Below are 114,637 nucleotides of genomic sequence, written 5' to 3'. Positions count from 1 at the left end.
AAGCGCCTCATCGATTCCCCCAAAAGAATCACTGGAGAATCATAACAGCCGCGCAGCGTTTTCACACAGCCAGGGTCAGCAGCAGACATCCCCGGCGCTGGCTGGGGCGCCCGAGATGGGCCAGAACCGGAAATTGGGAAGACCCGGCCCTCGACATTGAGGGTGGTGTCTCTTACCGGTGGGCCAGAGCTGCCTCGGAGTCCTCTACGATGAACGTAAACCCGCGCGGCGGGAAAAGGCGCCGATAGAACCAGCTAACTCGATGCACTTCTTCTGGCACGACCACCCCAGTATCCACGAAAGAGAATAAGCAAAGTCGTTTGTCTCGGTAAACTTCAGTGATCGCTTTCTCTATCGCTCGTTCGACATCCAGGGCATCCACTACTCGTGTCGTATAGAATCCGAGCGTCGCCGGCCATTCCTCCATGCTTGGACGAAGTTCTTCCTGCCGTGAAACAAAGCGCTCTCCCCTAAGCAAAACGTAAAATCGCACGAGGGAAATCCTTCAGCGGAGTAGATAATAAGACGCGATATTACACCAGAGTACTGTTGGCTATTGCGACGAGTGCGTTAGCGGCAGCAAACCAGGGTTAATTCATCACTAAGTCGGTCCCATTTGATCGGGGGTGATTCTGGGAGCACCCTTGGCGTCCGTAGTGGGTCAAAAGCGTTCCTATGGTCCTTTGACGCCTGCTTCCAGTCCGCTCCGGGAGCGGACGTCGCGAGCGCCAACCGAGAAGATCCGCGAGGCGACGTCTCGAATCGGGCTCTCGGCCGGGCCATCTCAGCGCTCCTGAAATAGTCGCGCGGCATGCCGTTGACGCGCACGCACTCGACTCAGAAAGGTGCCGAGGTGTCTATTCGTCGTCGACCCAAGCGCAACGATGCTAAGGGAGTCGCTTTAGTGCCCTGCCTCCCAATCGATACGCGGCCGTCACTCATCATTGTCGGGCCGCCGTCCTTCTCAGCAGCGACATTGCCACGTCTCGGCTACGTGGGGCACCGAAAGGTGGCCACTAAACCAGAAATGGATTGGCTCTGCCGATTGCTAGGCCATGCTGGCGTACTGTGTGTGGATGGAGGACCGAAGCACGTCTGGCGAGGCGAACCGGGTTCACACCCCGGTGCCCTGATCGACCCATAGCTTTGCCCATCGAGGGCAGGATGGGTATGTCCGCCGAAGCCTACGGCTTGCTGTTCTGCCAGATCCCTGAGAGCGGGTTCGGCAGCGGGACATAATCGCGCGTGTTCTAAAGGGCAGATCGAGGGTGAAGATGGTAAAAGGGTCGCGCCGGCCGGGCTGTCGTGAACGGAGTCGCTAGCAAGTATGGACGCGTCTCCGCCATTCGGCTTTCATCCCTGGCGCATCATGATGGATCGCTCGCCGGGGGCAGTCGGTCCCGCGTCCCGGCTTCGCCGTCGCATGCTGACGCTCCTGCGGCTGCCCTCTTGACCGGTCTCGCGATCGCAGTCGGTCCCGCGCCGCAAAGCGGCGCTCCTGCGGCTGCTCTTTCGTGCTCCATGCCCTGGCGGCTGATTGCCGCACCTTCTCTTCAAAGAAGATCCCAGGGCAAAGAGGTTCCCAGGAGCAAGCGGCGCCTCGCGTAAGGTGGCTTCGATTCCCTCTATCGTGGTAGGCGTTCGCCCCGCGGCGATCATTCATTCCGACCTTCGGCCGGACGCACGAGGCTGCGGATCGGGAGCTCGTCGTGTAGATGCCGAAATCTGGCAGGCTCACCTCCGCGATGCTTGGCCGGGCCCGACCACTTTGAGCGCGACCGATCGTCTTGCAGTCCGGCTGTCCGAAGCCGTGCCGCGTGGTCTAGAATCGTTTTCCTTTGGTTCCGTCAGCTTCGCGGCAGCGACGCTACAACGCCGCCCGATGACTCCACACGAGCGAGCGCTTCGAGTCTCGGACGCGGAAAAGGTTGTCGCCGGGAGCTGTAGGATTGGGGCGCAAGGCGAGCCCGTCTTTGTGCAATCCGCCGGCTCGTTCAGGCCGCAGGTATATCTTCCTTGGCCGGCCCGCGTGCGACGATCTCGAGCGCGCCATCGGGCAATGGACGTTGCAGCTCCTTGGCCTCGTTCCATGGCGCACGCAGCCAGACCTCCCTCTCTTCTTCGGTCGTCAGGATGACCGGCATCGCCTTGGGGTGGATAGGTGCGACCACGGCGTTGGGCTCCGTGGTCAGGAAGCCGTAGACCAAATGAGGGCCTGGCAGCGGCTTGGATTTCGTGCCGCGGTCGCCTTTGAACTCGGTCCAAATGCCCGCGAAGCTGGTCAAGGGGCGATCATCAGACAAGGCAAACCAGACCACGTCCTTCTTCTTCGTCTCCGGGTTCGGCTCAGGCGCATATTCGGCGAAGCTGTTGAAAGGCACGAGGCACCGGTTCTCGGGCTTGAGCCAGCCGCGGCAATGCGGAGACGACGTGTTGCGGATGTTGGTCACGGGTGGCCCGCCAGTCCGCGGAGGTGGCGGCATTCCCCACCGCATCATCATCATCTCGCGGTCGTCTCCGGTGCCGCGAATGATCGGAGCCGGATAGTCGGGGAAGACGCCCGGCATCGAGGGGAGATTGCCCGCGAACTGGCGAACGATCCGAAAGAGCGCGGCGATCGCGGCCTGGTTGGTGGTGATCGAGTAGAGATTGCACATCGTCAAGATGATCCCGGAACCAAGCGTCTCGCGGTCGGCATGTGGTGAGAGTAGATGTGCTCGGTACTTGTCTTCAGGTCGATCACCGCGCCGCAGAAGCAGCGCGAGCGACCTGACTTGGTTTGGGTTGGCTGAGGACATCCGGCCTCCCGCATCTGATCCTTCCAGGCGACGAAGGCCCGGTGCTGGCGCCATTCGTCGAAATCTTGCTGTGACCGATTCGATAGGAAGACGTTCCATGCTGCCTGGAACGCGTCGCGCGCCTGCTCATAGGTGCTGGCGCCGCCGAGCTGTTGCTCGCCTGGGTGACTGCCTGGATAGAAGCCGCAGAACCACTGCCAGACGGGCGAACCGGAGGGGCCTTCGGGGCGCTCTGCAATCGTTCCAGCCTCGACGTCTCCGAAGTAAATGCGCCAGGTCTCGTTTGGCGAGTGCGGATCGCGGCGACGGGTGAGTGTAGGCATGCCGCATTGATTCCAGTCCGGCGGCTGAAAGTGAAGCCGCTACGCCTTGGGTGCAACTACATCGCCGTCCTCAATCTCTGGGCCGGGCGGTTCGGGAACCTGAACGGGAGACCTTGGTCTCGAGCCCGATCGAGAGCTGGATTGCACAGCGCTGTGCGCTCCTGTTTGGCGGCGAGAGGTCGTGGCCGCTCTGCCGCTTACGGAACTCCATTTGGAAAGACGGTTCTCAGATACCGATCGTCAGCCCTCCCCGCGCGGGAATTCGCGACCGTCGCCGGCGCTTTGGCAACATCGGCCGTGAGTATTATTCTCAAGATGAAATGTGGACGTGCGTCGGCTACACGAACGCAGGCTAAGAGCCAAGCGTGAGCGAGCGCTTGCAGCAAAACGCCTTGGATTAGACGCAAGCACTTCATGGTGGCGGCAAAGACGCGTCGAATTGTCTTCTCAAACAGCTCCGGCTTTGCCGGCATTTCAACACGGACATCTTTCTCTCACGCGGGAGCGACAGCTGAAGACGTTTGGAAAGCGGTCTCGTGCCTGGATCTCGACGGGGTCCGTGCTGCTTTTTCAGGTCGACAGGTTGTGTTCGCTCCGAACAGGTTCTGACCAATGCCCATTCCGCCGCTCGATCCCGCTGTCGCCGACCTCGCGCCGACTGATTCCGTTCTGACAGCCTATGATGAAGAACATGCTGTGACCTATCTCCGCCTTCTGGATGCAGCATCCGAGGGCGCGGACTGGGAGGAGGTTGCCCGGCTCGTCTTGCACATCGATCCGGTCAACGAACCCCAGCGTGCCCGCCGCGCCTTCGATAGCCATCTGGCGCGGGCGAGGTGGATGTCTGAGAAGGGTTATCATCAGTTGCTACGCGGATCGGATCAGACGTAGCTCTGAGCTCCTGAGGCTGCGGCAGGCCCGCTTTGATTGGAAACAAGCCGCGGTCCGTCGCGAGCATGGATTGAACGGGCTTGCGAGATCATACGCAGGCAACCGAACTCAAGTTGCGGTAGAAGCGATCGAACGCATGCGGCGCAGCTTCAGCCAGCTTCGAAGCCGCCTTGCGGCATGCGCCGCGATCCACGGTCTTGGCCGTCACTCAGATCCTTCTCCAGGCGACTGAGGGCGTGGACAAGAGATCAGCGCGGAAGCCGCACGCGGAGCGTCCCTGGGTCGCGCCTGAGGCATCATCTGGCTGCCGCTCGCGCTTGATCCTGCAGGTGGGTCTGCGAGCTCGCCCAATGGCAGCGGGCGGGCGATCGCTATCCCAGGACAGCATGCCACTGATCGGCCTCCTATGCTCAGCCGCACCGGTCACTGGTGAAAAGACGGCTCGTGGCCGATAGGGGCTGTCACTAAGGCTGTGCCCGCCGCGGCAAAGAGAGTCGCTTCCTTGAGGCGAGGGGGTGTCGAAACCGCGCCCCTCGATCTCCGGCATCCCCCTTCGCTGCCCTGCGCGTCGATCATGTCCGTCGACGCGCCGAACGACCCGTGAGGGCGCGAACCTGTCCCGGAGGATGCTCGATGCCCGATCAGACAGCCGGTCCCCCGCCGCGCTTTCTTCGTACCCCCGAAGCTGCGCGTTACCTTGGACTGTCCGGCCGCACCCTGGAAAAGCACCGCACTTACGGCACCGGCCCCTTATATCGCAAGATCGGCGGCCGCGTCGTGTATGCGCTCGACGATCTGAAAGCCTGGGCCGATCGCGGTACCAAGACGTCGACGGCTGATCCCGGCCAGGGCACCGTTCTGCCGGCGAAGCGACATCCAGGTCTCATTCCCTATGCAGGGCAGGAGCGTCGCGCGTCGCGGGCTGGGCGGGCTTGAACGTGCGGGGTTTGCGCAAATCCGAGCGCGATCAGCTCGATCTGTTTCGCGCGCTGCCTGGCGATCTGGCGCCGCGCGATGCGCAGGATCTGATGGCCTATCCGTTCTTCTCACTGGCCGAGAGCAAGCGAGTCGTGCCGATCGACTTCCGCGCGGGGCCTGTCGCCATTCGGGTCGAGGCCGTCCCCGAACATGGCATGGCGACGATCTGGGATGCGGATGTTCTGATCTGGGCGGCGTCACAGATCGTCGAGGCTCGCGACGCCGGACTGAAGACGTCGCGCCTGATGGCCGCCACGCCGTATGAGATCCTGACGTTTGTCGGTCGCGGCACCGGCGTGCGTGACTACGACCGTCTGAAGGCAGGACTTGATCGGCTGCAGTCGACGACCGTGCTCACCTCGATTCGCCAGCCGGCCGAGCGGCGGCGGCACCGCTTCTCCTGGATCAACGAGTGGAAGGAGACGGCGGATGCCCATGGCAGGCCGTCCGGATTGCAGCTGATCCTGCCGGACTGGTTCTATTCGGGCGTCATCGATGACGCGCTCGTGCTGACGATTGATCGGGCCTATTTCGCGCTGACGGGCGGGCTGGAGCGCTGGCTGTACCGCCTCGTGCGCAAGCATGGCGGCCATCAGGATGGCGGCTGGAGCTTCGATCTCCGCTATCTGCATGCCAAGTCCGGCAGCCTCTCGCCGCTGAAGCATTTCGCCTACGATCTTCGCGAAATCGTCCGCCGTCAGCGCCTGCCGGGCTACGAGCTGGTCCTCACCCGCGATCCAAACGGCACCGAACGGCTGAACTTCGCAGCCGCCGTTACTGACCCGGTCGCAAGGCGTTTCGCCAGGCATCACCCCTCGAGCTCCGCAGGGGACAAGCTGTGAATTGTCTCGTGCTATCGGGGACCGGAGGACGCGTGCCATCGAGGACCGGATGGTCGTGCCATCGGGGACCGAAATCGGGCTTAAGCCTTTGGTTTGGCGTGTCCTTTCCGCCTTCTAACATACCTAACCGCAAAATCCTTCGGATTTTGTCTAACGGGCCCGCGCTTTGGGGGGCCGGTGCACGCTGGTGTCTCCTGTTGCCAAGGGTGGAGGCCGCTCGAGACGCCACGGCCGTTCTCATTGCCGGCCCGCAGCGCCGTCCAGATGTCATCAACCTCAGAGTTTGCGAATGAGCGAGCTGACGCGCGTCCAATTGCTATGGCTGCAGGGTAAGATCGAAAACCGCATACGCTTCGGTCGAACCGTGCAGGAGGTTCGCCTCGACCGTTATCGCCGGGAGGTCGCGTTCACGCCGGGCAGCGTCTTTGCGTTCGTGCGCTGGTCGTCGAACGACTACGGCACGGTGCTGTCGCGGATCAACGTTCTGCAGGCCGTTGGCCCCGGAGAAGCCTGTGCGACCGTGCCCTTCGTCGCTCCGGGAGCAGCGATCCTGTTGCAGGTGTTTGGCTGGCCGAAGGTCGAGCGGGTGCTGAAGCAGATCGACGCGATCGAGGCGCTCGGCATCGATCCGGCGGATGTCGCACCGGATCATTGGTGGCACGTTCAGAACCGCATGGCCGCCGGACAACCGCCGCGTCCCTACACGGATGTGCGCCATCGGGCCTGGCTGCATCGAAGGACGATCATGCCATGACGAAAGGGCTTGCCATTGGCGTCGCGATGCTCGCCGGGGTTTGGCTCGTGACGGAGGTCGGGCGACCAAGGTTGCGTCCGCTGCTCATCTGGAATGTCTCCGGCAGCGTTCCGATCGGCCTCTATCTGGTTCGGCCGGTCCGGCAATGGGTCACCAACGAGATCGTCGTTGTCCTGCCCCACGGCGTGCTGGCCGAATGGCTTGCGGACGAAGGCTACCTGCCCAGGGGCGTACCGATGCTGAAGCGCATTCTTGCTCTTCCGGGCCAGGCCGTTTGTCGTCGCGAGCATGTCATCCTGATCGATGAGGTCGAAGTCGGCATCGCGCAAGAGAGCGACAGACAGGGCCGGCCGCTACCGGATTGGCGTGGCTGCCGCATCATCGGCGGTGACGAGCTCTTTCTGATGAACAGGCAATCGGACAGCTCTCTGGATGGACGCTATTTCGGTCCGACGGCGACATCGGACGTCATCGGGCGCGCCATTCCCGTGTGGACGAGGCAGCCGTGATGATGCACGCGTTCTGCGCACGACCTGCGAACGTCATGCCGACTTTGATGAGCAGCCGCTGCGATCGGAAACGGTCGTCATTGAGGTCGGCACGAGAGGCTTTGAATGACAAAGCCGACCGCAGCGGAATTCCTCGTGACGTTGTCGTGCGGTGCGATGCGTCGGCCTCGATGATGATCGTCCGTCGCAGTCCTCACGGCCGCCGCTGCTTCGCTGTTGTTTCCGGCACGCCGGCGCGGGGCGTGAGACCGAGAGCCGAGGCGAGGGTCCAAAGCCAGCCGCAAGCTGCCGACGGTCGATCGCAAGATAAAAGCGGCTCGCCTGTTGATCAGCAAGCCATTGACATGGCTCGCGTTCAACCGTGCCGTCCGGTCGGAGCGCGTGTCGCGCTGATGCTCTTTCTCAACAACATCAATGCTGCTTTCGGCACTATAGCCTCAATCCTTGCCGCGGGATGCCGCGCATGAGCACCACAGAGCGCGAATTCCGCATCCGTCCGGGGCGCATCCGTCAGGCGCGTGAGAGGAAGGCCAGAAGCTTCATCAATCGCGTCCTGCGCGCGGCGAACGCCGCGGGGCACGTCACGCTGCCCTCGGTGATCGACGGACGCCGGCCGGCTCGCACCCATTCGACCTTCGGCCGCGGCCGTCTCAGCTTCAGTCGCGAGCGCCTCTTTGCCTCGGGCCGCCGCGTCACGGTGAAGGCCCGCATCGCAAGGCACAAGGGCCGTGCGTTTCGGTCAGCGCCGCTGGCGATGCATCTGAGCTATCTCAAGCGGGAGGGGGTCACCCGTGACGGCGAGCCGGCAAGGATGTTCGATGCGCGAGCTGATCACGCCGACGAGGCCGCATTCGAGGCGCGGAGCAGCGACGACCGGCATCATTTCCGCTTCATCGTCTCGCCAGAGGACGCAGCCGACATGGTGGACCTCAGAGCGTTCACGCGCGATCTGATCCGGCAGATGGAAGCTGATCTGTCGACGCGTCTCGAGTGGATCGCGGTCGATCATTGGAATACGGACCATCCGCACGTTCATGTGCTCGTACGCGGTGTCGATCAGACGGGCGCAGATCTCGTCATCGCCCGCGACTATATCGGCCGGGGCCTGCGCTCCCGGGCCGAAGAGCTGGTGGCGCTCGAGCTCGGTCCGAAGCCTGAGCACGACATCCGCAACGCACTGGAAAGAGAGATCACCGCGGATCGCTGGACACGGCTCGATCGCGAGATCCGCATGGCCTGCGATGAGGTGGGGGCCATCGATCTCCGTCAGCGGGTGGCAGCGGGTCCTGATCCCGAGGTCCACCGCCTGATGCGAGGGCGCCTGCAATATCTGGAGCGCCTGGGACTGGCAGCGGCGGCCGGACCCAACGAGTGGATGGTCGAGCTTGGCGCAGAGCGACAGCTCCGCGAGCTCGGCACGCGTGGTGATATCATCAGGACCATGCATCAGGCGTTCGCTCGCCGTGGTGAGGAGCGGAGCGCTGCGGACTACGTCATCGACGGGATCAACAGTCCATCATCGATCATGGGGCGGTTGGTCGACCGTGGACTCCACGACGAACTGACCGGCGAAGCCTATGCAGTGATCGATGGCATCGACGGCCGCGCCCACCACGTTCGCTTCCGCGGGATCGAGGCCTTTGCGCAGGCGCCTCAGCCTGGCGGCATTGTCGAGATCAGGCGCTTTGGCGCTGCGGACGAGGCGCGGCCGACCCTGGTCCTGGCGACGCGCTCGGACCTAGCCCTGGCCGATCAGATCAAGGCCGAGGGAGCGACCTGGCTCGATCATCGGCTGGTCGAGCGTGAACCTGTCTCCCTGGCCCTCGGCGGATTTGGCGCGGAGGTGAGGAGCGCGCTGCGCAGCCGGGCGGAGTATCTCGCGGACCGGGGACTGGCGCAGAGACATGGCCAGCAGATCGTCCCGCAACGGGATCTTCTGAAGACACTACGCAGGCAGGAGCTCGAATCCGTGGGCGCGCGGCTGTCGGCGACCAACGGCGCGCCGCAGCTGAAGGTCGACCCCGGCCAACAGGTTGCGGGCATCTACCGCCAGCGGCTTGTCCTGGCCTCCGGCCGCTTCGCCATGATCGACAATGGTCTCGGTTTCTACCTCGTCCCGTGGTCGCGCGACATCGATCACCGGCTCGGTCAGAAGGTCACGGGCCTTGCGAAGGCCACTGGCATCGACTGGCAGCTTGGTCGCAAGCGCGACCTCGGTCTTTAGAACTCGGGAGACACCACATGCCTGCGACGAGAATCCAATGGGCACAATTACTCGCCGTCGTGCTGATCAACCTGCTTGCGATATGGGCCGCGACCGAATGGACGGCCTGGCGGCTCGCCTTCCAACCGCGATTGGGGACGCCATGGTTCATGCTGTCCGGCTGGCCAGTCTACTTCCCACCGACCTTCTTCTGGTGGTGGTTCATCTATGATGCCTATGCGCCCTCCATCTTTGCCGAAGGTGGGGCTATCGCGGTCAGTGGCAGTCTCGCGTCTATTGCGGTTGCGGTCGGCATGTCACTGTGGCGGTCGCGGGAGGCGAAAGCCACAGCAACTTACGGGTCCGCGCGCTGGGCCGAGCTGGGCGAGGTGCGCAAGGCGGGACTGCTCGGCGAGGATGGCGTGGTCCTGGGACGGTTGGGAGCGCGCTACCTGCGCCATGACGGACCGGAGCATGTGCTCTGTTTTGCACCGACGCGGTCTGGCAAGGGCGTCGGTCTCGTGGTGCCGTCTCTTCTGACGTGGCCGGGATCGGCGATCGTTCACGACATCAAGGGCGAGAACTGGCAGCTCACGGCAGGATTCCGCGCGCGGCACGGCCGCATATTTCTGTTCGACCCGACCAACCCGAATGCCTCAGCCTACAATCCGCTGCTCGAAGTCAGGCGAGGGGCCTGCGAGGTGCGTGACGTCCAGAATGTCGCCGACGTGCTGGTGGATCCCGAGGGATCTCTCGACAAGCGCAATCATTGGGAAAAGACCAGCCATTCGCTTCTGGTCGGTGCCATCCTGCACGTTCTCTATGCCGAGCCCGACAAGACCTTGGCCGGCGTTGCCGCGTTCCTTTCCGACCCCCGGCGCACGATCGAGGCGACGTTGATGGCGATGATGGCGACGCATCATCTGGGCGCAGCCGGGCCGCACCCGGTGGTGGCATCGACAGCGCGCGAGCTTCTGAACAAATCGGAGAATGAGCGCTCGGGCGTCCTTTCAACGGCGATGTCATTCCTCGGTCTTTACCGGGATCCGGTGGTGGCTGCTGTCACGGGGAGATGTGATTGGCACATTGCTGATCTGGTTGCAGGGGAGGAGCCCGCGACGCTGTATCTCGTCGTGCCGCCATCCGACATCTCACGTACGAAGCCGCTCATTCGTCTGGTTCTGAACCAGATCGGCCGGCGTTTGACCGAGGATCTCAAGGCAAAGCAGAGCCGGCATCGTGTCCTGATGATGCTGGACGAGTTTCCGGCGTTAGGCCGGCTCGACTTCTTCGAATCCGCTCTCGCCTTCATGGCTGGGTACGGCATCAAGAGCTTCCTCATTGCGCAATCGCTCAATCAGATCGAGAAGGCCTATGGGCAGAACAATGCCATTCTGGACAACTGCCATGTCCGCGTCAGCTTCGCGACCAACGACGAGCGAACCGCCAAGCGCGTCTCGGACGCGCTCGGCACCGCAACCGAAATGCGGGCCGTGAAGAATTACGCCGGGCATCGCCTGGCGCCATGGTTGGGTCACCTCATGGTGTCGCGCCAGGAGACGCCGCGTCCGCTCCTGACGCCGGGCGAGGTGATGCAATTGCCGGCGGCTGATGAGATCGTGATGGTCGCCGGCGCACCACCGATCCGCGCCAGGAAGGTGCGATATTTCGAGGATGAGAGACTGGTCTCGCGCATCCTGCCGCCGCCGGACATCGCCAGGACCAGAGCGTCTGTGGGTGCGGATGACTGGTCATCGCTTGCGCCCCTTACGCCTGTGCTCGCCGGATCCCGGCTGACGCTGCCCCCCGAGACAAGGGACGAGCAGGCCAATGGCGGCTTGCGACGCGAGCCGGAGCTGCCGCAGCACGAAGCGATCGCGAGCGAAACGACGAGCGTAGATCCGGCGGACGAGTTTTCGGTCGTGTTCGATGACGATGATGGGACGCCGCAGCTGGTCGGCTCACGCGATGCGAGCACGACGGGGATTGCGCGTCAGGCTGCGCTCGACCCGCGCGATGACATGGGCTTGTGAGGACAGACCAATGCGGGATCGAATGAATGTCTACTTCCCGCCGGAGCTGCTGCGGCAGATCGTAGAGCTCGCCGATCGCAGGAAGCTTTCGCGCTCGGCCATCGTCGAGGCGGCGGTTCAGTCGTTTCTGTCGCCGGATGCGGCTGATCGGCGCGAGGCGGCGCTCACACGCCGGCTCGACAGGCTGTCGCGGCAGATGCAGCGGCTCGAGCGTGATGTCGGCATCCTTGCCGAGACGCACGCATTGTTCGTTCGCTTCTGGCTGACCGTGACACCCCCGCTGCCGTCCGAAGCGCAGGCCACAGCGCAGGTCAAGGGACGCGAGCGGTTCGAAGGCTTTGTGGAGGCGCTCGGCCGCCGGCTGCAGAAGGGGCAGAGCTTCCTGCGCGAAATTCCTGAGGATTTCGTCAGACCGCCGTCGAGCGAGCCCGGCTCCTGAGGCGGTGGAAGCGTCGATCGGGACCGTTCCAGCGCGCGGGTTGAGCTTGGCATCTACGCCAGAGTTTCTTTCCACCCGCCAGGCTTCGAACGTTCGAATCTTGCGCGTGCCAGGCCAGGCAAGCTGACCTAATCGACGGACCAGATGAGGTCCGAACGATGAAGAAGAAACTCACTTTGCAGCTATCCAGCGAGATTCTCGCCCGCCTTGCCGGCGCAGCCGAGGAAAGATGCGTGAACCGCACGATCGTCGTGGAAAAGGCGCTCGAACGGTTTCTAGCCCAGCCGCTGGATGGACCGATGCCGGCGCAAGATCGCCTGCAGGGCCTGGAACAGCAGCTGCAAACGATTCAGCGCGACATCGCGGCCCTCAATGAGACGGTCGCCCTTCATGCACGCTACCATCTGGCGGTGACGTCGCTGACGGATCAGGAGAGCACGAGCGCAGCAAGGGGCGGTGATCGTGATTTCGACCAGGCGATGCGGATTGGCGCGATCCAAAAGCTGCAGCGTGACTTGTCGGAAAGGCAGCGAGAGAGGCGACCCGATGGCGCTGCGCGAGCCGGTCAAGTGAGCCAGCCATTTCCGGCTCAACTTCGCCGTGCCGAGCCTCCAATCGCCGAGGTGTCCTGGGGCGTGCCTGCCGCCGGGGAGGGCGGCGAGGATCCCTTTCGCCTCCCGCCTCAATCGAGCCGTTGAGCGATCCCGCGAGCACGCAGATCACGGCAGTTCGTTGTCGGCCTATGCCTTCGGCCGAAAGGGCACCGAAGCCGGAGACCAAGGCCATCGCGAGATCACAGGCTGGCGGCTCGCCGCCCTGGTGTTTCTGCCCTTCGCAATGGGCTATTTCCTGTCCTATCTGTTTCGCACCATCAATGGACTCGTCTCTGCCAGTCTTGCCTCAGAGCTCGGGTTGAACGCGGCCGACCTTGGTCTGATCACGGCGGCTTACTTCCTGGTCCTTGCGGCTGCCCAGATCCCGGTCGGCATGATGCTCGACCGCTATGGCCCGCGCCGGGTTCAGAGCGCGCTTCTTGTCGTCGCGGCCTTTGGCGCGGAGGCCTTCGCAAGGTCGTCGGGGCCGCTCTCGCTGCTCCTCTCACGCGCCCTGATCGGGCTCGGGGTCGCTGCGGCTCTGACCGCGGGCCTGAAGGCCATTGTTCTGTGGTTTCCGCGCGAGCGGGTGGCGTTGGTCAATGGGTACATGGTCATGCTCGGGGCGCTTGGCGCCGTCAGCGCGACGCTGCCCGCCGAAGCGATCCTGGTGAAGACCGGATGGCGCGGCCTGTTTGACATCCTGGCCATCGCGACCGCTGCAGCGGCGATCCTGATCTATTGCCTGGTGCCGGAGCGCGAAACGCAGGCGTCGTCCGCGTCGGAAGCAGGTGGCTTGCGGAGCATTCTTCGCGACGTCCGGTTCTGGAGGGTCGCGCCGCTATCCGGAGCCTGCATCGGATCGGCGTGGTCGCTCCAGGGCTTATGGGCATCCGCGTGGCTGGCCGACGTGGAGGGCATGACCCGCACCCAAGTCGTGACAGCGCTTTGCCTGACTGCCCTGATGCTCAGCCTCGGTGCGTGGATGCTCGGTGCGCTGGCCAACTGGACGCGTCGCAGGGGAGTAGGTCCAGAGCGCCTGCTGGCCTTGATCGCCGTGCTCTTCATGGCGGCGCAGCTGGCGCTGGTGTGGCGGCTGCCATTGCCGGCGATCGCGCCCTGGCTGATCATCGCGATCGTCGGCGCCGCCACCGTGCTCAGCTTTGCGATCATCTCGGACTATTACCCGAAGGAATTGGCTGGCCGCGCCAACGGGGCGTTGAACGTGGTGCATTTCGGGTGGGGGTTTCTGGCCCAGTACGGGATCGGTGTCTTGCTGGCCCAATGGCCGCAATCCAATGGGCACTATCCTGTCATCGCCTATCAGGTTGCCTTCGGAGTGAACCTCGCGCTGCAGGCAGCAGCACTGATTTGGTTTGCCGCTCCAGGAGAGCAGAGACCGGGATCATCGGAGGCGAGCAGCGGGACCGAATTTGTCATGGCCGACCTCGCCGCGACTTCTAGCGAGCGCCCGGCTCTCTCCCGCGAGCCGGCAAGCCATGCCAGATGGTGAGCCGACGCCGCGGCGCCGGTGGCGACCTTCGCCTTCGCTAGAGCAGTGTTCGCCCTCGCTCTCGGCCGCGAGGAGGCGGTGCTGCGGGCCCATGACCCGCGCTCTGAAAGCTGCTGCCCCGCCTTGGTGATCTGCTTGTCCCGCCCGAAAGAGCCCTCCTGTCTCTACGCTTTCCTGCGCCAGGCTACACCCGAAGCGCTGTTGGTCTTGCTGCTGCAGGAGGTCTGCATCTTTGATCATCACAAGCGATGCTGACCGCGCTTCAATGATCGGAGATGAGAGTGACCGGCTTCGTCCAGACACAGCGCATCACGCGTGGCGCCCGCATGCTGCGGACGGCATTGGGGCCTGCCATCGCGCGTCATCTCGACGATCAATCCGTCGTGGAGATCATGCTCAATCCGGATGGCCGGCTCTGGGTCGATCGGCTCGCGTCTGGCTTGGCCGATACCGGTGAGAGCCTCGCTGCCGGTGATGGCGAGCGCGTCGTCCGGCTGGTCGCGCACCACGTCGGGCTCGAGGTCCATGCGGGCTCTCCGCGCGTGTCGGCGGAGCTGCCGACGACGGGCGAACGTTTCGAAGGCCTGCTGCCGCCGCTCGTTGCGGCCCCGACATTCGCCATCCGCAAGCCCGCGATCGCCGTCTTCACGCTCGACGACTACGTGGCTTGCGGGATTGCGACCGCAGATCAGGCCGGCGCGTTGCGGCGGGCTGTTGCCAACCGCTGCAACATTCTGGTGGCCGGCGGCACCTCGACCGGCAAGACCACGCTGGTCAATGCCTTGTTGGCTGAAGTGGCGATGACCGGCGATCGCATCGTGCTGATCGAGGATACGCTCGAGCTGCAATGCTCGGCGCCCAACCTCGTGACGCTTCGAACCAAGCATGGTGTGGCGTCGCTTTCGGATCTGGTGCGCGCCGCGCTTCGGCTGCGCCCGGATCGCATTCCGATCGGCGAGGTCCGCGGGCCGGAGGCGCTCGATCTCGTCAAGGCTTGGGGCACCGGCCATCCCGGCGGCATCGGCACCATTCATGCCGGGTCCGCACTCGGCACCCTCCGGCGGCTGGAGCAGCTGATTCAGGAGGCCGTCGTGAGCGTCCCACGTGCTCTGATTGCCGAGACGATCAACGTGATCGCCGTTCTCGCCGGGCGCGGCTCGCAGCGGCGGCTCGGCGAGCTCGTGCGTGTCGAGGGGCTCTCACCTTGCGGAGACTACATCCTCGCTCCTTTGGGAGATCAGCGATGAAGGCGCGACTGTCTTGCTGGTCCATCGCCACGATTGCGATTGCTGCAGCCGCAGTGCTCGTGGCGGTGGCGCCGGTGCATGCGGCGGGCTCGAACATGCCTTGGGAGCAGCCGCTCAACAAGATCCTGCTTTCAGTCGAGGGACCGGTCGCCAAGATCATCGCCGTGATCATCATCATCACGACGGGTCTGTCACTGGGTTTTGGCGAAACCTCCGGTGGCTTCCGGCGGCTCATCCAGATCGTCTTCGGTCTCTCCATCGCCTTTGCCGCCTCGAGCTTCTTCCTGTCGTTCTTCTCCTTCGGCGGCGGCGTGGTGTTCTGATGGATAGTGAGATCAAGGGCTTCAGCGCGCCTGTGCATCGCTCGCTGACCGAGCCCATTCTGCTCGGGGGCGCGCCGCGATCGGTCGCGATTGTCAACGGCACCGTGTCGGCGGCGCTCGGCCTCGGTTTGCGGCTCTGGTTCTTCGGCCTGCTGCTCTGGTTCGTCTGCCACATGGTCGCAGTCTGGGCGACACGGCGCGATCCATCCTTTGTCGAGGTCGTGCGCCGCCACCTGCGGATTCCCAATCATCTCAGCCAGTGAGGCTCTCATGTTCAATTTGGCCGAATACCGCCGCACCAATATCCGGCTTGCGGACTTCCTGCCCTGGGCGGCGCTGGTGGACGAGGGCGTCGTCCTCAACAAGGACGGCTCGCTGCAACGGACGGCGCGTTTTCGCGGGCCTGACCTGGAGAGCTCGGTCGCATCCGAGCTCACAGCAGTCGCCTTCCGTCTCAACAACGCTCTGCGGCGCCTGGGGTCGGGCTGGGCGATCTTCGTCGAGGCGCAGCGGCATTCGGCCGGAGCCTACCCAATTTGCGTGTTTCCGGATGCCGCGTCCGCCCTGGTCGATGCCGAGAGAAAGGCACAGTTCGAGGAGCAGGCGGCGCACTACGAGTCGAGCTATTATTTGACGTTTCTGTACCTGCCGCCGCGAGAAGACTTAGCCCGTTCCGAACGCGTGCTCTATGAAGGCGCGCCGCAGCCGGAGGGCTCGCGCGGCCGCGACATCCTGCGCAGCTTTGTCGATCGCACCGACCGCATTCTGCAGCTCGTGGGCGGCTTCATGCCGGAATGCGGCTGGCTCGGCGACGACGCCGTGCTGAGCTATCTGCACTCGACCGTCTCGACCAAGCGCCAGCGGGTCCGCGTCCCTGAAATCCCCATGCATCTGGATGGGCTGCTCGCCGACCAGCCGCTGACCTGCGGCCTCGCGCCGATGCTGGGGGCGGTCAATCTCCGCGTGCTCACCATCATCGGCTTTCCCTCTGCAACGACGCCAGGACTGCTGGACGAATTGAACGGGCTTGCATTCGCCTACCGCTGGTCGACCCGCGCCATCATGCTCGACAAGCAGGATGCCGTGAAGCTCGTGACACGGATCCGCCGGCAGTGGTTTGCCAAGCGCAAATCTCTGGCGGCGATCCTCAAGGAGGTCGTGACCAACGAGGTGGCAAGCCTCGTTGACAGCGACGCCCACAACAAGACCGCTGACGCCGATGCGGCGCTGCAGGATCTCGGCTCCGATGAGATCAGCCAGGCCTATGTCACCGCGACCGTGACGGTGTGGGATCCTGATCCGGCGAGGGCTGACGAGAAGCTGCGCCTGGTGGAGAAGGTGATCCAGGGGCGCGATTTCACCTGCATGACGGAGACTGTGAATGCGGTTGAGGCCTGGCTCGGCAGCCTTCCGGGGCATGTCTATGCCAATGTGCGCCAGCCACCGTTGTCGACGCTGAACCTTGCGCATCTCGTCCCGCTCTCGGCGGTCTGGGCAGGTGAGGTGCGTGACCATCATCTGAGGGCGCCTGCGTTGCTGTTCGGCCGCACCGAGGGCGCGACGCCATTCCGGTTCTCGCTCCATGTCGGCGATGTCGGCCACACGCTGGTGATCGGACCGACCGGAGCTGGCAAATCGGTGCTGCTGGCGCTGATGGCTCTGCAGTTCCGCCGCTATCCGAATGCGCAGATCCTTGCGTTTGATTTCGGCGGCTCCCTGCGGGCCGCCGCGCTTGCCATGGAAGGTGACTGGCATGATCTCGGTGGAGCGCTCTCGGCCGATAGCGAGACCTCGATCGCGCTGCAGCCGCTGGCAGGCATCGGTGATGTGATGGAGCGCGCCTGGGCGGCGGATTGGATCGCCGGCCTGCTGGTCCGCGAGAAGATCGTGGTGACGCCGGACGCCAAGGAGCATCTCTGGTCGGCGCTGACCTCGCTGGCTTCCGCGCCAACTTCTGAGCGGACCCTGACCGGCCTGTCGGTGTTGCTGCAGTCGAACATCTTGAAACGGGCCCTCAAGCCGTATTGCCTCGATGGCGCTCACGGACGACTGCTGGATGCCGATCATGAGCTCGTGGGCGACCGGTCGGTCCAGGTGTTTGAGACCGAGGGGCTGATCGGGACCGCTGCCGCTCCTGCTGTCCTCGCTTATCTGTTCCACAAGATCGCCCGGCAGCTCGACGGCCGCCCGACACTTCTGATCATCGATGAAGGGTGGCTGGCGCTGGACGACGCCGACTTCGCGGGCCAGCTCAGGGAGTGGCTGAAGACCCTGCGCAAGAAGAACGCCTCCGTCGTTTTCGCGACCCAGTCGCTATCCGACATCGACGGCTCGCCGATCGCACCCGCCATCATTGAGAGTTGCCCGAGCCGCATCCTGCTGCCGAACGAGCGGGCGCTCGAGCCGCAGATCATGGGCATCTATCGTCGCTTCGGTCTCAATGATCGTCAGATCGAGCTCGTCAGCCGTGCGGCCCCCAAGCGCGACTATTACTGCCAGTCGCGCCGGGGCAACCGCATGTTCGAGCTCGGTCTCGGCGAGGTCGCGCTCGCCTTTGCCGCGGCGTCGTCCAAGGCCGATCAGGCCGCGATCTCGGACGTTCTGAAGTCCGCCGGCAGGGACGGCTTTGCGGCAGCGTGGTTGCGGCACCTCAAGCTTGGCTGGGCAGCCGACCTCATCCCCGGCCTCGACAATCTGGAGACGCGGCAATGATCTCTGGCAAGCGATGGGCAGCGTCGTTGGCGCTGCTGGTTCTGACCTCGGCGGGTCCGGTGCGGGCCCAGCTCGTCGTCTTCGACCCCAACAATTATGCTCAGAACGTGCTGACCGCCGCACGTGAGCTGCAGCAGATCAACAATCAGATTCTGGCCCTGCAGAACCAGGCAGAGATGTTGATCAATCAGTCGCGCAACCTCGTCAACCTGCCGTATTCGTCATTGACGCAGCTGCAGCAATCGATCCAGCGGACCCAGGATTTGCTCAAGCAGGCTCAGCGCCTGGCCTACGACGTGCAGCAAATCGAGCAGGCGTTCAAGACGGTCTATGCGCCGGCAGCCGCCGGCGCCAGCGCCGCTGACCTCGCGGACAATGCGCGCTCACGCTGGCAGACGTCCGTGGCCGCGCTGCAGGATGCGCTCAAGCTTCAGGCGGGCGTGGTCGGCAATCTCGACACCATCAAGAGCCAGTCCGTCGCGCTGGTTGTCGCGAGCCAAGGAGCCGCCGGCGCCTTGGCTGTCAGGCAAGCCGGCAACCAGATCCTGGCGATGCAGGCGCAACAGCTCGCGGATCTGACGGCGGTTGTGGCCGCCCAGGGACGGGCGCAGAACCTCACCATGGCGGAGCGCGCGGCGGCCCAGGATCAGGCACGCGAACAGCTCCGCCGCTTCCTGACGCAGGGTCAGGGCGACCAGGCCTCCAGCGTACGAATGTTTCACTGATGATGACGAGCGTTCCGGACCAAATTGGCGGATCCCCCGCCGCGGCTGCCCGGCAGCTCATGGTTGAGATTGCCCGATGACAGGAACGGGGATCATCGATCAATTCCTGGAGACCTTTACCCGGACAATCGACAGCGGCTTTGGCCTGGTGGGCGGTGAGGTCGGATATCTCGCAACCACGCTCGTCACCATTGATGTGACGCTTGCTGCGCTCTTCTGGGCGTTTGGCGGCGAGGACGATGTCGTCGCCCGGCTGCTGAAGAAGACCTTGTTTGTCGGCGTGTTCGCCTACCTGATCGGCAATTGGAACAGCCTCGCCCGGGTCGTCTTCGAGAGCTTCGCAGCACTCGGCCTGAAGGCCTCGGGCTCGGCGCTGTCGGCGGCGGACTTCCTGCGCCCGGGCAGGATCGCGCAAGTGGGTCTCGATACCGGGCGGCCGCTCCTCCAGGCGATCTCGGGCCTCCTTGGATATGTGAGCTTCTTCGAGAACTTCCTGCAGATTGCGGTCCTGTTGTTTGCGTGGGTGGTCGTGCTGCTCGCCTTCTTCATTCTGGCCATCCAGCTCTTCGTCACCCTGATCGAGTTCAAGCTCACGACGCTTGCTGGATTCGTGCTCATCCCGTTTGGTCTGTTCGGCAAGACCGCCTTCGCAGCCGAACGTGTGCTCGGCAATGTCATCTCCTCCGGTGTGAAGGTTCTGCTGCTCGCCGTGATCTCAGGAACCGGCTCGACCCTGTTCGGTCAGTTGACCCAGGTGACGAGCGGCGATCCTCCGACCGTCGAGAGTGCCATGGCCCTGGTCCTGGCGTCCCTGGCGCTGCTCGGCCTTGGATTGTTCGGGCCCGGGATCGCCAATGGTCTTGTCAGTGGTGGACCGCAGCTTGGAGCAGGGAGCGCGGTCGGGACGTCGCTTGCAGCGGGTGGTCTCGTCGTGGCCGGCGCCGGCATGGCCGCTGGTGCAGCCGGGCTCGCAGGCGGCGCGATCTCTGGTGCAAGCCGTGCTGTCGCGCCGCTTGGTGCGGCGGCGTCCGGCGGAGGGCGCGTCAGCGGCGCTGCCGCCGAGGCAGCAGGAGCGAACGCGAGTCCCCTTCGCCAAAGGGCGAATGTCCAGGCTGGCGGCTCGGATCAGCCGGGTCAGGCCGATGGCTCGGGCTCTCCGATGTGGGCGCAGCGCATGAAGGCAGCGCGCGCCGTCCATCAGGGCGCATCTACAACGGCACAAGCCGTTCGCCATGCCGAGCGCGGCGGGCAGGGAAGCGCGGTCGATCTCTCCGAGGGGAAATCCTGACATGTTCAAGCGGTCATCTGTTCATTACGGCCGTACGCCCGAGCCGGTGACGCCCTATCAGAAGGCAGCGCAGGTCTGGGATGAGCGCATCGGCTCTGCGCGCGTGCAGGCCAAGAACTGGCGGCTGATGGCATTCGGCTGCCTCACCCTCGCCGCAGGCTTCGCGTCCGCCCTGATCTGGCAGTCGGCCCGCGGTACGGTGACGCCCTGGGTGGTCGAGGTTGGCCATCTCGGCGAGGTCCAGCGGGTAGCGCCTGCGGTGGCTGACTACGTGCCGACCGATCCGCAGGTCGCCTTCCATCTTGCCCGGTTCATTGAGGACGTGAGAGGTCTGCCGGCCGATGGCATCGTGCTGCGCCAGAATTGGCTGCGCGCCTACGACTTCACCACCGATCGCGGCGCGGCTGCCCTGAATGACTATGCCCGCTCCAATGATCCTTTTAGCAAGCTCGGGAAGATCCAGGTCTCGGTCGAGGTCTCCAGTGTGATCCGCGCCTCGCCGGACAGCTTCCGGATCGCCTGGGTCGAGCGTCGCTACGAGAACGGCGCCTCGGTTGCGACCGAACGCTGGAGCGCGATCCTCACCCTCGTGTTCGCCATGCCGGACGATGCTGACCGCCTGCGCAAGAACCCGCTCGGCGTCTACGTCCAAGCCATCAACTGGTCGAAGGAGCTGTCGCAATGAGCAAGCCAATGGTCCGGAGGGCTGGAGGGCCAATGATGGCGGGGGCCGCCGTTCTGGTTCTGCTCTGCAGCTGCACAACGATCAATCTGCCCAAGATCAGCTATGACAGCGAAGCACCACCATTGCCGGCGCCGCCAGCTGCGCTGGATGGAAAGGTTCAGCCGCTTCATCTTCCGCCGCCCTGGAAAGTGTCCCTTGGTGGCAAGGCAGGAGCTCAGGAAGAAGCGGAGCCGCTCGACCGCGTCGAGATGGCCAATAGCGCGGCGCGGGTCGAACCGCGCAAGAAGGGCTACTTCAACGCGACGCAGATCTATGCCTACAGTCCCGGCGCGCTCTATCAGGTCTATGCGGCGCCCGGGCAGATCACCGACATCATGCTCGAGGAAGGTGAACAGCTCACAGGGTCGGGGCCCGTGTCCGCCGGCGACACCGTGCGCTGGGTCGTCGGCGATACCGAGAGCGGTGCGGGCGAACGCCGCCGCGTCCACATCCTGGTCAAGCCGACGCGTGCCGCGATCGAAACCAATCTCATCGTCAACACCGACCGGCGGACCTATCTGCTCGAGCTGCGCGCTCGTGACAAGCCGTATATGCCCGCCGTGGCCTGGTACTATCCGCAGAATGCCGAGACGAGAGCGCGCCAGCTCGTATTGAGGCCGGAGCTGCCCAATCCGGCGCTGCGACGCTTCCGCTATCGCATCGAGGGGGATGATCCGCCATGGAGGCCGGTCAACGCCTATGACGACGGCCGCAAGGTCTATATCGAGTTTGCCCCTGGCATTGTGCAGGGTGAATTGCCGCCCTTGTTCGTCATCGGGAGCGATGGTGCGCCCGAGATCGTCAACTACCGTGCCTTCCGCAACATCATGATCGTCGATCGGCTGTTTGCCGCGGCCGAGTTGCGCCTCGGCGGCGAGGAGCAGCGCAAGGTCAGGATCGTCAGAACCGACGGAGCCTCAGGGTGAAAAACGAGGAGGATGAGGCTTCTGTGTCTCAGGCTCCGTCTGCAGCCGAGAAAGCTGAGCGGCGCACGAAAAGAATGCGCCTGAACGGAGATCTTCCCCCCGTCACACGGCTGTCGCGCAATGTCCTGGCCGGCGGAAGTGCAGTTGCGCTCCTGTTGATGGGAGGCGCCGTCGTCTGGACATTGCAGACCAACAGGCCGAGCAAATCGGGCCCATCCGAGCTCTACAGCACTGATCATCACGACATCGCGGACGGGGTTTCGGCCCTGCCGCGTGACTACGCCAGTCTTCCCAAGAATCTCCCGACAAACGTCCCGGTGATCGGACCGCCGCTGCCCGGGGATCTCGGCAAGGCGATTGTCGCTGCGCAGGGCCAGGCACTTGCGGTCACCCCCGATCAGGAGCAGCTCCGCCATGAGCAGGAGCGGGATGCCGCTCGCTTGAGCCGCCTGTTTGCGACGGTCAATGTTCGTGGCACCGAGGCCGCGGCGAGCGGGCCTCAGACCAGCGAACGCGCGGGCGCGATGTCCAGTCCCGACGACGCATTCGCCCAGAATGGCCAGGACCGCAAGCTCGCCTTCGTCAATGCCGCGGTCGATCGCCGGACCACGAGTGCCGACCGTGTCAGCCGGCCGGCCTCCCCCTATGTGGTTCAGGCCGGGACCGTGATTGCGGGCGCCCTGATCACGGGCATTCGCTCCGACCTGCCGGGGCAGATCACCGCTCAGGTCACCGAGAACGTGTTCGATTCGCCGTCAGGCCGCTTCCTGCTTGTCCCGCAGGGCGCGCGGCTGATCGGGATATACGATAGCCAGGTGACGGCCGGGCAATCGCGCGTGCTCCTGGTCTGGACCAGGCTGATCATGCCCAATGGACGGTCGATCGTTCTGGAACGGCAGCAGGGCGCCGACGCTGCCGGCTATTCGGGTCTCTCGGACGAGGTCGATAACCACTTCAGGCAGCTGGTTGGCGCAGCGCTGCTCTCGACGCTGCTCTCGATGGGCAGCGAGGTCAATGCGGGCACCAGTCAAAATACGAACAATGCCGCGATCATCCAGGCGCTCCGCCAGGGCTTCGGCAGCTCCATGAGCCGCACAGGTCAGCAGCTGGTTGGTCAGCAGATGAACGTCCAGCCGACTCTGACAGTGAGGCCGGGCTTTCCGGTCCGCGTGATCGTCAATCGTGATCTCGTGCTCGAACCGTATCAGGGGTAGCAGTCATGGCGAAGCTGAAGATCTCGGAACTTCCCGATGAGAAGCCGGTCAAGATCACGGTCGAACTGTCAGCGAACGTGTTTCGCGATCTGCAGGCCTATGCCGAAGCTGTCGGCCGCCATTCGGACCAGCCGGCCAATGATCTTGGTCGCCTGGCCTCGGCAATGGTGGCACGTTTCATGGCGACTGATCGGGCGTTTGCCAAGTCGAAGCGAGCACCCGCCATCAAGGCCAGATAGACCGGAGCCGCACATCGCGTCGGCTCGCTCCGCAATGCATACAAACCAGGACCGCCTGGCGCTCAAAGTTGATACATTCGGCGTTCCTGAAGCAGGAAGCTGGTAAGCGCCAAATCCAGCGTGGCAGGCTTTCTTGAGTGAAGGAGCCGACGCGTTGATCGCCACCGATTGCGGCGATGCCGCATCTTCTTCAGAGACGGTCAATCGCGCTTGGGCCCAAAGCCTGATGCAAGCGCTGATCGGCCCTCACTGGCGGGCCTGCGGCGGAAAGATGATCGAAGGTTCGGGATCGCGCTCATCCAGCCTCCACGAGCCCTTCCAACTCCGGCCTGCAGCCCAGTCCTTTGGGCTCCGATGGAGCATCCTCTGCCAAGCGCGGGGACAGTGCTGATGCGGCAGGCCCCGGAGAAGGGCTCTCATGCAGCGCCTTCGGGAGGCCGGTATGCTGGCGAACCAATTCCAGCACGGCTGATGATACGTCGATATAGGCCGCCCCAATGTCATGCCCCGGAAACGGCAGCTTCGCTCCCAGTGGCCTCACCGGGCAGCCATGGGCAGCGATGACATTCTTGAAGATCCAGCTGGGCATGACACCAAGATAGGACGAGATGCCGTTGGCGAGGCCAAATTCCTGACAAGCCTGTATGAGCTGCCCGATCACTCGGCGCCGTCCGCCGGCGCTCAGCGCACGATCGCAGCCGAATCGCGATGCTTCCCAGATTTCGTCCGAATGCGGCAGCAAGCCTTCAACCAGGTTGGGCCACAAGGACTTGACCATGTAGGGGCGTGTGGTCGGAATCAGCCGTGCAGTTCCAAGCGCCTGATCTTGCTCGTCCACGACCAGGATGTAGGTGGCTGCCGGTGTGTCGAACTCATCATATTCCATGCCCTGATAATGAGGCACGGACCACCCCTGGCGCTCGACGAACATCCGGTACCGCAACCGATGATGCGAAATCCAGGCTTCGCCATATCGATGGATGGTCTCCCACCTGATCAAAAGGGTACGCATGAGCATCTTCCAATGTGCCACGTGACGGGAAGATGCAGACTAATCGGCACAGCGTCAGCGAGGCAGCTACCCAGTCGAGTAGTTCACGCGTCTATGGAGCGGCTGCAGTCCTACCGGCTGCTCAGAGGAAGACAACTGTCAGACATCGCCCCAATATCACCTACAATCTGACGCAATTCTGAGTTGTATTGGGGTGTAGTTCTTGGCTTTTGCAAGGCTCGTCCAGGCCCGTTTGAACGGGTTCAGCTTGGGATGGCCGCGAGGCCTGACTTGCGCGGGCTGCGTGCCTGGAAGAATGCCTCAGGTGCATGGGTTCCGCTCAAAACGTATACCAGCAATCTGTTGCAAACTGACAGAAGTGCTGAGGAGCGCCTATCCAGCAGGCACTTTGCTGCGCGATCTGATTGCCGGAGTCGGCAAGATCGTCAGGGCCGCCGCTTCCGGAGGAGGGCAATGTTGATGACATCGCGGCTTCGGAAAAGATCAATCGAATATGATCGTCAATTGCACGACGGAGCGTATCATGGTACGGTCTACCTCAGGTTGGGTTGAAGTTTGGACAAGCAAGCGCCTGCTTCTCGCCTTGGTAGAGGCAGGCGAGGGGGCAAGAGCGGACCGTCGGCGATCGGGACGTTGAGACGGGACCCGTTTTCACGATCACATCTGGGCGGAAGTTTGCGCAGCTTTGTCTGCCGTGAGGTAGCAATGGACCTCTTCAGCTTCATCGATTGTGCAAACCGCACGCAGTCGCTGTCCGACCTCTTCGATCTTCTCGTCGGTTCTGCAGCCGATGAGGGTTTCGGCCAGGTGGCTTATGGCGCCTTGAACTACGAAGAGACGATACGGCTGCCAGAGCATCCGATGCCGGCCATCGCTCTCAACTTTCCGCTCGATTGGCGCAAGCATTATTTCGAGCGCAAGTATCACGAGATCGATCCGGTCGTCAGGCGAACCCCGTTTCACAGCAGGCCATTCATATGGGATCAGCTGCTCGAGCAGAAGCAGCTGCAGGACGGCGAGCAGTTGGTCCTTCATGAGAGCCGCGAAGCCGGTCTCAAGCACGGGGTGAGCGTGCCGCTGTTTGGGCCGTCGGGGCGCATTTCCGTTCTATCCTTTGCATCCCGCTTCGACGATGCCGACCCGGTCCGCCATCTCAAGCATCTTTACGCCTTGGCGTGTCAGTTCCATGTCGCTTTTGGCGAGCTTGCCCAGCCGGTGAAGGGCAAGAAGGCGATCGGGCTTTCGCAGCGCGAACGCGAATGCCTGAAGTGGACCGCAGAGGGTAAATCCTCCTGGGATATCGGAATCATCCTCAAGATCAGCGAAAACACGATCAACTTCCACCTCAAGAAGGTGATGAAAAAGCTTGGCACGAACAGCCGGACGGTCGCCGTCGTGAGGGCGATAAGGCTTGGTCTCATCGAGATCCCCGGACCATCCAGCCCGTCCATGTCGGTGTCGACCGACACAACCACCGACTAGAGCCGCCGCCCCCCTCCTGTCTGATCGGTGACGTAACGCCGCTTCGGCGCGGCTATCAGCATACGCCTCCCCGTGTGGCGCATCCCTGGCCCGACGTCAAAGCTGCTGCTGTGATTGCACATGCCGGCCGGATCGCCGCCGAACTCACTTGATCGTGCTGTCTGCCGCCCGTGAGCAATCCTTGTGCCTAGATGTCCTCGATCTGGCACCGGACGAGTGACCCGCCGCTATCCAGGTTGGTAGCTGCACAAAGAAGCACGCGTGATCTAGCAATGAGGAGGTCGAGCTGCAAGAGCCTGACTGGCGATCGGCGCGATCAACCGGCCAAGCCAATTGTATACACATCAATACAAGTCGGTCACCTCAGGCGAACGAGGAACGGTATCATGCAACACGCGACGGATTTGTCTGGCAATGCTCGTCCGGTGGGACGCTTTCGTAACACCGCGTATGTGATCAATGAGAGCAGATCGCATTTCGATGCGGCACATGACGCCGGCCTCATGGCCGTCTATGGTCGTTCGCTGCGCGGCCGCGCCGTGGCGCTTGGCGTTGGCGATGTCAAGAACAGGCCGCACGCGATCGACTTCGTTCGATGCTCATATCTCGGGCTCGACAATCATCCGGTGATCGTGTCCGGCGCAATTGACGCGATTGAAGCGCACCGTTCCGTTCACTGGTCTTGCGCTCGCACGCGTCTCAACTTCGACCTGCTCTCGGAATTGGAAGCCACCCTGTCCGAGATGTTTGCCGCTCGGGTGATTGCGTTCTCGACGGTGATGCTGGCCAATCTCGGCGCCATGCCGATCCTGGCCTCCGGCCTTCTGACGAGTGGAATCAAGCCGGTCGTGGCGTTCGATCGCCTGGCCCATATTTCGCTCGCCTATCACAAGCCGGTGGTTGCCGACGAGACCCGGGTCGAAGCCATTCCTCACAACGACATTGCGGCGCTGGAGAAACTGTGTCGCGAAGAGCCGGTCGTCGCCTATGTCTGTGACGGCGTCTACTCGATGGGAGGACATGCGCCGATCCCGGAGCTGCTGAGGCTGCAGCAGCAATATGGACTGTTTCTCTACATCGACGACGCACATGGGGTGTCATTGTTCGGCGATCAGGGCCAGGGTTTCGCACGCTCGCAGTTTGGCAGCGACCTTGGCGATCGCACCATCATTGCTGCTTCTCTGGGCAAGGGATTCGGCGCCTCGGGCGGGGTTCTGATGCTGGGAACGGCCGAGCAGGAAGCGCTGTTCCGGCGATATGCCCTCCCGCATGCGTTCTCGGCCGCTGCCAATTTGGCGGCGGTCGGGGCAGCTCTTGGCTCGTGCAGAATTCACCGGTCGGCAGAACTTGGCCAGCGGCAGCGGCGACTGGCCCAGCGGATCAATCTTTTCGATCGGCGAATTCCAACTGCCGAAAGCGGCAATTCGCTGCCGATCCGGATGATCACGGTCGGCTCCGAGGCGGCCGCCATCGCCATGGCGCGTGATTTCCTCGATGCCGGCTTCTACACATCGGTCACCTTTTTTCCAACGGTCGCCCAGGGCAAGGCGGGCATCCGCGTCTGCCTGACTGCTGACCACGACGTCGAAGACATCGAACGGCTTTGCGACTGCATTCTGACGAAAAGCCCTTCGGTGTCGCGACAGCCCGAAACAGTGGCTGCGTTGGCCTGATTGCCACGAGCGCGGGTGCTCAAGGTCAGTGCCTTGCAGTGGGGCCGTTGGAGACAGGCGATGCAAAGACGAGAAAGTCAGAGTGTCATTGTGAGCGCCGGCCGCGCTCGCCGCGGCAGGGCAGGCGGGCTGCCAAATGCGTCCGGCAAAGATCAGATCGTCCTGCACCGGACGATAGGGCGCGGCCCACGCACTCCAGCCCCTTCGCTGGCCGAGGGCACATTCAGCCGGCTTCGGCACATGCTGATCGTGGGCGAGGTCCGTCCGGGTCAGCAGATGACCTTGGGGGGTCTGGCGCGTCAGCTCGGAACGAGTCCGACGCCTGTCCGGGATGCCCTGTCCCGGCTTGCCGCCGCAGATGCCGTCCAACAGAGCCGCGAGTTCGGTGTCATCGTGCCCATCCTTGGAGTTGCCGAGCTGGAAGAGCTGCGCCGGCTCCGCGTTGCCGTCGAAGGTCTGGCGTTTGCGAATGCTGCGGAGATGCACCGCAAGGCCGATTGGCGCATTTTCAAGCTGCTCCACACCGATGTCTGCAGGGCTGCCGAAACCGGGCAGGCCGTGCAGTTTGCCGCAGCGGTCTGGGCGTTGCGCATGGCTCTTCTCGGCCTGTCTGAACCGAGTGTCTTGTCGATGTTCGTCGACAGAATCTGGTGCCGATTTGGACCAACCTTCACTCACAAGGCCTCTGACGATGGCTCGCGACGCGAAGTGACCATGCTGCTCGGCGAGATTGTCGAAGCGATCGGCCGGCGCGATCCATCGGGAGCTCAGAGGGCTGTGATCGCCGAGATCGACTGCCGCGATATGTATCGCATCAGTGAGACCAAGCGCGATCTGCCGGCACCGCCGCTCGTGCCGAATGCTGAGCCAGGCTCTGCGGCTGCGAGGCATCTCCAATCGGGGGCTGATCATGTTTAGGCGTTGGCAACGGCGGCCGATCGGTTCGAACTGGGGCGACTTCGGTGATGATGACGAGCTTGGCCGCCTCAACTATCTCACTCCCGACGTCTGCAGGCGGGCGGTGCGGTGCGTGCAGGAGGGGCTGACATTCTGTCTCAGTCTTCCTCTCAATCTCCCGGGGGGAACCGTCATTCACCGTCTTCGACAGCCGCCAAGGCTTTCGGCACTTGCCCGTGGCGGAGACGGCGCGCTCAACTACAATTACCCGCTCGCCAACGAGCAGCCAGGAGCAACCGATATCGTAAGCGACGACGTGGTGACGCTCGCGACGCAGTATTCAACCCATTGGGACACGTTCGCCCATGTTGGGCAGAGCTTCGATGCCGATGACGACGGCGTTCCCGAACCGCTCTACTATAATGGCTGGCGCGCCGGCCGCGAGGTCGCGGCGCCTGATCCGGAGACAGGGGTAGCACGAACACTCCGACTCGGTGTTGACACCATGGCACGTGCCTGCATCCAGGGACGGGGTGTTCTCATCGATCTGTGTCATCACCTCGGGCGCGATCGGCACCTGGTCGGCTATGACGATTTGATGCGGATCATCGAGGCTGACGGGGTGGAAGTCGAACGCGGCGACCTGGTGTGCTTATATTCGGGCTTTGGTGATCTCGTCCTCGCGGCTTCGGGCGCCCTCGACCCCGCTGATGCGCATCCTGCGCGCTGCCCGGAGCTCGATGGGCGTGACCAGAAGCTGCAGCGCTGGATCGACGACAGCGGCCTGTCGGCCTTGATTTCGGACAACATTGGCGTCGAAGCGTTGCCGGCGCGCCCTGACCACCACGATCGGCGCGCGACACTGCCGCTCCACGAGTTTTGCCTGTTCAAGGTCGGGGTGGCGCTTGGCGAGTTGTGGTATCTGTCGGAGCTTGCACAGTGGTTGAGATGCCACGATCGGCGTTGCTTTCTTCTGACCGCGCCGCCGTTGCGGCTGCCTGGTGCGGTTGGATCTCCAGTCACGCCGGTCGCGACGGTCTGACTATGCCGCAGGCGAAGGCCACATCGATCGCGGCAGATGGGGGCAGGGTGGCCCTGATCACAGGCGGGGCCAGTGGAATTGGTCTGGCGATTGTGCGTCGTCTTCTCGATGACGGCATCCGAGTTGCGTTCGTGTCCAGGCAGGAGGACCATGTCGCCCGAGCTCTCGATCATCTCGGCCGCGATCAAGCTCGGCTGATTGCCGACGCGATCGACGTGACCTGCGAAGAGAAGATGGCTGCGTTCGTCGATCGGGTACGCCGACGGTGGGATGATGTGACGATCCTGGTGAACAACGCTGGCATCTCACCCAAGCGCAGCGATCCGGCAACTCCCTGGATGATGCAGACGTCAGCACAGGAATGGCAGAGCGTCATTGCCGTCAACCTGAATGGACCCTTCATGCTGACCCGCCTGATCGCACCGGCGATGATCCGGAGGCGTATGGGACGCATCGTCAACATCGGCTCGCTTGCAGGACGTGCCGTCCCACACATTGCCGGTCCGCATTACGCAGCCTCAAAGGCCGGCCTCGTGGGTCTCACCCGTGCCGTGGCCCGCGACCTTGCTCCGTTCGGCATAACCGTCAACTGCGTTGCCCCCGGCCGTATCTTGAGCGATATGACCGGGCCTGCGGATAGCGAGATCAACCGTGTTGCACTCAGCCGGATCCCGCTGGGGCGCTTCGGAACGGCCGACGAGGTTGCGGGACTCGTCGGCTTTCTCGTCGGCTCACCGGCCGCGGCGTTCCTGACTGGGGCAACACTGGATGTCACCGGAGGTGAATTCGCCGCGTGACGTGGCGATCACATCGCTGGCTCGACCAGCTCGGGTCGGTCGAGCGTACCATCGTAAAGCGACAAGGGCGGGTGGGCGTCAGCTGCGCTGATCACATCGATCAAACAGGGGCGCCGCGCCGTCAATGCGGTCGCGAGCGCAGTTGCAAGCTCGCCGGGGGCGGTGACGCGAATCGCGGCACACCCGCAGGCCTGCGCGATCTCGGCATGTGAGACCGGGCCAAGGTGGCATGCGCTGGTGAACCGGCCGAACTTCGCTGTTTCGGCGTCCTTCTGATAGCCAAGGACGCCGTTGTTGAGCACGATGACGACCACGGCGATGTCGCTGCGAACCATGGTTTCGAGTTCGGCCCAGCTATGGGCAAATCCGCCGTCACCCACCACCGCGACGACAGGATGCTGAGGTTCGGCCAGCTTGGCGCCCATCGCCAAAGGCAGGCCCCAACCCAGTCCCGCAAGTCCGCGCGGTGTGATGAAGCGCATGCCGGTCCGTAAGCCGCGCAACTGGCCGACGATCCACATCGAGGCGTAGCTCGCATCTGCAACGACGATGGTTTCTGGCGTCAGACGGCGTTGGAGCTCCTTCATGATCCGTTCGGGACGGATTGGAGTCTTGTTGGTTTCCCTGACGGAAGAGCGGTCAATCTCGAACTGACGCCATGCCGCCGCGATGCGGCTCTCAAGCTCGCCCCGTTGTCGCTGCCGCATTCGGAGATCGCGGGCTTGTATCGCCGAACACAACAGCTCGAGCGTTGTGGCGGCATCGCCGACCAGGCGGAGCGCCTGGTAGTTGCGCCCGATTTCCTGCGGATCGATGTCGATATGAATGAGCTTGGCGCTCGGCGGAATCAGTCGCCAGCTATCGGTTCCGTTCTGGTTGGTGCGCGAGCCCACCAGGAGCACGGTATCGGCTTCGTCGAGCAGCCGGCGCGTATGCCGTCCAAGCGAGCCTGGGCCGTTCAAGGCGCCTAGCACGCCACACGACAACGGATGGTGCTCGTCGACACTCCCTTTGCCCATATTGGTCGTGAAGACGGGCAGGTGAGCGATGTCCTGCAGCCGGGCCAGGGCTTCGGCAGCGGCTTTGGATGTGGCGCCGCCGCCTGCCACGACGATCGGAGAACGGGCTGCGGCGATCATGTCGGCCGCGGCTTCGATGAGGTCTCTCGACGGGCCAGTGCGGTCGATCGGCCATTGGCCGTAGCTGGCGTTCCGTTGCAATCGCGGTGTGATGGCGCGTTCGCGCAGGAGATCGGCAGGCAGCAGCAGAACCGCTGGTCCCGGATGTCCGCTTCCTGCAGCAACGAAGGCGCCATCGACATAATCGTCGACGCGATCAGCAGTGAGCATGCGACGAACCGATTTGGCGCAAGGAGCAAATAGCGCCAAGTGGTCGAGATCCTGAAACGCGTTACGGTCCAGCTGAGGACGCTCGACGTCCTGAACCAGCGCCACAACGGGAATGCTGGCCTTGTAAGCTTCGGCCAGCGGCGGGACTAGGAGGGTTGCAGCAGGGCCATTCTGTGCAGCGACGACGGCAATCCGGCCGGAAATGCGGGCAAAACCATCTGCCATGGCGCCGCCCATGTTCTCCTGGCGATAGGCGAGCTGTCTGATGCCGATCGCTTCTGCCGCAAGGATGACGGCCGAAGGAAGACTCTGGGCGAAGATGATTTCGACGCCGTGTCGCTTCAGTGCCAACGCGATGCGCTCGGCGACGGTCATGTTCTCGTTCTCATTCTGATTCACGGCTGATCCCACTCGAAGCTCTGCGCCACATCCGACAGAAAATGTTCAAACACCTGCCCGACCAGGTCGACGTCTCCGTCCGCCATCGGGGTTGAAAGGCACGCGGCGGCGCCGTTCGGCAGAATGATGCCCTCAGCCGCGAAGTAACGCGTCATCTCCGTCATGATGGCGGCTTCGCTGGGTGACCAGAACGCCTCGCGAAAGTCCCGTGGCGGCCGCCGCTTCGGGTGAATGCGAAACAGTGATGCGGCGCCTGTGACCGAGAAGGCGACTTGCCATCGTTCGATCGCCTGCCTGAGGCGGCTTCGGAGCAGATCGCCAAGCTGCTCCAGACGGACAAAAGCCGCCTGATCAAGGTTCTGCATCGCGATCAGACCGGCGGTCATCGACATTGGATTGGCCGAGAATGTTCCCCCTTGCGGGACGGCCGGCCTGCTCCGGCCGGCGTCGAACATGCTCATCACCGATGCGCGCCCGGCAACCGCCCCGATCGGGAGTCCTCCACCGATGATCTTGCCGAGCGTATAGAGGTCTGGCTCCAGACCATAGCGTGCGGACGCTCCAACAAAGCCTTGACGGAAGTTCAGCACCTCATCGCTGATGATCAGGATGCCGTGAGCCCGAGCGGTTGACTGAATGGCGTCGACAAATTCCGGATCCGGCGCAATCAGGCCGGCGCGGCTCGGCATCGGATCGATGACGATGGCCGCCAGGGAATCGGCGTTGCGCTCGATCCGCTCCACCGCTCCCTGTACGTCGTTGAAACGCAGCGGCACCACCTCGTTCAACACCGAGGCGGGCTGCCCCTTGTAGTATGCAACGGATTGAGGCTCGGCGGGTGCCCCCCAATTGCTGGGCCCGCTGGACTGACTCACCTCGACCCAATCATACGCTCCGTGATAGGCGCCCTCGATCTTGGCGATGGCGGGCCGTCCGGTCCATGCGCGGGCCGCCTTGATGGCGAACATCACCGCTTCCGTACCGGTGTTGCAGAAGCGGATGCGCTCGATGGCGGCGACCCTCTCGCAGATCAGCTCCGCCAGTTCGATCTCGCGTTCGGTCGGATTGGCGAAACACGTCCCGTCGCGCAATTGCCGCTCGAGCGCCGACACGACAGGACCGAAGGCATGGCCGTGGATCAGGGTCGTGAAATTCGCATTCAAGTCGAGAAATTTTCGACCATCTGCATCGAACACGTAAGCCCCAGAGCCGTGGCTCACATAGCGCGGAAGCGGGTCCCGCTCGATGGTGGCCCGTGTTGTGCCATCGGGAAAGACGCAGCTCGCGCGCCGAAAGGCCTCTTTGGATCTGGGTCCCACCTGGGTGGGTCCGGTCTGCCTCGCGGAAGCCTGGGGCAGGGCTGATTGGACAGTCATCATGGGTTCTCGCTTCGACTGAAGTGAGCCATGACTAGGCGCGTTTGATATTTGATGCAACAAATTTGTTGCTGGAGCCGCCCGCTATTCCAGTCTCGTGGCGAGCCGTCGGTATCCGTCGCGAATGTCCTTTTCGATCGCCGCCTGAACCCGGGCGGCGTCCCCACTCTCCAGCCCCGCGATCGCCTCCATGTGGTTACTCACGCCCACTCTGGAGGTCGCGAATTCTGGGTACAGGTCGTTCAGCGAAGGGCCGATGCGGACCCAGAGCGATTCGATCATGGCTGTCAGGCGAGGCATGTTCGCGGTCTGATAGATCAGGAAATGGAAGGCCTTGTTGGCCTTGAGGGCGGCAGAATAATTGCCCGCGTCGAGCGCCGAATTGATCTGAGATTGCAAGGCCTTGAGCTTATCGATGGTCTCTGGCGACATGTTTGTCGCCGCCATCCGCGCCGCCAGTGCCTCCAGCACCAGGCGGATGGCGGTGACCTCATCGAGCGCAGCTTTGGTCAAGGGTGGAACGATGACGGTCTTCGGGCCGGCATTGACGAGGGCGCCTTCGCCAATCAGGCGCATGATGGCGTCACGCGCGGGCGTCGTGCTGACCTCGAGCGCCTGGGCAACAGCGCGCACCGTCAGTTTTTGTCCAGCCGAGAATTCACCTCGCACGATTGCCTCCTTCAGGGAGGCGTAGGCGAGTTCACCAAGGCTGGTCTGGCGGTCGATCGGCACGAGAGGCATCTCTGCGGCCGATTTCAACGAGGAGTCGGTCAGGTCTGAGAACATGGCCGCACTCTGAGTGCATAAGTGCGGGATTTCAAGCCGGGCAGGCTATTTGGTGCATCATTCCCCTGTGCATTCGCTGCCGTGATGCTCCCGATCGATCCGCAAGGAGCTTTTGCGCGTCGCGCGACGGGCTCTTGACATAACAAATTTGTTGTCTGATACATCAAAAAGAGGGTGGTGGTATTATGGACAGTGAATTGAGGGGCGGGTTTCGCGTTGGCGTCGACATCGGTGGAACCTTCACTGATGTTAGCATTGTCGATGGGGGCGGTCGTGTGCATGCAACCAAGTCGCCAAGCATGCCAGCCGATCCGGCCAAAGGTGTGGTTGCGGCGCTCGAGCGTGCGGCCTCCGAGCTCGGCATGACGCTTCAGCTGTTGTTGTCCCGGACCAATCTGTTCGTTCACGGCTCGACAATCGCGACCAATACCTTGCTCGAGAGAACGGGCGCGGTCGTCGGTCTGCTCGGCACCGAAGGATTTCGTGACACCATCGAGATCAGAAGGGGCTGGCGAGACAATCCCTGGGACCATCGTGCTCCCTGGCCAGATCCCATTGTGCCGCGGCACCGGCGATTGTCCGTGGTTGAGCGGACGGACGCGGAGGGGAATGCGGTCGTCCCGCTGGATCCGGCGTCCGTCCGCCGCGCGCTCGACCGTATGCTCTCGTTCGGAGTCGAATCTGTCGCTGTCTGCCTGCTCCACAGCTATCGCAATTCCGACCATGAGCAGCGATGCCGCGACATCATTGCCGAGCATGCTCCCGCGCTGTGGGTGACGCTGTCTAGCGAGCTCGCGCCGGTTGTCGGTGAGTACGAGCGGGCATCAACGTCTGTCATCAATGCCTATGTGGCGCCGCGCGTCGTACCTTATCTCAACGGCCTGGAACGTGATCTCCGGGCGATGGGCTTGCGCGCGCTGTTGGTCGTTCAAAGCAATGGCGGCGTTGTCTCGGTGGCTCAGATTGCCAGGCATCCGGTGGCCATGCTGCTGTCCGGTCCCGCTGCAGCCGCCGGTGCGCTCACGCATTTTCAGACAGAGGCCGGCACCGATCATCTGATCTCGCTCGAAGTCGGGGGGACGAGCTGCGACGTGATGATGGTCAATGCAGGCGAGATCGGCATGACCGATCTTCTCGATATCGAACGGCTGCGCGTCGCGGTGCCATCGGTCGAAATCACGACCGTGAGTGCCGGCGGCGGTTCGATTGCCAGCGTGGACGAAGGAGGGCTGCTCTGCGTCGGCCCACGCGGGGCGGGATCCAATCCTGGGCCGGCCTGCTACGAGCGCGGCGGCTTGCAGCCTACCGTGACCGATGCTCAGCTGCTGCTCGGCAGGCTGCGGCCTGGAGCGCAGGGCGGCGGCGCGATCATTCTCAATCGGTGGCTCGCGGAGGAGGCGATCCGCACCCAGATTGCCGAGCCGCTCGGTCTTCAGCCGTTTGAGGCGGCCGTTGGCATCATTCGGCTGGCCGAGCAGACGATGCTGCATGCCGTCGAGAACGTCAGCATCGAGAAGGGGCTGGATCCGCACCGCTTTACTCTTGTTGCCGGTGGCGGAGCAGGCGCGCTGCATGCGAGCAGCATTGCGCGTCTGGCACGCTGCCAGAACGTCTTCGTACCGCGTCTGGCGGGAATATTGTGCGCGTTTGGAATGTGCAACACCGACCTGCGCTGCGATCTGCAGCGGAGCATTCCGATCGCCCTGGAGCAGCAACATCGTGGCATTCTCGACCGGCTGACGGCGAGTCTGATCGGGCAGGCAACAACGCTCCTGGAGGAGGAAGGCTTTCCACCCGAGCGCCGGCGATTCCTGACGCAGTGGCACCTGCGCTATTTCGGTCAGCAGTCATCGATCCCGATCACCGTGCGGGACGACGAGCCGATTGCCGCAATCATCGAGCGGTTTGAAGCCGAGCATCTGCGCATGTTCGGTCATACTCAACCGGACGGTCGCCATCAGGTCGTTTCCGTCAAGGTCAGTGGCTTCGGACTTCTGTCCCGCTTGCATGCTCAAGCATCGAACTTCGCCGGCAGCCGTGGGAATGATCCTGACGGGCGGCGCGAAATCTGGGTCGATGCCGAACATGACTGGCAAGAGGTCCCGGTGTTCAAAGGGAGTGCGCTTGCATCCCATAGGCTGGTCGATGGCCCGGCCATCGTCGAGGAAAGCACCACCACGATTCTCGTGGGTGCGCGTGATCGGCTCCGGGTGACCTCCGGCGGCAACTACATCATCGAGCTCCAATAGGGGAACATCATGGATCCCGTCTTGCTCGCCCTGACGCAGAAGCAGCTCGATCATATCACCCGGCAGATGGGATGGGTGATGATGAAGACCGCGCGCAGTCCCATCTTCTCGCAGTCTCACGACTTTTCCTGCTTCATAGGGGACGCGGATGGGGCCGTGGTGGCGCAGGCTGACGGCATCCCCATTCATACCGGGAGCGGCGGCTTCGCGTTGCGCGCTCTGAAGCAGGCCTTCAATGGAGATATCGCCGAGGGCGATGTCTTCCTGTCCAATGATCCCTATCTGGCGGGCAACAACCATCTGGCGGACTGGACGGTAATGCGGCCCGTCTTTGTCGAAGGTGCGTTGTTCGGCTTTTCATGCAATCGCGCACATCAGTCTGACGTCGGGGGAGGGGTCGCGGGCACCTATAATGCGGCCGCGCGAGAGATCTTCCACGAAGGCGTTCGCATCCCGCCATTGCGGATCGCCCAAAAGGAAGTCGTGCGCGAGGATATCCTGCAGTTGCTGCTCGCCAACACGCGCTGTCCCGACCTGCTCATCGGCGATCTGCACGCCATGCTCGGATCGACGCGGATCGGTGCCGAAAGGCTCGCATCGCTGGCCCGCGATCTCGGCAGCAAACAAGCGCAAAGGCTGTTTCCAAACCTGCTCGACTATGCAGAGCGTCGAATGCAGGTTGAGATCGAGCAATTGCGGCCCGGTCGATACAGCGGCGTCGACCTCAGCGATCATGATTGCTTTGCGGCGGCCAATATCCGGATCGAGGTGTCGTTGACCGTCGAGCGCGAACGACTGATATTCGACTTTTCCGGTTGTTCGCCGCAGATCGCAGGCTTCAAGAACAGTCCCTTGGCCAATACCTCATCGGCCGTCTATCTCGCGGTTGCGACCTTCCTGGACCAGTCCCTGCCCCGGAACGAGGGTGCCTACCGGGCGATCCAGATCATCGCTCCTGAAGGCACCATCGTGAACGCAAGATCGCCAGCGCCCGTCGGCTTTACGACCACGCATCCGGCGCACGAGATCATTACCGCCTGCTGGCAGGCCTTGTCAGGCGCCGCGCCCGATCGCAGCTGCGCAGGGTGGGGCAAGTCGCTACACCCGGTATCGGCCGGTTCGACGCGACAGGGCAACATCTTTGTTCTCTATCATTGGCTGGGCTATCCCGCCGCCGGTGCGGTCGCAGAACGCGACGGCTTCAACGTGCTCGGCACGGTCAACACCCTCGGTGGGCTCGTGCTGCCGAATGTCGAGGACCTCGAGCTCGCCTACCCAGTCGAGATCCGCCGCCAGGAGTTCCGAACCGATGGAGGAGGTCCTGGCCGGATGCGTGGCGGGACCGGAATTCACTACGAGGCCCGGCAGTTGGTGCCCACCGAGACCACGTTTCGTGACGAGGCGAGCAGGCGGCCCTCCGGGTCCGGGGTGATGGGCGGACAGGCTGGGGCCGTCGCTTCGATCAGATGCCGCGCTGCAGACGGCACCCTCGTTCAAACACCGGCCTACGGCACGTTGCGCTGTGGTCCCATGGACATTTCGATCGAGTCGGCCGGCGGTGGCGGATGGGGCGATCCGGGCGAGCGGAATCCGGAAGCGGTGCGCCGCGATGTCATCGACGAACTCGTCAGCCTGGATGCGGCCCGGACCATCTATCAGGTCGTGCTGTCATCCGACCTGTCGAAGGTCGACTACGAGGCGACGCATCGCGAGCGGAGCAAGAGACGTTTCACCACGACCACCCTTGAGGAGATCGCCCAATGGGAGCTTTCACAGCAAGAGCCTACGCCTGCAAACGACGAGCGATCCTCGCGGCGGCCGTCGCCGTTCAGGTCGCATTAGGTTTTCCACCGGTCTGGGGCCAGAGCCGTAACGAAACCGCGCGAGTGGTCTGGCCGTTCGAGACCAGCTCGCTGGATGCTGCGGGCGCTGGCGTGCAGCGATCGACCTGGGGCGTGTCCTGGCACGTCTACGACCGGCTGGTCACGTTCGCGCTGGATCAACCGCGTGACAACGTCCAGCAATACAGGCTGGACGAACCGCGCGGCGACATCGCTGAGCGCTGGGACATCTCCGAGGACGGCAAGATCTACAGATTTCATCTTCGCAGCTCCGCAGCCTTCCATGACGGATCGCAGGTGACCGCCGAGGACGTCAAGTGGTCGCTGCAACGTGCGATCAGCCTGCCGACCACGCGCTTCGTTCTCAACCTGGGGGGGCTCGTCAACGAGGATCAGATCAAGGCGATCGATGCCAAGACGGTGGAGATCGCGCTCACCAAGCCCAATCGCTATCTGCTGCTTTCGCTCAGCACGCCGTTCGCGCCAATCATCAACGCCAACCAGGTCAAGGCCCATGTCACCCCGAATGATCCTTGGGGCACCGAGTGGCTGAAGGCCAACGAAGCAGGAAGCGGCGCGTATCAGGTCATGACTTTCCGGCCTGACCAGGTTGTCCTGCAGCGCAATGACAAATGGCATGGCGCGCCGCACCCGGCCATGCGGTGGGCTGTGTTTCAGACCGTGCCTGAAGATACGACCCGCGTAGCGCTGGTCGAACGGCATGCGGCCGATGTTGCCGTTGGGCTGACGCCGAATGCCATCGAAGGCGTCGAGCGGCGCGCACAGGCCAGGCTGCTGTTGATACCTATGCCGAACCAGTTCGAGTTTCTGGTCATGAACACGCAGACCAAGCCGTTCGACGATGTGAGGGTTCGTCAGGCGATCGCGCACGCCATCCCGCAGGACGACATTTTCCGGAGTGTGTTTCTCAGCCGGGGCAAGCGACTGTTCGGTCCGCCCGAGGAGGCCAAAGGTGCCAGCTTTCCGCAGCCACAGTCGTTCGCCTATGATCCAGAGATGGCGCGCAAGCTGTTGGCTGAGGCAGGATATCCGAACGGCTTCGAGACCACCTTGTCGCTATGCACCTGCAAGGCAGAATACTTTGAAAATCTCGCGGTGGCGCTCAAGGATCATCTCGCCCGGGCTGGCATCCGTGTGACGATCGAGAAGCTGCCAGGGGCGCGTTTCGGCGAGCTGCAGACAGCAAAGCAAATGCCGGTCTACCTCGAAAATCAGGTCGCCTGGCTCAATCTTCCCGACTACTGGATCCGGATATTCTATCGTGGAAATACACGCTCGAATTTCTCCGGCTACAACAATCCCGCGCTCGATGCGCTGCTGGCAAAGGCTGACGAAGCCGGCAGCGATGCCGACTATGACGCGGCGATGCGCGAGATGATCGCGATCGTGAATCGCGATGTTCCGCTCCTGATGTTTCGCCAGGCAGCTCTGGAGGTTGTGATCGGCAAGGACATCGGGAACTATGCGTACTGGTTTCATACCCTTCCAGATGTGCGGTCGTTGACCAGGAATTGACAAATGCCAGCCGGCTCCTCGCCACCCTCGGCGAGGAGCCGGTGCTTCGCCATCCTACGCCGTCTGCGGGTCCCGCGGTCGCCTGATCTAGTTGCGCTGAAGGGCGTTGTTGAAGAGCTTGGAGCCCCGCAATGTTGACCTTCTTCCTGCGCCGCCTGCTTGCGGCGGTGCCCGCGATCTGCACCCTGGTCGTGGCGACATTCCTCATCATGCGCGTTCTCCCCGGCGATCCGGCGGTTTTCTTCGCGTCGGGTCCCGTACCGACCGCGGAGGAGACGGCCTATGTCCGACAAAAGCTCGGCCTCGATCGGTCCGTCCCCGAGCAGCTCCTGATCTATGTGAAGGATATCGGCCGGGCTGATCTTGGCATGTCATTCACAACCGGGCGTCCGGTCCTGACGGAGCTGCGCGAGCGCCTGCCAGCCTCGCTTGAGCTGGCGGTCGTGGCGCTGCTGCTGGCGCTCGCCATATCCATTCCTCTAGGCGTCATGGCAGCGATATGGCGCGGCTCGCCGGTGGATCACTTGGCGCGCGTCATCAGCAGTATCGGCGTGTCGATGCCGACCTTCGTCACGGGCCTGCTCCTGACCTACGTGTTCTTTCTCTGGCTTGGTATCGCTCCGGAACCCGTCGATCGGATCGACATGTTCATCGCCGCGCCGCCGCGTCTGACAGGCTTTCTCCTGATCGACAGCAGCCTCAGCGGGCGCTGGGATGCGCTGCAGTCAGCTGCTGGCAGGCTTGTGCTGCCGAGCATCACAATGGCGATCTTCGTGCTGTCGCCGCTGACGCGCATGACGCGATCTGCCATGCTGGGGGTGCTGAGTTCCGATTTCGTGCGTACGGCGCGCGCGATGGGGCTCAGCGACGTCACGGTCTACATCCGCTACGCGCTGCGCAATGCGCTGCTGCCGGTGTTGACGACGATGGGGATCGTGTTCTCGACGATGCTTGGTTCGAATGTTCTGGTCGAACGGGTCTTCGGCTGGCCCGGCATCGGCAGCTTCGCGCTGAATGCGCTGCTCGCATCCGACTATGCGCCCGTACAAGGGTTCGTCCTGCTGATGGGGCTGCTTCTTGTCACCGTCAATCTGGCGATCGATGTCGCCTATGGCCTTGCTGATCCACGCGCACGCAGAGGGGTATGATGCAGTCTTCATTTTCGATCGTCTCACATGCGGCGCGGATCGTCACGCTGAACTGGTTGTCTGTTGCGGCCGTCACGACCGTCGCAATCATGCTGCTCTTGGCTTTGTTCGGACCAATGTTGGCACCGTTCGATCCCTATGCGACCGATCTCGGCCATGTGCTTCTGCCGCCAAGCGGGACGCATTGGTTCGGCACCGACCAGCTGGGGCGGGACGTTCTGAGCAGAGTGATCGTGTCTGCGCGCCTCGATCTCTTCATCGCGGTCTGCGCGGTGACGGCGTCCTTCACCATAGGCGTCGGCATCGGCGGATTATCTGGCTATCTGGGCGGTGCCTTCGATCTCTGGACCAGCCGCATCGCCGAGATGCTCCAGGTCTTTCCGCTGTTCGTTCTGGCCATGGCGCTGGTTGCCGCTCTCGGCAACGATCTGCGCAATGTGATCCTTGCCACCGCGATCGTGAATCTCCCATTCTATGTGCGGCTGGCGCGCGTGGAGGTCGGCGTGTTGAGCAGCCAGCTGTTTGTCGAGGCAGCGCGCGTCGCCGGCAATGGCGACGGTCGGATCATAGCGCGCGTTCTACTCCCGAACGTGATGCCCAACCTCATGGTTCAGTTGTCCGTCAATCTCGGCTGGGCGATCCTCAATGCCGCAAGCCTGTCCTTCATCGGCCTCGGCATTCGGCCGCCGACGGCGGAGTGGGGGATCATGGTCGCTGATGGCGCCGCTCAGGCGATGGCTGGCAATTGGTGGCTTGTCGTCTTTCCAGGCGCAGCGCTCGCCTTGGCAGTGTTCGCCTTCAATCTGCTGGGTGATGCCTTGAGGGACATCCTCGACGTTCGTAGCCGATAGAAGCCCTGGTGAGCAGGTCATGTTGAAGAGATCCGATCCCCCGCTGCTGAGCATTGATGGCTTGGCTGTCGAGTTCGATGCCCCGCATGGACGCGTGCGGGCGCTCGATCACGTGTCGTTCGAAATCGAAGCGGGCGAGATCGTTGGCATCGTCGGAGAAAGCGGCTCCGGGAAATCCGTCACGGCCTACTCGATCCTGGGGTTGCTTCCGCGCCAGGCTCGGGTGCAATCGGGTTCGATCACCTATCTCGGCCGGTCATTACTCGGCCTGCGGGAGTCGGAGCTGAAGGCCATTCGCGGAAGTGAGATATCAATGGTGTTCCAGAGCCCGCAAACGGCTCTCAATCCGATCAGGCCGGTCGGAGCGCAGATCAGCGACGTCCTGAGAGCGCACAGCCCGCTGAGGGGCAGTGACGCCGACAGGAGAGCTATCGAAGCCCTGCGTGCGGTTCACATTCACGCCCCTGAGCGTCGTGTCCACGCCTATCCGTTCGAGATGTCCGGCGGAATGTGTCAGCGCAGCGTGATCGCCATGGCGCTTGCGTGTACGCCACGGCTGCTGCTGGCTGACGAGCCGACCACCGGCTTGGACGTCACCACCCAGAAGGCCATCATGGAACTGCTGGTGGAGTTGAATCGCTCTCGCGGCATGTCCACCATGTTCATCACCCATGATCTCGGTCTGGCGGCGCAATATTGTGACCGCGTCATCATCATGGAGCGCGGACGAGTCGTCGAGCACGGTCCGACCGCGCAGATCTTCAGTCGTCCGCAACACGTCTACACGCGGAAGCTGCTGAGCGCGACGCCGCAGGGTCATGACAAGCTTTCGGACCTGATCCCTGCCTCTGAGCCGCAGGTCTTCGGTCCGACCCGGCAGCTCCCGGAGGCGGCTCATATGCCTGATCTTGCGAAGGAGCCCGTTCTTAGCGTCCAGGGGCTGACGCACGATTACGTACTGCAGAAGTCGCCACGCACCCTGTCGAAATTCATGGCGCCTTGGCGCAGCCGCCCCGCGGCCGGGCCCTCGTCGTTTCGGGCGGTCGATGATCTCAGCTTCGAGGTGCACCAGGGCGAATGTGTCGGACTTGTCGGCGAGTCGGGGTCGGGTAAGACGACAACGTCGCGGCTGATTGCCAAACTGGTCAAGCCCTCGGCGGGATCGATCAGGCTTCATGGTGAAGAGATCGCCGATGCCGACCCGCGGTCCTTTGCAAGGTCGGCCAAGCGGCGGCTGATTCAGATCGTGTTTCAGGATCCCGCCTCCAGCCTGGATCCGCGGCGGACCGCATTCGAGGCAATTGCCGATCCGCTGCTTCGTCTCGAACGGCTGAAAAGATCGGATGACCTCGAACAGCGCATCCACAGCATCTGCGACCTTGTCGAGTTTCCGAAGGCGCTGCTCAGCAGGTACCCACATCAACTCTCCGGCGGTCAAAAGGCCCGCGTCGGCATTGGCCGGGCGATTTCGGTTAACCCGGCGCTGGTCGTGCTCGACGAGCCGACCTCGGCCTTGGACGTCTCCGTGCAGGCCGTCGTTCTCAATCAGCTGAACAAGCTGAAGCGGGCGCTGGGCCTGTCCTATTTGTTCGTCAGTCATGATCTCAACATCGTCAGGCTGATGTGCGATCGCGTCATGGTCATGAAGGGGGGACGCATTGTCGAGCAGGCAGCGGTCGCAGACCTGTTCAGCAGACCGCAACACGAATATACCAAGGCGCTTCTCGACGCGATTCCCCGGATCGAATTCGGCGGCGAGCCGCCGCCGATCTCCGGGTTCGAGAGAAGCCGCTTGAGTGTGGGTGCGGTCCCTCGGAACTGAAGGGATCGCCGCCATGCGTTACACTTGGCGCTTGGCAAACGGTTCGGCCCGGTAGACGAAGTAGATCCCGACGAGGATGAGGCCGGTCCCAACGGCGAGTTGAGGCGGCAGGTTCTCAGCCAACAGGATGACGCCGGCGGCGGCCGCCGAAATCGGCGCCGCCGTCACGAAGATCGCAATCCTGGCCGCCGAAGCTTGTTCGATGGCCCAGGACCAGAGCAACAATACGCCGGCTCCCCCAACCGTCCCGCAGAACAGAACCGCGAGCCAATCCTCGGCGGCAAGCAGCGGTAGGCCGCCGAGCGTGCCTCCCGCGAGGGTGAAGGCGAACAAGACCACAAGGCCTCCGAGACAGGCGATCGGAGCGATCGTGTGGGCGGGATAGCGCGTCAACATGCGAGCAGCGCAGACGTTGAACAGTGCCAACAACACGGTGGTGAGGAGCACGACCGCATCGCCACGATTGATGGTCATTGGCGTGCCCGTAACGAGCTGTCCGGAAAGTCCGACGGCAACTCCGATGAGCGCGCAGCAACAGCCGGCGACCCGGCGCCGGGTGCATCTTTCCTGTCCGACCATGGCGGCGAATGGCAGGGTCAGCAAAGGGCTGGAACAGATCACAAGCGCTCCCCGCGAGGCGGTGGTGTATTGCATGGCAATAGTCAAAAGCCACGGACAGAGACCCGCGACGACACCACCAAGAGCGAGGATGGTCGCACAATCCCGGGCCGGCGGACATTGCGATCTCCTGAGAAGCGGCGCGAGGCACGCAGCCGCAATCGCACAGCGAAGAAAGGCGACGGCCAGCGGGTCATGCCGCTGGACGATCAAGCGCGTCACGGCGAGTTGAGCGCCGTTGGCGCAGCTCGCGACCGCAGCTGCGATTGCTGCGATGGTAGAGGTGGCACGAAAGCCCAGCATCAAGACGTCCGTTCGTCCAGGATGACCTTGCATCCGTAATCTCCTGGTCCGTCTCCGCACCTTGAGTCGACGCGAAGTACGTGGTGTGCAGGTTGTGACCAGTCTGGGTCACTGCGGACGCCAATCTGGCGTCTGCCGAGAGCAGACGGCCGTGCCTGCGCCAAACGACCTCTGTTCAGCCCGGTGTCATCTCGCTCCGACACAGGAGTCCATCAGCTTTCGCATCCATCCATGCCGGCCCCAACGGCATCCTAATATGAAGATCACAATCGGCCCAGCTACCAGGAAAGGTGGTGGTCCTGGATGCAGTCGCATGTCCTATGCGATGATGGAACGTCTTCAACTCGGGTGAGAACGCCGTGATCGCCAGGAAGAAGAGGATCAAGACCGATAGCTGAATTGCCGGTACGTCGTTAAGTTCGCTGGAGCGGTCATATTGACGACGTGGTTGTGTCGGCGAAAGCGCAGTACTCTTCTCGTTCGTCGGATCGGAAGCTCGCGCGTGCCTGATCCGCTCTATGATCTCGGCTGCCAGCGGTGCCATCTGCTGCGGGCTTTTGGTGGGGCCCGCGGGTGCGACGTGAGGCGGGGTGTGCTGCACACCTTAGCCGGGGGGTCTCGTGGTCCTGTCGTCGCGTAGCACCGCCAATCTCGGTGGCTCGTCAAGAAAGCGCCTGCGTGGCATGAGTGGTGCACGTCGGCTGATGACGATTTGTTGCTTGGGCACCAGGGCCGCGAATGGCCGGGTGTCCGATGACGGCGCGCGCTCCTCAGTCGCCAGGCAGGCTTATCTCGGCAGATCTGTTTGGACGAAGCTCTGGTCGCAACCTTGAGATTTATTCGTTACGACCCGAAAACAGATATTGTATTGATGTCAATACGACTGCGATGCCGTTTGGTGCCGCAAGAGGAGGGGTGGCAGGCCGCTCTCGGCGGGGCGGAACGCGAGAGTGAGGCTACTACCGCTTCCCGGCTGTATCTGCCGATCCAGGAGCTTTGTAGGTGGGCGTGGCATTCGGCGCGGCCGACGCGCAAGCTCTGATTGCAGTCGCTGTCACCTGGGTCCTGGGACTCACACTTTTGCGCCGCAGTTGAGCTTCGTCGTTAGCCCCATAACGCCCAAGAATAGGTCTCCTTGATTTCGGACTTTGACAGAGATGCAGGACTCTTCCAGCCTGCTGCGTGGGCAACGGGCGAGGCACCGGATGAAGCACGTCTCCATGAAGTACGTCTATATGTTGGCTTTCTGCATCGCCGTCGCGGTGAACGCGACCGGTGATGTGTCTGCAGCGGAAGCCCCGGGGACCACCCTGCAAATCGGGGCCGGTGGATCAGACATTACCACGCTTGACCCCCATCGTGCGACGACCAGCACCGACAAGCCGCTGATCGGCCTGATGTTCAACGGCCTGGTTCGATTCAAGCCAGGGAGCGCGGACCCTAAGGATCTCGAACCCGATCTCGCCGAGCGGTGGGAAACGTCCCCAGACGGACGAGTCTGGACCTTCTTCCTCCGAAAGGGCGTCAAGTTTCACGGCGACTGGGGCAGCCTCACCGCAGATGATGTCGTCTACTCGCTGACACGTGCCGCAGACCCCAGCCGATCGAGCTTCGCTGCAGACTTCTCCGCGGTGGAGAGCATCGCCAAGGTAGACGGGTCCACCGTTCGCATGACCCTGAAGTATCCAGATCCGAATTTCCTCGGCCGCTTGTCCAACTATCACGGCGGAAACATTGTCTGCAAAAGAGCAGTGGAGGAGCTCGGAGACAAGTTTGCCTCCAATCCCGTCGGTACAGGTCCGTTTGCGTTTTCAGAGCATGAAACGCAGCGGCATGTGAAGCTGGTCGCAAACGAGGGCTATTTCCGCGGCCGGCCGCAGATCAGCAATATCATGTACCGTACGATCCCCTCCGACAGCGCCCGCGAGCTCGCCTTTGCGTCTGGAGAGCTCGACGTCATCCAAGGCCGGCGCGAGCAACGCTGGGTCGATATGACCCGCCAGCGCGGCAACATGGTCGTTGATGTCTTCCGTCCAGGAGAGTTTCGAACGCTTCACATCAACAGCAGTATTCCGCCGCTCGATGACCTGAAAGTCCGACAGGCAATCGCCGCTGCGGTCAATCTCGACGATCTCGTGCAGTTTGTCGGTAAGAGCGTCAGTCTGAAAGGCTGCTCGGTCGTGCCCCCGGGCTATATCGGAGAGGACTGTTCATCAGGGGCTTATGCTTACGATCCGGTGAAGGCCAAGGCACTTCTGGCCGAAGCGGGCTACCCAAATGGCCTGACGCTCAAGGTCGTGGTGTCCAATATCTCGGCTATCCTGCCGACAATGGAAATTATTCAGCGCCAGCTCGCAAAGGCCGGTATCAAGCTGGATATGAGCGTTGTCGATCACGCCACCTATCAGAGCCAGATTCGCGGTAATGCCAGCGCTCTGGTGTTTTATGGCGCCGCCAGATTTCCGGTCGCCGACACTTATCTGACCGAGTTCTATCACTCGGGCTCGAGCATCGGAAAGCCGACGGCGGTTGCCAATTTCTCCCATTGCGACGTTGCGGACGCCGACATACAGGCGGCGCGGGTGGAAGGCAGTGTGGAGCGGCAGCAGGAGCTGTGGAAGGAGGCTCAGCGCAAGATCCACGACGCCGTCTGTTCTGTTCCGCTGTTTGAGCTTCAGCAGGTCTGGGGGCACAGCAAGCGTGTCAACTACGGCTATGAGCTCAAAGGAGCCATGAACCTCGCTCCGCCGATCACCGAGGCGACGACGCTTATGCCGCGCTGAGCGACTCCTGGGAGAGCCGTGCGGCCGTCGTGCGCGCCTGCTGCAGGAAGGCGTCGACCAGACTTGCATTGCGGCTGTCGCGTATTCGACAGAGCTGGAAGTCGTAAGACAAAGCAGGCTCGAAGCGTCTGATGGCCAGACGGTCCTGAAGCCCGCTGAACATCAAAGGGTGCACCAGCGCGACGCCGAGGCCGGCTGCCACGAATTCGCACAGGGTCGGCGAGACATTGGCAACGAGCACGGTGTTGGGTCTGACGTTGTAGGCGTCGAACATCGTCGCAATGCACTGACCGGCCTGGCTCTCAGGGTCGAAAGACACGAAGGGAATGTCGTCGAGATCATCGGGCTCCACAACGTTCTTCATGGCGAGGGGATGATCGGTCGGCATGATGCAGACGAGCGGGTGCTGGATCAGCGGTTCGGCGATCACATAGGGATTGTCGATCCGCGAGCTGACAAGGCCGACATCGAGCTTGCGTGTGACCAGCCAGTCCACGATCCATTCCGAGCTGCGTGACTTGACCGAGCAGAACACGTTGGGATGCTGCTGCAGGAAGCCCATCGTCGCCTGCTGGATGAACGAACGCGACAAAGCCGGCATGACTCCGACAAGAAGCTGCCCCTGCTCCTCGCGGCGGATCGCCTCGACGGCATTCTCCACCTGGCGGACACCTGAAAAAATACGATCAATCTCCTTGTAAAGCCGCATGCCGCGCTCTGTCGGAGCAAGGCGGCCCTTGACGCGATCGAACAGGCTGAGCCCGGTATCCTCTTCGAGATGAGCGATCAGTTTGCTCATCGCGGGCTGGGAGATGTTGAGGATCAAAGCGGCTCGGCTGATCGAGCCGCTCTCGATCACCGCTTTGAACGCCTCAACCTGTCTGAGATTGATCTGACGAGCCATCCCATAACCCTGAAGAATACAGCCAGAGATTTTCGACTTTGACCAAATATCTCTTTTTGTCGTCATATTGGGCAAGAGGAAATCTGATGCATCCTGAGATAATAGTTATCGGTGCGGGCACGGTCGGTGCTGCGATCGCTTATGGGCTTGCGCGAAGACAACGCCGAGTGCTCGTGCTCGACGGTGACGATCGCGACCATCGTGCGGCGCGGGCCAATTTCGGCCTTGTTTGGCTACAGGGCAAAGGCCAGAACATGCCCGCCTATCAGCAGCTGTCACGCCGTAGCGTCGACATGTGGTCCGACTTTGCGTCGGAACTCACTGATCTGGCCGCGTTGGATCTTCAGTATGAACAGAATGGCGGTTTTGCGTTCTGCCTCGGAGATGACGCGTTCGAGAAGCGCCGCTTGGACCTTCAGCGGCTGCAGAATCAGCTCGGCGGAGCGGAGGCGGATTGGCGGATGCTCGATCGCGCTGAACTGGCCAAACTGCTTCCGAAGGTTCGATTGGGGCCTGACGTGGCCGGCGCCAGCTTCGGCCAGCGGGACGGGCATGCCAATCCGCTTCAGCTCCTTGCGGCTCTTCATGCCGGAATCCTGCGTCTGGGTGGAGATCTGCGCCCAAACGCTGCGGTGCGGCAGATCGTGCCCAGCGAGGCGGGCTTTACGGTGACGTTCGGAAACGAGACCGTCAGTGCGCCGCGCGTGCTGATCGCTGCGGGTCTCGGGTCTCAGGCGCTGGCGCGGCAAGTGGGTCTTGAAATCCCGCTGCGGCCTCAACGCGGGCAGATCCTGGTGACCGAGCGCCTTGAACCATTTCTGCCTCTGCCGACGAGTGGCTTGCGTCAAACCCGGGAAGGCACCGTGATGATCGGTGCTACCCATGAGGAGACTGGTTTCGATAGCTCCGCGACCGCGATCGCGGCCGCAGATCTCAGTCGGCGGACGCTTCGCATCGTGCCGGGGCTTGCCGAGGCAAAATTGGTTCGGCAGTGGGCCGGGTTGCGCATCATGACCCCTGACGGGTGTCCCGTCTACGCCCAGTCCCAGAAGCACCGGGGAGCCTTCGTGGCGTTGTGCCATTCAGGCGTCACGCTTGCAGCTCTGCATTCCACCGTCTTGGCCGATGCCATCTCGGCCGGCCAGTTGCCGGATTCGCTCGATATCTTTCATCAGAGTCGCTTTGATGTTTCGAAAGCTGCATGAGCCCGCCGAGACCGTGACTGTCTATGTCGAAGGCAAACCTGTCACGGCGGAGCCGGGCGAAAGCCTGGCAGCTGTGCTGCTCCGGCAGGCTGTCGTCTGGTCGCGCCCCACACCGGTCAAAGGGAGCGGGCGAGCTCCCTATTGTATGATCGGCGTCTGCTTCGACTGTCTCGCTCAGGTAGATGGAATCGCCTCGGTTCAGACCTGCATGACCCCGGTTCAGGAGGGCATGAAGGTTGAGCGCCAGCAGCGTAAGCGGTGCTTGCCGTCATGAGCACCACCGATCTTCTCATCGTAGGGGCTGGCCCTGCTGGCATGACAGCGGCCATCACAGCCCGCCGCTATGGAATTGACGTCCTGGTTGTGGACGATCAAAGTTCTCCTGGCGGGCAGATCTGGCGCTCGGTCGAAACCCAAGCGGCGACCCCGAGGGGAGCCATCCTTGGAAGGACTTATCAGGACGGAAAGGCTGCGACCGATGCATTCCGCGCCAGTGGCGCGCGGTACGAGCCTCGTACACAGCTTTGGCAGGTCGAACCTGGTTTTCGTGCCTTCGTGACCCATGATGGCAAAGCCAGGACGATCGAGGCGCGCGCCATCATCCTCGCAACCGGCGCCCAGGAGCGGCCTGCTCCCTTCCCAGGCTGGACACTGCCGGGAGTCCTCACGGTGGGTGCCGCTCAGGTCCTGTTGAAGACCGCCGGGCAGATCCCCTCCAAGCCGGTCTGGGTCGCTGGTTGTGGCCCGTTGCCGCTTCTCTACCTCGTTCAGTTGCTCAACGCCGGAGGTCAGATCGCCGGCTATCTGGACACGACACCGGCCGGGAGTCATTGGGCGGCGCTCCGGCATCTGCCGAAGGCCCTGCGTGGCAGTGGGGCGCTCCTCAAAGGGCTCGCGTGGACGGCCGTCCTTCGACACCGGCGTGTGCCCGTCGTCCGCCATGTCATCGACCTCGTGGCGCACGGATCTGACCGGATCGAATCCATCAGCTATCGAACGGCCGATGCGCAAGAGAAGACCGTTTCCGCGGATAATCTGCTTGTGCATGAAGGTGTCGTGCCGAACGTCCATGCTCCGCTGGGGCTGGGCTGCGCGGTTGAATGGCGTGACGAGCAGGATTGCTACGTTCCGGTTCTCGATCAATGGGGTGAAACGACCAAAGCCGGTATCTTCATTGCCGGGGACGGCGCGGGCATTGCTGGCGCGAAGGCCGCGCAATGTCGTGGGGCGCTCGCAGCACACAGGCTGGCAGTCAAGCTCGGCTATGCGGACGAGCAGATCGTGCTCAAGGAAGCGCTGCGCGTTCAAAAGAGTTTGGCTCGCGAACTTGCCTTGCGGCCCTTTCTTGACACCATGTTCAGACCCCACGGCAGGATTTTTAGTCCGTCCGATGAGACCGTCATATGCCGCTGCGAGGAGGTCACGGCAGGAGAGATCCGGGCGATGGCGCAGATCGGCGGCTCCGGCCCGAACCAGATCAAGGCCTTCACGCGTGCAGGGATGGGCCCCTGCCAGGGGCGGCAATGCGGTTATACCGTCACCCGCATCCTCGCGGAAATCCAGGATTGTCCTATAGGGGAGATCGGCTTCTATCGAGTCAGGCCCCCGCTCAAGCCCGTGACGCTTGGAGAGCTGGCCACACTCGATCAAAAGGAGGAGGTGTTGTGAGGCACTTTCCTTGTCTGGAGAGAAGAGTTCAGTCCGAACGTTCTGGTTTCTACTCGCGAATGTGCTGGGTGATCCAATGATCAGCTTTGCCTTCAAGCGGCTGCTGCTGGCCATCCCCACCTTGCTGGTGATGTTGACAGCAATCTTCGTGCTGGTGCGTCTCGTTCCGGGTGATGCGGCATCCGTCATCCTCGGCGACCAGGCAACCGAAGCCTCGCTTCGCGCGATGCGCGCCCGGCTCGGGCTCGATCAGCCGATCCAGGTCCAATATCTTCACTTTCTCGGTGAGGTGCTCAACGGAAATCTCGGGCAATCGCTGAGCAGCGGCCGGACTGTCGTGCAGGAGGTCCTGCTGGTGTTGCCCTCCACAATCCAACTCACCTTGGCGGCCATCGTGATCGGAATCGTCCTGGGTCTGCCGCTCGGAATCCTCGCCGCGCTCGGCCGCAACAGCTGGATCGACTACGTCTCGCGGCTGGTCTCGTTGGTCGGGCTATCGTTCCCAGCGTTTGTGTCAGGGATTCTTTTGCTCATCGTATTCGCGATCCAGCTGGGATGGTTCCCCGTTCTCGCGTCCGATAGCACTGATCCGATCGAACGGTTACGAAGCCTTGCCTTGCCTGCGCTGAATCTCGGCTTGATCCTGATGGCCTATGTGGTGCGTGTCACGCGGTCATCCATGCTGGGAGTCCTTGGTGAGGATTACATCCGCACAGCGCGCGCGAAGGGAGTGACTCCCACCCGCCTCGTCATGCGACACGCTCTGCGCAATGGCCTCATTCCGGTGGTTACCGTTGTTGGCCTCTACTTCGGTACGTTGATCGGAAATTCGGTGCTCACGGAGATCATCTTCAACCGGCCCGGCCTCGGCAAGCTGATCTTCGGGGCACTCAATGCTCGCGACTATACGCTGCTCGAGGGGCTGATGATCATCTTTGCCATCTGCGTCATCGTCGTGAATACGCTGACGGACATTACCTATGGGCTTATCGATCCGCGGGTGAAATACAAATGACGGTCGGGGTTGCATCGGTTGCAGTGTCGCAGCCTAGTCGATTGTGGCTGGCCTTTTCCAGAAATCCTCTCTTCTGGCTGGGTGCGCTGCTTCTTGCGCTCATCATTGTCGTGGCGGTGCTCGCGCCGCTGATCGCGCCTCATGACCCGCTGGAGCAGAATATCGTGGCCAGGCTCGAGCCGCCGTCGGCGGAGTTCCTGTTCGGAACGGACAATTACGGCCGAGATGTCCTGTCCCGTCTGATCTATGGAGCCCGCATCTCCCTGATGGTCGGTTTCGTCGCCATCCTGATTGCGATGACGATCGGCTGCACGATCGGAATCGTTGCGGGTTATGTCGGAGGAGCGCTGGATCAGCTCGTGATGGGAGTGCTCGATGTCATGCTCTCGTTTCCAGCTCTCCTGCTCGGCCTCATGATTGCGGCGATGCTCGGCGCCAGCCTTCAGAACCTGATCATTGCAATCGCAATCACGGAGATCGCGCCGTTTGCGCGAGTTGCCCGGGCGCCAACGATTGCCTTGAAGCAGCAGGACTTCGTGATCGCGGGCCGAGCGCTTGGGTTCGGACCCGTCCGGATCATGGGGGTTCACATTCTCCCCAATCTCATCTCGGATGTCGTGGTGATGAGTTCACTATGGATGGCTTCCGCGATTCGCACGGAAGCATCGCTGAGCTTCATCGGGCTGGGCGTTCCGCCACCGACACCGACCTGGGGCAGCATGATCCGCGAAGGGTTCGACAACATCCTCGACGCCTGGTGGCTCGCGGTCTTCCCGAGCCTTGCGATCTTGTTGACCGTGCTCGCCCTCAATCTCCTGGGAGACGCTCTGCGAGACGCAATCGATCCAAAGCTGCGGGGGGAATAGCAGGCATGACATCGTTTCCTAGGCCAGCTCTCGACCTGCGCAATCTGCGGACCGAATTCCGAATCGGCGGCCATTGGTACCCGGCAGTACGAAACGTCTCGGTATCACTGATGCCAAACGAGACGCTCGCGGTCGTGGGCGAGTCAGGCAGTGGCAAGAGCGTCACGGCCCTGTCCATCCTACGGCTGCTTCCGCATGCCGGTGCTCGCATCCAAGGCGGAGAGGTGTTGTTCGAGGGTCAAGATCTGGTGACCTTGTCCGAGCGGGACATGAGCACGATCCGGGGCAATTCGATTGCGATGATCTTCCAGGAGCCGATGACGAGTCTCAATCCGACCATGACCGTGGGAGACCAGATCGCGGAGGCGATCCTCATTCATCGCGGAGGGTCGCGCATGGAGGCCAAGGCTGAGGCGCTTCGGCTCTTGGCGGAGGTCAAGATTCCATCGCCGAAGAGCCGACTAGATGAGTATCCGCATCAATTTTCGGGGGGGATGCGCCAACGCGTCATGATTGCCATGGCACTTGCCTGCCATCCGAGGGTTCTTCTGGCCGACGAGCCGACGACGGCACTCGATGTGACGATCCAGGCGCAGGTGCTGACTCAACTCGAAGAGCTCAAACAGGCCTACGGAATGTCGATGTTGTTCATCACGCATAATCTTGGCGTGGTTGCGCAGATCGCCGACCGCGTTGCCGTGATGTATGCGGGCGAGATTGTCGAGCTTGCGACCGTCGACGCGCTGTTCGCAAAGCCCATGCACCCTTATACGGCGGCGTTGCTGCGCGCCATGCCGCGAGCTGACCGGGCCAGCGAGAGTCTGGAGCCGATCCCCGGCAGTGTTCCGGCCCTGTCTGCCGTTCCAGCAGGCTGCGCCTATGCGCCCCGCTGCCCGTTCAAGGACCGCAGCTGTACCGAACTGCACCCAGAGCTCGTATCATCAGGTGATCCCGGACATTTGGTGCGCTGTCCCGTCAGACCGGTCGGAGGAGTGCATTGATGACGACGTCCCTGGGAAGCTGCGACTTTGTTGTACGTCATCTTTCGAAGACCTTCGTGAGACACGGAGGTTCAGGCGCCAGATGCGTCCGGGCGGTCGATGATGTGTCCTTCCGCATTCCAAAGGGGGCTTCCCTTGGCCTCGTGGGCGAGTCCGGTTGTGGCAAGTCAACGGTCGCGCGTACCATCCTTCGGCTCATTGAGCCCGATAGCGGATCAATCTTATTCGACGGCATCGATGTCCGGGCCGCCAAGGGTGCCACCTTGCGTGCGTTGCGGCGCCGGATGCAGATCGTCTTTCAGGATCCCTATTCTTCGCTCAACCCGCGCCGAACAATTCGCCAGACTCTGGAAGAACCTCTTCGCGTTCATCTGCGACTCTCGTCCAAGGAGATCCGCGAGAGGGCGGAAGCCGCCATGGTCGAGGTCGGGTTGCCGCGAGAAGCGTTGGAACGCTATCCGCACGAGTTCTCCGGCGGGCAGCGGCAACGGATCGGCATTGCACGGGCGCTGGTCTTGGATCCCGAACTGATCGTCGCAGACGAGGCCGTTTCTGCACTCGATGCTTCGGTCCAGGCGCAAATTCTTCGACTGCTGGAGGGGCTGCGCGAACGCCGCGGCCTGTCGTTCTTGTTCGTTTCGCATGATCTCGGGGTGGTCCGCCATTTCTGCGACCGAGTCTCCGTCATGTATCTTGGGCGCATCATCGAAGAGGGGCCGACGGCAGATGTTCTTGACCGTCCGTTGCATCCTTACACCAGGCTTCTGCGCGACAGCTATCCAGTGCCGGATCCGAGGGCCCGCCGGCCTCTGATCCAGATCGTGGGAGAGGTTCCTTCCGCAGCCAATCCGCCTCCGGGCTGTGGCTTTCATCCGCGTTGCGCGCGAGCGGAAGGTCTATGTTCCGTCGAAAAGCCGCAGTTGGAGACGTCGGGAGACGGCCGATTCCGAGCGTGCTACTTCCCGGAAACAAGCGATATAGCGTGGGACAGCCTGCGCATCGGAGCGCGATGACTTAGAGCCCCGCCAAAGGAGTTCATTGGCGAGCTTGCCGTGATCGTAATCCAGTTGCCCGATCCTCCCCTGGATTGAGATGGACTTGAGCGGGAGCTCGCTCCGAGAGCTGTAGCGGTTTCGAGGATTTTACCGCGCATTGATTTGTCTGCCCGCCATGATCTGCCGACGTGGACGGCTGCGCTACCTCACCTCGTCCGATCCAGTACACATGTTGAAGATCCCTGGAGGCCTGCATGACATACACCGCTGCCGAGCTGTTGGCCGAATGGGTCAGCGCGAGCAAAGTTCCAGAAGAAGCCCGGATCAGCGCGGCGAAATGCGTGCTCGATTTGATGACGGCCGCGATAGCCGGCCATGACACGCCAAATGCGGTGGCCGTGCGCCGAATAGCGAGCGCGACCTGGGGCCATGGATCGGCGGCGATGTGGTTTTCAGGAGAGCGGTCGACCGCTGCGGGGGCAACCTTCGTCAACGCGGCCTCCGCGTGCTCGCTCGATTTGGATGATGGCCACCGCGCCGCTTCGGGGCACCCCGGCGCAGCGATCATTCCGGGGGTATTGTCACTGCTCGGCACTCCGTCCTTGGATGGGCAACGCGCGCTTGCCGCGATTGCCATCGGATATGAGATAGGCGTTCGTATTTCTGCCGCCCGGGATCTACGAAGCGTCCCGACGGTGAACAGCGGCCTCTGGAGCGGTCAAGCCGTTGCCGCAGCGGTTGCTTGGCTGAAGGGGCTGTCGCGGGGCCAGATCGCACACGCGATCTCAATCGCTGGCACGACGGCACCGAGCCAGTCGGCTACTCCATACACCCGCTTCAGAGGCAACAGTGTCAAGGAGGGGATCCCATGGGGAGCCGCCAATGGCATCCTTGCGGTCGATCTGGCCAAGCAGGGCTTCACCGGACCGGTCGATATTCTGGATAGTTCAGAACGTTACGATCGCGCGCGGCTTCTCGACGGGCTCGGAACGAGTTGGCTCATCAACAGCACCTATTTCAAGCCTTATAGTTGCTGCCGTTGGATTCACGCGCCGATTGACGCGCTGATCACATTGCTGAGCGATCATGAGCTTCATCCGGAAGCCATCATCAACATCGACGTGGAGACCTTTGGGAGGTCGTTGACCCTGAGCAACGAGGTGGAGCCGCGTACGCTGGAAGGAGCGCAGTACAGCCTTCCGTTCTGCCTCGGTGTCGCCGCGACCGGCGGCGCAGCGGCGTTGCTCCCCTTGAGCAACGAGTCGCTGACAGACCAAAGAGCCATCGAGATTGCTGGACGCGTCCACATGACCGTCAATCCCGAATTCGACCTCATGTTCCCGGCCGCGGTTCCCGGGCGGGTTCGCATCACCACGGCGTCGGGCTCCTTTGAGCGGACCGTGTTGGCGCCGAAAGGAGAGCCTACGAATCCGATGAGTTGGGACGACATCGGGTCGAAGTTCCAGGCCATTGCAGCTGGTCGCGATGCTCGTGTCGCGGCTGGGATGCCACATGCGATTGGCGCGTTGCGAAGCGGAGATGTTGCGCCGTTGCAATCGATGCTGGAAGCAAGGCTGTTCGCCAGCTCGAATGACGCGTCGCCTGTCGAGCGGCTTGAGGTCGCCGAGTAGGCCCAGCGAGCGATGAGACGGCGGCAAGAAAGTCCTCCTGCCAACAGGTCTACGCAGATCGCTTTGTCCCACCCCCTGGACAGAAGCGCGCGCGAAGCCGGCGAGGAGGCGCCGGCGATCTGGCTTCTGCAGCGCTCCAGCATCATCCTTGCCATGCGGTGTCAATTGGCCTCCTGATATGAAAATTACTTTGAAGCAGCTACCTGTAAAGGTAGTGGTCCGGAATGCGGTCGTATGGCTGTCACGAGAATGGGAAGATCTTCAGTGCAGTGAATACGGCGCTACGATCGCCATCGAATTGAAAAGAATCACACGTCAATCGAATCGACCATAGCCAAGAGACCGGGCCGAGCGTCGCAACGGATCCTCCCTCACGTGCAGGAACGGATACTGCCAGAATGCCCCGTTCCTGTCGGGCGGATTGCGAGGCGAACCGGCGGGTATCAAAGGCGAACCTTGTGTTCGCGGCGAAGCTGCTCGGCTGTTTGAGCACAGGGTCCGTCACAGCCGCCATCTACGCTCGAATGGTCCGGATTTGTTGAGCACTGGACTGTCGTCGTTCGCGACGACATATGCGTGCTTGAGGGAACGGTGTGGCGTCTTCCATTATTCCAGGGCAGCTTGGCTGCGCCGCTCTTGGCCATCGATCCTGCCGCGGGGTGGGCACGGGCGCGCGGCGAATGGCTTACGATAGAAGCGCCGCACGAGAGCGCCGGCGCAGCGGGACTTCATCCGGAGCTGATCTCCGATCGCGCGGCGCAATGCCTGGAACATCAGCTCGATCCTGCGGATTGAGCGGAGCGCGTTGACTTGGGCGATATGGCATGGGCGAGGTCGCTTGACCGAGATTGGTCGGGCCGACGGGAAGCGCTCGTCAAACGTGCGTGAGCACTAGTGGAGAAGCTCGCGTGAGCCTCAAGTGTAAGCAGCTGCCTTCTCGGTCATCTGCTGAAATCTTTAGCAAGTCGACCCGAGGCGAGCTTGGCGCCGCACACAGTAGCGCGGCCGGCGCGATTTGAGTGAAACCGAAAGTCACTGGAATACGCAAAATCCACTGTGTTGCGCTCGATCGGTGTCAACTCCGCAGATTGATAGCTCCGTGCAGGAGCCCTCGTTGCTAGCCTCTGCAAACCTTGGTGAGAGAGCGGAAATGGCAGGGACGAGTGTGTAATGAGCGAGTTCAACTGGCGGTCGTCCGAGTCTTACAAGAAGCTCGAAACAGCCGATGCGGCCGACTTTGCCTGGGAATGTCTACGTCGTAATCCAGACTATCGGCGAGATTACAGCGGTCTGCTCGCACAAGACAAAGACGGCCCGACCGATCCTGAATTCCGGCAGCGATGGGGGCTTTCTTTTCGCGGCTGACCCAATGCGCCGGTTTGATGCTCAGGCCATATTCTGGGCGCCGGAAGTGCTGCCGACTGTGCTTCGCCTTGCTCCGACCTCGCAAGGCTCGCTTGCGCCATTCTCTCATCTCGACCTTCGCGGATCGCCCGGCGCCGAGCTGAGACGGGCGTCCGACGGCTGGTACGCGGTGCTGCAGTTGGGCGGCGCCACGCACCGGCTGATGCTCTCCCGGCTTCCGGCGAAGGGGACGGCCGTGGCTGTCGAACTGCCGCTCGACCGTGATTTCGATTTGCAGACGCGCGCGGCCTATCGGCTTTGGACGGCGCTGAGACGAGGTCCGGTCCGGCTGCCGGCTCACACCGGGCCCATTCAACAGCGCCAGCGCCTCGTTCTTGCGTTGCGCGCCTTGGATGGCCACCTCGAGGGTCAGAACTATCGGGCGATCGCCACGGTTCTGTTCGGGTCCGAGCGGGTTGAAGATCGGGGATGGAAAACGCACGACCTGCGCAGCCGGACGATCCGGCTGGTTCAAACAGGTCAGACCCTGATCCGAGGCGGCTATCGAAATCTGCTGCGTAGCCAACGGCGATCAGCATGATCGGCGCGCTGGTCCGTCTCGCAGCCGCCGCGGAAAGTCGACCCTCTCGCAAGGACTGCATGAGGGATGCGAAAACTCAGTCATTCGGCTTGGCCGATGTCCTGAGCGCATTACTCGTCGTCGCGCGAGCGGAGAAGTTCAGCCATCTGCAGCACCTTTCGGCGAAGCCGCTCGTCGGATATGCCGAAATAGAGCTCGAGCAGTTGGCGAGATTCGCGTTTGGTCACAAGCTCACTGAAGTCCGCCGTCTGCTCATGAGACGCCTCTGGCACAGCGGCGCCTGCCTTGACGTCAATCTCGTCAAAGAACCACGTGATCGGAACAGCGAGCTGGTTTGCGATTTCGTACAGCCGAGATGCGCTGATCCGGGTCTCGCCCGCTTCATACTTCTGAATGAGCTGAGCTGTCACGCCGAGGCGTCTTGCCAGGTCATCCTGGCTGAGATCGAGCAGGTTCCGTCGCAGGCGCAAGCGCGTTCCGACATGCTGATCGACATGATTGGGCTTCTTGGATGACCTCCTGAGCCGCTTGCCTTGGTTGCGGGACACAGCGGGGCGGCCGTCAGGGAGCTGTTTGGAAGTCGCCACGTCCGCTTACCTCATGCCGTATCCAAGATGTTCGTCCATGAAGCATCAATCTCAGCTTGAAACAATCAACCAGAATTATGTCATTCACGCTACAACTACAAAGGATAGATCAAATGCAATCGTCGCCAGCCACGGTTTGATGTGCGTGACGTAGCAAAGGGCAAGGAATGTCGATGCAGGATTGCTGTCCTCAATCTGGCCGCGTGCCTTCCAATCTGAAGATCGATCATGGTCCGATCAGCCTCCTGGGACGCTTCTTCCTCGCCGCTGACACCGCCGCCCAAGAGCGTGGCGTCAGCGTCTATTTTGCGAGCCTACAGGATTTGCTCGACATCAACAGCGCAAATTCCGACAGCTGGCGACCGCTGGTGCCGATCTTCCAGCCCGACCTCGGCGGCGCGACAGCTGAGAACACCTTCGTCATGGTCGGAAAAGACAAGGACGGGGAGATCGTCGCGACACAGGCGGGTCGGTACTACGACTGGACAGCCACGACGCTGTTCGAGGAAGCCATCTCGCTTCGTATGTTCTACGCAGATCCGGCAGCCGCCTTGGCGCGCGGCGACGGCTGTCTGATTGCGACCCCGGTGGCGTCGACGATTGCGGGGAGGGTCGTGTTTTCCGGCGCCGGCTGGTACCGGCGCGATTTTCGCGGCAGAGGGTTGGCGCGAATCCTGCCCCGGATTTCGCGTGCCTATGCTCATGCGCGCTGGAATACGGATTTCACGATCAGCATGATGGCCGACGCTGTGATTGCCGGCGGCATGGCGGATCGCACCGGCTACACCCGGATCGAGCGGTCGAGCGTCGAACTGGTCGTATCTCCGCTCGGATCGATGCGCTGTGGTCTTGTCTGGATGCCGGTGCAGGAGATGCTGGCCGATCTGGAGGCCGCCATGGGCGTAAGCTGGCGCGAGGAATCCGATCCGCGCGCAGCGGCGATGTGAGCAGAGCCGGCTCTCAATGTCGGGGGAAAGCATGCAGGGACCGCTGGGTCACCGGGAAGCCGAGGCATATGTCAGGCACCTGTTCGCGTGTATCGACGCTCACGACTGGGCAGGCTTGTCCAGCCTGCTGGACGACGGTGCCGTCTATGAGCGTCCAGGATATGAGCCCTTTGTCGGCAAGTTGGCCATCATGCAGTTCTATCGCCACGAGCGCATCGTGGCCTCGGGAGAGCACCTGCTTGAGCAGGTGCTGAGCAATGGCGAACAGATCGCCTGCTGGGGCAGCTTTGCGGGCCAGGACAAGAATGGGCGTCCCTTGAAGGCCAGATTTGCCGATGTCTATCATCTCAGCGGTGGCCGCATCGGCCTGCGGCGGACGTTCTTCGACAGTCCGGCGCTCTGATCAGCGCAGTGGCCACGCGCTCTCGGCACCAGTGAACAACTGCTCGCCCCAGGGGGCATCGACAGGATGGGGGCTGCGGTGCAGCCGGCAGGCATTGGCCACAGATGCTTGGTTGGACATCGTTTGGGCCAATGCGTGTACAGCGCGGGCGTCAGGCCGTCATGGCGCGCGTCTCGGAACGCCAGGCTGCCGCCTGCAAGGCCTCGCCGTCCATCCCTGTGCGGGGCAGCCCGAGATGGGACAGCACTGTCGGCGCGATGTCGATGACGCGCGCGGGTGACTTGCGGATCCGACCCGGACTGAAGCCTTCGCCCCATGCCATCAGGAACGGAGCCTGCTCGTAGGTCCCGAGTCCCCCATGCTGTCCGCATCCAAGTCGGTCGGGCTTGCCGAGGGCAGGCTTGGCCGCGAGGCTCGAACCGCGGATTCCGAAGCGGTTGGGGACGTCGCTGGACCGCATGGACACAGCAAAGGCAAGGCCGCCGGTGTGAGCTTGTCCAACGCGGTCGAGCTCGTCCGGCCCAAAGACCTGCCCGGCCCAATCACTGCGTTCCAGAAGCGATCGCACGTTCTGCAGCGAGGGGCCGCGCTGGGAATCGACATAGATCAAGGCCGAGGTCCCGTTCGAGATGGCCAGAATCTCGTCGGACATGGGGTTGGCTTTGAGACCCGCGGTGATCAGCGCTGCATCGATGTCGACGATGTCCTCGACCGTTTGATGACCATGATCGGATCCGATCAGAAGGAGGATGTCCTCGCCCTGGTCGCGCTGTCTTTCGACGGCTGCGATCACCTCGGCCGCCCGACGATCCGCCTCCGCCAGCACGGCAAGATGGTCCGGAGAACCGAGCGGTGCGTTGTGTTGAACGTGGTCCGGTTCGCCAAGCCACAAAATGCCGACCGCCGGGCGACGCTTCACCATCACGTCGTCGATGAAGCGGGCTGTCATCCTGGCGTCACCGCCGCTGTCCAGCGTGACGTCCAATCGATCGCCGGCCGCCACTTCAATGCGGCCAGGTCCGAACGAGCCGGCCCGGTGATAGACAAATCCATGCCCGTCGGGATCATGGGCATAGGCAGCCCCGGGGGACACGTTGCTGAAGACGATCTGGCCACCCACGGTCTTGACGCGTTCCGCCAGGGTCGGCACTTGCAGTGAGGATCCCGTGACTCGGCGCTTGTGTTGCAGAAACTGCGGATCTCCGGCGTCGCGCAGCACCAACCTGCCGGATTCGATCAGGGCAACGGAATTGCCTTGCAGTCCATGTCTTGCCGGAGTGCATCCGGTTGCAACACTCGCCGACACGACGCGTGTGCACGAAGGAAAGACGGTCCGGTAGTCCTCAAACCATTCGGCGCGCGCGGCGAAATCTGCGAGATGGGGCGTGGTCGCAGGCGAAATGAGGTCCCGTCGAAGTCCGTCGAGGATCATGATGACAACACGCTTCATGGTCAAAGGTCCACCTCATTGAGTGCGACACTGAAAATATCGAAATTGCGCAAAGTGCGCCCGTCGGGCGCGCCCGGGCTCGCGCGAAGCCGATGAGACAGGATGAAGGGGACGCGCTGCTCGGCGAGACCGCCATGCGAGCGCAGCCTTGCGCCCGCCAGGTTGGAAAGCTCGTGGTCGCACGCCCGGGCGCCCAGGGCGATTCCCTTTGCTGCGATCACGCAGACGTCGCCCTCGCGGTCGCGCGGCAGCTCGAAGCGGGCGGCCGCATCGTCTCCGGTCAAGGCGAGACCGACGCCCGGAAGCCCCGCGAGAAACGAAACGACGTCTGAGGCGCGCAGGACTGGATCCAGGAGGTGAACCCGGACGAAGCCGCCGAGCGCGCCGTGATGGCGGACGAACGGGTCGGTGATGGGGCAGATCACCCGCGTCCGCCCGAGGCCGAAGACTGCGTCGAGCTGATCGCCGAGATACATGACATTGGGCGAACCATCGGCGTGCGCCATATCACTCATACCGTGATCGGCGACGATCCCGACGAGCGCGCCCTCGGCGAGCAGTGCGCCGAGCCTCTGATCCACCTCGGCCATGAACGCCAGGGCTTCCGGCTCGTGCGGTGCGTAGGCGTGCTGGACATAGTCGGACAGCGACAAATAGATCAGATCAGGACGATGATCCGCCAAGAGCCTGAGACCCGCGTCCAGGACGAACAGGGACAGGTCCGCCGAATACTGATGAGGGACGGAGCGGCCGATCCGCGCGGGCACGTCTGCAATGCCATTCTCGGCTTCGCTGCAGCAATCCGCCTTCTCGGCAGAGAACACGATTCCCTTGAGGTCCTTGCCAAGCGCCTTGCGGAGCTTGTCCTTGGCCGTCACGGCGGCCACCTTGGCTCCGGCACGGGAGAAGGCGGAAAGGATCGTCGGCGCTCGCATCGGCGATGCGTCCACCATCATCACCTCCTCTCCGCTCGCGGCATCGATGTAGAAGTTGCCCGACACCCCGTGGTGCGCCGGCGCGACCCCGGTGACGATCGAAACGTTGTTTGGATTGGTGAAGGTCGGTATGGCCGCGAGCGCCGTGGTCGCAAAGCCGTCGCGTCGCATGCGATCGAGGGCAGGGACGATGCCCGCGCTGCTCGCCGCTGCGATATAGTCGGGATCGCAGCCGTCGAAGCAGATGATGACAGTGGAAACGCGCGGCCAATTGTAGACCCGTCCGTTCACTTCGATCTGCGTGTCGGAACCCGTTGTCGGCTCGGTGGCGGATGAATATCGCATCAATGATCAACCCGTGTTGGCAGGCGGCAGGTGTGAGCAACCCAGGCGGCGCTCTGAAGCAGCTCACGGTCAGAGCCATGACGCCCAATGAGCTGGAGACCGATCGGCAAGCCGTGTGCGCCGCAGAGCAGCGGCAGTGAGACGACAGGCAGACCGCACAGGCTCCAGGGCATGGCAAGACTCCCCGAGCCGGGACCTTCATCGAGCCTTGTCGCCTCGCCCGGCGCCGAAAGGGTCACAAGCACATCGTGCTGCGCGAACAGCTTCGACGTCAGTCCGATCAAGCGATCGGCCGACGCGTTCAACTCGATGTAACGTTTTGCGCCGAGCGCAATGCCTGCGGCAATTCCATCCTGCAGCGGTGGACACAGCTCGGCAGACAGATGCTGGGGTAGATCGCCGAAGCGAGCCGCCAGATGAGCGTTCAAAAGGCCAAGAGCCACCTCGATCGCACCGCCGAACTCGCTCGGAAGATCCAGCTCGTGGACTGCAACCGGCAACGCACCGATGAAGGCCGTCAAAGCCTCGCCCGCGTCCGGAGCGACCTGCTCGAATCCCGGTCCGCGCACTACAGCGAGCCTCGGAGGGCGTCCGATCCGATCGGCGGCGCTGTCGACAACGGGATCAAATGCGCCGGCAAACAAGCAGAGATCCTGGACGGATCTCGCGAGATAGCCAATCTGCGCAAGCCGCGGCACCAGGATGTTGGAGCCTTCCATGCTTGCAAACCCGAACGACGGCTTGAAGGCATACGCTCCGCAGAACGATGCCGGCAGCACCGTCGAGGCGGTGTGCTGAGTCCCGAGTGCAAGAGGGACCATTCGGTCGACCACAGCTGCCGCCGAGCCGGCCGAAGACACACCCGGTGAGCGCCCAAGATCATTGGGATTGCGGGCAGCGCTTGGATGATACATGCCGAACTCCGACGTCGTCGTCTTGCCGATGATGATGGCGCCCGATCGCCTGAGCATCGCGACCGCCGCGGCGTCCGCTGCCGGGCGACGGTCGCGCAGCAGGCTGCTGCCATATTCCGATGGCATGTCGATCGTATCGAAGACATCCTTGACGCCGACGGGCAGGCCGTGGAGCGGTCCGGAGAGCCGGCCTTCCGATTGCGCCTTGTCGGCGAGGAACGCCTGCTCGCGCGCCGCGTCCACCGCGACATGAGTGAAGGCGTGGACCTCGCCGTCGCGTGCCGCGATGCGAGCGAGGCAGGCCTCGAGTAGTGTGGCCGCGGAGAGGCGTCGTTCGCGTATGGCCGAAGCTGCAGCCGTGGCTGTCAGCTGCGAAGGATCGCCATCCATCTCGCAAAGCTGACGCCGACTGTGTGGGATCGCGATGGTCATGATCGGCCCGTCTCCTCGAGGGTCTCGGCAGGTGCGAATGAGCTGGCGCTGGTCCCGCGGAGCCGTGAAGGCCAGGCGAACGCGTGTCGAGGCATCATCCCGTCACGAAAGGTCAGGACGCATGATGCGAAGACGACGCCCTGGAGCACCTGCACCCAGGCCCCATAGGGAGCGAGAAAGTGCTGCATTGTGACCAGGACCGCGGCGCCGACCAAGGGTCCGCTCAATGTGCCGAGGCCCCCGATGAGGCACATCAGAACAGCCTCTCCGGAGAGGTGCCAGTGCGCGCCGGACAAAGTCGCGAGCTGAAAGGCAACCGCACTCAGTGACCCGGCGAGGCCGGCACAGCTGGCGGCGATCGCAAAGGCGAACAGCTTGAGGCCCCGGGCATTCTGACCAAGGGACAAGGCGCGCCGCTCGTCGTCGCGGACCGCGACAAGCATCATCCCAAGCTGAGACGACAGCAGCCGCTTGATGCCGAAATGGACGGAGCAGAAGGCTGCGACGGCAAGCGCATAGACGGCGAGGTCGTTGCGCAGATCGATCAGACCGAACAGGAGGCCGCGTGGCACCGCCTGCAGTCCGTCCTCGCCATGCGTGAAGCTCGACTGCACGAACACGAAGTAGACCATCTGGGCGACGGCAAGCGTGATCATGGCTTGATAGATGCCACGCCGCCGGATCGCCAGCGCTCCCATGACGATGCCGAGCAGAATAGCGGCAGTGATCCCCGCCAGCATGGCCAGCTCCGGGGACATCGCCCAGTGCTTCAGCGCATGCGCGGTGACATAGGCGGCCGTCCCGTAGAGAGCCGCCTGTCCGAACGACATGACCCCGGCGAACCCCAGCAGGAAGTTGAACGACGCGGCGAGAATCGCAAAGCAGAAGATCTTGACCAGGAAGATCGGGTAGAGCAGTGCCGGCAGGACAGCGAGTGCAGCTGCGATGATGACGACGATCAGGATGCGCTCGTATTTCTTGTCCGCGCGTACATCCGGCGTGGCCGTGACCGGGGGAGGAATGCCGGCAAAGGAATGATGACGCAGCACCTCGATGCCGAACAGGCCCTGTGGCCGGACCGACAGGACGATGCACATGAAAGCGAAGATCATGACATTGGCCGCTTGCGGGAACACCGCCAGTGTCGCGCTCTCGAGCAATGCCAGGCAGTAGGCCGCCAGGATCGTCCCTCCGAGGGAGCCCATCCCGCCGATCACAATGATGGCGAAGACAACAAGCAGGACGTCAGACCCCATCAACGGACTCACCTGATAGATCGGCGCCGCAAGAGCGCCGGCGAGGCCCGCAAGAGCCGCGCCCAGCCCAAAGGTTGCCGTCATCACCGCGGGAATCGGGACGCCCAGCGCTTCGGCCATCGTGGCGTTTTCGGAAGCCGCCCGAAGCGTCGCTCCAGCCTTGGTTCGTGCGATCGCGCTCCACACCCCAAGGCAAACAATAAAGGCGACCATGACGACCCACAGCCGGTAGACGGGGAACACTGCAAAGCCGAGATCGACCACGTCCGACAGCCAGGCGGGCGTCGTGAAGGGCAGTCCCGTAGAGCCGAAGATGACCTGAAATCCGCCCTGGATCGCGGTTGCGAGCCCGAAGCTCAGCATGAATCCATAGAGCGGATCGAGACTGTAGGTCCGCCGCAACAAGAGTCGCTCCAGCACCATCCCGGTCGATCCAACCAGAACGGCAGCCGCACACAGGCCCACGAGATAGGGAAGACCAAGGCGCGCAACGGCCGCCCAGGCGGCAAATGCACCCATCATGTAGAGCGCGCCGTGGGCCATGTTGAGGATGTTCAAGAGCCCGAAGATCAATGCGAGGCCGAGGCAGAGCAGGGCATAGAACGATCCATTGACCAGACCGATGGTGAGATAGGAGAGAACGAGGTTTGACATAGGGATTCACACGGCAACGTATTTGGAGAGGCGCGCTTCGATGCGCTCGGCCTCGCAGGTCGGGCAATTGTCGACAACCAGTCCGTTCTCGATTGCAACAACCCGGTCAGCGACGCCCAGCACGAAAGCGAGGTTCTGTTCGACCAGCAGGATGGTGTAGCCGCGCTGCTTGAGGGCGGTGATCGCCTGTTCGATCTGGCGGATGATGATGGGGGCCAGCCCCTCCGTCGGCTCGTCCAGCAGCAGAGTTCGGGCACCGGATCGCAGGATCCGCCCGATCGCCAGCATCTGTTGTTCGCCGCCGCTCAGCTGCCCGCCGAGATGGCGGGGCCGCGACCTGAGATTCGGAAACAGTTCGAAGATCTCATCATCACTCATGCCGGAGCCGCCCAGCGTGGGCGATAGCGCCATGTTCTCGGCCACGGTGAGGCTGGCGAAGATCCCTCGCTCTTCCGGACAGTAACCGAGACCAAGATGCGCGCGCTCCGATGGACGCAGCGAACGCACCTCTCGCCCCTGCACCAGCACATGCCCCGACTGCCGCTGCAACAGGCCCATGATGGCGCGCAGGATGGTGCTCTTGCCGGCGCCGTTGCGGCCCAGCAGCACGACGACCTCACCCTCCGATACGGTGAAGTCGATCCCGAACAGCGCCTGGACCTCGCCATACCAGGCTTTGAGGTTGGATATCGCAAGCGGAAGGCTTGCTTCGCTTCGTTCCGGATCAAGCATCAGCGGCTGCACCGAGATAGGCGGCGCGGACGCGGTGGTCGCGCGCAACGTCTTGATAGGATCCGTCGCTCAGAACGGCGCCGTTCGCCAGGACGGTGACGTGGTCCGCGAGCCGTTCGACGACCTTGAGATTGTGTTCAACCAGCAGGACGCAGCAATCCTGCGCTGCGTCGGCAATCATCTCGACGACTGGACCGATGTCTTCCCGGCCGAGCCCCGACGTCGGCTCGTCGAGAAGCAGGAGGCGAGGTTTGAGGGCGAGCGTGGTTGCAATTTCGAGCAGGCGCCGCCGGCCATAGGAGAGTTCACGCGCCTGCCTGCGTCGGTCGGAGGTCAGGCCAGCTCGCGCGAGCAGAGTCTCGTTGTGAGGGGCGAGATCGCCGCTGACGCGGCGGCGCAACAGCCGGAGCGGTGGGCTGGCATGGGCCTGCGCCACCAACATGTTCTCCTCGACCGACAATTCGGGAAATACCGCGCAGATCTGGAAAGATCGGGCCAGCCCGAGCCTGGCCAGCCGATTGGCAGGCCAGGCCGTGACGTCGCGTCCAAACAGTTCGATCTGACCGCGGGTGGGCTTGATGAAGCCGCTGATCGCGTTGAACAGGGTGGATTTGCCTGCTCCGTTGGGACCGATCACCGCGTGAATGCAGCCTTCCCGAAGGTCGAGCGACACCTCGTTCAAGGCGACGAAGTCCTTGAACTGAACCGTCAGAGCACGAACCTTCAGCACGGGATTGGTCGGCAGCGGGGCAGAGACAGCTCTCGGATCTTCGAAAGCCTGGAGCGAGGCGCTGGCGACCATGTTTATTGCGCCTTGGCCGCCTGCGAGCTGCAGCCGGATGCCGACGCGGGACGGAATGCCGCGCTCGCAGGAACCGTGGCTGTGCGGACGTAGAAGTCCCACGGCTCCTTGCTTTCGGCAGGCGCCTTCACGCGATAGACGCCGATGTCATAGGTCACCCGTCCATTCGCCTGAATGTGCGCCACGCTGCCGAAGCGGTCGACCGGCAGCTGCCGCATCTGGTCGTTGACAGAAGCGGCGTCGTCGCTGTTCCCTGCCCGTGCGGCCTTCAAATAGTGCAGCACGCTGACATAGACGCCGGCCTGCTCACGCGTTGGCATCCGTCCATGGGCGGCAAAAAACCGCCGGGCGAATGCGCGCGTCGCATCATTGTCGTTCCAGTAGAAGCCGGTGCTGATGATCAGGTTCTGCGCGGTCTCCAGACCGATACTGTTGATATCCGTTACGAAGGCGTGTAGCGCGGCCAGCTTTTGCCCGGACCGCGTGATCCCGAATTGGCCGGCTTGCTTGATGGCGTTGACAGTGTCGGCGCCGGCGCTGGCAAGCGCGATCACCTCGGCGGAGGAACTGCGCGCCCTGACCAGGAGTGTGGAGAAGTCGGCGGTGCCGAGCGGATGGCGAGCGCTGCCGGTCACTTTGCCGCCGCGCTCGTCCACGACCTGTTGGGCTACTCCCTCCAGATCATGGCCAAAGGAGTAATCCGCGGTGAGGAAGAACCAGGTCTTCAAGCCCTGGTCGAGCAGCGACGCCGCAGTGCCGCGCGCCAGCGCATAGGTGTCGTCGGTCCAGTGTGTGACATAGGGCGAACAATAGCGGCCCGTGATGTCGGTAGAGGCTGCGCCGGATATCAGAAGCGAGCGCTTCTTATCGGTTGCGAGCGGGATCAATCCGAAAACCACGCCCGAATGCGGCAGATCGACGATGGCATCGACGCCGCGCCGGTCAAACCATTCGCGGGCGATGCTGGAGGCGATGTCCGGCTTGTTCTGATGATCTGCCGTGACGATCTCGATCGGGGTGCCGTCGATGGTTCCCCCGAAATCGGCAACGGCCATCCGGGCCGCGAGGATCGAGCCAGGACCACCAACGTCGGCGACCACGCCGCTCTGATCTCCCATGACGCCGATCACGACCTTGCCGTCCGAGAATTCCGCCAATGCGGCACTCATCGAGACGGAGAGAAATGCAACCGACAGCAGAATGCTTCGCATGGTCAGCCCCCTATCATTATTGGCAGGGGGTGCTTAGCCGGGTTCGCTGACACATTTGTGACGAACGCGGTACAATTGGGCTATTCGGGATGGCAGTTGTCGTAGCGACCGCGACGGGGCACACATGGGTCCTGACCCAAACCCGACTCAGGCTGTGACGTGACCACCTCAAACCTGAAACTGCGCGACGGCGAGACCGACAACGCCGATACGATCCTGGAAGACCGGGTCCTGGTTGCCAGAATATGCTGGTACTACTTCAAGGAAGGGCAGACCCAGGAAGCGATATCGCAGCGGCTGAACATGACGCGGAAGCGCGTCAATCGGATCCTCGGGCTCGCGCGGGAAAGCGGCTTCGTACAGATCACGATCACCGATCCCGCCGGGCAGAGAACGAAACTCGAGGCGGAGCTCGCTGCACGATACGGCTTGATGCAAGCCATCGTGGTCCCAACCCCTATGACCGACCCGGACGTCAGGTCGTTTCTGGGAGCGGCAGCTGCCAACTACGTCGCTGAACGGCTCCCCGCGGACGGCTCGCTTGGAATTACCTGGGGAGGGACGATCAACGCAGCCGCCCAGAACCTGAGGCCGCGTCAGGGGCAGAACACCAAGGTCGTCCTGCTCTGCGGCGGATTGGCGGAAAGCGCGCCGATCAATCCGTACGACAACGCTGCGATGATCGCTCGCGCGCTCGGAGCCCGCTGTTATTATCTCACAGCGCCCATGTTCGTCGACGACGCGGCCTTCCGAGACCTCATCGTGGACAGCGAGCCGGTTCGCTCCGTGCTGGCCATGGTGCCAAGTCTGGACATGGCCCTCTTGAGCGCGATCGACCTTTCCGAGCAGTCAAAGGTGCTCGAATACAACGTCATCTCGCGCAAGACCTGGACATCGCTGCGAGCGGCCGGCGCGGTCGGAGACATTTGCGGCCACTACCTCGATCGCAGGGGCAAGCGAGTGGATCATCCGCTGTCGCGGCGGACCATCAATCCGCCTTGGGACCACATTCATCGGATCAAGCACCGGGTTCTGGCAGCGGGAGGACTGCAGAAGGTCGCGATCATTCGCGCCGCGCTGCTGGCCGGGCTCTGTCATGTTCTCGTGACTGATGAAAATGCGGCGGAGAAGCTGCTGGTCGACTAGGTGGGCATTGCATGCGCAGCCGCTTCGTTCCTGGCGCGGCGGCTCGACCGCTTACTCGCTCGGTGTCAGCCGGCGAGCAGGTCGAGGGCCCTAGACCGGCCAGGGCAGGGAGTAGGTTTTCACCTGCGTGAAGCTGCGCATCGCCTCCAGGATGCCCTCCTTGTGACCGAGGCCGGACTGCTTGATGCCGCCGAACGGAGTGAGTTCGGTGCGATAGCCGGGAACTTCCCACACATTGACGGAGCCGACCGCGAGGCCCTCGATGAGCCTCGTGACGTGATCGAGGCGGTTGGAGCAGACGGCGGCGGAAAGTCCGAACTTGGTGGCGTTCGCAATCCTGATGATCTCGTCGATATCATTGTTGCATCGGATGATCGGCAGAACCGGGCCGAACGTCTCCTCGGCAACGAGCTCGCAAGCGGGCGAGACATGATCGAGCAGCGTGGGAGGATAAAAGGCGCCGCGAGGTTCACCGCCGAGCAGAAGCCTGGCACCTGCCGCGACCGCACCGGCCACGCGTCTGGCAATCAGCTGGGCTGCGTCTTCGCTGATGACGGTGCCGAGATCAACGCAAGGGTCGCTGGGGTCGCCTGTTGAGAGCTGCTGCATGTGGTGCAGGGCCCTCTCGGCGAAGTGATCGGCAAGCTCCTCCACGACGAGCGCCCGCTTCACGGCCGTACAGCGTTGACCGGAATGTCTGACTGCGCCCTGCACGGCCAGATGCGCGGCCCGATCGACGTCCGCATCCGAAAGGACGATGAACGGATCGTTCCCACCCAGTTCGAGGACAAGCCGCCGGTAACCTGCCCGTTCCGCGATCTGGTGCCCGACGCGAACCGACCCCGTGAATGTCACGAGCTCGGCGTCCTCATCGGTGAACACGCAATCTCCAAGATCGCGCGGCGTTCCGGTCACGATCGAGAGCATGCCCTCTGGCAAGCCTTGTTCGCGGAGGATCCTGCCCAGCGCAAGTGCCGTCAGGGGCGTCTGCTCCGACGGCTTGAGCACCACGCGGTTGTTGGTCGCTATTGCCGGCGCCAGCTTGTGGCTGACCAGGTTCAGCGGATGATTGAAGGGGGTGATGGCCGCGATGACCCCCGCGATCGGCGTACGCATTGAAAAAATGCGCCGTTGATGAGGGTTTCCGCCGATGTCTCCAGGGTAGATCTCGCCATCATTTTGAATCAGCGCATGGGCGGCAAACGACCAGACGTCGCAGGCGCGCCTGGTTTCATGCAGGGAGTCCCTCAGACAGAGACCGGTCTCGGCGGTTATGAGCTGTGCGAGCCGGTTCTGATCTCTTGCGATCGCACGCGCAGCGCCGAGCAGGATATCGGACCTTTCGCGGCGGCTCAGCTTTGGGCGGAAGCGCGCGGCTGCCGCGAATGCCGCCCGTATTTGACGTGGCTCTGCCTGCGGGACCGTCCCGACAAGCGCGCCGGAGAACGGATTCCTGACTTCAATGACGCGATCCGCGTCTGCTGATGCTCCAGCCAGGAGCATCGGCTGGTAGATCGGCTCAACAGCGTGCATGTATGGCTCCTCAACTCAAAGACTGCGCTGGCTGACGCTTGCTTGGGGCTTGTCGGCCTCGTCGATCTGGCTGAAAGGCGCTCTGGCCGGCTTGTTGCGCGAAGGCTGCTCTTCGCGCTGCCAGATCACGATCGTAACGCCCATGATGATCAGCAGGCTGGCAAGAACCGTGCGCAACGCGAGCTCTTCCCCCTGCAGGATGAGAGCTGAGATCAGCGCGACGACGGGAATGAGAACGAGGCTCTGAGATGCGATCCGCGCCGGAATCGAAGCTAACGCATAGTACCAGGCAACGAATGCGAGGCCGGTCGCTACGATACAGTTGAACGCGATCGGGAAGGCGAGAGCTGAAAGGCGCTTGACCTCGAAATGCGGCTCAAGGACGGCTGAGGCCATCATGACCGCCATCCCTGCCGCTGCGAGCTGGAATGTAGTCCGGCTCCAGACGTCGATATCGCTGTGAGCTCGGTTGGCGAGCCAGGTTCCCAGGGCCCAGCAGATGGCCGCAATCAGCAGCAGGGCAACCCCTTCCGCGTTGTCGAAAGTCATTGGCGCAGCCGTTGGCCCGAGGCCATTGGCGCTCAACAACATGATGCCACCAAGCCCGCTCCCGATCGCTGCAAGCTCGAAGCCGGTCTGCCGCCTTCCGTCCAAAGCCCACTCAATGATCGCAAGCCAGAGCGGCATCGTATAGAAAATGAGAGCACTTCGGCCGACGTCCAGATATTGGAGCCCAACGAGGCTCAGGCCCAGCCCGCAGGCCATCTGCAGCATGCCCACGGCAATCAGGTTGAGCCGTCCCCGATCGCCGATGCGGAGCTGATACCCCAAGGCAAGGCGCGCCACCGCGATCGCCACCGCGCCGCCGATAAGACGCAGTCCTGTAAAGAACAGGGGCGGCGCGATCTGCAGCGCGTCCTTTATGACGAGCCAGTTCATACCCCAGATCAGGATCACGAAGATCAGGCAGAGGGCTGCCGAAGCAGACGTCTTGCGGACCATCACATCGTTTCCCCTTTAGCCGGCAGCTGAAGGTTCAAGAACGTAGCGCCCCATGGCGTCCTGGAATCGGCGCTTGTTACCGACAGGCGTATGGCGGGTGGTCACGCGCGGAAGCGTTGCGGGATGGGAACGATTGATCTTGCAAAGCAGGAAATGCGGGCCCCGCGTCGTCGCACAGTGCTCCATTGCTGTCAGGATGTGCCCGGCTTCGGCACAACGCACCGACGAGCGATAGCCGCAGGCGGATGCGACAAGATCCAGGGACGAGCTTCGTGACGTCGAGGCCTGGCCACCGGTGGACGCATAACTTTCATTGTCGAGCACGACATGGATGAGGTTCTGGGGTTTGGTGTGGCCAATCGTGGACATGACGCCCATGTGCATCAACGCCCCGCCGTCGCCATCCAGTGCGAGCACGGGACGGTTGGGCATGGCGATGGCGAGGCCTGCCGCCAATGCGCTGCAGTGTCCGAGCGAGCCCTGCATGTAGAAATTCTCGGGACGATCGTTGACCCGGAAGAGCTCTCTCGTGATGAAGCCGGTCGTCGAGACGATCGACGTGGTCGGATCGAGCCGCTCGCAGATCAGTTCGATCGCCTCTCCCGCGCTGAGCGGGTAATCGAGCGGTGCGTCGGGGGTCGCCCCTGCGGCGCTCGGCGTGAGCTGGCCCTTTCGCAACAGCACAGCAAAAGGTGCCTCCTGCCGATGCGCTTCAGCGGCGCGGATGAGAAGCCGATCCAGTCCGCCCGTCGTTCCGTCGAACTCGTCCCAGTCGATGGCGAGCTGATCGAGGATCGCCTTGGTCGCGGCACCCATGAAGATGTGCTGCGGCTCATCTGCGCTCTCGTCGGGATGCCCTCGCACCGAGATCAGCAACAGGACCGGGATCCTGTTGACCATCAACAACGAGGTGAGTGGATTGACGACGTGACCAAGACCGGAGTTTTGCAGCGCGACGACGGCTCGCTGGCCGGACAGCGCAGCGCCAGCGGCGAGCGCCACCGCGCTGCCCTCGTTGGCCGCGGGTACGTCGGTCAACGCGCTGCTTTCGGCCGCCCTCTCAAACAGGTCAGCGAAGTGCGAGCACGGAACGCCCGAGAAGAACGTGTAGCCTGCTGTACTCAATCTCGATAGGAGAACGCTCGTCGGCACGGACATGTCTCTGCTCCTGCACAAGGGCATTGGGAGCGGCTCTGCCGCCCCCAATGAATCGACGTCCTGTGACCTCAACTGAGTTTCTTCGCCACGATCAGGCTGCGGTTGCAGAGCGATCTGTGGTACTCGACCTGCCCGAAGCCGGCCTGTTCGAGCATCCCGCGCATGTCTTCAAAGCTGTAGCAGCAGCCTTCGTAGCCCGTGGTCAGGAGCACCGAATATTCAGCTTCGGCGGCCGGGGCCGGACGCCCGCCGCGATCGTCGGGATGGCAGCTGTAGACAGCAATGCGGCCACCGGGCTGGAGGCTGCCGTGGGACTTGCGCATCAGCAGGCGGACCTTCTCGGGTCCCCAATTGTGAAGAACGTGGGAATAGAGATGAAGGCTTGCATCGCGAGGCAGCGGGTCGACAAACATGTCGCCAGCGACGATACGGACGCGGTCGGGATAGAGACCCCGCGCGATCAGACAGGATCGCGCGAGCTCGTCGACCGGGGGGCGCTCGAAGATGGTCGCGGATAGCCGAGGATAGCGCATCAGCAGATGAGCGGAATAGACGCCGGAGCCGCCGCCGATGTCGAGCATGGACGTATCGCCGCTGCAATCGAGCAGGGTAGCGAGATGCGGGGCAAAGATCCGGCCGCGCTCCTCCATGCCGCGCGTGTTGAGGTCCGCGAACTCATCCGTCTGCATCAGATCGTCCCAGCTGGTCGTGTCGCCGCGCGCGACATGCCAGGTGTCGGAGCCGTCGTTCCGCAGGACGTCGTACAGCTCGCGAACCGACGACTTGTACTTCATTGTGGCGATGTAGGAGGCGACATTCTCGTCGGATCGGCCGCTGAGATATCGGACGGCTTCGATGGTGGCGTGAAGTTTTCCGCCTTCGCGGGCAATCAGGCCCCAGGATTCGAAGAGCCTGATCATTGTACGTGTCGGCCGGTCACGAAGCGAGAAATGCTCCCGCAGTTCGTCTTCAGAGACGGGATGACCGTCCAGATAGGTGAACAGGTCGAGCCAGGATACCGCTGCAATGTAGAGGTCGGCGGCGTATGAGCTATCCCGCCACTTGATGACCTGGGCAATGTCGGGGCGGTCGACCTGTGAGACATCCGTCGGTGTGTCGATGCGAGATGCGAGTGCAGTCGGGGTCATGAGTCTGATCCTTTACGAGAACGGCATGAGTTGTTCGGTCAGTCTGGCTGGCCTGACGCGGCATTCACGAGCAGGTATCGGGCCTCGGCGCGCGCCAGCTCGTCGTAGTGAAACAGCGAGAAGACATCCTCGAGGGTCGCGACCTCAGCCTCGATCCCGGCGATGCTCTGCTCGGTGATGATGCGCTCGCAGACATTGCGCATCGCGCTTGTCGCGGCGCGCATCGAATGATTGGCCCAGATCACGGTCGAGATGCCGGCAGCACGAAAGGCGGACGCGGGGGTCCGATAGTATTTCGTTGGGACGATCACGACGGGGAGGCGGTTCTGCCAACCATTGGCGAAGGCGAAAATCTCGTCCGCCGTGCTCTTCCGGGAATGAATGAGAATGGCGTCCGCTCCGGCGTCCGCATAGGCGTGAGCGCGGTGAAGGGCCTCGTCCATGCCATGGCCGGCGATCAAGGCCTCGATGCGGGCGACGAGGACGAGTTCGTCTCCAACCGCATCCTTCACGGCACGCAGACGCCCGGAAAATTCGCCGGCATCGGCGAGCGGATGACGATCGCCGACGAACGAGTTCATCTTCGGAAACTGCTTGTCTTCCAAGGCCACACCCGCGGCACCCCGCTGACGGAGCTTGTGGGCCAGAATGCGCGCGTTGTTGAAATTGCCGAAGCCGCTGTCACCGTCGACGAGAACGGGGAGATCAGTCGAATCGACCATGCGTTCGACGACGTCGATGAGCTGGGTCCAGGACGCCTCACTTGCATCGCGATAGCCGAGAGAGCAGGCGATCGACAGGCCGGATGCCCATAGGCCCCTGAAGCCGGCGCGCTCGGCGACGGCGCTTGAGAGCCCATCATGGGCCTCCATCAGAAAGCTCAGATCTCGATTGCAGCAGATCTGCTCGCGGAGCACTGCGGCGCGAGTGGCGAGTTCCGGACGATGATCTGCAGCATGACGAATCGATTGCGGTCGCGTGAGCATGCAAGGTCTCCCTTCCCCGTGCGGGTCTGTCATCAACCACCAGTTGACAGTTTTGCGATACCGGGATCAATTACTAACTCTGGTAGTCACACCAGCGCATAGGTTCCGGTGGGGAGGGCGAGGGAGGCGATCTCGCCGAGGGCGAGCACTGCCGGCGAGCAGGCCCGGGTTCGTGCTGGCAAGGGGAGGACCGCGGCCCTGCCGCGTCCGCTTGCGCCGCCGGGAAAGTCGCGTGCCTGGAGGGAGGGCGATGGCCGGCCGCTACCTAAGCTTGTAGTAGCGGCGCGGACCGATATGCGTTCAACTGGTTGCTTCGTTCGGCATCCGGTCAGCCGTTTGGCGGATCTGATCCGATGACGATACATCAACGGGCGCCAGAGACGCTGGCGCGCTGCCGCGTTCGTATTGAAGATGGCGTGGATCCGATGACAACCATCCTTCTGGACGATCATGGGCGGGCTTGGGATGCTCATTCGCCGGTTTTGCGGCGATTCCTGCAATGCCCGGTGTCAGATTTTGATTTCTCGTCCTATGTGGTCGACAATCTGGGATTCGTCGCTGTCACCATGATCGACAGTCGATCGGCCCGGATCCGGCTCAGGCCGAGGACCGCCTGCGGGATCAGCATCGCTTCGGCGCTATACTTCATCGCGGATAGGGCCGTGGAGCGAATCATCGTTGTGAAAGCAGGCGATGAAGTTGTCGAGCGCATGTTCCCGAGGGTCAGCCAGGCGATGACCTATATCGGGGATGAGGTCGCGCGAGCCCGCCTGCATCTGTCGCCGGTGTTCAGAAGCCGTGAGTTGCCCATCACTGCGCTTGCCAAAGAGGCAGAGCCTCTTGCGGTCCTGTTCATGCGATGGCTCGAATGTGATCAGGGCCGCGACAATACCGAACTGAAGGGCCTCCTCGATCTGCAATCGCTGCAGCGCTTCGTCATCATCGAGCCTGTCGACGGCCGGCTCATTTTCGCTGACATCGGCTCGGGGTTTGAAAGCTTCGGCAGAACCTGGCAACAGCATGCACCGGGATTGCCGCTCGAGGAGCAGCCGGACTATCATTACGGCCAATGGGTCCGTGGCGTTTACGACCATGTGCTTCATACAGGCAAGCCGCTCTTCGACGACGTTGATGCCGTCATCCGGCGCCCGCACCGAAATGACAGGTTGCGGGTGCACTACAGGCGCCTCATCCTTCCCTGCGGTTCGATTGGCTCCAGACCAGCTCGGCTTGTCGGTGCGTCGCTCGTCGAGAACGTTGCATCAACCCCTTGATAGCTGCGCGATGCAGTACGAGGATGATTGATGCACCCCTGATGGCGAGTGGTTGAGTGCCGTCTTGCGAGCTTTCCGGCTGTTGAGCGGCCCGCTTGCAATGCGTCAATTGTCTTGAAACCTGGCAGTTCGTGCTTGGGTCCGCAGCAACGCGGCGCGGCATGGCTTGGCTCAATTCAGGCGCGACATGTCGCAGCCGTCTGCTCAACCGGAGCTTTTGATTGCGCCGTCCCATGATAGGACGGAGGCGTTCAGCGCTGGCCAAGTGAGGCGAACAGGCGTTGGCTACTCGCGTAAGACGGGTGGTGATGATAGTGCACGCAGCAATAGGCCGCACTGCGGACGCCGGACGAGCTTTCTGGCCAGTGACTCCGCCGCTGGTGTAGGACCACCAATTTCGGTAGCTCGCCAAGCGCAGGCTTGCGTGGCATGAGTGGGCCAAGCTGGCCGAGCGCAACCTCTTTCGTCTCGGCACATCGCGTGAAATGAGCCGGCGTCAAAGACAACGCCGTTTCCTGCGTCGCGATGCGAGCTCTCCGCATTGCGTCGTGACGGGGCTCTGGCAGTCTGGGACCTATTGATGACGGCCTGAAACAGATATTGTATTGATGTTGATACGACTGGGCGATATCGTCTCACGTCGAGAAGGAGAGGCGGACTTCGTCCGCTGGGTGCACGTCGATCCCTTGCAACCGATCGGCTGTCGGCGACCTTCCACCGACCGTTTTCGGCCTGGAGTTCGGTGATGTCTCTTGATGAAACCCTGCGGATTTTGGCAACCGTCGAGCCAGGTGGTCTGAGGCTCGATGAGCAAGCCATCGAAAGCAATCCCGACGCCGTGCTCGTTGCCCTCGGACGCAGCTTTGAAGCGCTCTCCGCAGAACTCGCAACTCTCCAGCAGCAAGATGCGCAATCAGCTGCGGCCACCTGGGATGCAAACTCGCAGATCTCCGCCGTGGTGGTGCCCGGTGTAGAGCGCATCGAAGCGGTCTTGAGCTCGCTTGACCCGATTGAACGCGCCATCATGGCGATTCCGGCCAGAACGGTCGTCGGCCTGGGGGTGAAGGCGCGGCATGCTGCACATGTGCTCTCAAATTACTGGGCGGACGTCCCCGAGAGGCTCGACTGGGATGCCCGGACCGTGCGGCATCTGATCGAATCCGCTTGTTCAGTCGCCGGTGTAGAGCTGAGCTAAGGTCTTTGCTGCGGGCCGTCTTCATCATGGAGCGGTGCGATGGCCTGTGGCGACAGGCGTGTGCCGGCGCTCTCGCCCCTATGGGGCGGCCAAGTAGGTCGATTGGGCAGCGAAGCTTGTAGGCCTCAGCGGCGCTGCGCAATGAGGACCTGCGATTCAATGACTTCTACGATGCCGCCGGCGGTTGCGAATGGCGACATCTCCATCGTCAATTCCTGCGCGAGCTGACCTTCGAGGACGCCCAGCTGTTCAGGCGAGGAGGTCGACATCGATAGTGCGCGATCGATCAGACGAGCGACAGGCACGAGACGCTGCTCAATGACACCAATTCTGGTGAGCTGACCGAAGCGCGACTCCAGCAGGATCGGTTCGTGACGTAGGCGCTCGGGTGCGAAACCGACACTCTTGTTGGTGAAGCGATCGACGACGTCCGAGTAACGCTTGTACCAGGCGTTCTGTGGGACATCGGGACGTACGTCATTGAACAGCAGGACTGCGCCGTCCTCCTCGATCAATGGGTCGAGCTTTCGCAGCGTATCGGCGCGATCCATCCAATGAAAGGCGCGTCCAATCGCCACGGCGCGAAAGCGGCCGAGCTGCGGGCTGAGGTCGAACGAGCTGCCTTCGATCAGTTCGATCTCAACGGCCGCCGCGTTGGCGATCGCCTGAGCAGCCTCCAGCATGGCAGGCTCCGGATCTATTCCGATGACCTTGCCGACCAGGGGCGCAAATGCGATGCCGAGCCACCCTGGTCCACAGCCGAGATCCATCAATCGGTGGTCCTTGGTCAGACGAAGGTGATCCGCCACGACTTGGATGAGCGCGGGTGCGTAATTCGGTCGCCCGGCCACGTAGTGAGGGACCGTCGATTGAAAGCGCGGGAATGCTGGAGAGGCCGGTTCGGACGTCATCTGTATCGTTCGACAGCCGTGCTGAAGCTCATGTCTTGTGACGCCTTCCGGTGTGGGCCGGTCCGCCCATGGCGCGGCCCCATGAGATCGTGAGCGCTTCTCCTTCGCACGCACACCGAAATGTCAGTTTGGACGGGACGTGCTCGGGACTTGGCGCGCTTGCAGGCAGGCTAGAAGTCTTTCAATGGCATGCGAAGCTCGTAGGTTGCAGGTGGAGCCAGCAGCTCGAAGTGCTGAATCGGACGTCCGGCGCTGTCGAAATGAATGCGCACCACCTTCAAGAGCGGTGCGCCTATCGCGACATTGAGGCGTGCTGCGACAATGGGGTCGGCTGCAGCTGCCGTCACAATCTGCTCGCCAGATGTGAATGTGATGCCGAAGCGCTGCAGAATCGCATAGAGCGACCCTCCTTCCATGTCTTCAGGACCAAATTGCCGTCCGATCGCTTCCGGAATGTAGGTCGTGACCTGCATGATTGGCCAGTCATTCATGTAACGGATGCGAACTGTGCGCTGGAAAAGGTCGCCTGGCTGGGCTTGGAAGTGCTCGCGAACGTGACGAGGGGCCACCTTGAACTCGAACTCGACCACGTGAGCTCGCGTTGTGCGCACGATCTCCCTGTTTCGAGCAGCGAGGTCCATCATCGGCACGGTGAGAGGCTCCGGCTTCGAGAGCTCCCGTACGAACGTGCCGATACCCTGGCGGCGTTCGATCAGTCCGAGCTCATCGAGAGTGTCCAAAGCTGCCCGAATCGTCACGCGCGAGACGCCGAAGAGCACAGCCAGATCCGCCTCCGCCGGCAAGACTTCTCCTGGTGCATAGCGGCGTTCTGCAATTTCGTCCTGCAGGACCAAGAACACCTGATGATGAAGCGGTATGTCGCGCCGCCGTCTTGCAAGGATCGCGGGCCGTCCTTTTGGGCGCTTGGGCTTATCTGTCGGACGCGTCTTCCGCGCCGTTTTCTTGGCGGCCGAAGCAGAAGCGTTCGAATGCTGCGGAGCTCGCGGCGCCACCACCTAGCCTCGATCCCACAGTGCCGCGGGCATGTTCATCGGCTTGAGCTCTCCACGATGCTATTTCGATGCTAGCGTCTGGAGAGCCTTTTCGACGAATCTGTTCGTAAATGTCTCCGCGAGATCGACCTTCACGCCACGCAATTGTGGGTCGACGGTCGACAACACCTGAAATGCGATCCCCGCGCCCTCGGCGCTGAACCGGCCATCGGGCGAAAACATGTCTCGGGTGCTCCGGACGGAGGCGAGAAAGATGTTTCGATCAGGTTTGGCCCATTCCTCCGGGAGCGCATCGGCGATCTCGTCGACGGAAGCGCGATCAATCCACTGCAGGGCGCGTACCATTGCGAGAACAAAGGCTTGGAGTGTGTCGGGGTTGCGCTCGATGAAGTCCGACCGCGCGTAGATGGTCCCTGACGGATAGAGACCGCCATAAACGCCGATTGTGCCTTCGTTGGTGCGAGTGTCCGCGACCAGTTTGACGTCACCTGCTGATGTCAGCGTCGTAAGCGCCGGCTCACCCGTGACGACCGCATCCACAGCGCCGTTGCGAATCGCCGCTACGGCACCTGTGCCACCTCCGACACTGACGAAGGAAATGTCGGTCGGAGAGACGCCAGCTCGCAAAGCGATGTACTCCACCATGAATTGCGTTTGGGATCCCAATGCCGTGACCCCGATCTTCATGCCTCTCAGGCTGCTTGGGTCGCGATAGTCCGCAGCCTTCTCCTTTCGCAGAGCCAATGCGAATGTCGGATGCCTGCCAAACAACACAACCCCGACGATCTTTTGTCCCTTGGCATGCATCTGAATCGTGTGGTCGAAAGCGCCAGCGGTGAGTTCGGCACTTCCTGCCACCAGAGCCTGGAGCGCTTTGGATCCGCCGCTCACGTCAAGAAGCTCCGGGTCGAGACCCGCGTCCCTGAAAAAGCCAAGGCGCTCGGCAAGTGTGACCGGTGCGTATTGTAGGAATGCCTTCCCGCCGATCGTCACTCTGACTTTGGACGTCTCGACGGAATTGCCCGCCCAGGCCGACCTCGCCGAGCCACACAACGCCAACAACGGAAGCCCGAGAAAACTACGTCGCTGTAACACTGGCCGGGTCTCGCGAGCGTTGAAGGAATGCGTGCCGGCAGTGAACTTTTCTCACGATCCGATCACATTCGAATCATACGAACGATCATCCGCACGAGCAAGGCAAAAGCTCGCCGAGGTTGCACAAGTCGAGTGCACGCGGAGCGATAATCATCATAAACTGCGACCAAAAATTGTTGAAAGTAGTTGATCAGCATTAATTATGGCCGGCGAGTCGGCCGCGCGATTGCGCTGAATCAGTTCGACGCACTGAGAATGAGCCGGCGACGCTCGCGACTTGCAAAGCACACGTGTCAGATATGCATGTCGCGCAGATGCGCAGAGCGCGGAGGGAGTGTCATTCGACAACGCGGCCGCTGCGACAGTCGACGGGGCAGTTCTGGAAGGCTACCGCTTTCTATGCCGACGTGTCGATAGCGGCCGGGTCTCCGCGGTGCATTCACGACCACGAGCCTTGCGGCCGCCGCTCGACGGTCAATCATAGATTGAATTGCAAGATCGTGTTCGCGGACCGCAAACGGAGGGGGAGCCTGGAGTCTGCCTGAAACAAGGTTGTTGAAAGCGCCGTTTGTTGCTCCTGCCACAGGCAAATTCGAGGAGCTTTGTCCGCAATGCAGAACCATACGCGAAAGTTTAACGGTCTCGCCGACCTTTACGACGCTAGCCGAACGACTTATCCGCCTGACGTTCTCGCTGCCGTCGCCTATGCTGTCGCCGCAGGTAATGGTCCGGCATCGCTGCTTCGATGTCGGCGCAAGTAACAGAATTTCGACGCGTGCACTCATTGATGCCCTGTCTGACTGGACCGTGCAGACGGCCGAGCCCAACCCCCACATAGCTGCACGTGCGGGTGCGGCGGGACTCGAAGTCACAATCGCGCCCGCTGAGGCTCTGCCGATCGAGCCAAACTCCGTAGGCCTGGCCACGGTGGCGCAGGCATTTCACTGATAGGCCGCGCTTTCTCGTGAAGTGCGCCGCGTCTTGTCGCAGAACGGGGGGCTCGCCGCTATCAACAACAACCGCCGGGCGGAGGAGTGTGAGGCTCTCATGGCAGCCGACCACTTCATCGAGGCCGAGAGTCCGGATTATTCGCGGCACTATTGGGATCTTGATATCGTCGCTGAGATCGAGGCTTCCGGCAGCCTCGACGAGATCCAGCGCCGAATGGCCTTTGGTGGACTCGGCCTTGCCAATGATGACCAACTACTGCGTCGCCGCTTCGCGCAGAAATGCCTGATAGGCGAGCCCGACTCCCACTTCCAGGGAAGTCGTCGCGCGCCAGCCGAGCTCCGTCAGGCGGGAGACGTCGAGAAGCTTGCGTGGTGTGCCATCCGGCCGCGACCGGTCAAAGCTGATGCTGCCCTTAAAGCCTACTACGGCGGCAACCACGCGGGCGAAGTCGGCAATGGTGATATCCTTGCCAGTGCCGATGTTGACCAGCGCGGTGTCGGAATAGGTCTTCATCAGGTGCACGCAGGCATCCGCCATGTCGTCGACATAGAGGAACTCGCGCCGCGGCGTGCCGGTGCCCCAGACCACGACCTCCGGCGCATCCGCGAGCTTGGCCTCATGGAAGCGGCGGATCAGCGCCGCGACGACGTGGCTGTATTCGGGATGATAGTTGTCGCCCGGACCATAGAGATTGGTCGGCATGACGTTGATGAAGTCGGCGCCATATTGGCTGCGATAGGCCTCGACCATCTTGATGCCGGCGATCTTGGCGATCGCATAAGGCTCGTTGGTCGGCTCCAGTGGCCCTGTCAGCATCGCGTTCTCGCGCAGCGGCTGAGGAGCAAGCTTCGGATAGATGCAGGATGAGCCCAGAAACATCAGCTTCTCGGCGCCGTTCACGTGGGCAGCGTGAATGACATTGGTGGCGATGGCGATGTTGTCGTAGATGAACTCCGCGCGCAGCGTGTTATTGGCGACGATGCCGCCGACCTTGGCGGCCGCCAGGACCACGACTTGGGGCTTCGCGCGTGCGAACCATGCGAACACCGCGGCTTGATCGCGCAGATCGAGTTCTCGGTGTGGCACCGTCAGAAGCTCGACGCCCTCGGACGACAAGCGGCGTATCAATGCGCTGCCAGCCATGCCGCGGTGACCTGCGACAAAAACGCGTTTTCCAGAAAGATGAAAGCGGTAGGACACGAGTTACCCTCTGACATGCAGCATCAAAATCGTCTTCGGTCTGATTTTATGGCATAGCAGCACCGGCGATCCAGGTCGATGACGGTGACCGCCCACACATTCCCATTGTGCGGAGCCAGCCTTCGCGTTGCGATGTCTCCAGGCTCGGACGGGGCGTTCTGCTGCACGGGTCCAACAGCGTGGCCAGACTCCGGCTGACGATTTCCGGACTCCGGGTTGTGTTCGAATGGTGGTTCGGAGCACATGGTGCAACGATGCTGCCCGACGAGCCTCGCCGTCGCGTCCGGCGCCCGGCTAACGGAACCGGAGCCGTCAACTACGGAGCGCTGATCTCCGAGGCAGTGATGCGGCACGAGATTGCGGCACGCATGACGAACTCTGTGAAGCGTTCTTGCCTGCATGACCGTCGCCAAATGGGCGAAGTCGAGAAGTATGCCGGCAGCAAGCAGCGATCTGAATTCTCCGCTCCTCTGAATTCTCGGCTCCAACGGGTCGCAACGACGGCGCAGTCGTCACGAACCGTCAGACGCCTTGGCGTTTGGGGCACGACGACCCCCGCGACGCAATCTTCGAGCAGCCGGTGACATTGCGACAATCCGCATGCCACCCTTCTTCTCGCGCGAAGATCGCTTGATCGTCAACGGCTGAATCAGCATCACTAGATGGTCCGGATCAAGATCGTGGTGGTAGATCTATCGCAAGGCTGCCGGCATCGATGTGGGTGAGACACTGTTCCAACGCAATCGATATCGGCTCACGGAGCTCTCTCGCTCCGTCTGACCGGGCGCCTTGTCCTGACATGGGCAGGGCCGTGTGGACGTCAGCAACGTTGCGGTTGGCCAGTTGGCAGTTCTTGCGGGGCCGGGTTCAACGGCTGACGCTGTCTCCGCCTTCGGCCGGCGGGTTTAGAGCGCGACCGTTGCGGGGTGATACACGTTGATCGAGACCCTTCAGTCCATTCCGACGATCGAGTTCGTCGCGGCGGAGGCTCGAACAGGCGGTGCCGAGAATCCGCCTTAGCGAAGACGAGAAGGCTAGCTACCAGTAGGAAGTCGGCCCATCTCAGGCCAACCTTGTGGAAGCCCACAACCAGAACAATGTCGATCAGGACTCACCCAAGCTAAGGACCGCAGGGATGATCGGAGCCGCGACTCCAAGCTTGGAGGCTGCATGCACCAAGAAGTTGCAGCGCCCCAATCTGCGTGCCGATTTGGCCTGAGACAGGTTAAGTGTCCTGCCGTACTGGATCGGTGGCGCCATTTCCCGGAGGGGATAAATCTGCACCGCTCTCAACGATGCTATAGCCACACTCACTGAGCCAATCGAGTACCCGGTCGGCCGTATTGTAGTCCCAACCAGGGTACGACCTCGCGATGATGTCTCTCGGAGAAAGTCGGCGGAGGGCCAACGACGGTTTCGTAGAGTTTCCGACCATTACAAACACCATACTGAATTTGTCTCATTATTACGCAATTCGGCATTTCTTAACTAGTGAAAAAAATCAACAGTTGAGTCGAAACTGGCATCAGCTCAGGGCTGCTCCTTCGAAATGCGGGAGGCGCAAGTCCGAGCGTCGCGCCGCGACGCGCGCAAAAGTTGTTTGCAGTCTGTGTGCTCCGGTGTTGACCTCACGAGCTTGTTCAAGCGCGTCGACCATGAAGGTGACAAAGTTCGTTCTGCGGGTGCGGAGGCGAGGGGATGCATGGCCTTGCTGCACAAGCGGATTGGCCCGGTGCGTGCGTTGATCAGGCTGGAGGCCGCCCATTGGGGGGCATTCTGAGCCCAACTGTTCGCTGAATTGCCGAGGCGGCGCAGGGCCAATATCCGCCATGAGACCTTCGAGGTCCGGCGGCCGAAGCACGTACCTGTCGACATCGAGGTGGTTGAATGGATCACTTCCAGTTCTGGAATTGCGTCAGATCGGAGAGTTATGGCCGCGCAGTCACAAGCATCGAAATGCAGCAGGTCGCTGATCGAGCAACGCGGCTGCTTCCAGCGGCAGCGCAAAGGTCAAAGCAATTTGGACCCGTGCCGCCACCAAAGGATCAACGTTCGGAGTCCTCATCCCCCTCTGCACAAGGATCACCAACGATTCCAGCAGCGCCTTATAGCACGAGCCGATGTAAGCGGCCGAGCCAACGGCAGATCCATAGCCTGCCTTTCGGGATTTCTAGCTGGCGTCCCGATCATCAGTGAGGGCGATAGTCAAACGACTGCTCGGGAGCCGGACGCCCTTTGCAAATCTGGTGCGAGACGATCACTGCGATCGGCCTGATCGCGCCAGGAGCCGTTAGCTCCCCCGTCTTCACCAGATGCACCGCTCTTTCCCGCGCGCTCGGCTGAGGGAGGGATCTGCTCTTTCAAGTCATACCGATCTTTCGAGTCATCCCAAGCGTCGCTATCAAGCAGTCGGACGGCGTACAATAGAACCGAAATCCCCACTATCGCCGCCAAAGCAACAAGCGCCCAAACCATTCCGGCCCAACCATAAACCGATGAAATATGGTGAAACAATACCTGTTCACGAGTGCGAAATCAATCCCAGCGGGAGGATTAACCGCAAGTCTACCAGACCGATTCCGAGACAAGCGGAATAAATACAACCACAGGTCAAAGGTGAGCGCGCAATCTTGCGCAGCGGCGGCCCGGCACAAAACGGAGTCCCGATGCCCAGCTCTCCGTTTGCGTGTGATCTTCGCATCGAACTACTTCCGATCAACGTCCCATTGAGTGGTTTCGCTGGCATGGTGGGGCGCCGGGCTGATCAGCCTGCCACACCATGGGGTCGTCGCTTAAAGGCGCGATGGTTCCATCGTCATGTAACGGACGCGCTGGACGGCCACGCGTCGTTCTGCTCGAGCAAGATCGCGCCGACGAGACGAACAATAGCGTCCTCGCTTCGGAAGATGCCCACGACCTCGGTGTGCGCTTGATCTCGCCGTTGACCCTCTCGATTGGATTGGGCGAGTGCAGCTTGGCGCGGTGCTACGCCGGGCGGCTCATACAGGCGAGCTCCGCCTCATCCATGACGGCTGCGAGCTTTGGGCACATTGGTCGGGATTGAGCTGATCGGCGACCTTGCGCCATTGCGCCCTGGCCATCGGGCCACTATCCGGCCCAATATGATGGACTGTTGAAAGTCCGAAAGAACGGAAATCTCAGATGTGACAGGGCGAGCCACATCGTCCGGGGTCAAGACGTTTTATCCAGAAACTACTTGGTAAGCTCAGCAAAGGTGTTGAGGTCGACTTGGTGTGCTCGGGTATCGCGGCCTTGAAGCTCGGCATGCTCGGAAATGCCGTAAGTGAAGAAGCTTACCTTTCTAAATCCGATGTGCTCAGCGATAAGTCGGAGCTCTTCCTTCGCATAGAAGTGAATGTGGTCCCAAAACGCATAGGCTTCGAACTCACCTTCACGAATCCTTGTCTCGGTCGGTGGCGAGTAGTGGCGGTGTAGAACTCCCTCCAGCCCAGGAAAGCTGAAGCGCATCACGCCTCCAGGCTTTAGTGTCCGATAGATCTCAGCTATTACGAAGATCGAGGCGGCTTGGGGGAGATGCTCAAGCATATCCTCCGAATAGCCGAATCGAACAGTGTTGTCGGCGAACGGGTGTTTGTCCAGCAAGTTGACCTGATAGTAGGCTGGATGGTCGTGCTCGAACAGGTCAATGTTGATCCAGTCGTCGAGGATCGTGCTGCCGCAACCGTAATTCACCTTCAGATCGTTTCCCTCGATTGTCTTCCGGAGGGCAGCACGAGATCCCGCCTTGGTCCAGGCTCCAGAGTCCGGCTCATAAGTATACTGTTTGTAGGCCCGGATCTTGTCTTCCCAATAAGGAATTTGCGACAGCCGGCCCAGAAGACCCTGTTGCGAAACAATCGCTGGTTCAGCTGCCGGCTGGCGGATCCGTGCAGCAACGTTGACGAGTCTCGGCGCGATGAGGCGCTTTAGGTATCGTGTCGCGCGTCTTAGCATTGGTTCCTCTTGAGCCGCACCCAGACGGATGGACGTAGGAATCGTGATAGCCAAGTAACGAGGGAAGGGCGTTTAATCGAATGACATATTTACAACTGCGGCGCAACGATCGGCTTGGCCCGAGCGCCAGGCGATACTCCGGCGTGGGTGGGCAGTCTCGCAACCCAGTCTTACGGCGATCCTCGCAAGCGCAAATGTCCCTGGAGGTCAGCCAACAGCAGCGTGCCGAGGGCAATCTGTGCATCGAAAAGCCCGCCCATGATCATGTTCAGGAGTTCTGGAGGACTTGCCAGCAGCGTCTCGACGCCTGCCTCGGGCGCGAATCCTGGGATCCGGGCTTCTGTCTCAATGAAGAAGGAGTGTACGCGATTGCTGAGGCGACCTGCATCGGTTTTGTTCACTCCGAGCAAATGGACGGCCCTGCTCGGAAATCCAGTTTCCTCAAGCAGTTCTCGAGCCGCTGAGCTCGCGGCTTGCTCTCCAGGATCGATCAGACCCGCTGGAAGCTCCAGAGTGAAGTCCTCAACCGCCGGCCGGTATTGCCGAACCAGCGGCACCAGACCCTCGGGGGATATGGCGAGAACGACAACGTAGTCGAACGTTTCGACTGAATGGTACGTTTCGCTCGCAGTTCCTGAAGAAAACTCGACTTCGCGAGCCGTCAAAGTCACCCATGGCGAGATCCTGCTCTTGGATGTGCGCGTTATTCTGGGCCATGGCTCAGGACGGTTCATTGTCGCTCCTTGCAACGCCGAGGCATCAATGAATCTGGATGCCAAGACGGGTCGGGAAGGTTTGGGAGCCTCGATGGAGGTGGAGCCTATAGCTGTTGAAGTGACGCGGCATATCGGTAGCTCGCCTGCAATATGGGGGGGCTGCCGGCGCCAGGTCACCCAGCCTCGCTCGCCGTGTCGCACCCCATCACCGTCACCATTCCTATTTCAACATGTCGAGCGACGGTCGAGGCGACGGTCGCGCTCGCCTCCGCGAAGGTCTCGTAACCGTTCAATAATTCAACGATTGCCTGGGCGATTGCATGCGGGGATGGAGTTGCTTCGAGGGCGTTGCATCCCACGTTCCAGTCGGAAAGCGAACTGCCACTCAGGAACACGAAGGGCCTCGAACTCGAAATTGCGTCACAAACGACGCCCGACCCTCGTATCGCATAGACAGCAGGATCATGCAGCAGGAGCGCTGCGTGGGCCTGCTTCCAGCTCCATACGTATTCGTCCGGATCCAGATGGAGTGGCAATGCTTCTATTTGAACCTTACCCGCCCTGCTGCTTGGATGGCCCTGAACACGCAGGACGACGTCTGGGTCATGCGCGTTGAGCTTTGCCGCGAGCGCCTGCGCCGTCGCGTTCAATAGTCTAGCTCCCTTGTCCGAGCGAGCATGACCCGCCATGTATAGAATGAACCTGCCATTCACCGCGGGAGATTGCTGGGCCGGCAGGTCAGTGGGGTGAGGTAACAACTCGACAGGCTTAGGCCAGATTTCGCGTATCGCGCGTGCGAAGGCGGGCGTCTCTGCGAGAAGATCCACGTTCTCAATGGCCCCTGGGGACTCCTGGAGACGCTTTAAGGCTGATCGCCATGTCGGATCGCTTGGATGGCAGCCCACATCATCATACATCAGCCGCACGACAAAACGAGCCGGACCACGATGCGCCTCAAATTGCTCGGCGGTTGCGATGAGAAGCTCAGCGTCGGCAGACGGCAAGAATACGGTGTCTCCGGGCTCGGGCTCAAGGGTGCTGAGAAGTTCGCCGAGTTCAGGGGCAATGATCGAGCGGAGTTTGCTCGCGTCTGCGCCGGCGACCGTTAGAGTAGGTGCGTCAGGAGCATGAAAGCCTCTGCGGCCCCTGATGAAGCGTGCTATAGGCATGATCGCGCCTGCGCCGAGCGAGAACGCGGTCGTGACCGTGGGCCCGTAGCGGCGGGATCGTGATACGGTATCGCGATTATGTCTGAATACTCGCAAGATATCGCCGCCGCCGAGATGCTGCGATCCGTTCCATCCCTTCCCAGCGGCTATCAGCGGGCGTGTGTCGCCCATGAGGGTTGCAAACCTGGACGTGGCAAACGCGTGGTGACCACGTTCGTTGATCAAGTTTGGTTCGATTATGATGGTCCGTCCTCTCACGGTCCCTAATCTCCCGGCAATATCGAGACCTCATGCTCAAGCGGCGCTACGGCTGCTCTTCCGTTTGCCGCTTCCCTGCGCCCAGGGTGTATTCAACGCATTTTTCCAGAAAGCGGGCCATGGAGCGGTCCGCTCTCGTGGCCTCGATCCTGCGACAGATTGCATCAAAGAGGTTCGGATCGAGCGCGATACGCTTGATAGCATCAGACAGCGCAGCAGCGTCGACGCGCGCCGCGAGGACGCCGTTAACGCCATCCTGTATCTGCTCGATCAGTCCGCCGACCGGAGTAGCTATGACCGGGATCCCGGCCCCCAAGCTGGTGGCGGCGACGCCGGATTGGCTGGCTTCCATGTGGGAAAGAACAACGGCATGATAACGAGACAGTATCGCTGCGATTTCCCGCTCTGTAAGCCAGCGATTTATCACTTCAGCGCCGAGTGCGGCGAGACGCCGTTTGTTGTCACCAAGCGCGCCCTCGCCGAAGACTCCTAGTTCGACCTGAAAGCCTTCTCTGCGTAAGGCCTCGATGGAATCGAGAAGCAAGGTTAGCCCCTTATAGGGCATGATGCGACCCAGGAACGCAAGCCTGATCGGCTTGCCTTCGGTGAGACTGATCGTCCTCCGCTGCGCGCCATAGTCGAGATCTGGATGAAACAGCGTGAACAATTTGTGCTGAGGGACGCGCCGGGCCGTCAGGAGTCTCTTCGTCACTGCGTCGCTCAGAGTGAGGACCGCATCAGCTTGCGCAATCGTCCGATCGAGGAAAGGGTCTATCAGCGCCGACCTGTAGTCACCCGGGTGGATTTCCGCATCGTGAATGATTGAAGAATAGAGAACTCCATGCGGCTTCAAAACGGAGAATACGACGGACGACCAGACGTGGGGCATGAATTCAATCACGGCCTCAATCTTCCGATTGACAATCTCGCGCGTGATGCGGCTCCGCAGCATCGGAATGCGCCAGGCTTGGCCGAGAGCGCCAAGATCATTGGAAAAGGTGTCCACGGCGACCAGCCGGTCTTCAAACTCCGAAAAAGCCGCAAAGCTCTCATTTTGGCGAGATATGGATATCGTGGCGTCGATTGAAGGACATGAGATCGCTACGGTCGCCGCGTCCTGCACGAAGCGGGATAGTCCGCGCCGCCCCCAATAGACCAGCATGATGCGAGCTCTATCAGACCGCTCCAACATGATTAGCTGTCGCCTTGAGAACGTGACCGAGGCCCACGTGATGCGTGTTGAGCGCCGGGCCCACCAGAACTCGGAGAGCAGCCTGTGGCTTTGACCGGATCCAGCCACGTCATACGAGAGCACCGCGTGCCCATAGTTCGGCAAGTGTGAGCTTGTATTGAAAGTCGATGGGGAAGCTTCGTTCCTCTCGGCGCAAGCGATCACCATCAATGACGCCGTGCGACACGAGCATGCTTTCGTTTCTCCAAAGCGGTCCGTGTCGTTCGATCAGCTTCATCATCCATTGTTGGACTGGAGGTGTGAAGCCCTGCTTGGGTCGCTGGCTGACTTCATCTGGCAGCAGATGACCAAAGGATGACAGCAAAAGCCATTTGTGCGGCTTCTCGAAATCCTCGAGGCCGCCGTGACGCATAGCGGATACCGCGTTGATGAGGTCGATGTCCAGGAACGGCACGCGCATTTCGATGGAGTGGGCCATGCTCATACGGTCGAGCAGCGTGAGGCAGTTGCAGAGGAGCCAGGTCCTCGAAAGCGCCTCCGTCACGGCTGGACCGCTGGGATATCCTTCAATCGGCCGAGTGCGCGCGAGCCAATGATTGGGTTCGACCGAAGCAGGATCGGCGAGAAGTGAGCGTGATAGCGCGGCTGACCGGCCGATTTCCTTCAATGGAGCCAGAATGGAGGTTTCCCGGGGGGCGCCATGTCCGAACGTTCGGCGTGCCCATTCTTTGATTCCTCCATTGACGCCCTTCTTGCGATGCTCCGCAGCTGCATTGCGGACCCACTCGTACCCCCAAAAAAACTCGTCTCCGCCCATGCCCGAAAGCAGAACCGGCACCTTTGCGGCTCGGGCTGCGCGGCAGACCTCGAAGTACCCATATGCTGCTATGTCGGCGATCGGGGTGTCCATCGCTTGCACCAGCTGCGGGAATTGCTCGACCATTTGGTCGACATCAATTTCCACTTCCGTGAATTCGATGCCGAGAGAGCGCGCGAAGCGCTGAGCGATCAGCCGTTCGTCCGTCGGTGGTCGTCCCTTATAGCCGATCGTGAAAGCATGAATCTGGCCGGGATAGTGTTTCGCCGAAATGGCGGCGACCAGGGACGAGTCGATCCCACCCGAAAGTGCAACGCCGACCGGAACATCGGCGCTCCCCATCCGCCGGCATGCCGTATCCAGCAGGTCTCTCACCTGCGCAACCGGATCTGGACAGTGAATAGCCTCGACGTCGAGCATACTCCAATAGGGGCGCGGTTCCGCAGAGAGCTGCTTTGGCGAAAGAGTTATCAGATGACCTGGTGGCAACTGATGAATTCCCTCTATCAGGGAGTTCGGCTCCAAGCAGTACTGAAAGGTCAGAAACTCGTGCAGTGCCACTGGGGAGATGCGCCGTTGCGCTGCTGGCACGAGGCGTAGCAGCGGCTTCAGCTCGCTGCACCACCAGACTCGCTCGGCACCGTCGTCTCGCCGGTCTCGCAACATGTAGAGCGGCTTTTCGCCCAGGCGGTCGCGCCCGAGCACGAGCCGCCCCTTGCGATCATCCCAGATGGCAAAAGCAAACATCCCCCGCAAATCTGCGATGCAGTCCTCACCTTTGTCCTCGTAGCCGTGAACAATCGTTTCCACGTCTGAGTGGGTTCTCAGATCGTGGCCGCGAGCCTGAAGCGCGCTGCGTAGCTCGTGGTGATTGTAGATTTCGCCGTTGCAAACCATTGCAACCGACCGGTCCTCGTTATAAAGCGGCTGTCCTCCTCCTGCCAGATCGATAATCGACAGGCGTCGCATGGCCATCGCCACGTGAGTCGATGCGAACAGTCCATCGGAGTCCGGGCCACGATGATACAGGGCTCCATTGATCTCGCTTAGTAGAGCGAGCTCGCTTTGCCGAAGTGGAGCACTGCAGATCACGCCGCTGATGCCGCACATGAGTTTAGTCCCCCATTTCCGCCGTCCGAAGATCGTTCGCTTCAGACGTGGTTGTCTCGCCAGCGCTCCGCGCGGCTAGCAAAAGGTTCACGCAGTGATCGCGGGCTTGCCGCGTGTCACGCCGGCCTTCCCTTCGATCGCAATAGCTCGTTCGACAAGGTCAACGAAGGATCGTGCAGCAGCGAGCCGCTGCCGGAGATTTCGCTCCTGGGCACGTCGTTCCGAAGCAGGATCGGGACCGTCCGGGAGTTCGCGCCAAGCGCTCGAAAGCGTTTCCGCCAGAATTGCGTCATCGTCAGGTGGAAAGAACCTGACCGGCAGACCCTTCTCGCCTTCGAGCTGCTCACGGTGCACGGGAATATCAGAAGCGATGATTGGTCGTCCCAGCGTCTTTGCATCTTCAACGACAGTACTCCAGCCCTCGAAGAGGGATGGTTGAAGAACCAGCGTAGCGTGGCGGAAAATCTCGATCTGGTCAGCTCGAGGAACCAGTCCCAATCGCAGTATCCTGTCTTGAAGCTCGGATTTGGCGATGAACTCGAGTAATTCAGGTACATATTCCTTGTCGCGATAGTCGTCTTCCCGGCCCGTGCAGACGAGTACCAGATCCGGGTGCCTTGCCTTCAAGCGACGCAGCGCCTCGAATGCAACTCGGTGGTTCTTGTGGGCCCAGAATTGATTTGCGATGTAGGCGTAGCGCCGGGGCAGGCGGTATTGCGTGTGTGGATTGCGACCGCCCCGCTCATGATCCGTGATGACAGAGCAGAAGCGCCAGACATGTGGCTCGACCTCAGGATTCGGGCAGAGATTGAGGAAGTCCCTCTTGGCCATTTCACTGCTCAGGACCAGGACGCCAGGCTCGGACGCGATCAAAGCGATGCCACGGTCGCGTGCATCGCGCTCATCCTCAGTAAAGAAATGAGGCAGGTGCACATGTTGAAAATCAGGTATCCATCGGATCGCCGGAACGCCCTGCACCTTCCCGCCAATTGTAGGATAGGTGGCATCCAGCTTCTGCCAAGCCGGATCTGGCGGAATGTAGGTTTGCAGAAACTTCCTATGGACACGGCGCCAGAAGTGGGCGATCGCGCCATGCCTGCGCGGGCGCCGGTCCCGGTCGACGAACGGAAAAGAGCGCAGTTCAACGGCGAGCGGCATCGCGTCGTCCGGTACGCCGAGCAGCCTGACCTCCGGTCTCTCCGCTTCTGGCAGGCTTTCAAGACAGTAGACGAGATTGCGAATATAGATAATGCCGCCCATCCACTTGGGATCGGTGATCACGTCGAGCCCGATCACCCGGGTGGGGCGCTTGCCGCTGCTTTGGCCGATCATTCAATTCCTCGGTGCCGTAATGGGCAATTACTTTGATCGCCGGGCAACGCGCCACCGTCGTATCCCGCCGAGCCAGCTCCCGCCGGGGGAAGGCGACGAAACCACCTGGCTTGGCCCAAGAAATTCCGAGTAGACCTTTTCACGTGTCGCAATCTGTTCCGGCGTCCCTTCATGCTGTCCCTCCGTGCAAGTCGCGCACGGCGAAAGCTTGGGACCATAGCGAAGCAGCTCCTTTCGCCATTCCGCCATCGCCTGGCTGGCATAAGCCGCAAAAATCGTTGGAAAATCTGTCAATTTTCCAATTGCATAGCGTTGGGTATGCTCTGCAAAGTCGACGAACATCTGGCAGCAAGGGAATAGCGTGCCGTCGTAGGAAACCGTAAAGTCATTGAAGGGACGGGAGCACGGCGCGGACCGGCTGAACGCGCCGGAGCTCAGTCCGACGGATTCCGCCCGGTTCGATCCCAGGGTGTAGTAGTTCGTAGCAAAGACATGGATCGGCAATTTTTCGATATTGACATGACCCTGCATCGTCTCTCCGGGACGTAGGATGTCGACCTTTATCGCCTTCTGCAAACGTCGGGAAAGGTCGTTGAAGCGCGTCGCTGCATAGGCATCGTCGTACGGCTTGCCGGCCGGGGCATGGATGGAAATGTACAGTTCGGACAGGCCGGCTGAGATCAGTTCGCGAACGTAGTCGCGATCCAGATAGTCTCCGTTGCTACTGAAGTATATGCGGGCCGCCGGCAACAGCTCTCGAGCGCGCCTGATGCGATTGAGCAGCAGCGACTTGTCTGAAGTTGGCTCGTTATACAGATTTAAGCACAAGCCCTCGTCATAGGAGATTTCTGCGAGGTCGCGCAGGATAAGTTCATAGGTATCGTGAGGCAGCAGTTTGTTGGTCGAGGCACGATCGACCTTCGACACGGGGCAGTAGGAGCATGCCCGATTGCAGTGTGATGAAATTTCGACAACGACGTTGCGTACTGACCTTCGAAACAGCTCTCGCGCCGCTTCAGCGCTCGTCGGCGCGAAAAAGTGGTCCCGCGCGAAATGGTCCAACGCTTCGTTCATGAGCTGACCTGGTCAAGATGAAAATCTGCATCGAAGTGAACGACGGCATTCGGGTCCGAGTAGAGGAACTTGTCGCTTGGATTGAGGACGACGACGTTTCCACACTTGAGCGCGAGAAAGAGATGAAGTCCTGCATGGCGCGTGATCGCGGCGATGTTCAAATCGTAACTTCCCGGCCGCAGATTTTGCGCTGGAACGGAAATCCTCAGACTATAGCGACCTGGCATCACGCGTCCGACCAGAAGACCTTGCTCGTGACTGTCGATAGTGCAGATATTTCTATAATGTGCCGCATCGAGCACGGCGCGGATGACGAGGTCATCGATAGCTGAATGAACCGTCACATCCATGACGATGTCGAACGGCTCCTTGAAGTGCAGCTCCTTCTTGGCCGTATTGCCGTCCTTTGCGACGATCTTGATATTGTCGCAGACAACGTCGCCGGTGCCGGAGATCAGCTCGCTCGCGCCATCCGGACCAGGAAGCGCACTCTCCCGAGTACGGGCGGCGTTGCGAGCGTTCTGATCGTCATAGGCGCGGATCACCCTCTCGATTTCGCCGAGGACCTTCACCTCGCCCTTGTCCATGAACAGTCCGCGATCGCAAACCGCCCAAATCGCTCCAATGGAATGCGAAACCAGGACGATCGACGTGCCCTTGCGCTTCAATCCAAAGAGGTAATCGTAGCACTTCTTCTGGAAGTTCAAGTCACCCACAGCGAGCACTTCATCGACCAGCAGCACCTCCGGCTCGCTCACGGCAGCCACCGCGAAACCGAGGCGCACCTGCATGCCGCTCGAGTAATGCTTGACGGGCATGTCGATGAATTGTTCGAGTTCAGAGAATGCAACGATCTCATCCATGTGGGAGCGGATCTCCCGGGGAGAGAGTCCGAGGAGTGCGGCGTTTATATAGATGTTTTCGCGGCCGGTGAGCATCGGTGAGAAGCCAGCGCCGGCCGCAATCAATGCGCCAACACGTCCGCGCAGCATGACGCGACCGGCATCCGGCTTGTAGATGCCAGTCAGGATGCGCAGAAGGGTCGTCTTTCCACAGCCGTTGACCCCCATGATGCCAAGGCTCTGGCCGCGTTCGAGGGTGAAGCTGATGTCCTTGACGGCCCAGAACTCCCCGTCACGCAACAGGCTCGAATCGCTGCCGGCGCCAACAAGCCGACCGAGGCCGTCACGAAGGCCGTGTGCCATCGATCGGCGCAGCGACAGGCCGAACTTCTTGGAGACGCTCTCGGCGCGAACTGTCCAGTCCTTATCGCTCACAACTGTCTGCTAACCTTTGGTGGTAAGGATGCGGGTGTACACTGCCGGAGGGAGGCATAAAAGCGAAATGCAAAAAGAGCAACCGGCCGACCGGTCTGCGGAGCCGACCAGTTCGGCAGCCCCTCACTTGATGTTCGCGCCTCTGTTGCCCGTCCGCCACCATGCGGCATAGGCGGCAAGCCCATCTCTCAAGCTCCAACGATGCTCGAAGCCCAGGCTTCTTGACCGTGTGGCCGAGGCCTGCAGGTGGTTCGGATCGCCAATGCGCGAATGTCCATTGAATCGGATCCGACAATCGACTCCCAATGCGCGGGCAAGCTCACTGGCAATGGACTCAACACTGGATGCGACGCCAGTTCCGCCATTGACGATGAGGCACTGCGACGTTGCGTGCTGGGCCGCGATGAACCCGAGTTCGGCTGCGTCCTCAACGTACAGCATGTCCCTGGTCTCAGCCCCCGTCCCAAAGAGGGTAATTTCGTCGGACGCCTGCGAGAGTTTTCCTGCGACGTCCCATAGCAGCTGCTTCTGCAAGCCGGGACCGTACAGAGAGAAATAGCGGATCACGGCCGTTTTCAAGCCGAATGAGTGTGACGCCGATCGACATAGCCATTCGGCACAGAGCTTGTGTGCGCCATAGGGCGATACAGGAGCCAGCGAAGCGTCTTCGGCGATCGGTCCCGGCGCGGCGCTGCCATACACTGCCGCGCTGGAGGGAAGCACGAACACCGCTTCCGGCGCTGACCTGCGCAACGTATCAAGCAGCAGCGCGGTGCTGTCTACCGAGAGACGGAAGTCTCGGTAAGGGTCCGCAAGCGATGCGCCGATTGCGCCGCTGCCCGCGGCATGGAATACGACGTCGGGGGGGCCGACAAGCTTCAGGAGCTCCTTGATCGCTTCGTTGTCGATGATCTTCTCGATCCAGGCAGCCCTGCCTGAGACTTTGGCGAGAGGGAGTGCTGCGATATCGACATCGGCAGCGCCGCCAAGCCCAATGCCAGCAATATCCCAGCCCCCCGCCGCAAAACGCGCGGCCACATGTCGGCCCAGGAAGCCACGGGCGCCGGTTATCCAAACGAGTGCCATACGTCAGAATTGCTCTTAGAGGTTCCGAAAAGGGATCGTCTCTATCGAATTGATCGCCACGGTTAAGACGAGAGGGCGCGCGCCCCTGGGCGCAGGGTCAGCTCGGACGCTTGTGCGACGGCGAAACCCGTGGACGCGGAGGGCATTTTCTACTTTCACGTGTGGATGCGCCAACTTGCAAACATGCCGGTCGTGGAGGTATACACCGTCTGAGGATTGTTTCCAACGATATCCATGCCTTCAGGCCGATTGCGGAGGAGGACAGCTGGTGAGTTCCTTCAAGGTGCCTGTGAGCGGGGTAGTGGAGCGCTTGATCGGATCTGAAGATGCGTGCGGCGGCACTGACAATCCGGTTTCGATCGATCGTGCAACCAAAGGGTGCGTTCACGTCGTTATTCCCGTCTTTAATCGTTGGCAGTTCACGCAGCAGTGCGTCGAAGATCTGCGCCGTCAGACCTATCGACATTTGACGATCAACGTATCGGACGGCGGATCGACCGACGGCACGCGAGACAAGCTCGCTCGACTCTATCCGGACGTGGAGGTGATCTACGATGGGAAGGAGCGTTGGTGGGCCGGCTCTTGTGCGCTGGCCATTGAGCGGATACTGGCCAAAGCTGCGACGGATGACTTCGTTCTTTTGCTGAACAATGACACGAGAGTCCCTGAAAACTACATCGAAACGCTGGTTGCCTGGTCGCGGACCCATGACGCGGCCGTTGGCGCAAAGGTCGTTGACAGTCGCGATCCGACGAGGGTCCTCGATGCCGGCGAGATGATTGATTGGGAGCGCTACGATTTCCCCATCAAAACAGAGATCGCCTCAGGCGAGCGGCATTGTGAAGACGTCGACACGCTTCCGGGCCGAGGTACTTTGATTCCGATCAAGATGATAAGAGCGGTCGGCAACATCGACGATCGGACCTTTCCACATTATATTTCAGATTACGACTTCTTTTGCCGGATCAAGTCTGCTGGTTTCAAGCTGCTCGTGTGTTACGACACAATGATTCTGGCTCATATCGAGGAGACCGGTATCGTACCGCAAGCCCAGTTGACCTTGCGGCAAGCCTGGCGCGAAATCTTCGACCGCAGGTCGATGACCAATCTCGGCGATCACTGGCGCTTCGTCTCCCGACATGCGCCCGCGTTGCTGCGCCCGCGGTTGCATCGCCTTTTGGTGGCGCAGGCGGCCGCAAAATTGCTGTTGCGCACGGAACTCGGCATTTTTTTTCTACCGCCGTATAAAGGCGCGCGTCTCGTCAGGAGAGTCGCGCGAGCAGTTGTCCGCTTGATTAACGAGCCGGATGCTGCGCTCGAGTTCGCGCACTGGCCGCATGCGGTGAAGCTCGTTGCGCTGATGACCTTTGCTCCACGTCCCTTCCAAGGCGATGAGGCCGCCGCCAAAGGGTTGGATGTGTCGCGGCTTGTGCGCGATGGCGTATTGATCCTGCGGTTGCCGCCTGACTGGTATTGCTTCGGCACGCTGCAATGGGCAGGCCGGTCGGATGCCGCGCAACTGAACGATCTGCTGCGCGCGTGCCGAGGGCCGAGCCTGTTGCAATATAGGGCTCTTGTTTCCTACAAGAGGGCACGCCAAGCGCATATACGGCTGGGTGATGATAGCGCGGCAGACCCAGGGCAAGCATCATGCAATCATTGAAACAGTACATCAAAGGGCGCCTCAAGGCGCCGCTCGCGGAATCAAATTACAAACGATTTCTCGCGGACGGCAACCCGCCTTGGAAGCCAGGTTACGATACGCATAAGATCAAGTCGGTAACCGCCGCAATCAACGATCCCGCCTACGATCCCTACAAACTCCCGGACGGTTTTGGTTGGCGCCTCGATGAACGTATCGTTGAGTATCCCTGGTTCATGGCGCGCCTTCCAGCGGGGAAGGGGCGATTGCTCGACGCGGGGTCTACCCTCAACCACGCGCATGTGCTCGGTCATCCGAAGCTGCGCGAAAAGACCTGCACCGTTTCGACTTTGGCGCCGGAGCAGTGGTCTGCGTGGCAGTGGGGCGTGTCCTACGTTTATGAAGATCTGCGCGAAAGCTGTTTCCGGGACGCGTATTTCGATTGGATTGCCTGCATCTCGACGATCGAGCACGTTGGCCTGGACAACACGATGCTCTACACGAGCGACGGCACAAAGAACGAGACGGATACCGACGGGTACGTCTCTTGTCTGATGGAATTGCGCCGAATGTTGAAGCCAGGTGGGGTGCTCTTTCTGAGCATGCCATTCGGTCGACGAGCCAACCACGGTTGGTTCCAGATTTTTGACGCCGAAATGGTCGACCGGCTCGTCGAGCGATTCGCGCCGCAATCGTGCATCGAGACCATCTATCGTTACAGGGCGGAAGGGTGGACCGTTGGCGACCGGGAGAGCGCAAAGGACGCAACGTATTTCGACATACATAAGCAAAGCACTTATGATGATGATTACGCGGCAGCCTCCCGGGCTGTCGTGTGTCTTGAGCTGACGAAGTAGCGGCTTCCGTGACGCGCCGTGTTCGTGCATTTGCCGAAGGACTACTTGCTCGGCTCGTCCGGCCGCGGCATATGCCGTCGGCCGACGGAAGGATTGATCGCGCTCTGGCAGATATCGACCAGACTGCCGTTTTCTATCCGACGGCCAGTCTGCATACGCACGGGCACCCGCCAGAGGCGCTGCGGATTGGCGCTCACACGCACGTCCGTGGCGAGTTGTTGTTGTTCGGACACGGCGGACGTATTCGCCTTGGCGAGTATTGTTATGTTGGCGAGCAGACCAGAATCTGGTCCGCCAGGGACATCAGCATCGGCAACCGCGTTCTGATCTCGCATATGTGCACAATCATGGATAATCTGACCCACCCGTTGGATGCGAGCGAGCGGCATCAGCAGTTCCGCGATATCATTACCGCTGGTCATCCACGCAAAATCGACCTGGACGAGCAACCTGTCATCATTGAGGACGATGCGTTGATCAGTTGCCATTGCGTGGTGCTGCGAGGCGTGCGAATCGGCCGCGGCGCCGTCATTGGAGCGGGCAGCGTCGTCACCAAGGACGTTCCTCCGATGGTGATTGCGGCGGGCAATCCGGCCAAGGTCATTCGCGAACTCGATATGGAAGCTGTAAAATGACCGATGGCGCGATGAGCTGGGAGCAGGCGGTCTCCTGGTTGCGCAACCAGCCTGACCAGGCCAGTCTTGTGAAGGCGTGTTTCTTCGATGACCCGCTGTTGGCGGCTGCGCAGCGATTTCACGCCAGCTCCGAGTGGATTGCGACGCGATCATTGCTGACGAGCCCACCAGGGCGCGCCTTGGATGTCGGGGCGGGCAGGGGCATCGCGAGCTACGCGCTCGCGGCTGATGGCTGGCAAGTGACGGCGTTGGAGCCTGACCCGAGCGCGCTGGTGGGGGGCGGGGCGATCCGGGCGCTCGCGGGCGAGAGTGGATTGCCGATCAACGTTGTGCAGGAGTGGGGTGAGACCCTGCCATTCGATAGCAATAGCTTCGATGTCGTACTCTGCCGTCAAGTGCTGCACCATGCGCGTGACCTGGGGCAGCTCTGTGCCGAGATTGGTCGCGTTCTGAAGCCGGGTGGAATTTTACTTGCCACGCGCGAGCATGTCATTTCACGACCCGAAGATTTGCCGGCATTCTTGGCGTCGCATCCGCTTCACAAGCATTATGGTGGCGAGCACGCCTATTTACTTGCGGACTATCACTCCGCCATCGCCAATGCGGGCCTTGCTCTCGATCTTTCGTTGAACCCACTTCAGTCCGATATCAATCTGTTTCCAATGACCATGAGTGATCACCGAAGGCTTCTCGCCAAGCGGCTCAGATTGCCCTTGGCGTTCGTTCGACCGTGGCTGATGACGTGGTACGGTAGCCACCTCAACGATCCAGGACGTCTTTACACGTTCAGAGCGCGCAAGCCTGCAAGCTGATGCCGGGGCACGAATTGTGAAGAGACCATTGTCCAACATTTGCAGAAGGCTCTCTTCGCAACAGATACGATCGGGGAGCCGCGGCGTGGATGATTCAACCAGCCTATTCCGGGCCTATCCGTTGCGCAGCGGGTCGTGGTGTCATGATCGCGAGGTCCTCTCGTGACTGACCGCGTGCCGCTCGCGCTTTTCACGTACAACCGCCCGCTGCACACGCGACGGGCGCTCGATGCGCTGCTTCGGAACGCGCGCTTAGAGGACGTCAAGATCATCATCTACTCGGACGCCCCGAAGCGGCCTGAGCACGCCGATGCGGTCGAGGCGACGCGTCGGTTAGTTGCAGACTGGGCCGTGACGAACGGCGCCGAGGTCGTCGTGCGCCCAGAGAACTTTGGTCTTGCTCGCTCGATCGCCGGTGCGGTCGACGAGCTCACGCGCGCTTACGGCCGGGTGATTGTCCTCGAGGACGACCTCGTTGCAGCTCCCGATTTTGTCCGCTTCATGCTCGAAGGGCTGGACCGTTATGCTGATGCCTCCGGTGTTGCGCAGATCTCCGGTTGCCACCTCAAAGGTACGGCCCAAGTATCCGGAGATGCCTTCTTCATGCCGCTGACGACGACATGGGGGTGGGCGACATGGGCGCGGGCATGGTCGCTATTTGATTGGCAGACGGACGGTATGCTCGATGAGCTTGCCCGCGATGCCGGGTTCCGCAGCCGCTTCAGCCTCAATGGTGCAGCGGATTATGAAGCGATGCTGTCCGATCGCATTGCCGGCAAAAATGACTCTTGGGGCATTCTGTGGTGGTATGCCGTCGCCAAGGCCGGCGCGCAGGTTCTCTACCCGCGTACGAGCCTGATATGGAACGGCGGATTCGACAATTCCGGCGTTCATTGTGCGGGTAACCTCCCCTTCCAGCTCGAAGCTCCAGCTCAGTTCAGGCGGACTATCTTGCCGGCGACGCTGCGAATGCCCGATCGGGTTGAGCCGGACATGGCAGCATTCAACGAGGTCTGTCTTTGGCTGCGGGCAGGTGTCTCTCCAGCCGTTGATCGTGGCGGCCTCGCAACACGATTGCGAGGGGCTTTGAAGCGTTGGGCCGGCCGCCGCTGATCAGGAGAAATCTGCGCCTGTGCGAGTCAGGATGACCGAATTGAAGAGCCGAAACCGGACTTCGTAATTCCTAGCGAGAAGATATCTGAGAGCGGGATCCTGGTGCATTTCGGCGAACGGTGTCGATAGCGCTTCGATGATGATCACGGCGGGCGCGTACACGTCCCAATTGCCCGAACGCAAGACGGCCAGTTCTGCGCCCTCCACATCGACGCTGAGGAGATCGACGTTGATTCCGGGAGGCACGAACTCGTCCATGATAGTTGCGAGCGTTTTCGGGCGAAGCTCGATTTCACCAGTCTTGTCCCATCCAGCCGCGACGTAGCTGTCGGCGAGCTCTGCGTTGGTCGTGTTGAGGGCGCCCTCGCGAAAGAGGTGCATCCGCAGGGGATCTGTCTGGTCCGACACCGCGAGTTCGAGGTTGACGTCTCGGGGCCGGAGCAGGCCGAACGAGCTCATGCTCCCGGGTGTTGCGTCGACATTGATGCCGCGCCATCCACGGCGGTAGAGCGCAAACGTATTGGAGAACCTGGTGGCGTGATGAGCGCCGATGTCGACATAGAAGCCGGAGCGACGATCACCGAACAGCCGCTTGAGCAGGATATCCTCTCCCTCCTGGCTGTAGTGGTGGCTGCTTCCGCCGAGCGCAGAGAAATGCTCGAGCAGAGCGTCAGGAATGTCGGCCGGGTCCAGGCCCGCACAGGCCCGCGTCAATAATTGCTTCCTCAAATCGAGCGGCAAGTGGTCCGCATCAGCAGCAGAAAAAGCCGCCGAAAGCAGCCGCCCGAGCTGGCTCGCATCCAGCTTCTGCTCGCTGAGTGCTTTTTCGAGGATTTGTAAGCAGGAGTCGATATCCATATGAGCGCCGATCCTGGCGAGCTGGACCGCCAATCTGGCGCGGTGCTCGGGGGCCATTCGGCGTCCGACGAACTGAATCAGCGATCGCGCCATGCTCGACAATCGAAAGCTAAGCGCCGTCACCAGTTGCTGCCCCTGCACGCTTCAATGCCTCCGACTGGTCGCGGATGATTGAGCCGGCCGTTGAGAATACTATCCGATCGCACCAGCAGCGATGTTGTCCAGCAATAGATGTTGATTGGGCCAAATCCGCTGAAGTCCACCTGAAGGAAACCTTCACCACGAAAGAACTCTGCTACGTCGGTGTACCAGTCTGAATTGTCGAGCACGATGCAGCCGCCCGCACTCAGGTGAGGCAAGGCTGCCCGCGCGCATTGATTGCGCCAGACCCCGTCGATGATGATGACATCAAATTCTCCTCCGATTTCGGATATGGCCCCAGCATATTCCGTGACCCCCTCCCGGAGAATGAGCTTTTCCAGTCGACTTGACCGATGCAGCATCTTCTCAAACCAGGCGGGATCATGCTCGACGGCGGTCACCTTGGCTCCCTTATTCGCCCAAAACAGGGACGAATTGCCGCAACCAAACTCGAAGATTCGTAATCCTCTGGCGTCGAGCTGCTCGAAGTATTCCAGTGCGGGATATGTGTACCAGGGAACAGGTTTCCCATCCACGGCGACCGGCAGTTTCAGCTCGAGCGTACGTCCATAGCCGTACTTGTTCACGAGGATGTCGAGAGCAGGCTCGAATGCCTTCGGCTCGGGTTTGGGCGTGGCATGCGCCAATGCGTTCGCGACCGTCCTCTGGACATAGGCGTTGATCCGATCTTTGAGCCATCTCATCTCGAGCATACTCCTGCGAGCTGGCCGGCGTCCGCCAAGCGAGTTGCTCGATGGATGGGCTCGCACGTGAATTGGGACTCGGGCCGCAACATTGCCTAACGGGGGGTCTTGTTTCTGTTCAATTTGCTGTCGCTGCCTGTAGTCGGCTAAGCTACAGCCGCTCCGCTACGAGGTCCTCGAGCAGGTAGAAGATCTTCAGCCCAACGACGACCAGAATCACGGTCGCGACGATCACCAGCAAAAACACCGGAATGTCGTTGGCTTGGTCGAGGCAGATCAGCGCACGAGGAACATCGATGAGGTATGTCAACGGATTGCACTTGATCAGAAACTGTATGGTTGGGCTCTCGATGCTCGAGTGCAAGTATACTGCAGGCGTCAAGTACATCAGCAGAGAGAGCCCTTGCGTGGCGAGCGGCGTAAGGTCGCGCGCAATTGTGCCGAGCACTGCGAGCATCAAGCCAATTGCCGTCCCGAGCAGTACCATGGGCAGAACCAGCAATGGATAGGCGAGTATCCAGAGGCTGGGCCACCGACCCATGATCAAGAATACCGCCATCATCGTGATCATGCTGATGGCGATGGAATAGAAAACGCCTGCCAGCGAGCTCATGGCCAGTGCTAGCTTTGGAATCTTGGTTCGCAGAATGAGATCAGCCTGCGACTGCAGCCCACTGCTGACCGCTCCCATTGCGCCCGGTAGACATGCCCAGATGGTGGTGCCGACGAGAACATAAAGAGGGTATGGAATCTCTCCTTGGCCTGGCTTGAGAACGCCAATGGAATAGAGAAACAGGAAGCTGACGATCCCCAGGATCGGATTGAGAAGAGCCCAGAAATACCCGAGAATTTTCTGTCGGAATTGAGCGATGAAGTCGCGCCAGAAAAGGCGAGTTATCACGTGGCGAGAGTTCGATAGATCGAAGTAGGCTTGGCGCAGGCTCGACGTTAGTCCACCGCTGCGCTGTGTTGCCTCATAGATTGTAATCGTGTCCTGGCGGTCAGACTTGATCATCGCCACCTCGCGGGCTTCTCTCGTGTGGTCAAACTGTGATTCGCTGGCTGCCTCGTCGTCGATTTACGAGAGGCGGAATTCGCTGAGATCCCGCGCTATCGATCGAGGCTTCCTGTACATGCGGGTGTAAAGCCGGACGTGCCTTCTGAAACGCTGTCCTCCACATCAGTGGATCTTTGAAGGTTTTCCCGACATCGCGACAATTGCTCCACCACCGCGATAGCCAGCCGACGGCGCTGAGCGCCGCACCTTTGGGTCCGTGTCACACACGAGGACGCTTTGAGCAAGTGGAATTCGCAATCACTCCCTGAGACACGACCGGGTCGATGCAGCAGCAGCCCGGTGCGCTATCGGGCCCTTTGAGGCGGGCTTCGCGTCTCCAGCCTTTATGGAGCGTCGTCGCGCCTGGAGCTACCCCATGGGCCAACGGGCGAGCGGTTTGCGGCGAGATTGGCTGGACGCCGCCGTTGGATACATGAACGACGTCTGGTGCAGCGCAGCCCGAGGGCAACAGCTTCGGGTCGTACGGTCGACCTTATCGAAATACCGATTGAAACGCTAGGTCGTCCATCCCGCTTTTGCAATTGTAGATTTTGATTTCCCGGGAGTAAGCTCTTGATTGAGGGGACTGTAGCGGCACCACGAAGCGCTAGTCACGTACACCACCTTAGCGCCGCGCAGAACGCTCCCGCTCTTCCAGTTGCCGCTGGCATGGTGATGATTCCGACTGGTTGCATTGTCGTAAACGGACAAATTGCTGCGATCTACCATGGACCTCGGCGCACGGAGCCGACCGATCCGGGCGGCGTGACGGTGCGACATGGTGAGTTGATCCTTCGCCTGCCGAGTTGGTTCGAGCAGCCGAGAGTCTGCGAGGAGCAGACCAGGGGTGAATGCGGCATGGCAGGGGGGGCGGCTTGGTGACATGCCCAGTCCCTGCAGAAATTGATTTCAGCTGGTCGCAGAGCAAGCGGGAGCGCCAAGTGGCCGGCCGGGCTGCGCAGAGGGTGTTCAGACCTTCGTCTCCCGGCAGGCGGCCATTAACCTGCAGGAAACGCTGATGACTGATAGCTAGATTCGCGGTTTCGGGGCTGCTCGAGCTTGGAATCGTGCGCTGGGATTTGAATGGCTGGGAGTTTAGCCAATGGCCGGATCGCCCAATTCGCAAGGCTCCGACGTAGTCCAGGCCTCCGGCCCGGCAATCGATCCGCCTCCGTCAAACCCGGTCGAGCTCCCAGATGAGGCGGTGGAAGCTCAGCTCGCGCAAGGCGATTTCGGCGGGGTTGGTGCGGTGACGGCCGTGAGCGCCGGTGGGCTCACCATCAACCTTCTGTTCGATGCGGCCGCAATGGCCGCTCCGGCCAGCTTCCGGGCCGGGATTCAACAGGCCGCCGCGATCCTGACGTCCATGATCTCCGACCGAATCACGGTCAACATCAAGATCGACTACAGTGGAATCGGCGGAGGCGCTGCTGCAGGTCCTGATGGTGGCCAGTGGATGACCTACTCGAGCGTTCGGTCCAACCTCGTTGGGAACGCTAGCCCCGGTGACACCACCTTCAACGCCCTACCGGCTGTATCGAGCATCCAAGGGCAATCCTATGTTGCCGTCTGGAATTCGCAGCTGAAGCTCTGGGGAGGACTTGGCGCCAACGATACCACGACCGACGACGGCAGCGCGACGTTCGCGACCGACATCAATTCAGGCCTGCTCGTCGGAGTGGCCCTTCACGAGCTTACGCACGCATTCGGCCGCGTGCCCTACGGCCCGCAGCCTGACGTGTTCGATCTCTTCCGGTTCTCAACCCCAGGCGTCCGTCTCATGACGGGCGGCGCGACGGCGTCGACAGCCTACTTCTCAATTGATGGGGGGCAAACGAAGCTTGCCGACTACGGCCAGTCCTCCGATCCGAGCGACTTCCTGAACAGTGGCGTTCAGGGCGCCAACGATCCGTTTAACGAATTCTACACTTTCAACACACTTCAGACGCTGACGTCCGTCGACCTCAAGCAAATGGACGCTCTCGGCTTTCATCTCGTCTCCGCAACGCCTGTAACCATAGAGGCGTTGGGAACGACCAGCCTGGTGCAGCTGGGATCAAGCTATTTCCTCAATCCAGCTGGTGGGGGATTTGGCCCCCAACTCAAGCTCAACGGCGCCACGGTTCAGCCTGGGCAAATTGGTGGCTGGACGCCAATCGGTGCAGAAGCCGTGGGCGCGGGTTATGAGCTTGCCTGGAAGTTGGCCGGATCCGACCTTTACGCAGTGTGGACCCTCGACAGCAGCGGAAATTACGCAAGTAGCGCGATCGGAGGTGTCTCTGGACGGTCAGCCTCGTTCGAAACATTCGAGAATGTTTTTCATCAGGATCTCAACGGTGACGGTACGATCGGTATTCCGACCATCGTCATTGAGGGACTGGGATCGACCAGTCTGGTCCAGGTTGGCGATGGATATCTTTTGAATCCGGTCGGTGGCGGCACGGGCCCGCAAGTGAAGCTTGGCGGCGCGAACCTCGTGGCCGGTCAACTCGGCGGCTGGATGCCGATTGGCGCAGAAGCCGTGGGTGGCGGCTATGAGGTCGCCTGGAAGGTGGCGGGAGCCGATCTTTACGCAGTGTGGAATCTCGACAGCAACGGAAACTATACGAGCAGCGCGGTCGGAGGTGTCTCCGGAAGCTCGGTCTCGCTGGAAGCGTTCGAGAGCGTGTTTCACCAGGATCTCAATGGTGACGGCACGATCGGCATTCCGACGACGGTCGTCGAGGCACTGGGATCAACCAGTCTCGTTCAGGCCGGCAACGGATATATCCTAAATCCAGTTGGTGGCGGCACGGGCCCGCAAGTGAAGCTTGGCGGTGCCAACCTCGTGGCCGGCCAACTCGGCAGCTGGATGCCGATTGGCGCAGAAGCCGTGGGTGGTGGTTATGAGATTGCCTGGAAGGTGGCGGGAGCCGATCTTTACGCAGTATGGAATCTTGACAGCAACGGAAACTACACGAGCAGTGCGATCGGAGGTGTCTCTGGGAGCTCAGCTTCGTTCGAGGCAATCGAGACCATCTTTCACCAAGACCTCAACGGTGATGGTACGATCGGGATTCCCACGATAGTCATCGAGGGGCTAGGATCGACGAGCCTCACCCAGGTCGGCAATGGATATTTTATGAATCCGGTCGGCGGCGGCGCGGGTCCGCAAGTGAAGCTTGGCGGCGCCAATGTTGTGGTCGGACAACTCGGCAGCTGGATGCCAATCGGCGCAGAAGCCGTGGGTAGCGGCTACGAGGTCGCCTGGAAGGTCGCGGGAGCTGATGTTTATGCAGTTTGGAGCCTGGACAGCGGCGGCAACTACACAGGCAGCGCGATTGGAGGTGTGTCGGGAAGCTCGGCCTCGTTCGAGGCGTTCGAAACCACTTTCCATCAAGACCTCAACGGAGACGGTACGATCGGTGTAACCGCCCAAGTTTCAGCGGGCTACCCGCAAGGCAATCTCAGCGTCGCAAATGGTGTCCTCTCTTCGGGAAAAACCGCAAATCAAGCAGCGACTTACCCCTCCGACCTGTTCAGCCAGGACGGATTCCATTTCGCTGAAGGCGTCCAAGGCCAGACGATCATCTCCAGTCCCCAGCCATTGCTTGGTGGCCCACAGCAGACGGCATTGTGGGCACCGCATGACGTTTTCGTATTCAACCAAGAGCTTGGGCAGAGTATCGCCGCCAACTTCGCATCGGAGGCAGACATCGTCTGGCTCAATCACAATCGCGCTGCCACGCAAGCGGCGATATTCTCGGCGAGTCACGACAATACGCCTGGCAACATTGTTGTTTCTGATTCGGCACAGGACGTGCTTACGACACATCAGTCCATCACGGAGACAGTTCTGAGCCATCTTGCCGGCTTTCATCTTGTCTAGTTCAGTGCTCCGACCGGATTGGCAGCATCTTGGATGCGGGCGGGTCAGTGCATCGCGTCGCACTTTCAACGCCACCTCTCTGCACGGTACAGAGATCGACGGAGATGATTGCTGGGGCCGCCAACAATCGTGGCGGCATCGGCGAGCTACGGCATCGAAACCTCCTCGCTCATCCTTGAGCGATGTCGAGGCCCTTCCTGGGTGTCGAATGCGATCTGCTCCTTCCGCTTGGGCCGAAGATTGTATCCGAGTCCACGAGCGCTGCTCGTGGATGACGCTGCGGTTTGCTGGCAGCAGTTGATTTTGCCGCAAGACCGATGATCTACCAGCTGGAAAGGTAGATCGTCGCCTGACCTCCTTTAAAGCCGTGGCTCCGAACTTGCTCCCGTCCAGACCCGGGCATGCAGAAAAGCAAGCGCATCAAAGCCTCTGATCTTGCATTCAATCTGGGGGGGGGGCGACTGAGCGGTCGACCGTCAAGGCGACCGTGGCATGCAGGATGTCCTCCTCGCGCAGTTGTCCCTTCGCCTGAGAATGGCAGCCGGTGTGAAGGAGCTAAACGTTATCGGTCGAGCTGCTGCCGGATTTCGCGCGACGATTTTGTCAGAGTTCCGTCCCGAAGCGGCTCGTGCCGGTTCTCTTGCGAATGGACACCCTGGCGTCCCCCTGAGTGTCAGCGGAGTTTGGATCGGTCAGGCTCGCGTCCATAGGGCCGGCCATTAGACTTTAGCGATCGCAAATGGTATCGCGTAGCGCAAGCTGGAATGGCTGTGCACGTGTATGACCAGAACACGAGGACAATTGTCATCCAGGGCGGGGTTTCTGGACTCCCTTTAATCGTTGAAAAAATGCCGAGCGCCCACGGCCGCGGCGGTGTCGAGTGGAGAAAATGGTGGATCAAGATCGTAAACGACGTGTGGCGCTCATTACTGGTGTGACTGGTCAGGACGGTGCCTACCTGGCTGAGTATCTGCTCGGACTCGGCTACACGGTCCATGGAATCAAACGGCGTTCGTCCTCCTTCAACACTGCTCGTGTGGATCATCTCTACCAGGATCCTCACGTCGGAGACGTCCCGTTTCTGATGCACTATGGCGACATGACGGACTCGACCAATCTTATCCGTTTGGTCCAGCAGATCAGGCCCACCGAGATATATAACCTCGCAGCTCAAAGTCATGTCGCCGTGAGCTTTGAGAGCCCGGAATACACCGCCAATGCGGACGCAGTAGGGGTCTTGCGGCTGTTGGAAGCTATTCGCATTCTCGGCTTGGAGAAGGACACGCGATTTTATCAGGCTTCGACCTCGGAGCTGTACGGTTTGGTGCAGGAGGTTCCGCAACGGGAGACGACGCCGTTCTATCCGCGGTCTCCATATGCAGTCGCAAAGCTATATGGCTATTGGATCACGGTAAACTACCGTGAGGCATATGGCATGTTTGCTTCCAATGGCATCTTGTTCAACCATGAAAGCCCCATACGCGGAGAGACTTTCGTAACTCGCAAGATCACGCGGGGAGTTGCAAGAATAGAAGTCGGTCTGGAGGACGCGATCTATCTTGGTAACCTCGAAGCAAAGCGCGATTGGGGGCACGCGCGGGACTACGTCAGGGGAATGCACGCAATCCTGCAGGCGGACAAACCGGATGATTTTGTGCTTGCAACGGGAGAGACGCGCTCTGTGCGCGAATTCGTTGAGCTTGCCTTTGGTGAAGTTGGTCGTCGCGTCGAGTGGCAAGGTGAGGGCGTCGACGAGGTGGGGCGCGATGTGGCTTCGGGCAAGATCGTCGTGCGCATCGACCCGGCCTATTTCCGCCCGACCGAGGTCGATCTCCTGATCGGAGATGCGACAAAGGCGCGGCAGAAGCTCGGTTGGACGGCGCAAACGAGCTTTCGAGATCTGGTGAAGGAGATGGTCGCCAGCGATCTGGCTGATGCTCGTCGTGATGTGAGCGGCAGCAAGCGCGCTTAGCGGCTGTAACCTTGAACATCGACCGCGGCAGAATTCACCGAGACTGAGGAGAATGTCATCGAGGCGTGCGGACTCTGAAGCCGCCGCCGGATCTTGGTGGGCGGGTGAATTTGCTTCCAAGCATCACCCTTGCCGACGGTTGATGACGGGGCAATCTCAGGTTGGTGGCGGGAGCTTCCGTGTACGTGTCGGAATCTGCCAGATGAGATATCGGCCATGACATGGGTTCGAGCTCAGCCAGCTGGCCAGACGACGACCAACCCGACAGCGTCCACTCGTGAGGGGATCCTGGATGCGTCGCATGGTCAGCTCTTGGCCGAGAACCAGGCGCGATCCCTGGACGAGCTTGAGGCCTCAGCCGGATGGGGCCTGGCAATGCTCCACATGTGATCCATTAGGGGGACGGGACTCTCTCATCTGTGAGATCTGAAAGCGCTGTGGCCAGGAGCCACGGGCGTCGGTGTCGTCTGCAAAGCCAATCATTCCAGCGAGACGCTCAATCGTCCATGCTCGACCTTGGGCAGGCGTCGCCGTGCTGCGAGATTGGCAGTTGCAAACCAGGGGTAGGCAAATTGAGCCGCGTGCATTAACAGAACAGCATGACCGTCTGTCAGAGGGCCGAGAGTTGAGTGGTCGCGATATTTCAGCACCCGAGAGCAAGAACATTCCTCACGTCCCTGCGCTCGACGAGCTGCGGGGGATTGCTGCCCTGATGGTGTTGTTCGCGCATCTCACCCATAATTTGACGAGAGGTGTCGACCCGAGCATTGGTGCATGGCTATACCCCTCCAATCCGTTCTTTGCCGTGCTTGCCGAAGGGCATGCGGGCGTATCGCTTTTCCTTGTTCTGAGTGGCTTTCTGTTTTCTTACGGCGCGCATAACCGCCAAGTTTCGTATCGAGGCTTTATCCGCAATAGAATCCTGCGTATTTTTCCTATGTACGTGCTACTGCTGTTTCTGGAAGCCTATACATATCCAGCTCAGTTCTCATTTAGCGCATTCGCGTCCAGCTTGTTCTTGATGGGGAATACTCCCGCCGGTCTCGCGGGCGGCGCGTTCACAATCCTGTTGTGGACCATATGTGTCGAATTTCAGTTCTATCTGGTCTTCCCTTTTCTGAATTCTTTCAAATTGAAATACGGGGTTAAGTACCTGGTTCACCTGCTGGGGCTTGCAATCCTGCTTCGCATTCTTTGTGTTGGTCTGGGTGCCTCTCCTCGCAACCTGTCGTACTTCACAATTGTGGGGCGCATCGATCAGTTTCTCATCGGGATGATTGCTGCTCATCTTTACCGAGAGGGTGTGTTGGCAACCAGGAAATCCGGAGTTCTTCTCGTCGGCGTATCCTGCCTCATTGTGTTGTCGCTTTTTGCGTTCAACAGGCTTGGCGGGTGGGAGCGAGACGCCAACTGGAAGGCTCTGTGGCACACCTATGAAGGCTTCCTGTTCGCCTCTTTGATCGTGATATATGTTCAGGCGCACGGATCGTTTCATGATTACTATACGACCTTGCTCAGGAAAATAGGACTGGTGAGCTATTCACTTTACCTGATCCATATGCCCATCCTTCTCATGTTTCAAAAGCACAATTGGTATTTGACGTTGACCGGAAGCCCGTATGTCAATGCGCTACTATCGGGAGTCTATCTCGTTCCTGTTGCGGTCTTGGTGGCTACAGCCACTTATTGGCTTATTGAGCGGCCATTCATCGATCTCAGGGGGGAGTACCTTAAGCCAGTTTCAGCTCCTGCTCGGTCGGCCAAAGTGGAATAAAGGCATGAAGTGGTTGCTGAGAGCGATATTGGCTTCGAACCTTGTGAGTTTGTGCTCCAATCAAGCAAGCGCGTTTGATTGGGATTACAAGGATGCCAGGTTTGACCTGAGCGCCTCGGCGATCTTGGGGGATCGAGCTGCTTTCGAGTCCTGGAGAAACGAGCCGCTCAATTACATCAAGGAGCAATTCGAGGGTGCAGTCAACGTCGCGCCGGAGCTGGTCGGTGTTCATGACCCGATGAAGAAGGCCGGTTTTGCGATCGAGCAGATCGATCTGCTGTTCCCCCATGTGGCTCAAGACGGAGCTGATCTTCGATATACCGTTGCCGTGGCGCGACCGGACAATCCAAATCCTGATCTGCCGACGATCGTGGCGATCAATGGTCACGGCGAGGTGGGCGGCGAGGGGAGCGGTCAGGCGCCCACAACGCTGTTCGACGATAATGGACATGGCGCGTATCTGGCTAGAGGCGGGTTTACCGTGGTTGCGTTTCCGAACACGATCCATGCGCCGTTTGCCGACCTTTCGAGGCGCGTGGACTATTCGATCATCTGGGCGAGGCTTGCGGATCTAGCGCTGACGCGGATAAAGCCTTTGCTGAACTCGAATCCCGACTACATTGGACTAGGAAACGCGGCTGGCGGACTAACGAGCCTTGTGTTGGCGATCGTTCGGCCGGATATCAAGGCAATGGCTGCGAATGGCGCGTTCTTCTCGCTCGAACATACGCGGCGGGAGTATCGGATCTTCACGCATCCATTCTGCCATGACTTTCGTGCGTTCTTTTCGTATTCCGCTCTCTATGCATTGCTCGCGCCGAAACCGCTACTGATCGAAGAAGGTCGGCGCGATGGTCTTTGGTTGGGTTATGGAGCGTCTCATCCTGAGTCCTGGTTCAGTGGCACGAAACGGGGCGCAATTAGTGATGAGACGATCGGAGCGTACCTCGAGCTGAAACAGATCTGGATGAAGTTTGGCTCGCTTATCGAGCTGGATATCCACGATAAGGGGCACGAAGATGTGGATACGTCAGAATTCGTTGGTTTTGTGCAACGAGTTCGTGCGGCTTCGCCTTGAAGACAGTCGGACGATCGATGCTTAGAAGTCTGATCTACTATCTCTTCGTAGCCGTTGCGGCTGCAGCTTGCAGCATTGGAGTGCTCTATTCTGCGGGGTGGCGTTCTCGCTCGCAGATCTCGGAGGTGACTGCGAAGGCACGGGCAGAGAGTCTTGTTCCATACTGCCTGGAGTCCGCCAAGGCCGATCCGTGGCGCTATTACTATCTTGGGAAGATGAAGAGCGCCTCGGTGGAAATGAGGGTCCAGGTCGTCAGGGCGGCCGGCTGGGCTACACCTCTCGGGCAGGATCAGCCGAATGGCTGGCTCGCCGAAGCATGTTTGCGCGAGCTTGATGTCAGATAGCACCTCTGCGGCTGCATCAAGGATGCGG

At 61.4% G+C, this 114,637-nt stretch carries 93 protein-coding genes and 2 pseudogenes; 57 read left to right on the top strand and 38 right to left on the bottom strand.

Annotated features, from left to right (window positions below; all coding sequences use genetic code 11):
• Positions 1-1,994: 1,994 nt before the first annotated feature.
• The gene (locus tag QX073_RS27675) at positions 1,995-2,657 is read right to left on the bottom strand and encodes an SOS response-associated peptidase (RefSeq protein WP_316226690.1); all 663 of its coding nucleotides are present in this window, start codon (positions 2,655-2,657) and stop codon (positions 1,995-1,997) included.
• 1,076 nt (positions 2,658-3,733) lie between these two features.
• Here QX073_RS27675 and QX073_RS27670 point away from each other — a divergent pair.
• The 20 genes from QX073_RS27670 to QX073_RS27575 all read left to right on the top strand — a co-directional run bounded on the left by QX073_RS27670 (position 3,734) and on the right by QX073_RS27575 (position 23,274).
• Complete coding sequence (locus QX073_RS27670; RefSeq protein ID WP_315718652.1) at positions 3,734-4,012, top strand: DNA -binding domain-containing protein; 279 nt, start codon at positions 3,734-3,736, stop codon at positions 4,010-4,012.
• 633 nt (positions 4,013-4,645) lie between these two features.
• Positions 4,646-4,948, top strand: coding sequence for a helix-turn-helix domain-containing protein (locus tag QX073_RS27665; RefSeq protein WP_315718653.1), 303 nt, complete (start codon positions 4,646-4,648; stop codon positions 4,946-4,948).
• 2 nt (positions 4,949-4,950) lie between these two features.
• Positions 4,951-5,832: a replication initiator protein A gene (locus QX073_RS27660; protein WP_316226686.1), complete on the top strand. Its 882-nt coding sequence runs from the start codon at positions 4,951-4,953 to the stop codon at positions 5,830-5,832.
• A gap of 289 nt (positions 5,833-6,121) precedes the next feature.
• Positions 6,122-6,586 carry a DUF2840 domain-containing protein gene (locus tag QX073_RS27655; protein ID WP_315718655.1) on the top strand — a complete coding sequence of 155 codons (465 nt, stop codon included), beginning with the start codon at positions 6,122-6,124 and terminating at the stop codon, positions 6,584-6,586.
• Entirely contained in the window at positions 6,583-7,095 is a 513-nt protein-coding gene (locus QX073_RS27650) for a S26 family signal peptidase (protein ID WP_315718656.1), read from the top strand. The genes QX073_RS27655 and QX073_RS27650 overlap by 4 nt, the downstream gene beginning before the upstream one ends.
• 463 nt (positions 7,096-7,558) lie before the next feature.
• On the top strand, positions 7,559-9,319 hold the full coding sequence (locus QX073_RS27645; protein WP_315716452.1) for a relaxase/mobilization nuclease domain-containing protein: 1,761 nt from the start codon (positions 7,559-7,561) through the stop codon (positions 9,317-9,319).
• A gap of 17 nt (positions 9,320-9,336) precedes the next feature.
• Positions 9,337-11,331 (top strand): conjugal transfer protein TraG, encoded by a 1,995-nt coding sequence (locus QX073_RS27640; RefSeq protein ID WP_315716451.1) that lies wholly within the window; start codon positions 9,337-9,339, stop codon positions 11,329-11,331.
• A 10-nt stretch (positions 11,332-11,341) separates the two neighbouring features.
• On the top strand, positions 11,342-11,770 hold the full coding sequence (locus tag QX073_RS27635) for a CopG family transcriptional regulator (protein ID WP_315716450.1): 429 nt from the start codon (positions 11,342-11,344) through the stop codon (positions 11,768-11,770).
• Between the two features lie 158 nt (positions 11,771-11,928).
• Positions 11,929-12,468 carry a hypothetical protein gene (locus QX073_RS27630; protein WP_316226685.1) on the top strand — a complete coding sequence of 180 codons (540 nt, stop codon included), beginning with the start codon at positions 11,929-11,931 and terminating at the stop codon, positions 12,466-12,468.
• 34 nt (positions 12,469-12,502) lie between these two features.
• Complete coding sequence (locus tag QX073_RS27625; protein WP_316226684.1) at positions 12,503-13,876, top strand: MFS transporter; 1,374 nt, start codon at positions 12,503-12,505, stop codon at positions 13,874-13,876.
• A 281-nt stretch (positions 13,877-14,157) separates the two neighbouring features.
• Positions 14,158-15,123: a P-type conjugative transfer ATPase TrbB gene (trbB, locus tag QX073_RS27620; protein WP_316226683.1), complete on the top strand. Its 966-nt coding sequence runs from the start codon at positions 14,158-14,160 to the stop codon at positions 15,121-15,123.
• Entirely contained in the window at positions 15,120-15,446 is a 327-nt protein-coding gene (locus QX073_RS27615) for a TrbC/VirB2 family protein (protein ID WP_316166672.1), read from the top strand. The genes trbB and QX073_RS27615 overlap by 4 nt, the downstream gene beginning before the upstream one ends.
• Positions 15,446-15,709, top strand: a complete 264-nt coding sequence (locus tag QX073_RS27610) for a VirB3 family type IV secretion system protein (protein ID WP_315773483.1) — start codon at positions 15,446-15,448, stop codon at positions 15,707-15,709. Before QX073_RS27615 ends, QX073_RS27610 begins: the two co-directional genes overlap by 1 nt.
• Before the next feature lie 7 nt (positions 15,710-15,716).
• Complete coding sequence (gene trbE / locus QX073_RS27605; protein WP_315754269.1) at positions 15,717-18,158, top strand: conjugal transfer protein TrbE; 2,442 nt, start codon at positions 15,717-15,719, stop codon at positions 18,156-18,158.
• Entirely contained in the window at positions 18,155-18,883 is a 729-nt protein-coding gene (gene trbJ, locus QX073_RS27600) for a P-type conjugative transfer protein TrbJ (RefSeq protein ID WP_315716471.1), read from the top strand. Before trbE ends, trbJ begins: the two co-directional genes overlap by 4 nt.
• Before the next feature lie 76 nt (positions 18,884-18,959).
• Positions 18,960-20,171, top strand: coding sequence for a P-type conjugative transfer protein TrbL (gene trbL / locus QX073_RS27595; protein WP_315716443.1), 1,212 nt, complete (start codon positions 18,960-18,962; stop codon positions 20,169-20,171).
• A gap of 1 nt (position 20,172) precedes the next feature.
• A complete protein-coding gene (trbF, locus tag QX073_RS27590; RefSeq protein WP_315716441.1) occupies positions 20,173-20,856 on the top strand; it encodes a conjugal transfer protein TrbF in 684 nt (227 codons plus the stop codon).
• A 32-nt stretch (positions 20,857-20,888) separates the two neighbouring features.
• On the top strand, positions 20,889-21,821 hold the full coding sequence (trbG, locus tag QX073_RS27585; RefSeq protein ID WP_315716440.1) for a P-type conjugative transfer protein TrbG: 933 nt from the start codon (positions 20,889-20,891) through the stop codon (positions 21,819-21,821).
• On the top strand, positions 21,818-23,035 hold the full coding sequence (locus QX073_RS27580; RefSeq protein ID WP_315716439.1) for a TrbI/VirB10 family protein: 1,218 nt from the start codon (positions 21,818-21,820) through the stop codon (positions 23,033-23,035). The genes trbG and QX073_RS27580 overlap by 4 nt, the downstream gene beginning before the upstream one ends.
• Before the next feature lie 5 nt (positions 23,036-23,040).
• Positions 23,041-23,274 carry a DUF2274 domain-containing protein gene (locus tag QX073_RS27575; RefSeq protein ID WP_315716438.1) on the top strand — a complete coding sequence of 78 codons (234 nt, stop codon included), beginning with the start codon at positions 23,041-23,043 and terminating at the stop codon, positions 23,272-23,274.
• Between the two features lie 295 nt (positions 23,275-23,569).
• Here the strand turns inward: QX073_RS27575 and QX073_RS27570 are convergent, their stop codons facing one another.
• A complete protein-coding gene (locus tag QX073_RS27570; protein ID WP_315716437.1) occupies positions 23,570-24,286 on the bottom strand; it encodes an acyl-homoserine-lactone synthase in 717 nt (238 codons plus the stop codon).
• Between the two features lie 705 nt (positions 24,287-24,991).
• On the opposite strand from QX073_RS27570, the gene QX073_RS27565 reads away from it, so the two are divergent.
• From QX073_RS27565 to QX073_RS27545, 5 genes are all read left to right on the top strand, one after another.
• Complete coding sequence (locus tag QX073_RS27565; protein ID WP_315716436.1) at positions 24,992-25,768, top strand: LuxR family transcriptional regulator; 777 nt, start codon at positions 24,992-24,994, stop codon at positions 25,766-25,768.
• Between the two features lie 386 nt (positions 25,769-26,154).
• Positions 26,155-27,441, top strand: coding sequence for an aminotransferase class I/II-fold pyridoxal phosphate-dependent enzyme (locus QX073_RS27560; RefSeq protein ID WP_315716435.1), 1,287 nt, complete (start codon positions 26,155-26,157; stop codon positions 27,439-27,441).
• A gap of 60 nt (positions 27,442-27,501) precedes the next feature.
• The gene (locus tag QX073_RS27555; protein ID WP_315716470.1) at positions 27,502-28,359 is read left to right on the top strand and encodes a GntR family transcriptional regulator; all 858 of its coding nucleotides are present in this window, start codon (positions 27,502-27,504) and stop codon (positions 28,357-28,359) included.
• Positions 28,352-29,380 carry a cyclase family protein gene (locus QX073_RS27550; protein WP_315716434.1) on the top strand — a complete coding sequence of 343 codons (1,029 nt, stop codon included), beginning with the start codon at positions 28,352-28,354 and terminating at the stop codon, positions 29,378-29,380. Before QX073_RS27555 ends, QX073_RS27550 begins: the two co-directional genes overlap by 8 nt.
• Positions 29,381-29,382: 2 nt before the next feature.
• On the top strand, positions 29,383-30,177 hold the full coding sequence (locus QX073_RS27545) for an SDR family NAD(P)-dependent oxidoreductase (protein WP_315729352.1): 795 nt from the start codon (positions 29,383-29,385) through the stop codon (positions 30,175-30,177).
• An 8-nt stretch (positions 30,178-30,185) separates the two neighbouring features.
• Here the strand turns inward: QX073_RS27545 and QX073_RS27540 are convergent, their stop codons facing one another.
• From QX073_RS27540 to QX073_RS27530, 3 genes are all read right to left on the bottom strand, one after another.
• Positions 30,186-31,901: an acetolactate synthase catalytic subunit gene (locus tag QX073_RS27540; protein WP_316226689.1), complete on the bottom strand. Its 1,716-nt coding sequence runs from the start codon at positions 31,899-31,901 to the stop codon at positions 30,186-30,188.
• A gap of 20 nt (positions 31,902-31,921) precedes the next feature.
• A complete protein-coding gene (locus QX073_RS27535) occupies positions 31,922-33,301 on the bottom strand; it encodes an aspartate aminotransferase family protein (RefSeq protein WP_315716468.1) in 1,380 nt (459 codons plus the stop codon).
• Positions 33,302-33,385: 84 nt separating this feature from the next.
• Positions 33,386-34,087 carry a GntR family transcriptional regulator gene (locus QX073_RS27530; protein WP_315716432.1) on the bottom strand — a complete coding sequence of 234 codons (702 nt, stop codon included), beginning with the start codon at positions 34,085-34,087 and terminating at the stop codon, positions 33,386-33,388.
• 185 nt (positions 34,088-34,272) lie between these two features.
• Here QX073_RS27530 and QX073_RS27525 point away from each other — a divergent pair, with 185 nt between their 5' ends.
• The 6 genes from QX073_RS27525 to QX073_RS27500 all read left to right on the top strand — a co-directional run bounded on the left by QX073_RS27525 (position 34,273) and on the right by QX073_RS27500 (position 43,534).
• Positions 34,273-36,336, top strand: a complete 2,064-nt coding sequence (locus QX073_RS27525) for a hydantoinase/oxoprolinase family protein (protein WP_315716431.1) — start codon at positions 34,273-34,275, stop codon at positions 36,334-36,336.
• Between the two features lie 9 nt (positions 36,337-36,345).
• The gene (locus tag QX073_RS27520) at positions 36,346-38,178 is read left to right on the top strand and encodes a hydantoinase B/oxoprolinase family protein (RefSeq protein ID WP_315716430.1); all 1,833 of its coding nucleotides are present in this window, start codon (positions 36,346-36,348) and stop codon (positions 38,176-38,178) included.
• A complete protein-coding gene (locus tag QX073_RS27515; protein WP_315716429.1) occupies positions 38,097-39,713 on the top strand; it encodes an ABC transporter substrate-binding protein in 1,617 nt (538 codons plus the stop codon). Before QX073_RS27520 ends, QX073_RS27515 begins: the two co-directional genes overlap by 82 nt.
• 131 nt (positions 39,714-39,844) lie before the next feature.
• A complete protein-coding gene (locus tag QX073_RS27510) occupies positions 39,845-40,861 on the top strand; it encodes an ABC transporter permease (protein ID WP_315716428.1) in 1,017 nt (338 codons plus the stop codon).
• Positions 40,861-41,712: an ABC transporter permease gene (locus tag QX073_RS27505; protein ID WP_315716427.1), complete on the top strand. Its 852-nt coding sequence runs from the start codon at positions 40,861-40,863 to the stop codon at positions 41,710-41,712. The genes QX073_RS27510 and QX073_RS27505 overlap by 1 nt, the downstream gene beginning before the upstream one ends.
• Positions 41,713-41,731: 19 nt before the next feature.
• The gene (locus tag QX073_RS27500) at positions 41,732-43,534 is read left to right on the top strand and encodes an ABC transporter ATP-binding protein (protein ID WP_315716426.1); all 1,803 of its coding nucleotides are present in this window, start codon (positions 41,732-41,734) and stop codon (positions 43,532-43,534) included.
• An 18-nt stretch (positions 43,535-43,552) separates the two neighbouring features.
• On the opposite strand, the gene QX073_RS27495 is transcribed toward QX073_RS27500, so the two are convergent.
• Complete coding sequence (locus tag QX073_RS27495) at positions 43,553-44,455, bottom strand: DMT family transporter (RefSeq protein WP_316226681.1); 903 nt, start codon at positions 44,453-44,455, stop codon at positions 43,553-43,555.
• A gap of 1,220 nt (positions 44,456-45,675) precedes the next feature.
• On the opposite strand from QX073_RS27495, the gene QX073_RS27490 reads away from it, so the two are divergent.
• Positions 45,676-47,238 (top strand): ABC transporter substrate-binding protein, encoded by a 1,563-nt coding sequence (locus QX073_RS27490; RefSeq protein WP_315716424.1) that lies wholly within the window; start codon positions 45,676-45,678, stop codon positions 47,236-47,238.
• On the opposite strand, the gene QX073_RS27485 is transcribed toward QX073_RS27490, so the two are convergent.
• The gene (locus QX073_RS27485) at positions 47,225-48,208 is read right to left on the bottom strand and encodes a LysR substrate-binding domain-containing protein (RefSeq protein WP_315716467.1); all 984 of its coding nucleotides are present in this window, start codon (positions 48,206-48,208) and stop codon (positions 47,225-47,227) included. The two genes, QX073_RS27490 and QX073_RS27485, sit on opposite strands and share 14 nt — an antisense overlap.
• Before the next feature lie 20 nt (positions 48,209-48,228).
• Here QX073_RS27485 and QX073_RS27480 point away from each other — a divergent pair, with 20 nt between their 5' ends.
• The 10 genes from QX073_RS27480 to QX073_RS27435 all read left to right on the top strand — a co-directional run bounded on the left by QX073_RS27480 (position 48,229) and on the right by QX073_RS27435 (position 58,468).
• Positions 48,229-49,347: an FAD-dependent oxidoreductase gene (locus QX073_RS27480; RefSeq protein WP_316226680.1), complete on the top strand. Its 1,119-nt coding sequence runs from the start codon at positions 48,229-48,231 to the stop codon at positions 49,345-49,347.
• Positions 49,328-49,621, top strand: a complete 294-nt coding sequence (locus QX073_RS27475) for a (2Fe-2S)-binding protein (protein ID WP_315716423.1) — start codon at positions 49,328-49,330, stop codon at positions 49,619-49,621. The genes QX073_RS27480 and QX073_RS27475 overlap by 20 nt, the downstream gene beginning before the upstream one ends.
• The gene (locus tag QX073_RS27470; protein WP_315716422.1) at positions 49,618-51,015 is read left to right on the top strand and encodes an NAD(P)/FAD-dependent oxidoreductase; all 1,398 of its coding nucleotides are present in this window, start codon (positions 49,618-49,620) and stop codon (positions 51,013-51,015) included. The genes QX073_RS27475 and QX073_RS27470 overlap by 4 nt, the downstream gene beginning before the upstream one ends.
• 76 nt (positions 51,016-51,091) lie before the next feature.
• Entirely contained in the window at positions 51,092-52,030 is a 939-nt protein-coding gene (locus QX073_RS27465; RefSeq protein WP_315716421.1) for an ABC transporter permease, read from the top strand.
• Positions 52,027-52,896: an ABC transporter permease gene (locus QX073_RS27460; RefSeq protein WP_315716420.1), complete on the top strand. Its 870-nt coding sequence runs from the start codon at positions 52,027-52,029 to the stop codon at positions 52,894-52,896. The genes QX073_RS27465 and QX073_RS27460 overlap by 4 nt, the downstream gene beginning before the upstream one ends.
• 5 nt (positions 52,897-52,901) lie before the next feature.
• Positions 52,902-53,897: an ABC transporter ATP-binding protein gene (locus QX073_RS27455; RefSeq protein ID WP_315716419.1), complete on the top strand. Its 996-nt coding sequence runs from the start codon at positions 52,902-52,904 to the stop codon at positions 53,895-53,897.
• Positions 53,897-54,910, top strand: coding sequence for an oligopeptide/dipeptide ABC transporter ATP-binding protein (locus tag QX073_RS27450; RefSeq protein WP_315716418.1), 1,014 nt, complete (start codon positions 53,897-53,899; stop codon positions 54,908-54,910). The genes QX073_RS27455 and QX073_RS27450 overlap by 1 nt, the downstream gene beginning before the upstream one ends.
• A 236-nt stretch (positions 54,911-55,146) precedes the next feature.
• Positions 55,147-56,523, top strand: coding sequence for an MmgE/PrpD family protein (locus QX073_RS27445; RefSeq protein ID WP_315769759.1), 1,377 nt, complete (start codon positions 55,147-55,149; stop codon positions 56,521-56,523).
• Positions 56,524-57,693: 1,170 nt separating this feature from the next.
• Positions 57,694-57,888, top strand: coding sequence for a transcriptional regulator domain-containing protein (locus tag QX073_RS27440; RefSeq protein ID WP_315716416.1), 195 nt, complete (start codon positions 57,694-57,696; stop codon positions 57,886-57,888).
• 4 nt (positions 57,889-57,892) lie between these two features.
• Entirely contained in the window at positions 57,893-58,468 is a 576-nt protein-coding gene (locus tag QX073_RS27435; protein WP_315716415.1) for a DUF2285 domain-containing protein, read from the top strand.
• Positions 58,469-58,578: 110 nt separating this feature from the next.
• Here QX073_RS27435 and QX073_RS27430 read toward each other — a convergent pair whose 3' ends face one another.
• The gene (locus tag QX073_RS27430) at positions 58,579-59,055 is read right to left on the bottom strand and encodes a helix-turn-helix domain-containing protein (protein ID WP_315716414.1); all 477 of its coding nucleotides are present in this window, start codon (positions 59,053-59,055) and stop codon (positions 58,579-58,581) included.
• A gap of 167 nt (positions 59,056-59,222) precedes the next feature.
• On the opposite strand from QX073_RS27430, the gene QX073_RS27425 reads away from it, so the two are divergent.
• Both QX073_RS27425 and QX073_RS27420 read left to right on the top strand, forming a co-directional pair.
• Positions 59,223-60,002, top strand: a complete 780-nt coding sequence (locus QX073_RS27425; protein WP_315716412.1) for a hypothetical protein — start codon at positions 59,223-59,225, stop codon at positions 60,000-60,002.
• 31 nt (positions 60,003-60,033) lie between these two features.
• Positions 60,034-60,405: a nuclear transport factor 2 family protein gene (locus QX073_RS27420; protein ID WP_315716411.1), complete on the top strand. Its 372-nt coding sequence runs from the start codon at positions 60,034-60,036 to the stop codon at positions 60,403-60,405.
• A gap of 151 nt (positions 60,406-60,556) precedes the next feature.
• On the opposite strand, the gene QX073_RS27415 is transcribed toward QX073_RS27420, so the two are convergent.
• The 8 genes and pseudogenes from QX073_RS27415 to QX073_RS27380 form a co-directional block, all read right to left on the bottom strand.
• Positions 60,557-61,855 (bottom strand): alkaline phosphatase family protein, encoded by a 1,299-nt coding sequence (locus QX073_RS27415; RefSeq protein ID WP_315716410.1) that lies wholly within the window; start codon positions 61,853-61,855, stop codon positions 60,557-60,559.
• Between the two features lie 2 nt (positions 61,856-61,857).
• Positions 61,858-63,135 carry a phosphonoacetate hydrolase gene (gene phnA, locus QX073_RS27410; protein ID WP_315716409.1) on the bottom strand — a complete coding sequence of 426 codons (1,278 nt, stop codon included), beginning with the start codon at positions 63,133-63,135 and terminating at the stop codon, positions 61,858-61,860.
• On the bottom strand, positions 63,135-64,481 hold the full coding sequence (locus QX073_RS27405) for an amidase (RefSeq protein WP_315716408.1): 1,347 nt from the start codon (positions 64,479-64,481) through the stop codon (positions 63,135-63,137). Before QX073_RS27405 ends, phnA begins: the two co-directional genes overlap by 1 nt.
• Entirely contained in the window at positions 64,478-65,530 is a 1,053-nt protein-coding gene (locus QX073_RS27400; protein ID WP_315716465.1) for a branched-chain amino acid ABC transporter permease, read from the bottom strand. Before QX073_RS27400 ends, QX073_RS27405 begins: the two co-directional genes overlap by 4 nt.
• Positions 65,531-65,536: 6 nt before the next feature.
• A pseudogene (locus QX073_RS27395) lies at positions 65,537-66,391 on the bottom strand (branched-chain amino acid ABC transporter permease); the annotation flags it as partial.
• Positions 66,392-66,397: 6 nt separating this feature from the next.
• Positions 66,398-67,123, bottom strand: coding sequence for an ABC transporter ATP-binding protein (locus QX073_RS27390; protein WP_315716407.1), 726 nt, complete (start codon positions 67,121-67,123; stop codon positions 66,398-66,400).
• Positions 67,116-67,925, bottom strand: a complete 810-nt coding sequence (locus tag QX073_RS27385) for an ABC transporter ATP-binding protein (RefSeq protein ID WP_315716406.1) — start codon at positions 67,923-67,925, stop codon at positions 67,116-67,118. The genes QX073_RS27390 and QX073_RS27385 overlap by 8 nt, the downstream gene beginning before the upstream one ends.
• A gap of 2 nt (positions 67,926-67,927) precedes the next feature.
• Complete coding sequence (locus tag QX073_RS27380) at positions 67,928-69,136, bottom strand: ABC transporter substrate-binding protein (RefSeq protein WP_315716405.1); 1,209 nt, start codon at positions 69,134-69,136, stop codon at positions 67,928-67,930.
• Between the two features lie 159 nt (positions 69,137-69,295).
• Between QX073_RS27380 and QX073_RS27375 the strand changes: the two genes are divergently transcribed.
• Positions 69,296-70,282, top strand: a complete 987-nt coding sequence (locus QX073_RS27375) for a sugar-binding transcriptional regulator (protein WP_315716404.1) — start codon at positions 69,296-69,298, stop codon at positions 70,280-70,282.
• A 90-nt stretch (positions 70,283-70,372) separates the two neighbouring features.
• Here the strand turns inward: QX073_RS27375 and phnY are convergent, their stop codons facing one another.
• The 5 genes from phnY to aepX all read right to left on the bottom strand — a co-directional run bounded on the left by phnY (position 70,373) and on the right by aepX (position 76,040).
• Positions 70,373-71,815 (bottom strand): phosphonoacetaldehyde dehydrogenase, encoded by a 1,443-nt coding sequence (phnY, locus tag QX073_RS27370; RefSeq protein ID WP_315716403.1) that lies wholly within the window; start codon positions 71,813-71,815, stop codon positions 70,373-70,375.
• Between the two features lie 15 nt (positions 71,816-71,830).
• Complete coding sequence (locus QX073_RS27365; protein ID WP_315716402.1) at positions 71,831-72,817, bottom strand: DMT family transporter; 987 nt, start codon at positions 72,815-72,817, stop codon at positions 71,831-71,833.
• 15 nt (positions 72,818-72,832) lie between these two features.
• Entirely contained in the window at positions 72,833-73,975 is a 1,143-nt protein-coding gene (aepY, locus tag QX073_RS27360) for a phosphonopyruvate decarboxylase (protein WP_315716401.1), read from the bottom strand.
• Positions 73,976-74,043: 68 nt separating this feature from the next.
• Positions 74,044-75,123 (bottom strand): methyltransferase, encoded by a 1,080-nt coding sequence (locus QX073_RS27355; protein ID WP_315716400.1) that lies wholly within the window; start codon positions 75,121-75,123, stop codon positions 74,044-74,046.
• A gap of 38 nt (positions 75,124-75,161) precedes the next feature.
• Positions 75,162-76,040, bottom strand: a complete 879-nt coding sequence (aepX, locus tag QX073_RS27350) for a phosphoenolpyruvate mutase (protein ID WP_315716464.1) — start codon at positions 76,038-76,040, stop codon at positions 75,162-75,164.
• 422 nt (positions 76,041-76,462) lie between these two features.
• On the opposite strand from aepX, the gene QX073_RS27345 reads away from it, so the two are divergent.
• Positions 76,463-77,383, top strand: coding sequence for a hypothetical protein (locus QX073_RS27345; protein ID WP_315716399.1), 921 nt, complete (start codon positions 76,463-76,465; stop codon positions 77,381-77,383).
• Between the two features lie 745 nt (positions 77,384-78,128).
• A complete protein-coding gene (locus tag QX073_RS27340; protein WP_315716398.1) occupies positions 78,129-78,578 on the top strand; it encodes a hypothetical protein in 450 nt (149 codons plus the stop codon).
• Positions 78,579-78,703: 125 nt separating this feature from the next.
• Here the strand turns inward: QX073_RS27340 and QX073_RS27335 are convergent, their stop codons facing one another.
• The 3 genes from QX073_RS27335 to QX073_RS27325 form a co-directional block, all read right to left on the bottom strand.
• A complete protein-coding gene (locus tag QX073_RS27335) occupies positions 78,704-79,489 on the bottom strand; it encodes a class I SAM-dependent methyltransferase (protein ID WP_315716397.1) in 786 nt (261 codons plus the stop codon).
• 170 nt (positions 79,490-79,659) lie between these two features.
• Entirely contained in the window at positions 79,660-80,349 is a 690-nt protein-coding gene (locus QX073_RS27330; protein ID WP_315729357.1) for a GntR family transcriptional regulator, read from the bottom strand.
• A gap of 213 nt (positions 80,350-80,562) precedes the next feature.
• The gene (locus QX073_RS27325) at positions 80,563-81,495 is read right to left on the bottom strand and encodes an ABC transporter substrate-binding protein (protein WP_315716395.1); all 933 of its coding nucleotides are present in this window, start codon (positions 81,493-81,495) and stop codon (positions 80,563-80,565) included.
• Between the two features lie 654 nt (positions 81,496-82,149).
• On the opposite strand from QX073_RS27325, the gene QX073_RS27320 reads away from it, so the two are divergent.
• Positions 82,150-82,545, top strand: coding sequence for a hypothetical protein (locus tag QX073_RS27320; RefSeq protein ID WP_315729355.1), 396 nt, complete (start codon positions 82,150-82,152; stop codon positions 82,543-82,545).
• A 255-nt stretch (positions 82,546-82,800) separates the two neighbouring features.
• On the opposite strand, the gene QX073_RS27315 is transcribed toward QX073_RS27320, so the two are convergent.
• The 11 genes and pseudogenes from QX073_RS27315 to QX073_RS27265 all read right to left on the bottom strand — a co-directional run bounded on the left by QX073_RS27315 (position 82,801) and on the right by QX073_RS27265 (position 97,754).
• Positions 82,801-83,748 carry a GDP-L-fucose synthase gene (locus QX073_RS27315; RefSeq protein WP_315716394.1) on the bottom strand — a complete coding sequence of 316 codons (948 nt, stop codon included), beginning with the start codon at positions 83,746-83,748 and terminating at the stop codon, positions 82,801-82,803.
• Positions 83,749-86,463: 2,715 nt separating this feature from the next.
• Positions 86,464-86,846: pseudogene (locus QX073_RS27310) on the bottom strand (transposase); the annotation flags it as partial.
• A 115-nt stretch (positions 86,847-86,961) separates the two neighbouring features.
• The gene (locus QX073_RS27305) at positions 86,962-87,723 is read right to left on the bottom strand and encodes a class I SAM-dependent methyltransferase (protein WP_315716393.1); all 762 of its coding nucleotides are present in this window, start codon (positions 87,721-87,723) and stop codon (positions 86,962-86,964) included.
• Between the two features lie 170 nt (positions 87,724-87,893).
• On the bottom strand, positions 87,894-88,457 hold the full coding sequence (locus tag QX073_RS27300) for an NUDIX hydrolase (protein WP_315716392.1): 564 nt from the start codon (positions 88,455-88,457) through the stop codon (positions 87,894-87,896).
• Positions 88,458-88,612: 155 nt separating this feature from the next.
• Entirely contained in the window at positions 88,613-89,833 is a 1,221-nt protein-coding gene (locus QX073_RS27295) for a hypothetical protein (RefSeq protein ID WP_315716391.1), read from the bottom strand.
• 79 nt (positions 89,834-89,912) lie between these two features.
• On the bottom strand, positions 89,913-91,028 hold the full coding sequence (locus QX073_RS27290; RefSeq protein ID WP_315716390.1) for a glycosyltransferase family 4 protein: 1,116 nt from the start codon (positions 91,026-91,028) through the stop codon (positions 89,913-89,915).
• Positions 91,029-91,167: 139 nt separating this feature from the next.
• Positions 91,168-92,985, bottom strand: coding sequence for an asparagine synthase (glutamine-hydrolyzing) (asnB, locus tag QX073_RS27285; RefSeq protein WP_315716389.1), 1,818 nt, complete (start codon positions 92,983-92,985; stop codon positions 91,168-91,170).
• Between the two features lie 87 nt (positions 92,986-93,072).
• Positions 93,073-94,317, bottom strand: a complete 1,245-nt coding sequence (locus QX073_RS27280) for a glycosyltransferase family 1 protein (protein WP_315716388.1) — start codon at positions 94,315-94,317, stop codon at positions 93,073-93,075.
• Between the two features lie 27 nt (positions 94,318-94,344).
• Positions 94,345-95,391 (bottom strand): radical SAM protein, encoded by a 1,047-nt coding sequence (locus tag QX073_RS27275; protein ID WP_315716387.1) that lies wholly within the window; start codon positions 95,389-95,391, stop codon positions 94,345-94,347.
• Positions 95,388-96,668 (bottom strand): ABC transporter ATP-binding protein, encoded by a 1,281-nt coding sequence (locus tag QX073_RS27270; RefSeq protein ID WP_315716386.1) that lies wholly within the window; start codon positions 96,666-96,668, stop codon positions 95,388-95,390. Before QX073_RS27270 ends, QX073_RS27275 begins: the two co-directional genes overlap by 4 nt.
• Positions 96,669-96,791: 123 nt before the next feature.
• Positions 96,792-97,754: an NAD(P)-dependent oxidoreductase gene (locus QX073_RS27265; RefSeq protein ID WP_315716385.1), complete on the bottom strand. Its 963-nt coding sequence runs from the start codon at positions 97,752-97,754 to the stop codon at positions 96,792-96,794.
• Positions 97,755-98,022: 268 nt separating this feature from the next.
• On the opposite strand from QX073_RS27265, the gene QX073_RS27260 reads away from it, so the two are divergent.
• The 5 genes from QX073_RS27260 to QX073_RS27240 all read left to right on the top strand — a co-directional run bounded on the left by QX073_RS27260 (position 98,023) and on the right by QX073_RS27240 (position 102,813).
• On the top strand, positions 98,023-99,417 hold the full coding sequence (locus tag QX073_RS27260; RefSeq protein WP_315826507.1) for a glycosyltransferase family 2 protein: 1,395 nt from the start codon (positions 98,023-98,025) through the stop codon (positions 99,415-99,417).
• Positions 99,405-100,253: a DUF268 domain-containing protein gene (locus QX073_RS27255; protein WP_315716383.1), complete on the top strand. Its 849-nt coding sequence runs from the start codon at positions 99,405-99,407 to the stop codon at positions 100,251-100,253. Before QX073_RS27260 ends, QX073_RS27255 begins: the two co-directional genes overlap by 13 nt.
• Positions 100,254-100,261: 8 nt before the next feature.
• The gene (locus tag QX073_RS27250; protein WP_315716382.1) at positions 100,262-100,888 is read left to right on the top strand and encodes an acyltransferase; all 627 of its coding nucleotides are present in this window, start codon (positions 100,262-100,264) and stop codon (positions 100,886-100,888) included.
• Positions 100,885-101,700 carry a class I SAM-dependent methyltransferase gene (locus QX073_RS27245; protein WP_315716381.1) on the top strand — a complete coding sequence of 272 codons (816 nt, stop codon included), beginning with the start codon at positions 100,885-100,887 and terminating at the stop codon, positions 101,698-101,700. The genes QX073_RS27250 and QX073_RS27245 overlap by 4 nt, the downstream gene beginning before the upstream one ends.
• A gap of 162 nt (positions 101,701-101,862) precedes the next feature.
• Entirely contained in the window at positions 101,863-102,813 is a 951-nt protein-coding gene (locus tag QX073_RS27240) for a glycosyltransferase (protein ID WP_315716380.1), read from the top strand.
• Here QX073_RS27240 and QX073_RS27235 read toward each other — a convergent pair whose 3' ends face one another.
• The 3 genes from QX073_RS27235 to QX073_RS27225 all read right to left on the bottom strand — a co-directional run bounded on the left by QX073_RS27235 (position 102,814) and on the right by QX073_RS27225 (position 105,531).
• Entirely contained in the window at positions 102,814-103,812 is a 999-nt protein-coding gene (locus tag QX073_RS27235; protein ID WP_316200633.1) for an FkbM family methyltransferase, read from the bottom strand. It abuts the gene before it with no gap.
• The gene (locus QX073_RS27230) at positions 103,791-104,516 is read right to left on the bottom strand and encodes a hypothetical protein (protein WP_315716378.1); all 726 of its coding nucleotides are present in this window, start codon (positions 104,514-104,516) and stop codon (positions 103,791-103,793) included. Before QX073_RS27230 ends, QX073_RS27235 begins: the two co-directional genes overlap by 22 nt.
• 151 nt (positions 104,517-104,667) lie before the next feature.
• Positions 104,668-105,531: an ABC transporter permease gene (locus QX073_RS27225; RefSeq protein WP_315716377.1), complete on the bottom strand. Its 864-nt coding sequence runs from the start codon at positions 105,529-105,531 to the stop codon at positions 104,668-104,670.
• Positions 105,532-106,675: 1,144 nt separating this feature from the next.
• Between QX073_RS27225 and QX073_RS27220 the strand changes: the two genes are divergently transcribed.
• The 4 genes from QX073_RS27220 (at position 106,676) to QX073_RS27205 (ending at position 114,265) form a co-directional block, all read left to right on the top strand.
• Positions 106,676-109,441 (top strand): NF038122 family metalloprotease, encoded by a 2,766-nt coding sequence (locus QX073_RS27220; RefSeq protein WP_316226679.1) that lies wholly within the window; start codon positions 106,676-106,678, stop codon positions 109,439-109,441.
• An 889-nt stretch (positions 109,442-110,330) separates the two neighbouring features.
• Complete coding sequence (gmd, locus tag QX073_RS27215; RefSeq protein WP_315716375.1) at positions 110,331-111,413, top strand: GDP-mannose 4,6-dehydratase; 1,083 nt, start codon at positions 110,331-110,333, stop codon at positions 111,411-111,413.
• Between the two features lie 532 nt (positions 111,414-111,945).
• A complete protein-coding gene (locus tag QX073_RS27210) occupies positions 111,946-113,187 on the top strand; it encodes an acyltransferase (RefSeq protein ID WP_315716374.1) in 1,242 nt (413 codons plus the stop codon).
• A 4-nt stretch (positions 113,188-113,191) separates the two neighbouring features.
• A complete protein-coding gene (locus QX073_RS27205) occupies positions 113,192-114,265 on the top strand; it encodes a hypothetical protein (protein ID WP_316226678.1) in 1,074 nt (357 codons plus the stop codon).
• The last annotated feature ends 372 nt before the right edge of the window (positions 114,266-114,637 follow it).

Origin of the sequence: Bradyrhizobium sp. SZCCHNS3052 (genome assembly GCF_032484495.1) — a bacterium.
Classification (GTDB): Bacteria; Pseudomonadota; Alphaproteobacteria; order Rhizobiales; family Xanthobacteraceae; genus Bradyrhizobium.
This window is presented reverse-complemented; position numbering and strand designations above follow the sequence as displayed.

Coding starts and splice junctions, on each gene's coding strand:
- QX073_RS27435 (WP_315716415.1), top strand. CDS start 57,893: ATGCGCCGGTTTGATGCTCAGGCCATATTCTGGGCGCCGGAAGTGCTG.
- QX073_RS27645 (WP_315716452.1), top strand. CDS start 7,559: ATGAGCACCACAGAGCGCGAATTCCGCATCCGTCCGGGGCGCATCCGT.
- aepY (WP_315716401.1), bottom strand. CDS start 73,975: ATGTCCGTGCCGACGAGCGTTCTCCTATCGAGATTGAGTACAGCAGGC.
- QX073_RS27385 (WP_315716406.1), bottom strand. CDS start 67,925: ATGGTCGCCAGCGCCTCGCTCCAGGCTTTCGAAGATCCGAGAGCTGTC.
- QX073_RS27220 (WP_316226679.1), top strand. CDS start 106,676: ATGGCCGGATCGCCCAATTCGCAAGGCTCCGACGTAGTCCAGGCCTCC.
- QX073_RS27255 (WP_315716383.1), top strand. CDS start 99,405: ATGCAATCATTGAAACAGTACATCAAAGGGCGCCTCAAGGCGCCGCTC.
- phnA (WP_315716409.1), bottom strand. CDS start 63,135: ATGCGATATTCATCCGCCACCGAGCCGACAACGGGTTCCGACACGCAG.
- QX073_RS27520 (WP_315716430.1), top strand. CDS start 36,346: ATGGATCCCGTCTTGCTCGCCCTGACGCAGAAGCAGCTCGATCATATC.
- QX073_RS27515 (WP_315716429.1), top strand. CDS start 38,097: ATGGGAGCTTTCACAGCAAGAGCCTACGCCTGCAAACGACGAGCGATC.
- QX073_RS27415 (WP_315716410.1), bottom strand. CDS start 61,855: ATGAAGCGTGTTGTCATCATGATCCTCGACGGACTTCGACGGGACCTC.
- QX073_RS27570 (WP_315716437.1), bottom strand. CDS start 24,286: ATGCGTACCCTTTTGATCAGGTGGGAGACCATCCATCGATATGGCGAA.
- asnB (WP_315716389.1), bottom strand. CDS start 92,985: ATGTGCGGCATCAGCGGCGTGATCTGCAGTGCTCCACTTCGGCAAAGC.
- QX073_RS27390 (WP_315716407.1), bottom strand. CDS start 67,123: ATGCTTGATCCGGAACGAAGCGAAGCAAGCCTTCCGCTTGCGATATCC.
- QX073_RS27420 (WP_315716411.1), top strand. CDS start 60,034: ATGCAGGGACCGCTGGGTCACCGGGAAGCCGAGGCATATGTCAGGCAC.
- trbG (WP_315716440.1), top strand. CDS start 20,889: ATGATGGCGGGGGCCGCCGTTCTGGTTCTGCTCTGCAGCTGCACAACG.
- QX073_RS27245 (WP_315716381.1), top strand. CDS start 100,885: ATGACCGATGGCGCGATGAGCTGGGAGCAGGCGGTCTCCTGGTTGCGC.
- QX073_RS27540 (WP_316226689.1), bottom strand. CDS start 31,901: ATGACCGTCGCCGAGCGCATCGCGTTGGCACTGAAGCGACACGGCGTC.
- QX073_RS27545 (WP_315729352.1), top strand. CDS start 29,383: ATGCCGCAGGCGAAGGCCACATCGATCGCGGCAGATGGGGGCAGGGTG.
- QX073_RS27525 (WP_315716431.1), top strand. CDS start 34,273: ATGGACAGTGAATTGAGGGGCGGGTTTCGCGTTGGCGTCGACATCGGT.
- QX073_RS27470 (WP_315716422.1), top strand. CDS start 49,618: ATGAGCACCACCGATCTTCTCATCGTAGGGGCTGGCCCTGCTGGCATG.
- QX073_RS27290 (WP_315716390.1), bottom strand. CDS start 91,028: ATGCTGGTCTATTGGGGGCGGCGCGGACTATCCCGCTTCGTGCAGGAC.
- QX073_RS27280 (WP_315716388.1), bottom strand. CDS start 94,317: ATGATCGGCCAAAGCAGCGGCAAGCGCCCCACCCGGGTGATCGGGCTC.
- QX073_RS27650 (WP_315718656.1), top strand. CDS start 6,583: ATGACGAAAGGGCTTGCCATTGGCGTCGCGATGCTCGCCGGGGTTTGG.
- QX073_RS27505 (WP_315716427.1), top strand. CDS start 40,861: ATGCAGTCTTCATTTTCGATCGTCTCACATGCGGCGCGGATCGTCACG.
- QX073_RS27665 (WP_315718653.1), top strand. CDS start 4,646: ATGCCCGATCAGACAGCCGGTCCCCCGCCGCGCTTTCTTCGTACCCCC.
- trbE (WP_315754269.1), top strand. CDS start 15,717: ATGTTCAATTTGGCCGAATACCGCCGCACCAATATCCGGCTTGCGGAC.
- QX073_RS27550 (WP_315716434.1), top strand. CDS start 28,352: ATGTTTAGGCGTTGGCAACGGCGGCCGATCGGTTCGAACTGGGGCGAC.
- QX073_RS27555 (WP_315716470.1), top strand. CDS start 27,502: ATGCAAAGACGAGAAAGTCAGAGTGTCATTGTGAGCGCCGGCCGCGCT.
- QX073_RS27340 (WP_315716398.1), top strand. CDS start 78,129: ATGTCTCTTGATGAAACCCTGCGGATTTTGGCAACCGTCGAGCCAGGT.
- QX073_RS27275 (WP_315716387.1), bottom strand. CDS start 95,391: ATGAACGAAGCGTTGGACCATTTCGCGCGGGACCACTTTTTCGCGCCG.
- QX073_RS27655 (WP_315718655.1), top strand. CDS start 6,122: ATGAGCGAGCTGACGCGCGTCCAATTGCTATGGCTGCAGGGTAAGATC.
- QX073_RS27225 (WP_315716377.1), bottom strand. CDS start 105,531: ATGATCAAGTCTGACCGCCAGGACACGATTACAATCTATGAGGCAACA.
- QX073_RS27440 (WP_315716416.1), top strand. CDS start 57,694: ATGAGCGAGTTCAACTGGCGGTCGTCCGAGTCTTACAAGAAGCTCGAA.
- QX073_RS27635 (WP_315716450.1), top strand. CDS start 11,342: ATGCGGGATCGAATGAATGTCTACTTCCCGCCGGAGCTGCTGCGGCAG.
- QX073_RS27365 (WP_315716402.1), bottom strand. CDS start 72,817: ATGGTCCGCAAGACGTCTGCTTCGGCAGCCCTCTGCCTGATCTTCGTG.
- QX073_RS27230 (WP_315716378.1), bottom strand. CDS start 104,516: ATGAGATGGCTCAAAGATCGGATCAACGCCTATGTCCAGAGGACGGTC.
- QX073_RS27510 (WP_315716428.1), top strand. CDS start 39,845: ATGTTGACCTTCTTCCTGCGCCGCCTGCTTGCGGCGGTGCCCGCGATC.
- QX073_RS27500 (WP_315716426.1), top strand. CDS start 41,732: ATGTTGAAGAGATCCGATCCCCCGCTGCTGAGCATTGATGGCTTGGCT.
- QX073_RS27465 (WP_315716421.1), top strand. CDS start 51,092: ATGATCAGCTTTGCCTTCAAGCGGCTGCTGCTGGCCATCCCCACCTTG.
- QX073_RS27265 (WP_315716385.1), bottom strand. CDS start 97,754: ATGGCACTCGTTTGGATAACCGGCGCCCGTGGCTTCCTGGGCCGACAT.
- QX073_RS27480 (WP_316226680.1), top strand. CDS start 48,229: ATGCATCCTGAGATAATAGTTATCGGTGCGGGCACGGTCGGTGCTGCG.
- QX073_RS27675 (WP_316226690.1), bottom strand. CDS start 2,657: ATGTGCAATCTCTACTCGATCACCACCAACCAGGCCGCGATCGCCGCG.
- QX073_RS27455 (WP_315716419.1), top strand. CDS start 52,902: ATGACATCGTTTCCTAGGCCAGCTCTCGACCTGCGCAATCTGCGGACC.
- QX073_RS27565 (WP_315716436.1), top strand. CDS start 24,992: ATGGACCTCTTCAGCTTCATCGATTGTGCAAACCGCACGCAGTCGCTG.
- QX073_RS27575 (WP_315716438.1), top strand. CDS start 23,041: ATGGCGAAGCTGAAGATCTCGGAACTTCCCGATGAGAAGCCGGTCAAG.
- QX073_RS27485 (WP_315716467.1), bottom strand. CDS start 48,208: ATGACGACAAAAAGAGATATTTGGTCAAAGTCGAAAATCTCTGGCTGT.
- QX073_RS27495 (WP_316226681.1), bottom strand. CDS start 44,455: ATGCTGGGCTTTCGTGCCACCTCTACCATCGCAGCAATCGCAGCTGCG.
- QX073_RS27445 (WP_315769759.1), top strand. CDS start 55,147: ATGACATACACCGCTGCCGAGCTGTTGGCCGAATGGGTCAGCGCGAGC.
- QX073_RS27380 (WP_315716405.1), bottom strand. CDS start 69,136: ATGCGAAGCATTCTGCTGTCGGTTGCATTTCTCTCCGTCTCGATGAGT.
- QX073_RS27670 (WP_315718652.1), top strand. CDS start 3,734: ATGCCCATTCCGCCGCTCGATCCCGCTGTCGCCGACCTCGCGCCGACT.
- phnY (WP_315716403.1), bottom strand. CDS start 71,815: ATGCACGCTGTTGAGCCGATCTACCAGCCGATGCTCCTGGCTGGAGCA.
- QX073_RS27535 (WP_315716468.1), bottom strand. CDS start 33,301: ATGACTGTCCAATCAGCCCTGCCCCAGGCTTCCGCGAGGCAGACCGGA.
- QX073_RS27205 (WP_316226678.1), top strand. CDS start 113,192: ATGAAGTGGTTGCTGAGAGCGATATTGGCTTCGAACCTTGTGAGTTTG.
- QX073_RS27355 (WP_315716400.1), bottom strand. CDS start 75,123: ATGACCCCGACTGCACTCGCATCTCGCATCGACACACCGACGGATGTC.
- trbJ (WP_315716471.1), top strand. CDS start 18,155: ATGATCTCTGGCAAGCGATGGGCAGCGTCGTTGGCGCTGCTGGTTCTG.
- QX073_RS27530 (WP_315716432.1), bottom strand. CDS start 34,087: ATGTTCTCAGACCTGACCGACTCCTCGTTGAAATCGGCCGCAGAGATG.
- QX073_RS27560 (WP_315716435.1), top strand. CDS start 26,155: ATGCAACACGCGACGGATTTGTCTGGCAATGCTCGTCCGGTGGGACGC.
- gmd (WP_315716375.1), top strand. CDS start 110,331: ATGGTGGATCAAGATCGTAAACGACGTGTGGCGCTCATTACTGGTGTG.
- trbL (WP_315716443.1), top strand. CDS start 18,960: ATGACAGGAACGGGGATCATCGATCAATTCCTGGAGACCTTTACCCGG.
- QX073_RS27615 (WP_316166672.1), top strand. CDS start 15,120: ATGAAGGCGCGACTGTCTTGCTGGTCCATCGCCACGATTGCGATTGCT.
- QX073_RS27450 (WP_315716418.1), top strand. CDS start 53,897: ATGACGACGTCCCTGGGAAGCTGCGACTTTGTTGTACGTCATCTTTCG.
- QX073_RS27490 (WP_315716424.1), top strand. CDS start 45,676: ATGAAGTACGTCTATATGTTGGCTTTCTGCATCGCCGTCGCGGTGAAC.
- QX073_RS27300 (WP_315716392.1), bottom strand. CDS start 88,457: ATGAACCGTCCTGAGCCATGGCCCAGAATAACGCGCACATCCAAGAGC.
- QX073_RS27610 (WP_315773483.1), top strand. CDS start 15,446: ATGGATAGTGAGATCAAGGGCTTCAGCGCGCCTGTGCATCGCTCGCTG.
- QX073_RS27640 (WP_315716451.1), top strand. CDS start 9,337: ATGCCTGCGACGAGAATCCAATGGGCACAATTACTCGCCGTCGTGCTG.
- QX073_RS27335 (WP_315716397.1), bottom strand. CDS start 79,489: ATGACGTCCGAACCGGCCTCTCCAGCATTCCCGCGCTTTCAATCGACG.
- QX073_RS27630 (WP_316226685.1), top strand. CDS start 11,929: ATGAAGAAGAAACTCACTTTGCAGCTATCCAGCGAGATTCTCGCCCGC.
- QX073_RS27475 (WP_315716423.1), top strand. CDS start 49,328: ATGTTTCGAAAGCTGCATGAGCCCGCCGAGACCGTGACTGTCTATGTC.
- QX073_RS27425 (WP_315716412.1), top strand. CDS start 59,223: ATGTCGATGCAGGATTGCTGTCCTCAATCTGGCCGCGTGCCTTCCAAT.
- QX073_RS27405 (WP_315716408.1), bottom strand. CDS start 64,481: ATGACCATCGCGATCCCACACAGTCGGCGTCAGCTTTGCGAGATGGAT.
- QX073_RS27460 (WP_315716420.1), top strand. CDS start 52,027: ATGACGGTCGGGGTTGCATCGGTTGCAGTGTCGCAGCCTAGTCGATTG.
- trbF (WP_315716441.1), top strand. CDS start 20,173: ATGTTCAAGCGGTCATCTGTTCATTACGGCCGTACGCCCGAGCCGGTG.
- QX073_RS27305 (WP_315716393.1), bottom strand. CDS start 87,723: ATGCTAAGACGCGCGACACGATACCTAAAGCGCCTCATCGCGCCGAGA.
- QX073_RS27345 (WP_315716399.1), top strand. CDS start 76,463: ATGACGATACATCAACGGGCGCCAGAGACGCTGGCGCGCTGCCGCGTT.